Raw genomic sequence first — 115,343 nt, forward strand, 5'->3', positions numbered from 1 at the left:
CTACCGAGCTCGCTTGGCTGCTCGCCGCCCATCTAAGGCTCCTAATTCGCCGTCTAGCCAGACCTTGATAGCGTCCACGCGCTTTTTGAGTCAGGCTCTCAGGAGGCTCACGCAAATCGAGTTGCCGCCGCGCGGCCTTCCAAGCCACGTCATTTTCCGTCTTTGAAATGTTCAGCATGCGTACCAATATCTCAAAGTGCTTGCGAAAGCGGGCAATCGCGGTTGTGCTGACCGTGGTATTGGCGGACTTCTCCAGCAGCACCGGGTCGATAAACAGCGGTATGTCAACGTCTAGGAAAGGATCGATTAGCCCGGCAGCCGATAGAGCTTGTGAGGGAATGCCGAAATAGACTGAAAAAAGTATCGGGTTCTGGACGCGAGCCATAATTGACTGTAACTCGCGTGCAGATTGAACAAAGACGTCGATGCCAAATTGGTGTGGATAAGCCGCCAACCGGCGTATGGTCGGGCTGCTACCGCGAGCCGTGGCTCTATCGCGCCTGCATCCGAGCGAGCGGACGCCCAGCGGACTGTTCGGATGATACCAACGCGTATCCCTAAGGTGCGCGACATTCCCGGTTCCTCGTCCGAATGGAACAGCCGCGTCGCGATCAGATATCGGAACGAAAGCACCTGACAGGTTTTAGAAACACATGAGACCGCCGCTCGCCGGTACTAACACGGCGCATGTCGCGGGATAGCCAAAGGTCGCTGTGAGCGACCCGCTGTCCTGAATACAAGCGCTCGCGCAGATAGCCAAAAGCGGCGGTCTCCGGTTCTTTTAGTAGGGCAGCCGTGCTCGCGGGCGGAGAAGCTGCGAAAGGGGCAGGCAGGAGGTTTTGTTGTGCCCCGCCGCATTGACATAGACCACAAACACAGCCGAGCCATAGCTAAAGAAATTGCCGAGAAATTGCGCGCAGCGCTAAAGCCTGAGCGCGCAGCGCTAAAGCCTGAGCCGGACCCACCGGAGAGGCTTAAAAAGCAAATCGACCGGCTCCGGAACTTAGAGGAGCGCTCACCGTCAATCGTTCCCGGGGTAGAGCATAGGAAAAAACCTCGTCGTTGAGCCGCAGATGGCTCGCCGAACATGGACGAGCAATGCCATCGGTGAAACGCCGTGCATCAAGAATTTTGAGTGAGTACGGTGAGGCGCAGTCCGAATTGATCGGCAAAGCTGTCGTGCTCACCGATGGAAAGGCAGGCACGGTGAAAATGTTTGGCTGGATGAATTGCACGGGCTTCGGATTTCGATCAAAGGCCATGACGGAAGATGGCCGGTCTCAACCATCAAGCTTGTGGAGGGCTAGAGACCTCAGATGGGCTCCGAGCCTTGCATCCGGCTATTCGTTGAATGCTTGCAGCGCCGCTTCTAATTCTGCGAGGATGTCGTGTAGGAGACCGAGTGCGAGTGGATCGGTGACGTCGTGCTCATCATACGGTACCGCATGATCTGATCTTGAAGCTCTTGCTGCTCTTCGTCGGCGTCCATAATCCGCTCCGCAATTGAGCAAGAGCCGAAGGGGGCCGACCCGATTAGGCGAAGAAAGTCGTGGGCGTTTGTCACGCAGGCTAGACGCCCTCAAGCGTGATCAGCATATCGAGATCACTCGTGCTCTCTTTGCGTAGCTTTATGAGCGGCTGATACTCAGGCGAGTTGTACCAAGCATCGAGCGATTGCTTGTCCGGGAATTCGATGATGACAACTCGATCCGGCTCCCAATGGCCGCCTTCGGGAAATTGATGTGCGCCGCCCTTTGTCAGATACCGTCCGCCATATTTTTCGATCATTGGCCCGACCTTGACCCGGTACTCCTCAAACACGGCGGGCTCGGTGATGACGTGCTCAGCGATCAAGTAAGCCTTCGGCATGGCCGCTCTCCGGCATGGTCTTCGGTCAGAAGCCTATCACGGATCGCGGAGAGCCGTGATTTCCGCTGCACGACCATTCAGAACATCCCGATCAAGATAGAAAGGCCGATCTCGACCATGAAGGTCACGGCCATGATTGCGATCGTGAGAAACACATCGCCCACCGGGAGAGGGGTCATTGGCGCGCCTCGCGCGTTGCGAAGCCCCCGAAGCCCAATAGCCAACCTCCCGTCGGTGAGAAATGTTTCGGTTCCAAGCGCGCGCGGGATGCCTAACGCATTTCAAGTTCCTTGATCGCCAAAGCCGCAATTTCTGCCGGATCACGGATGTCGGTTTGCGCAATCTCGATGATCTTCCTAGCGACGGCTTCCGCAAGGGGATCATTGTCGCCGCGATCCTCGATGCAGATGAGATAGAGCGCCTGCTCGTAAGCTGCCGTAACGCGGCTGACGATTTCCGGCTTTAAATCGGCGGTTTGTAATCGCAGGTAGGTAGACATTTCTTGCCTCCCAATCCCACGCGGGAGAGCATGATAGCATGGGAACCGGGTTGGCGATCGTAGAACTTCTGCTCGGAGCAGCGGGATCAAGGTGGGCATGTCGCACGTTACTAGGACGGCGGCAGGACACCCGTGCACGGCAACGAGGCGGTGCACGTTAAGAACAACGGTGGCAGCCATGGCAGTTACCCCTCAACTGCGCCCGTGGTCCAATCCGCCCGGTTTAGGTCATCCGGAGCATCGCCGGGCGATCTGCAACGAGATCGGTGAGCAACTTCGAAGCACCCTCACGGACAATCTCACCCCGCTACCACCGCGACTAGAAGGAATGGTGGAGCGGCTGACCGAATTGGACAATGAGGCAACGTCGGCCGCGCCGGATAGCGAGGACGATGCACCGTCCCGGCCACTCTGGAAGCTTGTGTCGGCGCTTTGGCGGGTCCTCCGAAACGGGCGTTGAGGGCCGGGACGCGCGACAGCCCGCTCTCCGCATATCTGGCGGCGACCTTTTCCGATTTTGGTGCATCCGGTACTCTCGCGAATTCAACGGGATAGGGCCGATGACCGAGCTAGAACGGGCATGGCGGGAGTGGCGGGCGCTTTCTCGGCGGGATCGGGCCGTATTCCTCGCGCTGTTGCGACAGGACTACGCCAGACAGCGCGCGGCAGCGCTGCGGCGACGCGGCTGCGCGCATGGCCTCACGGTATCGCGGCTCGCAGACTTGGCTCTGAGCGAGGCGGACCTCAACGGCACCGGCCATAAACCGCCGCCCATGCGTTCTAACGGCGAGGGCTACTCCGGGCCGACCCATTTGCGTAAATCGCGGTAAACGGCCTGCAGGTGATTTACCGGGACGGATGGCAAGTAGCCCCGTTACGGACAGGAGGTCGGCCTTTTCCGACCTCGCTGATCAGCTCGCCCTTAGACTGTTAATCAGATGCGAGTGCCCGCAATCGGGACTGCGAAAGAGACGAGCCGCGAGCGTGGCCTGCGGCACGCGCCGATGGTTCTCGTCGAGTACGCCAATCGCACCTGCAATCCGTCTTACGAAAAAACGAGCCTTAAGCCTTCAGGTCCGTGATCCTCATAATTGCGACCACATTCCCATCATTGAACGCCTGCTCTTTTGTATCCTTGTTGCAGGTCCACACGAAGTTCTTCTTGGCTGTAAAGGTCTTTCCGTCCTGATCAAGCCGAAGCTCCCCTTCGGTGATATGGCAGATCATGGCATTCATCATCGGCGGCCCCATGGTCTTCGATCCCGGCTGCATGATGATGTCGCGCATCGAGACGATCTTAAAGCCAGGGATGAGGGACGGTGTCTCGCCATTATAAGCGCGCACTACGACACCCGGCCACGGTGTCTCGTCTTTGTAGCCCGTGGTCTGAGCGGCGGCTGGCTTTATCATGGCCGCCGAAGCCGCTGCCAACCCGATACCCAACGCTGACCTTCTATCGATCTTGTTCATCGCTTTCTCCTGAGATTACAGCAACGAGCCGCCACAGAAGCGGCGCGCGCATTTCGTGGAATGTGAATTGTCGTGCGAACAGCAAAAAAAGCGTCGGTTTCTTAAGAGAGCGTGCCTGCCGATGACATCAATACCGCTCGTTCGCCCGGACGGCGATTTCGGCTGTCCCGTCTTATTCAAGGGCAACTAAATTATACGCCACCCGACGCGCCTTAGAAACAGCGTCGAAAATGCACAATGTCTCAAATTGGTTAGAGCCCAGGGACCGTAGACTGGATCGGGCTCGGCAGCTTCACTCCGACGACGGATATAGCAAGTCAGCGTAACTGACCGGGTCCCGCGCGGCTCATGCTCTTGCTAGATGATCCTGCACTCGACACCGTACGCGGCGGACAAGGAGCAACCGCCCACCCGCCGCGCCGAACGCGCCGCCTGCCCATGCGCAAAACCGGCGGCGCATCTCAGAACCTACGAGCCAATATGACGAACGATGCCAGCCTCGCCCGCATCTGCGCGCGGCTCCGGCGGCGGCGCGGCGGCCCACTCGATCTGCAAGATCGCGCGCGCGTCGCAATCGTCCCGGTAATCGGCCGGTAGACCCTGCTGCTTCGCGATCTCGATCAGCGCGCACTCCTCGCGCTCGACGAAAAGCAGGTCCGCGAGAATTTGCGTGATCCGCTCTCGCCGCTCCTCGTCACCGAGCGCCGCCTCATCGTCGGCACATTCGTCGATCTCGACGGATAGACGATCGATCAGTTGATCCTTGAACAACCACGCAATGAGCGCCTTAGGATCGATAAGCCGCCCGAACGCAACAGCGCCAGGAGCGACGTTGTGCACTTCGAACTGCCAGTTTGCGAGCGGCCACTCGATCGGCTCGCCATGCTCGATGCTGCTAGCCGCATCCGGCCGCCCTTGCTCGGCCAATGCTTCGACTTGAGCGACCATGGCAGCCTTGCGAACCGCGCTCGGACGGGGCGCGCAGCGTGCGCGGGCCTCATCGGCCCGCAGTTCGCGAGCGCGAGCGCGACGGCGCTCGATGGCATCGATCAGGTCGCCTTTGAACGACGGACGCTCGATCTCGATCATCCTGCCAACGGTCCCTGCTGGACGCGCCGTGATCATCTGCTCGATGTTGCGCAGCAGGGTGCCGAGCCGCTGGCTTTCGGTACCCCGCGCCTCCTTCGTGGCTAGCAAGCGGGCAAGGTCGCTGCGCTTCTGATCAAGCTTTGCCTGTTCGGTCGTGACCCGCATGTCATCGCTGCCGAGACCGAAGCCACCCCGTCCGCGCGGCTCCATCAATTCCGCAATGCGGGCCTCGTGCTTGAAGATTTCCGCGCGCAACATCTGCTCGTCCTCGAAAGCCGACCTGTACAGCGTGGTCACATCTGCGCGGCGGCGTTGCAGGTCCGCAACTTTCTCGCGGGCTTCCGCCGGAAGCACTTCCAGCGGATCACCGGCATTGATCACCATCATGCCGGTAGTGGGCCGGAGACAATGCTGCTGCTGGCGTCACCTGCCGGAAAGCTCGCCGCCTCGTTCCTAATCGGCGGCCGATCGCCGCCGAAGCCGAAATCCTGAAACCGATTGCGCGTCATGGCGTGCCTCGCTGAGAATTGTGAGCGGATCACACCACGTCTCGTTTGCAGCGAAATCAGTTAGCTCGCTGCAATGAGGCCAAAGCGGCATTTCTCCGACTAGGGCGCACGAGCCGATCAGCACGCGCAGAATGTGCGCTGTGGTGAGGGCCCGCCATATGTTGCGGTGACATCGGCGCTTCGAACACGATCAGCCGAATGTCGGCATAGATCTCCTCCAACTTATTTGGGCGAGGAGATCGGGCCTATCATTACTAGCTCTAGTAAAGATAAATCTGCATCTCCGTCGTCTAACGCCGCGCGCGATCGTAAGGTCAAGGTGGCGGAAGGCCTGAGCGAGCCGCAGTGCTAGCCGCGCCAAGCCAAGATATCGTTGATCGTCCGCACCGCCGGGACGTGGCCGCCACGCATTTTCAGGATTTGCCAGATTAGGCGGCGGCGATCGTCGCGGTGACGACATACGAGATCGGCCCGCGTCCTCGTCCACGTCGTCGAGGCATAGCGCGCAAGCTCGTCGTGGATGCGCATGGATTGTTGATGGCGGCAAAGACCGGGATAGCACCTTGCCGCCAACTCGCGGACCAACCGGTCGCGCTCAGCAAGCGCGGCCAAGGTTTCCGGCGTCCGCTGACCCGGCCGGGTCCGCAGCGCGTCCCGCAAGGCGGCCAACTCGTTTGCCGAGAGCGCGGCGAGATCGATCCGGACGGGCGCGGTCATGGCGTTCGCGAACCTCGATGCGACTAAGGTTCGTAAAGCTCGGGAACAGCGAAACAGCGACGACGCAAGGCCAATGTGCTCATGAACCGCCCCCTACCACCGCGCGATCTTTCGAGGAGTGTGAGTGCGAAACCATCTGCGACATAGAACGGGCCATTGCTTGCTCCTCTTATTTGTGGCGCGACAGTGTTGAACGAATTCATCCGCTAAAGCGTGAGTTTGGTCGTGTGAGAGGCCGAGACGCTGCGCGCAAGGCATCAATTCGGCGGTTCTTTCCTCGATACTTGTGCTCGCCAACCACTGATCGATTGTCGTCGCTCTTTCTTCCTTCCCTTCTTCAAAACCAATGCCGCGAAGCGGCCGCCGAGCGAAGCGAGGCGGAATAATAGGTGTTGAATTAGGTGTTCTATTAAGGTGTTTGTCAGCCACCGGTGGCGGAACGCGATCGGCCACCGGTGGCAGATCGCAATGCTCGATTTGGCTAATCGCATCCGGCTGATCATGCTTCCGTTCCGCCACAGGTGGCGGATCACCGCGATGGTTCCGTTCCGCCACGGATGGGTGCGGCTCTTGGCATCGGCACTCCGCTGCGATTTGAGGCGAGCTAGTCGGTCGTTCATCGCCACTATGTGATCGCTGAGCACGCGGTAGACATTCGCGCCACCCGTTCGTCTCCAATCGATCCAGCCATGTTTCCGAAGCGGTCCACGTCCCCTAGCGATCCCGCGCTCGGGAATGGCAGTCTCATCGCTGATCGCTCGATCGGAAAGGATCGCCTCGCCGGAGTGCTGATTGATGTGGCTAAGAATGCAGTTACCTATCACTTTGGCACGTGCATTGAGACGAGGATCAGCAGCCAGGGCCCTGATCCAACGAACTTGAAACTCGCGAAAGACCTGCGGGCAGTTTCGCTGTGACGGGCTTGCGCACCGTCGAGGCGCGCGATAGCCTTGCCGATGTCGGCCATTTTCGATCTCCATCGATGGTTGGCGAATTGCAGAAAGTACCCGCGCGCGGTGGCGGACCGTGGCGCGGGTTTTCTTTTGGGTGGTGCGTGCGAGGCTGGCGGAGACAGCGACGATCGGACAGGAACGAGCGTCGGCGGCACTGATCTTGCCAACGTCTCCGGCCACACCTTTGCACTGTCGATTGCAACGACTGCGTTGCTCACGGCGCGCGCCCCGCTATTGGACGGGCAGGCTGCCTGCCATCGCGCTCACAGTGGTCGTGCACCGGAGCGGCAGATCATTCAACGAGGCGAGATCGGCCTTGCTGAGGCCCCTGCATGTTATGTTGACATCAAAGTCATTCGTCGCGGCCGCTGATTTTGCCATAGGACTTTCCCTAGCGTTCGGCACGGCCCGGCGAATAGGGGAATGATCGCCGGGCCGCGCGTGGTGGCAACGGGAAGCCGATCAGGCATGACCGCGCGGGGTCGTGAACAGCATGCGATGATGTGGGCACGACGGCGAACCTCTCATGATGAGCATGCAGCTATCGCATAAAGGTGGCTCAGATTTTTGCGCGTGTCATGCATAAACTGCGCTCTGTGTCGGCCGATTGCGTAAATCGAAGCTTACAATGCTTCGTCCTGCGGCACCGCTGTTGCCTCTCGCTGCAAATTTCCTCACTATCGGCTTTTATTTGAGCGGACATATTGACTGAGCTGGCAAAGCAGATTGAGAATTCATCCATCAACGGGCGTTCGAAAATTGCGACAGCGCCCGTGCCACGGCGTCACTGCTCGCAGCTTCGTCTCAGCGGGCGGCACCACCCGACCGTAGACATTGGCGATGGACCCCGGATCACTTCCGGGGAGGTTGATGGCTGTCATGATAAGTACAGAGTTGGCGAACCGCGTTTGCGTGACATGCAATCAGGAAAAGCCAGAGACTGAGTACTCTTTGCTGGCCCGCGACAACGAGCGACACGGCATGCAGATCTGCGCCGAATGCCACGCTCTGGGTGAGGCCGAGACGAGGAACAAGGCACCTGATAACTGGCCCCGACCTCGACGCATGCTGAACGAAAAGCAGGTTCTTGAGATCGTTCCGGTCGGGCGCTCGACGTTGTGGCGAATGGAAAAGGCAGGTCGGTTTCCGAGATCGACCTATATCTCGCCGAACCGTCGGATTTGGTTCGAGGACGAGATCATCGCTTGGCAGACGGCGATAGCCGAGTGCGATCCGCATTTCGATCCCGCGCGTGGTCGTGGCAAAGGTCGGCGCAAGGTCCGCCAGCAAGCGGCGGTGCAGCGATGACCGGCGAGTATTTTCAAACAAGTACGAGAAAAGGTCGCGGCCGGGCGAAGCGCTCGCACGACATGATCAAGGCGATGTACAAAATCGTCGAAGACGCCCGGCCGATCACCGGACGTGGTGTCGGCTACAAGTTGTTCTCGCTGGGCTTGATCCCGTCCATGAGCAAGATGCAAGGCGTCTACCGCCTGCTGAAAGAGGCCCGCGAAGAAGGGACGATCCCATGGGAATGGATCGTTGATGAGACCCGCGAGCTTGAACGCGTGCCGACATGGGATGATGTCGCGGAATATATGCGGGTCACTGCGCGCGACTACCGGCGTGACTTCTGGCAGCAGCAGCCCGAACGCGTCGAGGTGTGGTCGGAGAAGGGTACGGTGCGCGGGGTGTTGCAGCCTGTCCTCGATGCCTATGGGGTCGGCTTCCGGGTCATGTGGCTTCGGCAGCGCCACCGTCATCAACGACATCTCGGAACGCGATAATGAGGACCATCCGGTGACAATCCTCTACATCGGCGATTACGACCCGAGCGGAATGTGGATGTCAGAGCGCGACCTTCCCGAGCGGATCGAGCGCTACGGCGGACACTACATCTCGATTGAGCGGATCGCGCTACTCCGCGACGATTGCGATGCACTCGGCAGCCGTCCTGCCTTCAATGTGGAAGAGAAGAGACTGGACCCGCGCGCCAAATGGTTTCGCAAGACCTACGGACAACTGTGCTGGGAACTGGACGCGATGGACCCAAATGATCTGCGCTCACGCGTGGAGGAAGAGATTAAGACGCATATCGAGCCCGTCGCATGGGAGCGCTGCCGCATCGTGTTTGAAGCCGAGTGTAAGTCTATGCGCGACTTTCTGGACAAGTGGCCGCACGCTGAGAACAAATAGCTGGCCAGCCACGACCATGATCACGCCCCGGCACCATCCGGGGCGTTTCATTTGAGTGTCGGCGAGTTTCAACCCCCGTTGCCCTCATGATCTAGGGCCTATTGGGGCCCGGTTGACAAAAACCCCGAAAATCTCGAGAAAAAGACCCTTGCAGCCAGGACCACACGGTTTTGCCGTACGCGCGGCTCGCCTGCGCCGCAGGGTTCGACGGCGTTGTGCACCTTGCCATCGAGATGCTGGCGCGACGAACCTGACAGCGCCGTCCGTCTGCGCGAAGCTTAAGGGCTCACGGAGAGCAATCCGCCCTGCCCCTGGCCTCTCGCGCCCGACGCTGCCGCGTCCACCGCAAGCCCGGCTCCGCGATCATCACGACACATGATCGCCCCTCTCGGATGAGCCGGGATGGCCGACACATACGTCATTTCCGAATTTCGGTAAAGGAGAATATTTTTCCGCTTAGGGCTTGACACCGACACATGTGGAAACGGTCGGGTGTTTTGCCTGACGGACCCGCGCCGGCCTGGCTAGTCTGTTTACATCCATCCACATTTCACCACCTGGGGCGCCTAGTCCCACCTTGCCCAGCCGGTGCGCGGGGCCATGGGCGCCTCTCCCCCGCCGGGGCCCGCTTGCATTTTTCACGAGCAGCCTGCGACAATTCGTGCACCGCTCGGACATAATGGCGCGGCAATCCTGGGGCTTGTCGGCCGCCCGCCCATGCTCCCCCGGAGTTCCCATGCTTTCTGCCGACCGGCCGGCAACACGCCTTGCGACCCGACTCGCCTTCCTCGTCGCGGGCTTCGGCATTGCGTGCTGGGCACCGCTGGTGCCGTTCGCGAAGACGCGCCTCGGCGTCGACGACGGCATGCTCGGATTGCTGCTGCTCAGCCTCGGCATCGGCTCGGTCCTCGCCATGCTTCTGACCGGCGTGCTGAGTGCGCGCTACGGCAGCAGACCGACCATCATCGCGGGCGGGCTCGGTCTCGCCCTGGTGCTGCCGCTGCTTGTGATTGCGAGCTCGCCCGGAGCGCTGGCGCTGGCGCTCTTTGCGTTCGGGGCCGCGCTCGGCTCGATCGACGTCGCCATGAACATCCATGCGGTGGAGGTGGAGCGCGCCGCAGCACGTCCGCTGATGTCCGGCTTCCACGCGCTGTTCAGCATCGGCGGTTTCGCCGGCTCTGCGCTGATGACGGCACTGCTCTCGCTGCAATTCGGCGCGCTCACCTGCGCGCTGGTCTGCTCTATCCTGATGCTGATCGCGATGTTGGTGAGCTGGCCGCGCCTGCTCCGCTCAGCGCAGGTGCAGGAGGGCCCTCTGTTCGTGCTGCCGCACGGATCGGTGCTCCTGCTCGCGCTGCTTGGCGCCATCACCTTCCTCGTCGAAGGCGCGATGCTCGATTGGGGAGCTCTGCTCGTCATCGGCGCGGGTCTCGTCTCGGAGGCGCAAGGCGGCGCCGGCTATATGGTGTTCTCCATCGCGATGACCGTGGGGCGGCTCGGCGGCGACGCCGTCGTCGCACGCATCGGAGACCGCGCCACGCTGTTGTGGGGAAGCCTCATCGCCATCGCGGGCTTCGTGGTCCTGCTCACGGCTCCGGTAGCGGCGGTTGCCATAGCCGGCTTCCTGCTCATCGGCCTCGGCGCATCGAATCTGGTGCCGGTGCTGTTCCGCGGGGCGGCCAAGCAGAAAGCCATGCCCACGGGCCTCGCCGTCGCGGCGATCACGACCGCCGGCTATGCCGGCGTCCTCATCGGTCCCGCCGGCGTCGGCTTCGTTGCTCGCGCCAGTGGGCTGCCAACGGCGTTCTGGCTGCTCGCCGCGCTGATGGGTCTCGTCACGCTGTCGGCAGGCATCGTCACGAAGGAGCAGCACCGGACATCGCGCGCCAGGGCGTGAGCGGCCGATGCTGCACGAGCGGTCCCGGATTACGCTCGCGCTCCATCCGGGCTTCGACGAATACCCTACACCGGATCGAACGCCCGGATCGGCGGCAGATTGCCCGTGAACTTTTCCACCTCGACCGCTGTCAACTGCCCCGTGCAACCCTGCGCCAGGGACGAGGTGCCGATGTCGCGGGTGAGCACGTTCGGATTGCCGTGCACGCAGAGCGGCGCGTCGTCCTCGGGATCCATCGGGTCATACCACGCGCCGGTCGGCAGTTGCACCACGCCCGGCGCGATGCCGTCGGTGACGTGGACTGCGGCAAGGCAGGCGCCGCGGTCGTTGAACAGGCGGATGATATCGCCATCCCTGATGCCGCGCGCATCAGCGTCACGCGGATTCATGCGCGCGACCTCGCGGCCGCGATGTTTGGCGGCCAGCGAATGTCCGCCGAAATCGAGCTGGCTATGCAGGCGCGTCACCGGCTGATTGGCGACGAGGAAGCACGGCGCACCCGGCTTCGGTGTGTCGGTCTTCTCCAGCCAGACCGGATGACCGGGACAATCCGCATCACCATGGCCTGCGATCTTCGCCGAGAAGATCTCGATGCGGCCGCTCGGCGTCGGCAAGGCGTGACCTGTGGGATCCTCACGGAAGCGGCGCAGCCTGCCGCCGTCGTCGGGCTGCTGCGGCACGATCAGGCTGCCGCGTTGCCAAAATTCATCGAAGCTCGGCGCCTCCAGGCCACGCTTGGCCAGCGAGGCGCGGGTCGGCTCATACAGATGCTCGAGCCACTGCCGCGAGCTGCGGCCTTCAGTGAAAGGTTCGCGCGCACCGAGACGCTCGGCGAGATCGGCGAAGATCTCATAGTCGTCGCGCGAAAGGCCAAACGGCTCGGCGATCCGGTGCATGGCGACCATGAGGGGATCGTTGGTGGAATAGCCGATGTCCTCGCGCTCCAGCGTCATGGTCGCGGGCAGCACGATGTCGGCATGCCGGGCCGTCGCGGTCCAGCCGAGCTCGTGCACGACCAGCGTGTCGACTTGCGCAAACGCCTTGCGCAGACGGTTGATGTCCTGGTGGTGATGGAAGGGATTGCCGCCGGCCCAGTAGACGAGGCGAATGTCCGGATAGGTGCGCGTCTCGCCATTGTAGCGGTAGGTAGCGCCCGGGTGGAGCAGCATGTCCGCGATGCGCGCGACCGGAATGAAGTCGGCAACGCCGTTGCGGCCCTGCCCCAGCGTCGGTCCTGGCACGTCGTTGACGCGGCGGCCGTAATAGCCGATCGCACCTAACGAATAGGCATAGCCACCGCCGGACAGACCGATCTGGCCGAGCGCTGCCGCCAGCACCAGCCCCATCCACACTGGCTGCTCGCCATGTTCGGCGCGCTGCAGCGAATGCGATACGGTGATGAGTGCGCGCTTTCCGGCGAGCCGGCGCGCCAGCGCGCGGATATTGTCGGCGGCGACGCCGCAGATCGGGGCGGCCCATTCGGCGTGCTTCGCTTGCCCATCGCTCTCGCCGGTGAGATAGCGCAGGAAGACGGGCCACCCCTCCGTATAGCGATCGAGGAAAGCCTGATCGTGCAAGCCTTCGCTCACCAGCGTGTGGACGATGCCGAGCATCAGCGCGGTGTCGGTGCCCGGCACGCAGCTCAGCCATTCGGCGCCGGCTTCGACCGGAAGATCGTCGCGCAGCGGGCTGACCAGGACGAACTCGCAGCCGCGCCGGCGCGCCGCTGCCATGGCGCCGCGCTCGACATGCTTGCTGATCGAGCCGCCGGCGACCATGGAATTCTTCAGCGCCATGCCGCCGAAGGCCAGCACGATCTCGGTGTCAGAGGCGATCTGCTCCCAGGTGACGTTGCGCTTGGTGATATCCTCGTATCCGGCCAGGATCTGCGGCAGCAGCACCGAGGACGCGCCGGAAGAATAGGTGTTGACCGAGCGCACATAGCCGCCCATCGCGATGTTGAGGAAGCGATGCACCTGGCTCTGGGCGTGATGAAAGCGGCCCGCGCTCGACCAGCCATAGGAGCCGCCGAACACGGCGCCGGGACCGTGCGTGTTGCGGACGCGCTCCAGCTCGTCGCCGAGCAGATCGAGCGCCTTCTCCCAGCTCACGGAGACAAATTCGTCGCGGCCGCGGCGATCGTCCGGGCCGGGACCGCGCTCGAGCCAGCCGCGGCGGATCGCCGGCTGGGCGATGCGGGCCTGATGCCGCAGTGCGCCCGGGAAATTGTCGATGATGCCGTTCGGATCGGGATCCCCCGCATAGGCCCTCACCTCGAGTCCGGCCTTGCCTTGACGCGCGGAAAACACGCCCCAATGCGAAGTATGCGGCTTGAAGCCGTCGGACAGGTCGAGGCCGGGGTCGGGGAAGCCAATCGTGTCGTCCATTAGATCGTCCTTGTTCCGGTATGTGGTGACAGTATAGCGATCCGCATCCCGATGTCATCGAGATCCGGGCTGATGCAAACGCCGGGCTCCCGTGTGTGAAGGGCAAGGCATCGAGCGGAGCACGAGCGCGGTACGGGGCGCGTATTGGTCGTGAACATGTGCGATATGCGTCCCTCCCCTCAAGCCACAACGGTCTCATCATGATCAAGCGCGTCTCGCCTTACGAAGGTCTGCTCCACGAAGTGGTCGAGCACAATGCGTGCTTTACATCGGTGGAATCGTTCCCGAGGACACGAGCCTCGATATGTCGGGCCAGGCAAACGACGTCCTCCGGCAACTGGCGCAGCTGCTGAAGACCGTCGGATCCGATCTGACCAACATCTTGCAGGTGACCATTTACATGACCGACCTGAAGGAGAAGGCCGAGTTCAATGCGGCCTGGAAGGCGCACTTTGCAGAAGCTCATCTGCCGGCGCGGGCCGCAATTGGCGTCGCCGATCTCGGCCCGGGCGTCAAGCTCGAGATGACCGCCATCGCTGCGCGACAATAGTGGTGCAGGCCCAATCCGCTGTGCGGATTCGCGTCGCGGCCCGCGTAGCGGTCGCAATGCGCATCCGCTTCCCTCAGGGATTCTGCGCTCGAAGCACACTGATGTAGATCCCTTGCGTTAGAATGGCTGCGGGCGTTGGGGACCTGTGTTGTTTGACTGGGATGATCTCAAGTACCTGACGGCGATGGCCTGTCGCGGCCAGCACGCTCGCGCCCGCAGAATTTCATAACGGCTGCAATACGCTCGCTGCATCACATCTCCCAAGGCTCGGAGCTTTCTTTGGTTAGGTGGTGCCGGGCGCCGCAAACGCCGCCGGTGGCTAGGACCTGCGGCTCCAGCGTTTCGCCCGAACGGCGTGAAAGCGCGCGTTCGTCTGGGGCTTGATGAACAGGGCTGCGACGCTCGGATGATGCTTGCGGATTTCACTCTCGAGCGAGATCACGCATTGCTCGATATCGTCGGCGCGCTTCTCGTCGGCGAACTCGACGCTGAGGGCGGCGACGATCTCGTCAGGGGATAGTTGTACCGTCAGGAGCCCGTTGGCTTGTAGCACACCCGGCGAGCGCCGCGCGATCTCGAGGATCGATCGCGCAAGCTCAGGGTGCGCCGGCTCACCGATCAATAGACTCTTGCTCTCGCGGGCGAGCCCGACGGACGTGATTCCCAGGAGAATCCCGATCAGGATCGAGCCGACGCCGTCCCACACCGGTTGCGCCAGCCATACCGCCGCCGCCGTTGCCGCGGCCGCAATGACGATGCCGACCAGCGCCGCACTGTCCTCGAGCAGCACCATGAAGGCGGGCGGGTCCTTGCTGCGGACAAAGGCCTGATAGTAGCCAAACCGCGCCGCGTCCGAGCGGAAACGGCGCAGTGCGACCAGCCACGAGGCGCCCTCGAACAGGAACGACAGCCCGAGCACGATGAAACTGACGATGGGATCCTCGATCGGGTCAGGCGCGGCGACATGCAGGACACCCTGATAGAGCGAGACGCCCGAACCGAGCGCAAAGATCAGCAGGGCGACGATGAAGCTCCAGAAATACAATTCGCGCCCATAGCCGAGCGGATGGGATTCGTCCGCTGGACGGCTGGCACGACGGTAGCCATAGAGCAGCAGCATCTCATTGGAGGTATCGACCACCGAGTGCACGGCCTCGCTGGTCATCGCCGAGCTTCCCGTCCATATGGCGGCGCCGATCTTGGTGACCGCGACGAGCAAATTGCCGGCAAGCGCGGCATAGACGGCGGTCTTCGATGATGATGCAGCGGCCATGTTCACCAAGGCCCGTCCTCCTCTGCAGTCGGCGGCCCCGCCGGTTACGCAAAGGTCAGCGCTTTCGCCGGCACAGCGGAAGGAACCAGACGCCGTCTACGGCAAGCCGTCGGTGCACTCACGCGCTACGATTTTGCCGTGCCCGGCTCGGCCATCTTCCGATGCTGCTTGGCCAGCATCTCGTTCGGCGTGATGTTGGCGACCGTCGTCTGGATCTTGTTCTTCAACCCGGTGACGATATCGGCCTCACCCCGCAGCATTGCATCGAAGCCGGCCTTGGCCACCTCGTAGGCGCCATCCTTCTGCTCGGTGCCGACCTTGGTGTCCATCATTTCGGCGCGGCGGAAGAATTCAGTGTCGGTGGCGCCAGGCATCAGGCAAGTGACGGTGATGCCGCTATCGCGCAGCTCTTCGCGCAGCGCGAAGGAGAACGAGTCAAGAAAAGCCTTGGAGGCGTTGTACACCGCCTGGAAGCTGCCGGGCGTGAAGCCGGCGACCGAGCCCGTGATGAGAATGCGCCCGGAGTTGCGGCGCAGCATCGCGTTGCCGACGCGATGGATCAGGTCAAGCGTGCCGGTGATGTTGGTGTCGACGACGCGCCTGATGCGTTGGAAATCCTGATCGAGGAAGGCCCGGCCGAGGCCGATGCCGGCATTCGCCAGCAGCGCGTCGATCGGGCGGTCGGCAATCGCGGCGCAGAGCTTATCGACACCTTCAGTGGTGGCGAGATCGGTCTCGACCGGCTCCACACTACCGCCGAGCCTACGCAGATCGACGGCCACCCGCTCGATCGCAGGCTCGTCCGCGGCGATGACGAGATTGAAACCTGCCTGGGCGCAGCACCTGGCGAGTTCCAGGCCAATACCGGTTGAGGCGCCGGTGACGACGGCGAGTTGATTGGCGGACATAGGGCATATCCTCGCGGATTGGGATGATGACGCCCAATCGCCCAACCGACCACCCTGTTCCAATTTCCGCCCCAGGCTCGTGCAGTGCGAGGAATTTGCGCCTCGCATAGCAACCATCGTTCATGCCTGGACTTAGATGCCACGTGATTGATAGCGGAGGACGGAGATGAAGGCGCTGGTATGGCATGGCAAGGAGGACATCCGGTGCGACAGCGTCACCGACCCGGAGATCCAGGACCCGCGGGACGCCATCATCAAGGTCACGAGTTGCGCCATCTGTGGTTCGGACCTGCACCTCTTCCACAATTTCATTCCAGGCATGCTGCCCGGTGACATCATGGGCCACGAGACCATGGGTGAAGTGGTCGAGGTCGGCTCCGGCGTCGACGGCAAGCTGAAGAAAGGTGACCGCATTGTCGTGCCGTTCACGATCATTTGCGGCGAATGCGACCAGTGCAAGCGCGGCAATTTCTCCGTCTGCGAGACCACCAACCGCAAGCGTCATCTGGCTGAGAAGGTGTTCGGTCATTCCTGCGCCGGCCTGTTCGGCTACACGCATCTGACCGGCGGCTATCCCGGCGGGCAGGCCGAGTATCTGCGTGTGCCCTACGCCGATGCCACGCACATCAAGGTTCCCCCCGGCATCCCCGACGAGCAGCTGTTGTTCCTCAGCGACATCTTCCCGACCGGCTGGCAGGCCGCGGTGCAGTGCGATATCGAGCCGACCGACACTGTCGCGATCTGGGGCTGCGGCCCGGTCGGACAGATGGCGATCCGCAGCGCCATCCTGCTCGGCGCCAACCAGGTGATTGCGATCGATTGCCTGCCCGAGCGGCTCAGCATGGCGGAAGCCGGCGGCGCCACCACGATCAATTTCGAGACCGAAAGCGTGGTTGAACGGCTAAACGAACTCACCGACGGCAAGGGACCGGAGAAGTGCATCGATTGCGCCGGCATGGAAGCGCATGTGATGGCCTCGCAACCGGACACGCTGCTCGACCGCGCCAAGCAGATGGTGATGCTGGAGAGCGACCGGCCCCACGTGCTGCGCGAGATGATCTATGTCTGCCGTCCCGGCGGCATCATCTCGGTCGCGGGCGTCTATAGCGGCTTCTCTGACAAGATGCCGATCGGCGCGTTCATGAACAAGGGGCTGACGATGCGGACCGGCCAGACCCACGTCAATCGCTGGACCGACGACCTGCTTCGCCGCATCGAGGAAGGCGAGATCGATCCGTCCTTCGTCATCACCCATACCGTGCCGCTCAGCCAAGGCCCCGAAATGTACCAGGTGTTTCGCGACAAGCGTGACTCCTGCGTCAAGGTCGTGCTGAAGCCCTGAGGAAGTCCGCCATGTTTCACTTCTCCAACATCGTCCGCACCAAGGGTGATCCGAAAATCCTCGAGGGCGGGCCGAGCCTGAAGCGCGCCGAAGACCAGCTCGCTCGCGCGCTCGGCTGGTTCAGTATCGCTCTCGGCGCCGTGGAATTCCTTGCGCCAAGGCGCATCACCGCGACGATGGGCATGGAAGGCCATGAGACGCTGGTCCGCGCCTTCGGCGTGCGGGAGATCCTTGCCGGGATCATGTCACTGTCCGTGGACAAGAACGCCGGCCTCTGGGCCCGCGTCGGCGGCGACGGCCTCGATGCCGCCGCGCTGCTCTCCGGACTGACACCCGACAATCCCAAGAAAGGCAATATCGCGCTGGCGCTCCTGATGGTCGGGGGCATCGCCATGCTCGACTATCGCGCCGCGCAGGACACCAGGCCGCGGCGGCCGCCGCGCGAAGCAAGGCGCAAGCTCTATCCGAACCGCAGCGGCTTCCCCAAGGGGCTGGAAAACGCCAGAAGCGGCGCGAAGCAGATCGCAGCGCACCCCATGCCCGAGCGATCCTGAGTTCGCGCGAGAGACAAACCGTAACGAGGTGAATCGAGGCAATGAACGAATCCCGTGACGAACGCGCGTGGTGGCAATCCGCAGTCGTTTATGAAATCGCGCCGATCTCGTTCCAGGATTCCAATGGCGACGGCAAAGGCGACCTCGCCGGCTTGATGTCGCGGCTCGACTACCTGAAATGGCTCGGCGTCGATGCGGTGTGGCTGACGCCGATCTACCGCACCCCCTTTCGCGATCTCGGCTATGATATCTCCGATTATTGTTCAATCGACCCGAGTTTCGGCACGCTCGACGCGTTCGATCGCCTCCTCAGTGCCCTGCACGCGGAAGACATCCGGGTCATTCTCGACTTTGTCCCCAATCATACCGCCGACGACCATGCCTGGTTCGTCGAGAGCAGCAGTTCGCGCCACAGCGCGAAATCCGATTGGTACGTCTGGGCCGATCCGGCCGAGAATGGCGGGCCGCCGAACAATTGGCTCAGTCGTTTCGGCGGCAGCGCCTGGGAATGGTGTGAGGCGCGGCGGCAATATTATTACCACTCCTTCCTGGTCGAGCAGCCGGACCTGAACTGGCGCAATCCGGACGTGAGAGCAGCGATCGCCGACGTCATGCGCTTCTGGCTCGACCGCGGCGTCGACGGCTTTCGCGTCGATGCCAGCGCCGTGCTGATCAAAGACGATCTCTTGCGCGACAATCCACCGAACCCGAAGGCCAAGGACAAGCCGCCGCCGCAACGCCATACGCCCGTATTTACCGACGACCGGCCGGAGACGATGTCGTGCATCGAATTCATCCGGGAGGTGATCGATGGCTATCCGGACCGGGTGTTGTGCGGCGAAGTTCAGGGCAAGACCGACCGGATCGGGCACTTCTACGGCAACGATCGACCTCGCCTGCACCTGCCGCTGAATTTTGCGCTGCTGGACTCGCAATGGGACGCGCTGTCGCTCCAGGCGACCATCGACGCCTATCTCAACGCCATCCCCAAGGGCGCTTGGCCGGTGTGGGTGATCGGCGGGCATGACAAGCAGCGGATCGCGAGCAAGATCGGTGCGGCGCAGATGCGCGTGCTCGCGGTGTTGTTGATGACGCTGCGTGGAACGCCGTTCTTCTTCATGGGCGACGAGATCGGCCGCAAGCGCGTTCCCATTCCCGCCGATCGCGTTCACGATCCCTTCGAGAAGCTCGTGCCGGGCTATGGACTTTGCCGCGACCCCGAGCGCGCGCCGATGCGCTGGGATGACGGCGAGAGCGGCGGATTCACCACCGGCAGCCCGTGGCTGCCCCTCGGGCCCGGCGATGCGCCAAACGTGGCGCAGCAGAGACGGGACGAGCGTTCGCTCCTGGCGCTGTTTCGCGCGCTGATCGCGTTACGGCGCGAGCATGCCTGTCTGCGCGACGGCAGCCACGCGCCGCTGCGCTCGCAAAACGACGTGCTCGCCTTCAAGCGCCTGGCGGGCCCAAGCGAAGTGCTGGTCGCGCTCAACATGGCCGCCGAGCCGCGAAGATGGCACTGGCAGGGCCGCGGCCGCCTGCTGATGTCGACGCACCTGGACCGGCCGCGCGAAGCATTGCGGGATGCATCGATCCTGCTTCGGGGCAATGAAGGCGTGATCATTGAGCTCGCGCGGCGATGATCGGAGGAACCATCGGCGCGCCGAGGAGTCTGATCAACGCCTCCGGCATCTCCCCCCGTGCTGCCGGACGCATTTTGGACGAAACCGCTAGCTCCGACGCTCATTCCCCCTTTGGGGGCCGGGGCGGCGGCGTGAGCTTGGAGGCTGCAATGGGCAAGGTGAAGGGTCTTAAGCAGCGGATCGCCGGCAAGGCGAAACAGGCCGTCGGCGAGATCGTCGGGGATCAGGAGCTCCATGAGGACGGCAAGGCCGAGGCGGAGCGCGGCCGCGACGAACAGGACAAACCGAGCGAGCTCAATCCGCTGAAGAAGCTCCAGCAGCTGACGTGAACGCGCCGTCCGAGCCGGCGCTTTACGTCACCAGGAGGCGACGCCGCTCGCGCTGGACCGCGGCCATCGCGCTCGGCCTGATCAGCAGCACCTTCTCGACCATCGTCAGCCAGCTCTTCGCCGCCCGGATCGGCCGCGATGCAGCGGTCGACTGGATGATTGTCGCCACCATTCCGGCGCGCGACTGGGCGATCAGCGCCGAGCCCTCATGGAGCGCGGTCGTCACCGGCATCGCGTTCCATCAATGGGCGGACTTTTCCTGGGCGGTTGTCTTCTTCGGCGTGCTGGGACGCTGGACGGCGGACTTGCGGCCGCTGACGATCCTGCTGCTCGCGCTGCCCTGGGCGGTGTTTTCCTCAGGCATGGAATGGCTCGTGCTGGTACCGCTTTTTCCGTTCTGGCAGCCCCTGTTCACGCTGCAGCAGCCCTACTGGATCGGGCTTCTGGTGCACGGCTCGTCGGCCGTGATGTATCCCCTGTTCGCGCGGCTGCGCTGGGCCCACGGCGATACGCCCGCCCGCGATGTGCGATTCACCAATGCCTGGATCACCGGCGCCCTGGTCGTGATCGCACTGCTCGGGACGACCGCCTTTTTCGGCCGCCATGGCTACGAGCTGCCGTGGATGGGACGCGACAGGGATGTCGACCAAGCCTATATCCGGCACATGACCACCCACCACGCGCAAGGCATCGAGCTTGCGCGGATCGCAACCGAGCGTGCGCAAGACCCGCATTTGCAGAAGCTCGCCATGCTGATGATCGCAAGCCAGACCGGCGAGAAAACAATCTTCGAGAACTGGTGGCTGAGCTGGTTCGACACGGAGATGCCGGACTGCACCGCGCAGGAGCGCTCCGCCATGCCGGGCTTTCTGACGCCAGCCGAGATGCGTCAAGTCAGGATCGCCGCGCCCGAGGCGTTCGCTCGCCTCTTTGTTGAGATGATGACGTTGCATCATCGGGGTGCGGTGAAGATGGCGGACCAGATGTGGCACAGCCGTGGCGATCCGCGCCTGCGTATCATGGCTCATGCCCTCCGCCATGAGCAGCAAGGTGACATCGCGCTGATGCAGGGCGTGAGCGGCGTCGCCGCGGTGGCGACGGCGTTACGCAACATGTTCGGCGATAACGCCAATTGAGCGCGCGGAACCTTGGCTCGCATCGATGCGGCAGGCCAGGAAGCCTCTTTGCGGCAAGACCGTCTTCAAGATCCACCTGACGCACTCGTGCGAGTGCGTCGCTCGATGCACAAAAGGCCGATCCGCTCGCCGCGGCTTCACGCGACCTTCAGCGCGGCCCCGCTGTCGGCGTCGAGAAATCCCGTAAGCCTACCCCTGATCAGTCGCTCGGCATCCGCCATGATGCGGTCGAGCAGCTCCTTCACGGTTGGAATGTCGTGGATGAGCCCGACGACCATGCCGCAACTCCAGGCGCCCGCGTCCATATCGCCCTCGATCATCACCTTGGGATAAACGCCAGCCACCTGATCATGGATGTCGTCGATCTTGAGGCTCTTGCCTTTCTCCCGCTCGACCCCGAGCAGCTGCTCGACACCCTTGTTGTTCAGGACCCGCTCGGTGTTGCGGAGCGCCCGCATGACCAGCCTTGTATCGAGCTCCGACGCCCGAACCAAGGCATTCTTGACGTTCTCGTGCACCGGCGCCTCCTTGGTGGCGATGAAGCGCGTGCCCATGTTCATGCCGGCGGCGCCCATTGCCAGCGCCGCAACGAGGCTGCGCGCGTCCGCCATGCCGCCGGAGGCAACAAACGGGATCTTCAGTTCCTCGGCGGCACGCGGCAACAGGATCATGTTGGGCATGTCGTCTTCGCCCGGATGGCCGCCGCATTCAAAACCATCGACGCTGACGGCATCGCAGCCGATCTGCTCGGCCTTCAGCGAATGCCGGACCGAGGTGCATTTGTGGATCACCTTGATGCCGCCCGCCTTCAAGGCCGGCATGTACTGTTCGGGGCTGCGCCCGGCGGTTTCGACGATCTTGACGCCGCCCTCCCTGATCGCAGCGATGTATTCCGGATAGGGCGGTGCGCTGAAGGTGGGCAGGAAAGTCAAGTTCACCCCGAATGGCTTATCGGTCATGTCGCGGCAGCGCGCGATCTCCTTGGCCAGCAGTTCCGGCGTTCGCTGCGTCAGGCCGGTGATGATTCCGAGCCCGCCGGCATTCGACACCGCGGCTGCGAGTTCGGCAAAGCCGACATAGTGCATCCCACCCTGGATGATCGGATGTTCGATGCCGAACAGTTCAGTGATCGCTGTCTTCACGAATGACCTCCCCGCGTTTCCGCTCAGTGAATGATTTCGAACAGTCCCGCCGCGCCCATGCCGCCGCCGATGCACATGGTCACCACGCCGTACTTCGCCTTGCGCCGCCGGCCCTCGAGAAGGAGGTGGCCGGTAAGCCGCGCTCCGGTCATGCCGTAGGGATGACCGATCGCGATCGATCCGCCGTTGACGTTGAGCTTGTCCGGGTCGATGCCGAGCTTGTCGCGGCAATAAATCACCTGCACCGCGTAAGCCTCGTTCAGCTCCCAAAGATCGATGTCGTCGATCTTGAGGTCATGGCGCTTGAGCAAGCGCGGGATCGCGACGACCGGGCCGACGCCCATCTCGTCGGGTTCGACGCCAGCGGCGACGAAGCCGCGGAAGATGCCGAGCGGCTTGAGGCCCTTCCTGGCCGCGATCCTGTCGCTCATGATGATGCAGGCCGAAGCACCGTCCGAAAGCTGGCTGGCATTGCCCGCGCTGATCGTCTTGCCTTCGAACACCGGCTTGATCTTGGACAGGCCCTCGGCCGTGGTCTCGGGGCGTGGACCTTCGTCCTTTGTTAGCGTCACCTCCTGGTAGGTGACCTCCTTGGTGTCCTTGTTGACAAGCGCCATCCTGGTCGTGAATGGCACGATCTCATCGTTGAAGCGGCCGGCCTGCAAAGCAGCGCCGACGCGCCGTTGACATTCGAGACTATATTCATCCTGCTTGTCGCGACCGATCTTGTAGCGCTCGGCGACGATCTCGGCGGTCTCGAGCATCGACATGTACATTTCGGGCTTCATCGCCATCAGCTCATCGTCGACGGCGTGGAACTTGTTCATGTGCTCGTTCTGCACGAGACTGATCGACTCGATGCCGCCGCCGATCGCGACTTCGACGCCATCGAGCATGACCGACCGCGCTGCAACTGCGATGGCCTGCAGCCCCGACGCACATTGGCGGTCGATGGTGGTGCCGGCGACGGTGACCGGCAGGCCAGCGCGGATCGCGCCCTTGCGGGCGACGTTCATCACCATGGTGCCTTGCTGCATCGCGCAGCCCATCACCACGTCCTCGACTTCGCCGGGCGCGATGCCGGCCCGCTTCACCGCTTCGGCCATCACATGCCCGGCCATGGTGGGGCCGTCCGTGTTGTTGAGCGCGCCGCGATAGGCTTTGCCGACGGCGGTCCGAGCCGTGGAAACGATGACTGCTTCAGTCGTCATGCTGGCCTCTCTGTTTACGCGGCTGCGTCCAGCTGCGCGTAGCGCAGCACGTGGAACGCGGGATCGCCGAACTGGATGTTGATGGAGGAGATTCGCTTGAAATAATGTCCGACGTTGAGCTCGTCGGTCATTCCCATGCCGCCATGAAGCTGTACCGCCTGCTCGGCGACGAACTTGCCGGCATAGCCGATCTTCGACTTGGCGCCCGAGGCGAGCCGCGGGAGTCCCACATCGCCCGCAGCGAGGCTGAGGTTGAGATGTTGCAGCAGGGAGAGCGCCTCCTGATGCGCGATGAACATGTCGACCATCCGATGCTGCAGCACCTGGAAGGAGCCGATGGTGGTGCCGAACTGCTTGCGGGTCTTCGAATATTCCAGTGTGGCGGAATTCAGCTCGCCCATCGCACCGACGCCTTCCGCGCAGAGCGCGCCGATCGCGCGATCGCGGCAGGCCTCCAGCGCGGCAACGCCCTCGCCTTCCGGTCCGAGCAATTGCCCGCGAGCCTCGCGCAGGCTGATCTCGGCGGCGCGGCGGCCGTCGATGGTCTTGAAGCTCTGAAGATCGACGCCGGCGGCGCGGCGATCGACCACGAACAGGCTGACGCCGCCACGGTCACGGTCATCGCCGGAGGTCCGGGCCGAGACGATCAGATCGTCGGCCCACGGCGCGGCGATCACCATGGTCTTCGCGCCGCTCAGGATGTAGTCATTGCCCTCGCGCCGCGCCGTCGTCGTGACATTGCCAAGATCGAAGCGCGATTCCTTCTCCGTCCAGGCCAGAGCCCAGGTCTTTGTGCCGTCGATGATGCCGGGGATGAAGGCTTGTTTCTGCTCCGGCGTGCCAATCTGCTCGATCAGGCCGCCGGCCAGCACCACCGTTTCGACGAAAGGCTCGATGACGAGGTGCCGGCCGAACTCATGCATGATGATCATGGTCGACAAGGGACCGCCGCCGAGACCGCCGACCTCCTCGGAGAACGGCGCCGCGAGCAACCCGAGCTCCGCGAAGGCCTCCCAATGCTTCCGGCTGAAGCCTTGCTCGCTCGCCACGATCTTGCGGCGCGTGTCGAAATCGTATTGGTCGCGCAGCAAACGCTGGACGCTGGATCGCAGCATGTCCTGCTCTTCCGTAAACTGGATGTCCATCCGATCCTCCCGATGCGCCGCGCCTAAAGACCGAGCACTGCTTTGGCGATGATGTTTCGCTGGATCTCGTTCGATCCGCCGTAGATGCTGAGCTTACGCGCGTTCAGATATTTCTCCGACGCGGTATGAGCGTACTCCGGGCCCGGCATGAAGTGGTTGGTGCTGATCGGATGCTCGCGGATCGCAAGGCCGTAATTGCCAATCGCGCGATGAGTGAGTTCGGTGATGCTCTGGAATATCTCGGTGCCGCGGATCTTGAACAGCGACGCCGCCGGCCCCGGGTCGATGCCGCGCGCCATCTGGGCGACCACGCGCAATTCGGTCGCCTCCAGAGCCAGGACATCGAGCTCGATGCGGGCGATGTCCCGCAGAAACTCGAGATGTGCCGGATCGTGCGCTGGTATCTCGGCCTTCACGATCTGCTTCAGCTTCCCGATGTAACGGGTCGACCGGCCGATGCCCGCCATGCTGGTCCGCTCGTTGCCGAGCAGGAACTTGGCGTAAGTCCAACCTTTGTTCTCCTCGCCGACGAGGTTCTCCACCGGCACGCGGACGTTCTCGAGGAAGACGTCGTTGACCTCGTGGCTGCCTTCGATCGTGATGATCGGCCGCACGGTGACGCCGGGCGACTTCATGTCGATCAGCAGGAAGGAGATGCCGGATTGCGGCTTCGCGTTCGGGTCGGTCCGCACCAGGCAGAAAATCCAGTCGGCGTGCTGCGCCAGCGTGGTCCAGGTCTTGTGGCCGTTGACGATGTAGTGGTCGCCGTCGCGCACCGCCTTGGTTCTGACGGTCGCAAGGTCCGAGCCGGAGCCCGGCTCCGAATAGCCCTGGCACCACCAATCGTCGCCGGAGAGAATCCGCGGCAGGAAGCGCCTCTTCTGCGCCTCGTTGCCGAACGTGTAGATCACCGGCCCGACCATGGTCACGCTGAACGCGAGCGGCGGCAGCGTTCCGGCCCGGGAGGTCTCCTGCTCGAAGATGAAGCGTTGCGTGATCGACCAGCCCGGACCGCCATACTCCTTGGGCCATAACGGCGCGATCCAGCCCTTATTGTAGAGAATGCGATGCCAGAGCAGCGACTGCTCCTTGGTCAAATCGGTCTCGGGATTCGGAACGCGCATTTCCGCCGGATAATTCTCTGCGATGAAGGCGCGCACCTCATCGCGAAAGGCAGCGTCCTCACTGGAAAGATTGAGCTCCATCGCAGCGGTCTCCGCTACCACTTCTCACCGAAGGGGCGGATCTCCAGCTCGAAGGTCCAGGCGCTGCGCGGCTGCTGATACAGCAGCCAATAGGATTCCGCGACCGACGACGGCGGCATCAAGAGATCGGGATTGTCGAGGGCGTCCGGACCGAGCGCCTCGACCCGCCGCTGGCGCACCCATTCGGTGTCGACCCCGGAGTCGATGATGAGATGCGCAACGTGAATGTTCTTCGGCCCCAGTTCGCGCGCCGCGGCTTGGGCAACGGCCCGCAGACCGAACTTGGCACTGGCGAAGGCGGCATAGCCGATGCCGCCGCGCAGGCTCGCCGTGGCGCCGGTGAAGAAGATGTTGCCCTTGCCGCGAGGCAGCATCAGCCGCGCGGCTTCGCGGCCGGCGAGAAAGCCGGAATAGCAGGCCATCTCCCAGACCTTGCGGAAGACGCGCTCGGTCGTTTCCAGGATAGGGAAGTTGACGTTGGCCCCGATGTTGAAAATGCAGACCTCGAGCGGCGCATGTTTGTCGGCGTCTCCCAGGAAGGAAATGATCTCCTCCTCCTTGCGCGCGTCGAGCGAACGCGCGTGGATTTCGCCGCCGGCCGCCTCTATCTCCTTGACGAGCGGATCGAGCTTGGCGCCGTTGCGGCGCCCCGCAAACACTGTGAAGCCCTCCGAGGCAAACTTCTTTGCGATCTCGCTGCCGATATAGTCGCCGGCACCAATCACGGCCACGGTTGCGTTTCTCTTCTGCAAGGGTCGTCTCCCGGATTAGGTTAGATCTGTTGAAGCTGCTCTGCCGGTGCCGGAGCATCCCGCATAATGCGCTGTCCGCGCACCGTGATCACCCGGTCGCCGGCAATATCGACCGCGCCTGAAAGAGCTCGCCACTGCCAACCTCCCGAACGATCGGCCCGGTTCTTTGTCGAGGCCTACTCGAATTGGAGTTAACGTTCTTTTTTAGAACTCGTCAATTGCTAAATTGCCATCTGGCGATTTCGGCCGGAACGGCAGAGCAGCTGTCGCTTTTTTTGGACTTACAGAACGTCGTTTACAACATTGCTGCGAACGGCTAGCTATAGGTATCAAATAAGAACTTACAGGGAGAAGCGATCATGGAAGGTCCCGGCGTGGCGATCCTGGTGGGCGCGGGCGATGCGATCGGGGCCGCCGTCGCCCGGCGCTTTGCCAAAGGCGGCTACACAGTTTGCATCTGTCGGCGTGACGCAACCAAATCCCAGGCGCTGGTGGACGAGCTGACGGCTGACGGCCATCGCATCCATGCCTTCAGCGTCGATGCGCGGCAGGAAGCCGAGGTCCAGAAGCTCTTTTCCGATATCGAAAAGAAGATCGGACCGATCGAGGTCTGCCTTTTCAATGCCGGATCGAACGTCAACAAGCCTCTCGTGGAGACCTCCGAAAAACTGTTTTTCAAGGCCTGGGAGCTGGCCTGCTACGCCGGATTTCTCGTCGGGCGCGAGGCCGCGCGCGTCATGCTGCCGCGCGGGCACGGCACCCTTTTCTTTACCGGTGCGACGGCCAGCATTCGCGGCGGCCAGGGGTTTGCGGCGTTTTCGTCGGCGAAGTTCGGGCTTCGCGCGGTGGCCCAGGCCATGGCGCGCGAGCTTGGGCCGAAGAACATCCACGTCGTCCATCTCATCATCGACGCCGGTGTCGACAGCGAAGCCATCCACCAGCGCATGAAAGCGGCGAAGGGGATTGAGGCAAGCGAGATCCCGCCGGACAGCCTGACGAAGACCTCCTCTATCGCAGAAGCCTATTGGTTCACGCACCAGCAGAGCCGCGACGGCTGGACCCATGAACTCGATCTTCGCCCGTCGGTGGAGAAGTGGTGATGAGTACGACACCCGACCTCACCCTGTGGGGTGCCGGAACAAGCCGCACCATTCGTGCACATTGGGCGATGCACGAACTCGGCTTGTCCTACAAGGTCAAGCCGATCGGACCACGGACAGGCGAAACCAAGACCGCTGAATACACCCGGCTCAATCCCCGCCAGAAGATTCCGCTGTTGCAGGATGGCGACTTCTGCATCGGTGAAAGCGCCGCGATCGTCGCGTACCTGTCGCGCATGTATTCCACGCCGGAGCGCTCGCTGATTCCGGAAGCCACCCGCGACTATGCCGCGTGGCTCGAATGGTGCTTCTTTGTCGTGGCCGAGCTCGATTCGACGAGCCTCTATGTCATGCGCCGCCACCGGGCGGATGCGCTCGGACACATCTATGGCGTCGCCCCCGAGGTCGTCGCCCAAGCCGGCCAATATTTCCAGCAACAATTGCGGCATGTGGAGGTCGCGCTGATGGATGGGCGCCAGTTCCTGATGGGCGATCAGTTCACCAGCGCCGACCTCCTGCTCACGACGTGCCTCGATTGGGCCATCGCTTATGGGGTCGACATTTGCGACAATGCGCACCCATACCTTGAGCGCATTCACGGGCGGGACGCGTATTGCAGAGCCCAGGCGGCGAATGTTCCCGTGGCGCCAATTACGCCGGTATCGGCAACCGTCTGAGAGCAATCGCCGGTGCGCGCTTCCGTCTATACGGCCGCGCGCACGCTGCGCTCGGCGATCATCTTGTCGATGGCGCGGTCGTCGTAACCCAGATCGCGCAGTACCTCGCGCGAATGCTCGCCGACCCGGGGGGCCGGCCCGCCGATCGCGGCCTGGTTGACCTCGAAGCGAGCTGCCGGCCTCGGCTGCCGCACCCGGCCGACCTTCGGCTGATCGAATTCGGCGATGATGCCGCGGGCCAGGACCTGTTCGTTGTGGATGATCTCGGCCCGACGCAGGATCGGCGCGCAAGGCACATCCGCTGCGTCGAGGCGTTCCAGCCATTCGGCTGTCGTATGCTGGCTGATGTATTCCGCCATCTTGTTGATCCGCGCGGTGGCATTGACCGAGCGCGCCGCTGGGGTCGCAAAGCGGGAATCCTTGGCGAGCTCGGGGTCACCGGAGGCACGGCAAAAGCCCTGCCATTCGGAATCGGAGATGGTACCGGCGGTGATGTAGCCGTCGCTGGTCTTGAACACCAAGTCCGGCCGATCATTCGGATCGGCCGCGGCTGCCTCGGCGCCGACCACCGTGTACTGCATCATTCCTTCCGGCCAGAGGTAGGAGATCATCGTATCCAGCATCGCCACTTGGATGTGGTCGCCCTGCCCCGTCTTCTCACGGGCATAGAGCGCAGCAGCCACGGCCTGCGCGGTGAACACCGCGGTGGTCTTGTCGCAGACGATGGTGCGGATCATCTGCGGGCGGTTCGTGACCGGCTGCGACTGGATATCGGCGAAGCCGGACAAGCCCTGAATGATCGGATCATAGACCCGTTTCTTCACGTAGGGGCCGCTATCACCGACGCCGCTGATCGAGACGTAGATCAGGCGCGGATGGCGCTGGCGCAATTCCTCGACCCCGAGACCGAGGCGTTCCATGGTACCTGGCCGGAAATTCTGCACCAGGACATCGGACTGCGCGATCAGCTTGGCGAGCACCTCGCGCCCGGACGCGCTCTTGACGTCCATCGACAGCGAACGCTTGCCGCGGTTTGACGAGATGAACAGTGCGGAGAACTCGCCCTCCTTGTCGATGGTGGCACGGCTGCGGCGGGTGATGTCGCCACCGATTGGCTCGATCTTCAGCACGTCGGCGCCCTGGTCCGCCAGAAACATGGTCGCGAACGGACCCGACACCACGCCGGTCAAATCGAGTACTCGAACGCCGTGAAGTGGTCCGGGCATGGGCATTCTCCCTGAATTTGCGTTTGCTTTGGGTCCGAGTGGCTTTCGCCACTCAACCTGGACAGTCGGCGCCGTCAAGCCGTCTTGGAAACAGGTTGTCTGGTCTGCTCGAGGATCGACTCCTCGACGTCGCGGATCTGGTCCTTGCCGAAGAACATCTCCTTGCCAACGAAGAATGTCGGTGCACCAAATGCACCGCGGCTGACGGCGTCATTGGTCAGATCGATCAGCCTCTTCTTGACGTCATCCTGCTGCGCGCGCGCAATCAACCGGTCGATGTCGATCCCCGAGGACACGAACGCGCTCCGGAAAATTTCCGGATCATCCATCTTCTTGGGCTCTTCCCACATATGATGATAGGCAGCACGGAAGTAGGGCTCGAACATACCCTCGAGCTGGGCGGCGACAGCGCTACGCATCAGCATCAGCGTGTTGACCGGGAAGAATGGATTCTGGCGAAACTTCGTGATGTTGTGGCGGCGGATGAACCGCTGGGTCTCCAACGCCTGGTATTCCGGCTTGTTTTTGATCCCGCGAAGCGAGTCGAACGGCGACATGTTGCCGGTCGCCTTGTAGATGCCGCCGAGCAGAACCGGGACATACGCGAACTTCACGCCGGTGCGCTGCTCGATGCCGGGAATGGCAACTTCCGCCAGGTAGGCGTTCGGGCTGCCGAAATCGAACTGGAATTCAATCGTCAGGGTCATCTGGGCCTTCTCCCGGAGAGCGAATGGCGGTCACCGGCGATCCGATCGCCAGCCCGAGGTTCCGCTAATCATATAGTTCTAAAATAGAACTGTCAAACACACCTGCAATCTGCTGATTTGGCCTACCAGGAGGGGTATTGTTTGGAATTCAGTACCTATCTAGAATGCGAAACCGCGCGGCCGGCCTCCGTGACGATTCGAGACGGCCCATGCCAGGACGATTGGAGTGGGTGAATGAAGTGGAAAGAGCTCGAGGAAGAGCCATGTTCGATGGCCCGAACCATCGGCGTGATCGGCGATCGCTGGACTCTTCTGATCCTGCGCGAATGCTTCCTGCGCACGCGCCGCTTCGAGGGATTTCAATCGGCGCTCGGGATCACGCGGCACTTGCTCGCCGAACGGCTGAAGAAGCTGGTTCGGCAGGGCATCCTGCGCCGCATTCCCTACCAGGACTCCCCCAAGCGCCACGAATATATCCTGACCCAGAAGGGCCTCGACCTCTATCCGATCATGATGGCGATCGTGCATTGGGGCGATACCCACATGGTCGACGAGCGCGGCCGGCCCTTGCTGCACCAGCACCGCAGGTGCGGAAAGGACTTCGATCCGGTCATGGTGTGCTCTGAATGCGGCGAGCCGCTCTCGGCCAAGGAGGTTCATACTCACCCTGGGCCGGGTGCGCGCAGCACTCCGGCGACGGCGGTGCCGGAGGTCCGAAAGACAAAGGCGCGCTCGCGCGCCGCTTGAGGCCTGCGCATCGCGGCCTCGTGCCAGAGAGATGGCAATACGAGGAGGAAAGCGGCGTCGGCGCCCATTGAACCTGCTGCCACACACTCTGTCCTGATCTGGCGGCCCGAAGGCGGGCGTCTCGTTGAATGTCGCAGCGAAGCGGTCTTCCAAATGCGATTGCCCTGCCCTACACCCGCGCCACATCCCGGCATGGTTCGTTCATATAGAGACGTTCAACCTGCTCGGCGCGAGCTTTGAGCACCGCGCGCTGGTTGACATAGGCCTTGTCGGTGATTTCTCCTGCTGCCATTGACGGCGGATCCTTCAGCAGGGAGAAGGCGCAGACTCGTTCGCTGCTTCCGACCGCCTCGTTGTATTCCCGAAAGCGGTCCTTCAGAAACTGAACCACGACAGGATCGCAGGTCAAATCAACGGCTGCAATCTTGGATATCCGGCCTGCCTCGGTCGGGTTCAGCCAGCACAGCAGCGCGCACGTCTCGCGATTTTCGCCGGCAACAACGATGTCCAGCAAGACGCCACGTGTGGCAGCCAGGATTGCCGCACGCATGTTTCCGATTGAGACCCAGGTGCCATTCGCAAGCTTGAAGTTCTCGGAAATTCTACCGGTAAAGCGAAGGCCCCGCTCCGGCCTCTGCGGATCCAGAAACGAGACGGTATCGCCAATGCGATAAAATCCTTCCTCGTCGAAGGCCTTTTCCGTCAGATCGGGCCGTTCGAGATAGCCGGGCGTAACGTTGGGGCCCTTGACCCGGGCCTCGTAGGTATCGGAGACCGGAATGAGCTTGAGCTGCAGCCCCGGCGCGGGAAGACCGATCTCTCCGGGCTGATCCGTTGCCCAATGCGTCGTGCTGATCGTCGGCGCGGTTTCGGTCGTGCCGTAACCCGACATGACCGGAATTCGCCGGCCGGTGGCGGCAAATGTCAATCGATAGAGTTTCTCGAGAGTGTCCTGAGAAATTGCGGCGCCAGCATAGCTCAATCGGTCCATCCGCTTGAACACGCTGGCACCAAGGTCGAGGTCGTTCTCGATTGCATCACATAAGAGGTTATACCCGGCAGGCACGTTGAACATGGCGGTTGGCGAGATCTCCCTGAGATTCTCGACCGTTTTGTGAAAGAGATGCGGCAGCGGCCGGCCATCATCGATATAGAGCGTCCCGCCATTCCTGAGGATGCCGTGAAGGATGACATTACTACCCATCGTATGGTGCCAGGGCAGCCACTCCACCTGGACCGGCGCATCGGGCGGAGACACCAGCAGACTTCCCATTTGCAGAGAGCTTGCCATCATGCGGTGGGTGTTGAGCACGCCCTTGGGGAAGCCGGTCGAACCGGACGTGAAGAGAATTTTCGCGACGACGTCACAAGGCACCTCCCGCGATGCGCGCTCGAATCCTTCGCGCCCGGTTCGCGCGGCCAGAACCTGAAAAGGCACTGTGTCCGGCGCACCATCGACGCTGATCCAGGTCGCGGCTGCCAATTCGGGAATGGCGCGGCCGGCGGAAAAGTCGCGTCCGCTTTGAACGAACACAAAGCTCGGACGCAGCACTTCCGCGATGTCCTTGAGACGTGCGAGGCCCCCCGGCATCACGGTGTAGTTCGGCGAAATCGGCGCCAGGATGACCCCGATCGACATCGCCGCAAACGAGATCACCGCGTTCTCGATGGAGTTTCCGGAAAGGACCGCCAGCTTGTCGGCTGGCCTTGCGCCCATATCGATCAGGCCTTGGCCGACCGCCTGAACCTGCGACCATGCCTCACCATAGGTGATCTCGTCCCATCCTCCCTTCGCATTGCGTTGCGCAAGGAAAACCCGATCCGGAACGGCATTGGCCCAGCGCGGCAGAAAATCGGTGATGCGCCAGTCGCACGGCGTCCATTCAAGAGGCGAGCTCAAGATGAGCGTGCCGTCGGGGCGACGCTCGATCGAAACCTCGCGCGGGGCAAACGTCAGTGCCGTCGTCGACATCGAAAATGATCTCCCGAATTGCTGAAGGACGACCACATGCCGTGCATTCCCGTAATGCCCAGCGGCGGCCTACCGGCGCATTGCAAGCTTGGGACGCAGCTCATGCGGCATCTGGCTGGGGCGAGTTCATTCGGACCTGGCGTCGAGCACCTCGCCGAAGGCTTCCCAGGTCGATCCGGTCCATCGTTGCAAGCGCATCTGCGTCCAGATCATGTTCTCGGATTCGCTGGTGTTCACCTTGATCCCGGGCAGCGGTCGGGACGACGAAATCCCTGAGGTTCTTGGCCTGCGCCAGAATGTTCTTGCGGGATAGATCATCGCCGCATTGCTTCAGGATCTGCTCGAGCAGGATGCCTTGCTGATAGCCGGTCAGATAGCTGCCGTTGGTGATATCGACGCCGGCCAGGTACTTGTCGAGAAACGCCCGATAGGTCTGCATGGCGGGATCGTCTTTCCATGTCGGATCCACGACGTCCTTGTTGATCGTCCCGACGATCACGCCGACTGATTTGTCGAGGCCAGCCGGCGCGAGCGTGCCCCCGACCGAACCGGATGGAAAGTTGATGATCAGCGTCGCCTTCCAGCCGATCACAGAAGCCTGCCGGATCGCCTGCGCGGCGAACTTCGGCGTTCCCGCGATCACCAGGGCGTCGGCACCGGAGCTTTTCAGGTTTGTGATCTGTGAGTCGACGGTCGGCTCGGTGACCTCATAGGACGCGCTGACGACCTTTCGATCGTAGTCCTTGCCGAGAAAGGCCTTGAAGGCATTGACGTAATCTTTGCCGAGATCGTCGTTCTGATAGAGAATCGCATATTTGGCGTTCGGCAGCGTCCTGGTCAGATATTTCGCGTAGATTTTTCCTTCGGTGTCGTAGCTGACAAGACCTGTCGTGGTCAGCGGGTAACTGGCGACGTCGGTGAACTTGGACGAGCCGCTGATGATCGCGATGCTCGGCACGCCTTTCGCTCTCAGGTATTTTGCCGTGGCCGAAAGGCCGGGCGTGCCGAGCTGACCGAACATGAACGCCACCTCATCGCTCTCGACGAGCTTGCGGACGTGCTCTACCGCTTTCGGAGGGCTGTAGGCGTCGTCATAGGCGATGTAGTTGATCTTGCGGCCGTTGATGCCACCGCGGTCATTCACCGATTGAATGTAGGCGATAAGGCCCTTGCCGACGAGACCGATCGATGACGCCGGTCCGCTGAACGGAAACACCCCGCCAATTTTGATCTCGGTCGCAGTAACGCCGACCTCGTCGGCCGCAAACGCCGGACCATTCAAAAGCAAAGCCAGGGCCGCAACGGCCTTCCATTTCGTCAACATTGTCCGTCCTCCCAAACCCGCACCTTCCTGGTACGTGGTCCTGTTTATTCGCGCGGCTGCACGCCCCGCCTCACCCGCAGGCCTGAGTTGGTCCGGCGCGGCAATCCGTAGAAGGGGCGGCCGTTATGATCGGCCATCTTCTCGGTCCATCCTACAGTTCTATTTCAGAACTGGTCAAGCGATTAGATGACGGCACGCGGAAAGTCCCGTGCGCGCCCGGGAGGTGCCGAATTCGACTTTCAAATGCCATCATTGCGCAGTGGCGACAGCTCTGATCGCCGGGCACAAGGCCTCGGCGCACAGCCGGCGAAGCAATATAAGTTCTAATATTGAACTTACTTCCTCAACCTTTGTGCTCGGCGACGATGTCAGCGATCGAAGTCCGATAGGTAACTGCCGCATTCGAGGCAGTTGCCCGCCGGCCGGAATACAAGCCGGCCGCTCGCAACGAAATCACGCCAATTCTGATCACAGCGCCTCTCCTGGCGTCCTGGCGATACACCTGGCGTCCTGGCGATACACAAGGCTTAGGAACCACGACAGCACGCTGGCATTTTCCCGCATGTCTGACGGGAGCACTCAAACAGGCAATAGCGGCGTCGGCGTGCTTTTGGCATTTGCCGCAGCGAGCGCGCAACGGGAGCGAAGCACCGAAGCCGCACAGCGCCGCACGATCCACAAGAGGAGATGGCAAGGTGATCGAACCGCAAAGTCGAGGATGATCAATGCTTGAAGACCTTCGCGCGATTACCCAGCCAGGGGCCATGATAGCCGTCCTGATCGTCCTGCTGCTGATGGCCGTGGCCGATGCGGCAATCTTCATCGCGACCAGAGGATGGCCTTTCTGAGATGCTGTGAACCAGCCATTTCGCGGAGATAGGAACCTTCATACGATTGACCGGTTCGCCCTCGAACAGGGGAGCACGGCGAACATCGATGCCTGTCCGGATGCGAACGGCTCTGGTGCCATTTGCGACGTTGCCGCTGGCCGCTTGCGCCGGCCGGCAGTCCGTGCTGGACCCGCAGGGACTTCAGTCCAGCCAGATCCTTCATACCATCTTCATCTTCCTGACCGTTGCGGCCGCCGTCTGGATCGCCGTCGTGGTCGTGCTTGGAGTCAGTTTGCTGCGCCGAAAGCGCCCGGCCGACCAACCACTCGCGCTGCACCAGCCGTTTGAGCGGACGAGCGGTCGCGTCATCTTTGTCCTGGGGCTCGCAACCCTCGTCGTCGTGCTCGGACTCTCCATTGTCAGTTATGCCGGTCAGCGCACGATCTTTGCCAAGGACGAGAACGCCCTCACGCTCAAGATCATTGGCCACCAATGGTGGTGGGAAGTCCGCTATGAAGCTGACAGTCCGCATCGGAGCTTCGTGACCGCGAACGAGATCCGCGTCCCGACCGGCCAACCGGTGAAGGTCGAGCTGGAATCCGCCGATGTGATCCACAGCTTCTGGGTGCCGAGCCTGACCGGGAAGATGGACCTCATCACCGGGCAAAAGAACGAGCTGCAATTCACGGCGAAGAATGCCGGCGTCTATCGCGGGCAATGCGCCGAATTCTGCGGCCTCCAGCATGCGAATATGGCCTTCGCCGTGCTCGCGCTGCCGCCGGATGAATTCGGCCGCTGGCGCGACCACGAGAACCAGAGCGCGAACAGCCCTACGGATCAGCTTGGCAAGCAGGGCGAGGCTCTTTTCCGGGCCCGCGGATGTGCCTTGTGTCACAACATCAGCGGTACGCTGGCCGGCGGGCAGCTCGGCCCGGATCTCACGCATATCGGCAGCAGAACGACTATCGCGGCGGGAACGCTGCCGAATACGCCGGCGACGCTCGCGGCCTGGATCGCCGATCCCCAGCACATCAAGCCCGGCAATCTCATGCCAAAGATGCCGCTGCAGTCGGGCGAGCTCATCGCGATCCTACACTATCTGGAGCAGCTCAAGTGAGCATCGCCGCTGAACCACGTGAGATACGGGACGACGTCCTGAATGGCCTTCAGCTGTCCACGCAGCTGGAGCGGGTGTGGCGCACGCCGTCCGGATGGACGGGTGCGCTCACGTCGGTGGACCACAAGGTCGTCGGCCGCCGGTATATCGTCACCGCTTTCGCTTTCCTGCTTCTCGGCGGCATTCTCGCGATCCTGATGCGCGTTCAGCTTGCCGGACCGGAGAAGACGTTCCTGTCGGCCGACAAGTACAACCAGATCTTCACCATGCACGGCTCGACGATGATGTTCCTGTTCGCCGTGCCGGTCATGGAGGCGTTCGCCGTCTATCTCGTGCCGCTGATGGTCGGCACGCGGAACATCGCCTTTCCGCGCCTCAATGCCTTCAGCTATTGGATGTTTCTGTTCGGCGGGTGCTTCCTCTGGATTTCCTTTGCGCTCAATGTCGGCCCGGACGTCGGCTGGTTTGCCTATGTCCCGCTCTCCTCGCTGCAATACACGCCGACGAAGCGCCCGGACGTGTGGGCGCAGATGATCACCTTCACCGAAGTCGCTGCGCTTGCAGTCGCCGTCGAGATCATTGTCACCGTTTTCAAGCTCCGTGCGCCCGGGATGACCCTTGACCGCATTCCGTTATTCGTGTGGGCCATGCTGGTAACGGCCTTCCTGGTGATGTTCGCGATGCCCTCGGTCATGGTCGCATCGACGTCGCTGATCCTCGACCGGCTCGTCAACACCCGCTTCTATGATTCATCCTCGGGTGGGCATCCGCTGCTCTGGCAGCATCTGTTCTGGTTCTTCGGCCATCCGGAGGTCTACATCATCTTCATTCCAGGCACCGGCATGGTTTCAGCAATCCTGGCGACCTTCGCGCGCAGGCCGGTGGTCGGCTATCCCGTCGTCATTCTCTCTCTGATCGCGACTGGCTTCCTGTCGTTTGGTCTGTGGGTCCACCACATGTTCGTCACGGGCCTGCCCCAGCTCGGCGCCGGCCTATTCACGGCGTCCAGTATGCTGATCGCGGTGCCGAGCGGGCTGCAGATCTTCTGCTGGCTGGCAACGCTCTGGGACGGACGGCCGGTCTACCGCACGCCGCTCCTGTTCGTGATCGGCTTCATCGTGATCTTCGTGCTCGGCGGCCTGTCCGGCGTGATGGTCGCCTCGGTCCCGATCGACACCCAAGTGCACGACACTTACTTCGTCGTTGCGCACTTTCACTACGTCTTGATCGGCGGTGCGGTGTTCCCGCTCATCGGTGCCGTCTATTACTGGTTTCCGAAGATCACAGGCAGGATGCTCAGCGAGAGCCTCGGTCGCTGGAATTTCTGGCTGGCCTTTATCGGCTTCAACGTCGCGTTCTTCCCGATGCACATTCTCGGGCTGATCGGAATGCCGCGTCGGGTCTACACCTACACGGCCGACATGGACTGGGCGCACTTGAACCTGTTGTCCAGCGGCGGCGCGCTCGTTTTCGCGCTCAGCTTTGCGCTGCTTCTGGTCAATGTGATCTACAGCCTGCGCAAGGGTGAACTCGCGGGCGACAATCCTTGGAGCGCTTCAACATTGGAATGGGCGACATCCTCGCCACCGCCGCCGCAGAATTTCGACCGCATTCCCGTCGTCAAACACCGCGATCCGCTGTGGGCCGATAGCATGAGCCTGCCTGTCGTCGCGGGTCTGAGCGCGGAGCGGCGCGAAGTCCTGCTCACCTCACTGGCAGAGGCCGAGCCGCAAATCCGCGAAGCATCGCCCGAACCCAGCATCTGGCCACTGCTCACAGCCATCGCAACCACAGTGTTCTTCATCGGTTCGATCTTCACGCCGTGGGCGGTGCTCTGGGGCACGCCGCCGATGGCCGTCGCCTTGATCGGCTGGTTCTGGCCGACCGGCAGCAGGGAGGACGAGGAGTGAGACAGACCATCGTTCGCAGTGTCGCCGAACTGCCGACTTACGGGTACGGCCCACGCAGTGGACCATGGTGGGGCGCCATGGGCTTCATGGCGCTCGAAGGCATGGGGTTTGCCATCGCGATCGGCGCCTATCTTTATCTCTACGCCGTCAATCCGAACTGGCCGATCGGCGCCGCGCCGCCCGATCTTTGGCCTGGCACGGCCGAGGTCGCGGTCTATCTGCTCAGCATCATCCCGAACGAGATCACCAATCGGGCCGCGCACCGGCAGGATCTTGCCAAAGTGCGGGCCGGTCTCATCGTGATGGCCTTGATCGGCACCGCCCTTCTTGTTCTGCGCGGCTTCGAGTTCGCCCATCTCAATACGCGCTGGGACAATTCCGCCTACGGATCGATCGTGTGGCTCATTCTCGGATTGCACACGACCCATCTCGCCACCGATGTTGGCGACACGATCGTTCTTGCGGTCCTGATGTTCACGAGGCACGCAAAGCCGCGCCGCTTCAGCGATGTAACCGACAACGTCTTCTACTGGAACTTTGTCGTGCTTGCCTGGCTGCCTCTGTACGTGCTGCTGGATTGGGTGCCGCGCCTATGACCGAAGCTGACGGACATTCCAGATGGCTGTATTGGGCCGGCGTTGCGCTCGGGCCCATTGCATGGGGTATTAATTTGCAAGGTGTCTACGTGTTCGCGCACTTCTCGTGCGAGAAGACGAGGATGAGCGGAGCAATCCTGAGCGCTGTTCTGGCCATCCTCGCTCTTGCAGGCACCGTCATATCGGCACGCGCGGTTCGGCGCGGTGCCAGCGCTGAATGGTCCGATGCGCAAGGTGGCGGTCCCAGGACGTTCATGGCGTGGCTCGGCGTCGGCTCCGGCGTGCTGTTCGCGCTGGTCATCGCGAACCAGCTCGCCGCGTCGCTCATGATCAGCCCATGTCTGCGCTGAGCTTTGCGGCGTTGTTGCTTGCGCTGCTCGCGAAGCCGGCCGCCGCGCACGGACTATCCGATGTCGATTCGGGATCACTCTGGAGCTACGACCCCTGGCTCATGGCCCCGCTCTATGCCGCGGGCATTGGCTTCTATGTTGGAACGCAGCGCCTCTGGCGGCACGCGGGAGGCGGCCGCGGCGTCAGCTTCCGGCAGGTCGCCGCGTTCTGGACCGGCTGGCTCGTCGTCGCGCTTGCGGTGACTTCGCCGCTGCACTGGCTGGGCGAGCGGCTGTTCACCGCGCACATGGTCGAGCACGGCTTGCTCATGCTCGTGGCGGCGCCACTGATGGCGTTTGCCCGGATCAACGGCCCGCTGCTGTGGAGCCTACCGGCCTCGTTCCGGCCATTGGTGGGCCGAATTCTCAATCTGCCGATACTGGTTTGGCCGTGGACTTTTGTGAGCCACCCCATCAGCGCGACCATCTTTCAAGGCGCGGCGCTCTGGATCTGGCATGCACCACCCTTCTACGCGCGGGCGCTTGAGAACGCCGGGATCCATCGCCTCCAACACGTCAGCTTCTTTGTGACCGCGCTGTTGTTCTGGTGGGTGCTGCTGCATGGCCGCGGACGGGGCCGCAGCACCCGAACTCGCGACGGCATCGCCGTCGCCTGCCTGTTCATCACCATCCTGCATTCGGGTGTGCTCGGGGCCCTGCTGACCGTATCGCCGCGGCTCTGGATCCCGGCGCAGGGCGCCCTCGCCGGGGAATTCGGCCTCTCGCCCCTTGAAGACCAGCAGCTTGCAGGCATCCTGATGTGGGTGCCCATGGGCATACTCTACACAGCCGCCGCATTGTTCTTTGCTCACCGGTGGCTGACCACGAACGCTGGCCAGTCGCACCTGCCGCTCACGCGCGGTCCTGCATAGGAACCGCAACTTCTCTTCGGACGTTCGCCTGCTGAGTGCGACACTCCAGGGAGGCCACATGGGCAAACGATCTGTCATGGCAGCAACGGCTGTCTTGTCCACGGCGTTCTTGGTGCCTGCAATCTTGAACGCGCAGGACCAACCCCGGCCGGCTATGTCGTGTCCGGTCGACCATGAGCAGCTCGCCGATATCCTCAAAAAGAGTGTGAAGCCCGGCGGTGGGCCGGGCAATGGAGGCTTCGACAACAACGAATGGGCTGCTGTCGTCAATCGACAGGGTCTTGTCTGCGCGGTCGCCTACAGTGGCACCAAGGTCGATGATCAGTGGCTGGGCAGCCGGGCAATCGCAGCCGAAAAGGCGAATACGGCGAATGCGTTCAGCCTGAAGGACAAGGCGATGGCCACGGCCAACCTCTACGCGGGCGCGCAACCTGGCGGAATTCTGTTCGGCGCAGGTCTCAGCAACCTCCCATCGCCAGCGGTTCTGTACTCGGGCTCGCCCGACGAATTCGGCACGGCGCACGATCCAATGGTCGGAAAACCCGTCGGCGGTGTGATCGTCTTTGGCGGTGGGCTGGCGCTCTATGACGGCAACGGGATCGCCGGTGCGCTTGGTATCAGTGGCGACAGTTCCTGCGCCGATCACAATGTTGCCTGGCGCGTGCGCCACCTGCTTGGACTTGACCGCGTGCCGGCCGGAGTCAGTCCCAATATGAAGGACGCGATCATCTATGACATCGGCCCGGACGGCAAAAGCCCGTCAGGATTCGGCCACCCCAAGTGCAACGGCAAGGAGGATCAGATCGCGGTCGATCTCGGCGCAGGCGTATCGGGCAACGTCGTGAGATAGCTGCGAATCCCTCCTTTTGGAACCAAGGGGAAGCGCAACGTTTGTACGTTCGCACCGGCCTGCAACGCGGCATGGCCTCGTCACCGCCATGGAGTGCCTTACACATGTTAGTGCGTGGTTTCGCGCGGTTGCTGAGCGTCCTTTGCGCATTCGGCGCGCTGCTCTCGTCGGGGTCGGCACAAACCGATCTTGCCAGCCGCATGAAGGATCCGGGCCAATGGCCCATGGCCGCGCGCGATTACGCCAACACGCGCTACAGCGAGCTCGACCAGATCAACGCGACCAACGCTTCGCGCCTCCAGCTTGCGTGGACCTTCTCGGTTGGCGCCGATCGCGGCCAGGAAGCGGCGCCGCTCGTCGTGGACGGCACTATGTACGTGGTCGGCCCTTATGCAGGCCCCTACCCCAACCGTGTGTTCGCACTCGATGCCATCACAGGTGAGTTGAAATGGTCTTACGCGCCGAAGCCGGAGCCGGCGGCCGCGGGCGTTGCCTGTTGCGATGTCGTCAATCGCGGGCTCGCTTTCGACAACGGCAAGGTCTTCCTCAATACACTCGATAACCACACCGTCGCGATCGATGCGAAGACCGGCAAGGAACTCTGGCACACGAAGCTCGGCGAGATCAACAAGGGCGAGACCATCACGATGGCACCCATCGTGGTGAAGGGAAAGATTCTCGTCGGCAACAGCGGCGGCGAAATGGGCGTTCGAGGCTGGGTCACGGCGCTAGATGAGAACACCGGCGCGATCGCCTGGCGCGCCTATTCGACGGGCCCCGACAAGGAGGTGCTGATCGGGGACGATTTCAAGCCGTTCTATGACAATCTCAAGGGCACGGATCTCGGCGTGAAGAGCTGGCCGGCCGATCGCTGGCAGGTCGGCGGCGGTACGGTCTGGGGCTGGATCTCCTACGATCCTGATCTGAACCTGATCTACTACGGTACTGCCAATCCAAGTCCCTGGAATGCCAACCAGCGCAGCGGCGACAATCTCTGGAGTACCACGATCTTTGCGCGCGATCCGGACACCGGTCGCGCCAAATGGGCCTACCAGATCAACCCGCACGATCTGTTCGACCACGATGAAGTCAACGAGAACGTGCTTGTCGACCTGGAGCTTAGCGGCCAGACCCGCAAAGTTCTGATCCATCCCGGCCGCAACGGCTACATGTACGTCATGGATCGCGCGACAGGCGAAGTGATCTCGGCCGACGCTTATGAGTTCGTCAACAGCTACAAGGGCGTCGATCTGAAGACCGGCAAGATCATCGCAAACGAGGAGAAGACGCCGCTGGTCGGCAAGACCGTCGAGAACATCTGCCCGAGCGCGCCCGGCGCCAAGGATTGGCAACCGTCGGCCTGGTCACCGCGGACCAGGCTGCTGTACGTCCCGCATCAGCACCTTTGCATGGACTTTAAGGCCTCGCAGGTCGGCTATATCGCCGGCACGCCCTATGTCGGCGCGGACGTTGATATGTATGCCGGCCCTGGCGGCTATCGCGGCGAGTTCATGGCGTGGGACCCGGTCGCGCGCAAGAAGATCTGGGAGATCCACGAGAAGCTTCCGGTCTGGAGTGGCGCGCTGGTGACGGCCGGCGACGTGGCGTTCTACGGCACCATGGATCGCCTTTTCAAGGCGGTAAACGCCAGGGATGGGCGTGTGCTCTGGCAATTCCGTGCCGGCTCCGGGTTCATCGGCCAGCCGGTTTCCTATCGCGGCTCCGACGGACAGCAATACATCGCGATCCTCTCGGGCGTCGGCGGTTGGCCGGGGGTGGTGGCCAATGCTGAAGTCGATCCGCGCGTGCGCAATGCTGCACTGGGCTTTGCGGGCGCGACGCAGGATTTGCCGTTTTACACCGCCGGCGGGAGCGAGTTGCTGGTGTTCAAGCTTGGAGACGCAAAGGGTGAGGACACCAGCCATGCGCCCTCGAAGTAATTGTCCGGGCATCGCCCTCGGCATCCTGATCGGGCTCGCGAGCACCGGAGCGGCGGCATCGGACGGCGAACTCCGCGTCTGTGCCGATCCGAACAATCTGCCGTTCTCGAACAGCGCGAAAGCGGGATTCGAGAACAGGCTCGCAGCCATGGTCGGCGAGCATTTCGGCCAACAGGTCGCCTACACTTGGTGGGCGCAGCGGCGCGGCTTCGTCCGCAACACGCTCAATGCCGGCAAATGCGACGTCGTGATGGGCGTACCGGTCGGCTATGATCTCGTGGAGACGACAAACCCGTATTATCGCTCGAGCTACGTGTTCGTGGCTCGGCAGGATAACCACCTCGATCTTTCGTCGCTGCTCGACCCGCGCTTACATCACCTCGTGATCGGCGTGCATCTGATCGGCGACGACGGCAACAATCCACCGCCTGCGCAGGCGCTCGGCGAACAAGGCATCGTCGACAATGTCCGCGGCTATTCCATCTACGGCGATTATCGCCGAGCTGATCCGCCCGCGCGCCTGATCGAGGCAGTCGAGAACGGCGAGATCGATGTTGCTGCCGCCTGGGGGCCGCTGGGCGGCTATTTCGCGCAGCGCTCTCCCGTCCCGCTGACGGTCACGCCAATTCAGGATTACGAGCGCTTTGGCCCCCAGCAGTTCCAGTTTTCCATTGCCATGGGCGTACGCAAGGACGACCACGCGCTGCGCGACCGGCTGAATGCATTCATCGACGAGCATCGATCCGAGATCATGTCGCTGCTGCGCAGTTTCGGCGTGCCGCTGGTCGAAAAGCCGGTCACGGCGTCCGGAGGGCATGAGTGATGCCTGCTCCAGCATTACGCATGAGCTTCCTATCGTTGCTCCTCGCGATCGTGTCGAACGGCGCCGGAATTGCCCAGCAGACTCTGCCGCAGTCACAGGAGGCGCAGATGCCGATGCCGGCACCGCGCCCCAATTTCGGCGGCAGCGTCGGCAACGGTAGGCCCGGCGTCTTCATGCAGGTCCCGGTCAGCCACCTCTTCCCCGGCGCGCAGCCGGACCGACCCCAGATCAAGAATCCCGTGCAAGGCGATCCCAATGCGGAGCAGCGCGGGATGACTTATTACGTCAGCTTCAATTGCGTGGGCTGCCACGCGCCGAACGGCGGCGGCGGCATGGGGCCGGCGTTGAGCAACAACATCTTCACCTATGGCTCGCAGCCCGAGAGCCTCTATCTGTCAATCTACCAGGGGCGGCCCAATGGAATGCCGGCCTGGGGCGGCGTGCTGCCCGACAGCGTGATCTGGGACCTCGTCACTTATATCGGCAAGATCAGCAACGAGCCGAACCGGCAATGGGGCCGGACCTTCTCGGCAAATCCGCTATCCCCTGAAGTGGAGCAAGTGCCGAGCGAGCAGGTCTCGACGACCGATCCGTGGTCCGCCACCAAGACCTTCAATTTCGGCCGAAAACCCTGATCGGGAAAGCGGAGCAGCCGATGGGGACTCCAACGACACGATCGCTCATCGCCTCCCTGCTGGCCCTGACGGCGGTGGCCTGCGACAAAGGCACGGCTGCCGGCCCGGACAATTTCATCGGCGATGCGCGCCGTGGCACCGACCTCGTCAAGCAATATCAGTGCGGCGGCTGTCACGACATTCCCGGCATCGCCGGTGCCGACGGCAACGTCGGCCCACCTCTGCACCGGATCGGCACGCGGACCTACATCGCCGGCTACATCCAGAATTCGCCGGACAACATGGCCGACTGGATCGAAGATCCGCAGCGGACGTTGCCGGGCAACGCCATGCCGAGAATGGGCATCCCGCAGAAGGACGCGCGTGATATCGCGGCGTTTCTCTATACGCTGAAGTAGGAAATATGACTCCCATCCACTTGTTCCGTAACGCGCCACTGCTCGCGATCACCATTGTCATCGTCGCTATCATGGGATTGGCCCTCGCCGGCGGCGGCGCCTGGCTCGCTGTGCTTGGGGGCTCCTTTTACTATCTCGTCGCCGGGGCCATGCTTCTGCTCACCGCGTGGCTGCTTACGCGCCGGCGTGCCGAGGCGCTCTGGGTGTATGCCGCGCTGCTGCTTGGCACGATTGCGTGGGCAATCTGGGAGGCCGGCCTCGATTTCTGGTCCCTGGCGCCGCGCGGCGACGTGCTTGCGCCGCTGGGCGTCTGGCTGCTGTTGCCCTTCATTACGCGTCGTTTGGCACCTCGCTTGCGTGCCGCGCGATCGGCGCTCGGCCTCGTACTGATGGCGGCGGCGGCCGTGCTCGCTCTCTCCCTCACGCGCGATCGCCACGATCTTGCCGGCACGGTGCCGGAGAGCGAAACGACGGGCGCCATTGCCTCCTCCGAAGCAGCCCCGCCCGCCGCCGGCGAAAACTGGACGGCCTACGGCGGCACTGGCTGGGGGACGCGCTATTCCTCGCTCAGCCAGATCACCAAAGCCAACGTGAAGGACCTCAAGTTCGCCTGGGAATTCCGCACCGGCGACCACAAGGGTCCTGATGATCCCGAAGAGATCACCAACCAGGCGACGCCGCTCAAGATGGCGATCTCCTCTATACCTGCTCGCCACACCAAATCGTGTTCGCGCTCGACGCTGCGACCGGCAAGTTGCGCTGGAAGTTTGACCCTCAGATCCAACACAACAAGGCCTTCCAGCACATGACCTGCCGCGGCGTGTCCTATCACGCAACAAAGCCTGGCGCGGTCACGGCCGACGGCGCGCCGGCCCCAAGCGATTGTCCGCAGCGCATTTTCGTGCCGACGAATGACGGCCGGATGTTTTCGCTGGATGCCCAGAGCGGCACGCCCTGCGCCAGCTTTGGCAACCAAGGTCAGATCGACCTCAAGGAGGGAAGCGAGGTCCAGACGCTCGGCTTCTACGAGGGTACCTCGCCGCCCGTGGTGACCGACAAGGTTCTGATCGTCGGTGGCGCCGTCATCGACAATTATTCCGACCGCGTGCCTTCAGGCGTGATCCGCGGCTTCGACATCTATTCCGGGCGACTGATATGGGCGTTCGACGCCGGCAATCCCGATCCGAACGAGATGCCCTCCGCCTCGCATCATTTCACGGCTGGTTCACCCAATTCGTGGAGCATCTCGGCGGTCGACGAAAATCTCGGGCTCGTCTACGTCCCGCTCGGCTCAAGCTCTCCGGATATCTGGGGCGGCGGCCGTTCGTCGGACAAGGAGCGTTACGATTCGGCGCTGATCGCGCTCGATATCGCCAGCGGAAAACTACGCTGGTCGTTCCAGAACGTGCACCATGATCTCTGGGATATGGACATGCCTTCGCAGCCGAGCCTGGTCGATCTGCGTTCGAATGGCGGCACCACGCCGGCGATCTACATTCCGGCAAAGACGGGCGACATTTTCGTGCTCGACCGCCGCGACGGGCATCAGCTGGTGCCCGCGCCGGAGAAGCCCGTGCCGCAGGGCGCCGCACCCGGCGACCGGCTGTCCCCCACCCAACCCTTCTCGGAATTGAGCTTCCGCCCACCCGGCATGCTGACGGACGCGCAGATGTGGGGCAGCACGATGTTCGACCAGCTCGCCTGCCGTATCAAGTTCAAGCGTCTCCGTTCCGAAGGGCCGTTCACGCCGCCTTCGGAGCAAGGCACGCTGGTGTTCCCGGGTGATTTCGGCATGTTCGAGTGGGGCGGAATTGCCGTCGATCCACAGCGGCAGATCGCGATCGCAAACCCTCAATCGATACCGTTCATTTCCCGCCTGGTGCCGCGTGGAAAAGACAATCCGGCCGCGCCGAACGCTGCGCATCCACCCGGCACCGAACTCGGCGTTCAGCCGATGTACGGCGCTCCCTATGGCGTCGATCTCGGCATCTTCCTGTCGCCGCTCGGCATACCCTGCCTCGCCCCGCCCTGGGGGAATATCGCGGCCATTGCCCTCAAGACGCACAAGGTGGTGTGGCAACACCGCATCGGCACGATCCGCGATCAGGCCCCTGTCCCGCTTCCGTTCAAGCTGGGCGTTCCCATGCTGGGCGGGCCGATCGTGAGCGCGGGAGGCGTCATCTTCATCACGGGAACAATGGATGACTATATTAGGGCATTCGACGTCGGTGATGGCAAGCAGCTCTGGCAGGACCGTCTTCCCGCTGGCGGCCAATCAACGCCGATGACTTACGAGACCGGCGGCAAGCAATACGTGGTGACGGTCGATGGCGGCCACGGCTCGTTCGGCACCAGGCTCGGGGACTACGTGCGAGCCTACGCGCTGCCATGATGTCCGTCGGTCAAGACAGCCTTGGTACGGTACGTCCCGTCGACGTCCGGCGACGCCTGGTCCTGATCTGCGGCCGACGCGGCCGGACGGCTACCGAGGCCACCAAAGCCACACACGCAACCATTCCCACAAGTGCAAGCCCCTGGCTGATGACCCTAGCCGGTGGAAGCTGCTTCCGCCCCAGCCATCCCCCGTCTACCGACGTGCCGAGCGGCGAGGCTTCGATGATACTTCCCTCGCTGATCGGTGCGCGTCCGGCGCGCGACAGGAGGAATCGGAATGCGCCACCCAACAGATTTTCTGTCAATTTCGGCGCGATGGCATAGGCGATCTGGCCACCGCGCGCGGGCCAGCCGACGGCCACTTCATCGCGCGGCGCGCGAACGAGGCTCAAAAAGGCCTGAGCGACATCTTCTGACTGGTACAGCAGCGGCCCCGGATCGAGCCTCTTCCCGGACATGTTGGCGCCGTGGACGAAGCCCGGCGTATCCACCATCGCCGGGAACACGCCGCAGACATGGATGTTCGGATGCGCGCCGAGTTCCTGGCGCAGGCTCGCCGTGAAACCGCGCAGGCCGAACTTGCTTGCGGAATAGGCCGCCGCAAACGGCGTCGGCACCCAACCCCCCAGCGAGATGTTGTTGATCAGGATGCCTCGGTTCTCGCGGAGAAAGATCGGAAGCACCGCGAAGGCGCCGTGCATCATTCCCAGGAGATTGACTTCGATGGTTCGGCGGTGAAGCGCGAAATCGGCGTCCTGATAGGCGCCGAATACACCGGTGCCGGCGTTATTGATCCAGACGTCGATTCCGCCGAATACATCGTCAACCTGTCCTGCCAATCGCTGCACCGCTTCCGCATCGCTGACATCGGTCTGGACCGCCAAGGCACGGCCTCCCAGCGCCTCGCACTCTGCCGCGAGGCTTGCCAGGATCTCGCCGCGACGCGCGGCAAGCGCCACGCTCGCCCCTTGCTGCGCAAACGCCAGCGCCGCCGCTCGGCCAATTCCGCTGGATGCTCCCGTAATGACGACCCGTGTGCCCGCCATTCGCCGCGGCGAAGATCCCGAGGCATCCATTGGGACAAGCCAGCGCAACGACCGCCGGAGGCGCACGGCCGCCTCCGCCTTGAACCAGTCGCCATGCGCGAAGATGACCCGCTCGGGCGCCAGGTGCACGAGCCGTTCGGCCGCGGCCTGTACCGAACGGCCACCGAGGCGCAACAAGAGCCGAAGATAAATCGGCGCCTTGCCATCAGGCTTGGCGATGCCGAGCAGGTTTGCGGCGGCCTGATTTGACGCGGAAAGATCATGGGAATCAAGGTTCTGCACGAGATCCGTCAGGATCAATGTGCGGCTCCGCTTGTCGAATATCTCCACCTCGGAGAACATCGGGGCATACACCGAGATGGTCTCAAGCTCGGCGGCCCACTCTCCGGGGTGGTGTCGCCGAGCTCGCGGTCAACGCGAAGTCCGGCCTCTCGCACCTGTTTCCGCGCAGACAGTCCTCGCGCCGTAAAGGTCAACGTTTGCGACAGATGCCTTTGCCAGGCAGGCAGAACATCCAGTGCGCAACGTTCGGCGCGACCAGATATTTGATTGATCCCAACCGCTCCAGCTCATTGCGCAGAGCAGGCGAATATCGCACCGGCGAGTGCAGCACGAGGTCACCATTCGACAGCCGAATGACGGTCATGCGAACAGGCAGACGCAGACCGGCCGCGCTGATTGGCGCATCGTCCGCGATCCAGATGTCCCCCGTCACCCTCGTGAGGGCGGCGGTCGATGAAGCGGCGTCAAATCTGTGCATGAGCATCTTCCGGTCGGGACCTTGCTCAAATCCCCTGACATGACGCTCGTTCCTAGCCAGGGCGCCCGGCGCAAAAGCTTCGATGACTCAAAGATGTACCCGAATCCGTTCACGGGAGCCGCGCAGGTGCCGGCGTCCGCGAGTTCGCGACGGCCCCATTCCCGCCCGTTACCGCCGCATGGCTGAGGCTTCGGACAAGCCCTGGAACCGGCCTTCCGGAGGACCGCCGAGAGAGGTCTGTCCCTTGTCGCCATCGTGTCGGTGTCGAACAGGGGGACCGCCTCCCGCGGAAAGACCTCACGCTACGCAATAGTGCCCGCGAAGATTGCAGACGCCTCGAAGTGCGGACGACTGCCGCTTTCCCTGACTTCATTTCACAGGAACATTGAAGACTGGCGAACGTCGACTCGCACCAATCGATCATACCCTGGTCGAGGGAGCGTATCACAGGTTAATGCCTGCCCTTTGCCATTTGGGTCAGAGTTGCGGTAGGCGGCGGGCGATCGGATGACCGATGCAGACGGGATTTGCCTTTTCCAAGCTTGCCGATCACCTGGCGAGTATCGGTGACGTGACCGCCGACGACCTCGATCTGCTGGCAGAAATGCCGAGCACGATCGCGCACTTCAGTTCACATCAGGCTATCCTGCGCCACGGCGATGACAGCCATCAATGCTGTCTGCTGCTCCAGGGCTACCTGTCCTGGCAGGACGCCCAGGCCGCAGACGGGCAGATCACATCGATCTCGGTCCCCGGCGACATCGCTGACCTCCAGACCCTCTATCAGCCCCGCATCAATGGCAACCTCATTGCGCTCGGACCAGCCGTGGTCGCGCTGGTGCCGCATCGCTTCTTTCGCGAACTATCGGCGCGCTCGCCCGCGATGTCGCGTACCCTCCTGCTGATGCTGCTTGGCGACCACGCCAGACAGCGCAACTGGGCCGTAAACCTCGGCAGCCGGGACGCCTTGACGCGTGTAGCGCACCTGCTCTGCGAGATCACGACACGCCTGCAGAATGTCGGGCTCGCAAAGGACTTCAGATTGGCTTCGCCGTTCACCCAATCCGACCTCGCGGCGGCCTGCAGCATCTCCCCAGTCCATGTCAATCGCACCATCCGGGAGTTGCGCCGCTGCAACCTGCTGCACTGGCACGGCAAGACCTTGATGATCTCCGACTGGCCCGGACTGGTCCGGCTGGCAGGCTTCGATCCCGCGTATCTAGGCATCCGGCCACCTGATCAAGGCCGCCGACCAGTGCAACTGGAATTGACCAAAGGTGCCGTCGCGTCGGCCAGATGATATTGTGTAACCTTCTGCTCACACCTCACGCGCTCCTGTAAGGCTCTGCGCACTTCCAGAATGACAGCACCCCAATCGCCGGCTGTCTTTTGACGAAACAGGCGCAGGCTCGGATACCAAAACGTACGGCACCCGGATGAAGGCCAGCGCCAGTCGCAATCGGCGTGCAGCAGCACCCAGGCTTCGCATCCGAGTGCTCCCGCGAGGTGTGCGACCATGGTGTCAACGCAAATGACGAGATCGAGCTGACAGAGAAGACGACCGAGAGCCGCGATATCGGGCGTGCTGATGTCGCGAGCGCCGATCTGCGCGAGCTCTTCGGTCGCCGCCTCTCTCTGGAGCGAATGAAGCGCTACGCCAGGAACGGCGAGACGTCGCAACAATGCGGGGAGAATAGCGCGCCGCTTATCCCATTGGCCGACCTCCCAGACGAGGCCGACGGCCAGACCTTCGCAGTCGAGTGACACAGGCATGCTTCTCGGCGGCAGCGTCAAATATGGCGCGCTCATCTCGATCTCCTCTCTCCCCACCTTGAGCGCGTGCGGCACCTCCATGATTTCGACGTCCACCTCAAAGTCAGCTTCAGGCGTGCCCGAATGGAGCGCAAGCGTGCAATCGACACCTGCCATGCGCTCGACCAGCGGCAACAGTTCGGGCTGACACCAGACCGTGACACTGCGCGCTATGCCGCGAAGAGGTTGCATGAAACGCAGGAACTGGATCGTGTCGCCGAGCCCGTGATAGCACCGCACGAGCACGTGCTTGTTCGCAAGCGACTCCCCCCGCCAGATTCGCTGAAGGTGACGCGGACCGGTATGCTTGGGCGGGTACCCAGACGTCGCGAGATCTTCGTCATTGATGGCCCAGGCACGCGCAAAATCGCCTGCTCGCATGGCCTCCACCCAGCCGTTCGTCACGTCCCGAGATCCGGCTAGCGACGGACGAATTTGTGGAAGCGGCTCAGCTTTCCGTCCTTGGTCCGGTCCTGGTGCAGGAAGGCAATGCCGGCCTCATCGAACTTCTCGAAGAACTCATCCCAGCCGATGCGGTCCAGCCCCTCATCCGGCGGATCGAAATCGATGCGCAGGATGCCGGCGTGTCCATCTTCTTCGGTCGCCTTGACCGTCGCCGGCTGCCCACCGCGCTCTTCGATCCATTTGCGGATCGCGGCGTGATCGGTGGTCTGCTGGGCTTCGTTGTTCTGCGTCTTGGACGTCATGTGGCACCTCGCTTGTGCAGGCCCGGCAATGACACGGCCATCGTCGAGGCCATTTGCGATGAAACGCGGGCCGGCAGGATTTGTTCTTCACGCGCGCCGGGCCGACGCGAGACAACAGCATCATCTTCTTCATCTTCATTCAGGATGATCTTCGTTCCGTTGATCCGGCTGCGGATCTTATCCCAAGTTAAGCGCGCTGCATTTTTGTTGCCCTGAATCGATCCGCACGCGGGCTCGGCGGCTCCAGCACAGGAACGAACATACCTTCCGACACGTTCGCCGATCTACTTACGCTGACGCCATCGTCTTCCCGGAGGTTTTAGTCATGCATTCCCGTCTTCAGGACAGGCGCCGCGTGCGCGTCGGCATCGTCGGCGTCGGCAATTGCGCAAGCTCCTTCGTCCAGGGGCTCACCTACTACCGAAACGCCAAATCGAACGAGCCTGTGCCCGGCCTGATGAACGTCGATCTCGGCGGGTATCACGTCAGCGACCTCCAGATCGCGTCAGCTTTCGACGTCAACGCCGGCAAGGTCGGGCACGATGTCGCCGACGCCATCTTTGCCAAGCCGAACAACACGCATCGATTCTCCGATGTCGAACAGACCGGCGTGATCGTTCATCGCGGCCCGGTGATGGATGGCATCGGGCACTATCTTGAAGATGATGTTCCGGTCGCCGACGTCCCGGAGGCCGATGTTTCGGAGGTCCTGGCGATGTCACGGACCGACGTGCTGGTGTCCTACTTGCCCGTCGGCTCGCAACGCGCAAGTGAATGGTACGCAGCGCGCGCCATCGAAGCCGGCTGCGGCTATGTTAATTGCATCCCCGTTTTCATCGCCTCCAATCCGGACTGGCGGCAGCGGTTCGAGAATGCAGGCCTTCCGATCATCGGCGATGACATCAAGAGCCAGGTCGGCGCAACCATCCTGCACCGCGTGCTCGCCAATTTGTTTCGCGATCGCGGCGTGCGGCTGGACCGCACCTACCAGCTCAACGTCGGCGGCAATACCGATTTCAAGAATATGCTCGAACGAGAGCGGCTGACCTCGAAGAAGATCTCCAAGACTCAGGCGGTCACCAGCCAGTTCGACGTTCCGATCGATCCCGACAACATCCATGTCGGGCCGAGCGATCACGTGCCCTGGCTGACCGATCGCAAGCTCGCTTTCATCCGGCTCGAAGGCACGACATTCGGCGGCGTGCCGCTGAGTGCCGAAGTCAAGCTCGAAGTGTGGGACTCCCCGAACTCCGCGGGCGTCGTGATTGACGCGGTCCGCTGCGCAAAACTTGCCATGGATCGCGGTCAGGGCGGCGCCCTGACCGGCCCCTCCAGCTATTTCATGAAATCGCCGCCGCAGCAGTTCACCGACGAGGAGGCCGGACGGCGAACGCGCGCCTTCATCGAGGACAAGGTGTATTCCTGATGGCGAGGATCATTCATCTCGTGCGTCACGGTCACCATGCTTTGCTCGGCCGCACGCTATGCGGCCGGATGAATGGCGTCACGCTCGACGACATCGGCTGCGAGGAAATGGCGCGCTGTGCAATCACGATCAGCCCGTGGCCAGCCTTGATCCAGTCGAGCCCGCAGCGGCGCTGCATGCAATCAGCCTCCATTCTGGCGGCGCACTTCGGACTGCCGATCGAGATCGTCCCCGCTCTCGACGAGCTCGACTATGGCGAATGGAGCGGCCGGTCCTTCGAGGAACTCCGTCAGGACCCGCAATGGTCGCGCTGGAACAGGCGGCGCGGGGCTAGCCGCCCACCCGGGGGCGAGAGCATGCGGTCGCTCCAGAATCGCGTCGTCGGCCATCTGGAGCAGCTGCGCAACGATCATTCTGCGGGCACCGTCATTGCCGTCAGTCATGCCGAGCCGATCCGTGCTGCGCTCTTGCATTACGCGCGCATGCGGCTTGACGACTTTCTCTCGATCGAAATCGACCCATCCAGCATCTCCACTCTCAGCGTGGACAGCCGCGGGTTCAGGATTACCGGGATCAATCAGCGGGTGCCGGCGTGAAGATCGTCATTTTCGGGCTGACCATCTCCTCCTCCTGGGGCAACGGCCACGCGACCCTGTGGCGCGGCCTCTGCAAGCATCTGGCACACCTCGGCCATACCGTCGTCTTCTACGAGCGCGATGTGCCCTATTACGCCGGCGCCCGCGACTTCAATGAGTTGCCGGGCGGCCAGCTGCGGTTGTTTTCGACTTGGGACGAGACCCGCTCCCTCGCCCGCGGCGACGTCGGGGATGCCGATGTCGCGATCGTCACGTCTTATTGTCCCGACGCGATCGCGGCGACCGACCTGATCATGTCGGAAAGACGCGCCGTTCCCGTCTTCTATGATCTGGATACCCCGATCACGCTGGCGCGGCTCATGGAGGGTGGATCCGTTCCTTATATCAGCCCACGGGGCCTACGGGATTTCGCGCTCGTCCTCAGCTTCACCGGCGGGCCCCGCGTTGCCCACGAATTCCGCGACCGGCTCGGCGCCCGCGACATTCGCCCCCTATACGGCCACGTCGATGTCGATATTCATCGCCCGGTGCCGCCCCGACCGCACTACCGCGCAGATCTCTCTTATCTCGGCACCTATTCCGAAGACCGCCAGCGCGGACTTGAAGCGCTGTTCGTCGAACCGGCACGCGCGCGGCAGGACCTGCGCTTCCTGATCGGCGGGGCGCAATATCCTGACGACTTCCCATGGTCGCCCAACATCTACTTCGTGCGGCATCTGCCGCCATCGGAGCATGCGCCTTTCTTTGCGTCCTCCCGCTTGACCCTCAACGTCACACGCAGAGCCATGGCGGAGATGGGCTGGTGCCCCTCCGGCCGTCTGTTCGAGGCGGCTGCCTGTGGCGTCCCGCTCCTGAGCGACGACTGGCCGGGTATCGAAGAGTTCTTCGCGCCTGGCAGGGAGATCCTGATCGCCCGCGACGCGCAGGACACATTGGCGGCGTTGGCGATGCCGAGCGCCGAGCTCCAATCCATCGCTAGATGCGCCTATGAACGGACATTGGATCAGCACACATCCGACAAACGCGCGCGCGAGCTGGTGTCGCTGCTCGAGCAGGCGGCGTCCAGCGGCACGCATCGCCAGCAATCCGAGGAGGCCTGACCATGTGGGGCATCGTTCCGGCCGCGGGCCGCGGCAGCCGCATCCAACCGCTGGCGTTCTCCAAGGAGCTGCTGCCCGTCGGCAGCCGGCGCGACGACGGCACGGAGCGCCCCTGCGCGGTCTCCGAGTATCTCCTGGAGCGCCTCATCCTCGGCGGAGCGGACAAGATCTGCTTCGTCATTTCGCCGGGCAAATCCGACATTCTGGAATATTTCGGCGATCACTACGGCAGCGCTCAGCTCGCCTATGTGGTCCAGCCCGACGCATCCGGCTTATGCGACGCCGTCTTCCGGGCCGGCACCGTGGTCGGACATGACGAGCACGTCGTCGTCGGCCTGCCCGATACCGTGTGGTTTCCAAAGGCCGCCTTGCAGGCTCTGCCCGATGCCGACCTCTCCTTCCTCCTCTTCCCAGTCGAGCGCCCGGAATTCTTCGACGCCGTCGTGGTCGAGGGAGACAGCGTGCGGGAGATCCAAGTCAAGCAGCCGACCCCAACTTCGCGGTGGATCTGGGGCGCTTTCAGGATGTCGGCCACCGGCTTCCGCGAATTGCATGCGCTCTGGAACGCGCGAGACCGGCGAGACGAATATTTTGGGACTTTGGTCAATGCCTACCTCCAGGCAGGCGGCGTCGGCATCGGGATCAAGGCGGGGGAGTCCTATGTCGATGTCGGAACCGTCGACGGCTATCGCAAGGCTATGGCTCTTCTCGCGGACAGCGCCGGCGCTGACGGCCGGTCGAGGTTGCGGGTCGGCACCTCGTCGGATGGAGCTCGACCGATCCCCGCGATGGACAACGGAGCGACTGCATGACGAGAGCGCTACTTACGCGCGAGGAAATTCGCAAGCGCGTCGATGCGCTCGGGCCGTGGTTTCACAATCTCGACCTGAACGGCGTGCCGACCGCCCCCGCCCACTTCCTTGGCGACTATCCCAGCGTGAAATGGCGGCGATTTTCCGGAATCATTCCGGACCGCCTCGAAGGCAAGACCGTGCTCGATATCGGCTGCAACGCCGGCTTTTACGCCATGGAGATGAAGCAGCGGGGCGCCGAGCGCGTGCTTGGACTAGACACCGACGAGGAGTACCTGGCGCAGGCGCGCTTTGCCGCCGAAGTGAAAGGCCTCAGGATCGAATTCCGCAAGATGTCGGCCTATGATGTCGGGCAGCTCCGCGAGAAGTTCGATCTGGTGATCTTCATGGGCGTGCTCTACCACCTGCGCCATCCGCTTCTGGCGCTGGATCTCATCCACGAGCACGTCGCCAAGGACCTCCTCCTGTTCCAGTCGATGCAGCGCGGCGACAGTCACGTCGACGCGATCGAGAAGAACTACGATTTCTGGACCACCGACCAGTTCGATTCCGCCGGCTATCCCAAACTGCACTTCATCGAGCACAAATACGCCGACGACCCCACCAATTGGTGGGTCCCGAACCGGGCCTGCGTCGAGGCCATGCTGCGCAGCGCCGGCTTTGCCATCACTGCGCATCCCGAAGAGGAGGTCTATCTCTGCGAGCGAACGGAGCGCCCCCAGGCCGATGGACCCGTCTATCCTTGCCGGAGCACAAGCCGATGATCGAGGCTGCCAAGATCTGGAACGAGCCGAACAACAAGTCGCATTGGAATCTCCTGATCGATCCGGATTGGGCGATGTTCGCGAACTTGGCCATTGCTGCCGGCAAATCGATCCGCAGTGCACGGCCGGCATTGCCAATCGTGCTCGGCGGCATCTCGCCGATTGATCCGTCCTTCATGCGCAACATGCAGAGCCGCGGCGTGCTCGACAATTTCGATGCAGTCGCCGTGCATGGCTTTCCGCTCGACTGGAATCTGTGGCAGATCGGCGACTGGCCGGCCAAGATCGAGGAGATCAAGGCGGTCACCACCCTGCCTGTCTGGGTGACGGAGGTCGGCGTCTCCTCGTTCGGCGCCGAAGAGGTGCAAGCCTGGGGCCTGTCGCGCACAGCCGAACTCCTGATCGGCCGTGCCCCGCGCATCCATTGGTACAGCCTCTACGACCTTCCCTCCGCCTGGGAAGCAACGACACGGCACAAGGAAGCCGAAGGCTCCTCGTATTACAGGCATTTCCACATGGGCCTGCTGCGCGAGGACGGCACGCCAAAGGCGGCGGCCGACCAGTTTGGCATCTATGCGCCTGCAATGGGTCTGTGCCAGTGGTTCCACTTCGAGGATCATCGCCTCGACGACGCCGTGCACTGGATGCGCCGTCTCGGCGTGACCCATCTCAGGACAGGTCTTTCATGGGCCGACAGCTTCCGTCCTAATGCGCTCGCATGGTTCGACCGCCAGATGGGGGCGCTGGCGGAATTTCAGGTCACGGTGACGTTCTGCTTCACACCCGAGCATCGGGGCATCGAGCCGCATCACACCAGCCCGCCACTCGACGTCAATGAATTTGCCGATTTCTGCGCATCGATGGTCGATCGCTACTGCACGAAGACGGGTGTTGCATCCTCCGCAACGTCCGCCAATCCCCCTATCAGGGAACCGACATGCGTGCCCTGATCCTGGTGATGGACTCCGTCGGCATCGGCGGCGCGCCGGATGCCGCTCGCTATGGTGACGATGGCGCCGACACTGTCGGCCACATCGCTGAAGCCTGCATGGCCGGTCGCGCCGACAGCGCCGCCCGCGAGGGTCCGCTCCGGCTTCCCAATCTCGTCGCGCTCGGCCTCGGCCAAGCCTGCCGCCTCGCCACCGGGCGCGTGCCGCCGGGGCTGGACGGTCGGGTCGAGCACCGGCAATTTGGGTGCGCGACCGAGATCTCGAAAGGCAAGGACACCCCGTCAGGTCATTGGGAGATCTCCGGAGTGCCCGTACCGTTCGAATGGGGCTATTTCCCTCGAACGATGCCCTGCTTCCCCGGGGATCTGACTAAGGCCTTCTGCGAGCAAGCCGGATTGCCCGGCATCCTCGGGGATTGTCACGCCTCCGGCACGGAGATCATCGCCGAGTTCGGCGAGCGCCACATGCGAACGGGAATGCCGATCTGCTACACCTCAGCCGACAGCGTGTTCCAGATCGCAGCGCATGAGGAGACCTTCGGGCTCGAACGTCTGTATGAGATTTGCGCGATCGCAAGGCGACTGATCGATCCCCTCAACATCGGCCGCGTCATTGCCCGGCCATTCGTCGGCACAAATGCGAGCGACTTCAAGCGCACCGTACACCGGCGCGACTATTCGGTGCCGCCGCCCGGGCGAACCATCTTAGATCTCGCTGAAAGCGCCGGCCGTGACATCGTGACGATCGGCAAGATCGACGACATCTTCGCTCATCGGGCAACCGGGCGAAACATGCGCGGCGACGGCAATGACGGGTTGTTCGACGCCTCGCTCAAGGGGCTGGCCAGCCTTGCGGATGGAGGATTGCTGTTCGCCAACTTCATCGACTTCGACACCCTCTACGGCCATCGCCGCGACGTCGCGGGCTATGCCGCGGCACTCGAAGTCTTCGATGACCGTCTTCCCGAGCTACTGTCACGTCTGCGGAGCGACGATCTTCTGATCATCACCGCAGACCATGGCTGCGATCCGACCTGGAGGGGCACCGACCACACCCGCGAACAGGTGCCGATCCTGGCCCGGACGACGCAATCATCTGCTCCGATCGGCTGGCGTGCCGGCTTTGCCGATATCGGCGCCACCGCAGCAAGGCATCTGGACCTGCCGGAACCGCTGCACGGCGCGCACTTCTAGCGGGCAGCAGGGCTGGGGATTCACCTAGGTTATTGATCCAGGTTAGAGAAATATTCGTTTGTACAATTTCGAGGAACGAACATTCCTTGCATCGCTTCTGACTCCAAACGTGACTGGCGTGCAGGTCGTCCGACCAGACAGTAAGGCGCGCTTCAGCTCCCATCATCGGTCGATTTCCCCAAGGGATCGATCTTACGGCGGCACGGAGTGGTGCATGACGCGGGTATTAATCACTGGAGGCGCGGGATTCATCGGCTCGCATGCAACCGACATGCTGCTCGCTGCCGGTTATGAGGTCCGGCTGCTCGACAATCTTTCGCCGCAGGTCCACGGCGGCAACCGCCAGCGCCCGTCCTATCTCGCCGATGAGGCCGAGCTCGTCGTTGGCGACGTCACTGACAGCGTTGCGGTCGAACATGCCCTGCGCGGGGCCGACATGGTCGTGCATCTCGCTTCCGCCGTCGGCGTCGGCCAGAGCATGTACGACATCGAGCCTTTTGTGCGGACCAACGAGCTCGGCACAGCGGTGCTGCTCCAGGCGCTGTCGAGGCGCCCAGTCGAACGGCTGGTGGTCGCCTCCTCCATGAGCATCTACGGCGAGGGCCTCTATCGCAGGCCCGATCAAAGCGTCGTCGCCTGCGACGAACGGCCGATCGAGCAGCTGCGCAGAGGGGAATGGGAGTTGCGCGACAGTGCGGGTCACCCACTCGTCCCCGTGGCGACCCCGGAGAGCAAGCTGCCATCACTGAGCTCGGTCTACGCATTGAACAAGTTTGCGCAGGAGCGCATGTGCCTGATCACAGGCAAGGCTTACGGCATCCCGACCCTGGCGCTGCGCTTCTTCAACGTGTTCGGTCCCCGTCAGGCCCTGTCAAATCCCTATACCGGCGTACTCGCGATCTTCGCCGCGCGGCTCCTCAACGGTCGGCCGCCGCTTGTTTTCGAGGACGGCGAGCAACGGCGCGATTTTGTTCACGTGCACGACGTCGCCCGCGCCTGCCGCATCGCGCTGCAAGTGGAGCAGACGCAGGACGTCTTCAACGTGGGCTCGGGCCAAAGCCGGACCATCCTGTCGGTCGCCGAGGACCTCGCCGGGGTCATGGGCAGGAGCGACATCGCGCCCGAGATCACGCGGAAATACCGCGCCGGCGACATCAGGCACTGCTTCGCAGATATCGGCAAATCGCGCGACCTTCTCGGCTTCGAGCCGCATGTGGCTTTCAGGGACGGCCTGGAGGAGCTCGCGGAATATCTCGCAGACCAGATCGCCGACGACCAGGCCGAGCGGGCGACCCAGGAGCTGCTGCAACGAGGATTGGTTGCGTGATGAATGAGCGAGACAATAGGCCGGTTCTGATCACAGGCGGCTGCGGCTTCATCGGTTGCAATCTTGCCGACCGGCTGGCGGAGCGCGGCGAGCGCGTATTGGTGCTGGACAACCTGGCCCGCGCCGGCGTGCGCGAGAACGCGCAATGGCTGAAATCCAGGCATCGCGACCTCATCACCATCGCGGTGGCCGACATTCGTGAGCCGATCCCGGTGATCGATGCCGTGCGTGAGGCCCGCGCGGTGCTGCATTTGGCGGCTCAGGTCGCCGTCACGGGCAGCGTGAGCGATCCCGCCGCCGATTTCGAGATCAACGCGCGCGGCACCCTGAACGTGCTTGAAGCGGTTCGGCTGCACAACAGCACCGCTCCGGTCGTGTTCGCCTCCACCAACAAGGTCTATGGCCGCCTGATCGAGGACAGCGAGATCGCACTCACCGGCCGCCGTTATACGCCCACCAGCGACTTGCTGGCCGAAGGCATCTCCGAGAACGCTGCGCTCGATTTCTACAGCCCCTATGGCTGTTCCAAGGGGACGGCGGATCAGTACGTCCACGACTATGCGCGGGTTTACGGGCTCCAGACCGTGGTGATGCGCATGAGCTGCATCTATGGGCCGCGCCAGTTCGGCACCGAGGACCAGGGCTGGATCGCACATTTCCTGCTGAGCGCGATCCGCGGCAAACCACTGACGATCTACGGCGATGGTTATCAGGTCCGCGACGCGCTGCATGTGTCGGATGCAGCCTCTGCCTGGCTCGCAGTACTCGACCGAATCTCGCTAGCGCGTGGACGCGTGTTCAATCTCGGCGGCGGACCAGCCAATGCGGTCAGCCTCCGGGAATTGATCGACCACATTGCCGAACTGACCGGCCACCAGGTCACATACCGCTTTGCCGATTGGCGTCCGGGCGATCAGCCTTGGTACGTCACCGACACCCGTGCGCTGTCTACCGCCCTCGGATGGGCACCGCAGGTCTCGGTCGCCGAGGGCCTTCGCTCGCTTCATGCCTGGCTGGACAGCCGCTTCGGAACAACTCGGGGCAACCGCGAGGCTCTCGCATGACGCGCGTCGCCCTGATCAATCCGAACTGGGATTTTGGCGGCAGCATCTATTTCGGCTGCCGGTCCCCCCACCTACCGCTCGAGCTCGGGATCGCCGAGCATTATTTGAAAGCGGCCGGGCACCGGACGCTGCTGCTCGATGCGCACATGTTCGATCTGTCATTCGGGGACGTCGAGGCTGAGCTGCGCGCCTTCGAGCCTGACCTGATCGTCATCACGACGGCACCGACCTACCTGTTCTGGCGCTGCGCACCGCCGGAGCTGCGCGTTCCGCAGGAGCTTGCACTGGCGGTACGGGATCTTGCACCGGTCTTGGTTGCCGTTGGGCCGCACGGCTCGACCACGCCGCGGGCGGCCCTGAAGAAGCTCGCGGTCGACATAATCGTCATGGGTGAATGCGAAGCATCTTTGCTGCGGTTGGCCAACGGGGAGCGGGACTTCCCCGGCCTGTGCTTGGCGGACGGCGCCACGGTCCGGGTCAATGGCGGCCCGCAGGCGGTCGACTTCAAGGATCAGCCAGCGCTCGACTGGCCGGACGAGATGATCCGGCGGCATCGTCACCACCATCATCGCTTCGAGGCCGAACCGGTGGGCCCCGGCGCGGAGGTCGAGGCGTCGCGCGGATGCCCCTACAATTGCACGTTCTGCGCCAAGGAGAATTTCCGCAACGCCTACCGCAAACGGCCGCCCTCGATCATTCTCGACGAGATTGATCGGCTGCGCGGCCAAGGCGTCGAATATGTCTACTTCATCGACGAAATCTTCCTTCCTAACCCAGAACTTCTGGAAGGGCTGAGTACGCGCGGCCTCAAATTCGGTGTCCAGACCCGCATCGATCTCTGGAAGCCGGACATGCTCGCCTTGCTGGGTCGCGCAGGCTGCGTCTCGATCGAGGCTGGCATCGAAAGTCTCACCGTCGAGGGCCGCGCGGCACTCGCCAAGAACTGCAAGATGACCACCGACCAGCTCGCCGACCGCCTGGTCGAAGCCCGACGCTACGTCCCCTTCGTGCAGGCCAATCTGATCGAGGTCCCCGAGGACGACGATCCCGTAGTGCAGCGCTGGCGCCGCAAGATGCAGGATGCCGGTATCTGGGCGAACGACCCGGTCCCGCTCTATCCCTATCCCGGCTCGCCGGACTACCGAAAGCTGTGGGGCGAGGCCGACGATTTCGCCTGGGAGCGCGCGCATCGGCACTATCTCGAAATGTTCGACCAGTTCAGCGACGTGCAGAACGATCGGCCGGTCCCGCTTGACGCCCTCGAACATCCGGTGGCGCCATGAGCCGCGGTTCCGACATCAGGATCCTGATGACGACCGACATTGTGGGCGGCGTGTGGACCTATTCCTGCTCACTCGCCTCGAGCCTTGCCGCCGCGGGCGCCCACGTGACGCTGGCGACGATGGGTCCATCCGCGCGCGCCGACCAGCGCGAGATGCTGCACGGCTCGGGGGTCCGCCTCATCGAAACCGACCTCGCTTTGGAATGGCAGGACCCGGAAGGGCGTGACCTCCGCAATGCCAGGCGTGTCCTTTTAGGGCTCGAAGCACGGTTCAGGCCGGACATCGTCCACCTCAACAGTTTCCGGGAGGCAACCCTGTCGTGGCGTGCGCCAACCGTTCTCGTGGCGCACTCCTGCGTCAACTCATGGGCGCTGGCCTGTCGGGATACGGCTTGGCTCGGCGAGCCCCGTTGGGCGCGTTATACGGAAAGGGTGGCCGCGGCGCTCAACAGCACGCAGGCTTGGGTCTGCCCGAGCCGGTCATTCCACGATGACATCATGGAGATCTATCGGCCACGGTCTGCCGGCGCCGTGATCTGGAACGGGATTGCTGCTGGGGACCTCTCAACTCGAAAGCAGGAGTTGATCTTCGCGGCCGGCCGGCTGTGGGATCATGCCAAGAACATCGGAGTATTGGCTGCGGCTGCACCGGATCTGGATTGGCCGGTTCAGGTCGCAGGACCCGCTGAAGCAGATCCGTCCGTGGGGGTCACTTGGCTTGGGCAATTGCCGCACAGCGACTTGCGCGGACATCTCCAGCACGCGGCGATCTTTGCAAGCCCAGCACTTTATGAGCCGTTCGGCCTCTCCGTTTTGGAGGCAGCCGCCGCCGGCTGCGCGCTCGTGCTGTCGCACATCCCGACGTTCCGGGAATTGTGGAGCGGAGCCGCGCTGTTTTTCGATCCCTGCGATAGCCAGGCGTTGCACCGAGCTCTCGCAGAACTTTGTGCGGACGATCTCGGAAGAGCACGGCTGCAACGCGCCGCCTACGAGCGTTCCCTGACCTATTCGCTGTCGCGCACGACCGGCGCTTATCTGAAGCTCTACGAAGGGCTACTCGCTGCCAACCGCACGACGCCTCAAGCCGGCCAGATCGAGGTGCGCGCATGAAATGCGTCCTGTTCTACCACGCATTCACCTCCTGCTGGAACAATGGCAACGCTCATTTCCTGCGCGGCTACGCCCGCGAGCTGCATGCGCTTGGTCACGAGGTCGTCGTTTTCGAGCCGATCGACGGCTGGAGTCGGTTGAATGCCATCCGCGAGAGCGGCAGCGAGGTCCTGCAAGACATCGGACAGCTCTTCCCAGGCATTTCCATTCGTCGCTATGATGCCTCGCTCGATTTCGACGAAGCGCTCGATGGCGCCGATCTCGTCGTCGTGCACGAATGGAACTCGCCCGATGTGATCGAGCAGATCGGGCACAGGCGCGCGCACGGCGCTCCCTTCACATTATTGTTCCACGATACCCACCATCGTGCGATTACAGCGCCGGACGAACTTGCACAATTTGACCTCGATGCATTCGACGGCGTGCTCGCCTTCGGCGAGGTGCTTCGCCAGATCTACGTGAAGCTCGGCTGGGCCGACCGGGCCTATACTTGGCACGAAGCCGCCGATGTCGCCTTGTACCACCCGCTGCCGAATGTCGAACCTACCGACGATCTGGTCTGGATCGGCAATTGGGGCGACGGCGAACGCAGCACTGAGCTCAACGAATTCCTGGTCGAGCCTGTTGCCGAGCTGAATTTGCGCGCGAGTGTCTATGGCGTGCGTTACTCGGATGCCGCCCTCCAGGCCATCCGGGCCACAGGTATCCGCCACGGCGGCTGGCTGCCTGCGCATTGGGCTCCGGTGGCATTCGCCGGCGCGCGCGCGACCATTCATGTCCCGCGCGGGCCCTATGTACGGTCGCTTCCGGGCATCCCTACCATCCGTGTGTTCGAGGCCCTCGCCTGCGGCATTCCTCTGCTTTCGGCGCCGTGGTCCGATGCGGAAAGCCTGTTTCCGGACGGCGCTTATCTCCAGGCGGCCGATGGCGCGGAGATGAAGCGCGCGCTCGGCGCCGTTCTCGACGATCGGGAGCTGTCTTCCGCGATGGTGGAGACCGGCCTTCGGACCATTCAGGAGCGCCATACCTGCCGTCACCGCGCACAACAGCTTGTGGGCATCGTGGAGGCCATTCGTGCCTCCGATAGCTCGTCACAGCCGCTGCGTTACATCGGAGCCTCCGCATGAAGATCTGCTTCTTCGGATCCAGCCTTGTCTCGTCTTACTGGAACGGCGCCGCCACCTATTATCGCGGCATGCTCAAGCAGATTGCGGCGCTCGGACACGACGTCATCTTCTTCGAGCCTGACGCCTTCGAGCGGCAGGCCCACCGCGACATCGACGACCCCGACTGGGCCAGGGTCGTTGTGTACCCCGCGACCGCCGACGGCTGGCGCGGCTCGCTCGATGCGGCGGCGCGATCGGCCGACATGCTGATCAAGGCCAGCGGCGTCGGCGTCTTCGATCAGGAGCTGGAGACCGCCGTTGCTGCCTTACCCTCCCGAACCATGCGCATCTACTGGGATGTCGATGCTCCCGCCACGCTCGAAGCGATGGCAAACGATCCGGAGCATCATCTGCGCCGTGCGATTCCATCCTACGACATGGTCTTGACCTACGGCGGCGGCGATGGCGTCGTATCGGCCTACCGCGCTATTGGTGCGCGAGACTGCGTTCCGATCTACAACGCCCTCGACCCCGAAACGCATTTTCCATCGCCGCCCAAGCCGGACTTCATCTGCGATCTCAGCCTGCTGGCAAATCGCCTGCCTGATCGCGAGCGGCGCGTCGAGCACTTCTTCCTCGACATCGCGCGCCAGTTGCCGGACAAGACGTTCGTTCTCGGCGGCTCCGGCTGGGAGACCAAGGATACGTCCGGCAACCTCCGAAAGGTCGGGCATGTCGGCACCGGCGAGCACAACGCATTCTTCGGCTCCGGCCTTGCCACGCTCAACGTCAATCGCGACAGCATGGCGCGCTACGGATTCTCGCCGCCGACGCGGGTGTTCGAGGCGATCGGCGCAGGCGCCTGCTTGATCACCGATCATTGGATCGGCATCGACCATTTCCTCGAGCCGGATCGCGAAGTGCTGGTGGCCGCGAATGGAGCCGAGATTGCCGGCCATCTCGGCGCCCTCAGCCCTGATCGGGCCGCCGCGATCGCCAGCCGAGCCCGCGCGCACATTCTCAGCCAACACACCTACCGGCATCGCGCCCGCCAATTCAACGATCTCTTCGTCGGAAGCAGCTCGCACATCGAGGCAGCAGAATGAACCTTAGCATCGTCGTCGTCGGTCTTTCGGTCACGTCATCATGGGGCAATGGTCACGCCACGACCTATCGCGCCCTGATCGAGGCCCTCGCGCGACGAGGCCACCATGTCACCTTCCTGGAGCGCGACGTCGCCTGGTATCGCGAGCATCGCGATCTCACCAAGCCGTCGTCATGGACTGTCGAGCTCTATCAATCACTGAAGGATGTCCCTCGCCGCTTCGGAAAGCTGATCCGGGACGCCGACCTCGTCATCATCGGCTCCTATGTGCCCGACGGTATCGCCATCTCCGAATGGATCACGAGCCAGGCGCGAGGGATCACCGCCTTCTACGACATCGACACGCCGGTGACGCTGGCGAGACTCGACCGGGGCCTCGACTATCTCTCCGCTGCGATGATCCCGCGTTTCGACCTCTATCTATCGTTCGCCGGTGGCCCGGTGCCCGACATGATCGAGGCGCGTTACGGCAGCCCGATGGCACGGGTTCTCTATTGCAGCGCCGACGCGGACGCCTACGTGCCGCAACAGGCCCAGACGAAATGGGCGCTGGGCTACCTCGGGACTTATAGCGAGGACCGGCAGCCCGTCCTTGAACAATTGCTGTTGTCCCCGGCGCGGATGCTGCCGTCCGAGCAATTCGCCGTCGCGGGCGCGCAATATCCTGAACATATCGCCTGGCCCGACAATGTCATGCGGATCGAGCACCTCGCGCCAAAGCAGCACCCGATGTTTTACGCGGAGCAGCGGTTCGCCCTGAATGCGACCCGCGCCGACATGCGCGCGCTGGGCTTCTCGCCGAGCGTTCGGCTGTTCGAAGCTGCCGCCTGCGGCACGCCCGTGATTTCCGACCGATGGCCGGGGATCGAGACCATCTTCGAGCCGTCGCGGGAAATCTTGCTGGCCTCAACGGCGCGCGACGTCATCGAGATCCTGCGCGACATGCCCGAGGAACGTCGACGCACTATCGCCGAGAGCGCGCGCCGCCGCGTTCTGACCGATCACACCTCCGACCATCGAGCCCGCCAGTTGGAGGTCTACTGCGCCGAAGCAACCGCGCGCCGCCGCCGTAAATCGGCGCGGCTACCGGCTGGCCGACCGGTTCAAGTCGCCGAACTCTGAGGGAGCTTGCCATGACACTCCAGACCCGAATTCCCACGCTCCGTCGCTCGCCGACAGTGCTCATCGCCGGCGGCGCCGGCTTCATCGGCTCTCATCTCTGCGATTCGCTTCTGCAACGCGGCAACAGGGTGATCTGCCTCGACAACCTGTTCACGGGCACAATCGACAATATCAGGCCGCTGCTGAACCATCCGAACTTTCGCTTCATCGAGCATGATGTGCGCGAGGAGATCGAGATCGACGACGAGATCGACCGGGTCTACAGTCTCGCCTGCCCCGCCTCACCCCGGCATTACCAGAAGGATCCGGTCGGCACGATGAAGACATGCGTGCTCGGCACCATCAATTTGCTCGAGCTCGCCCGCCGCAAGGGCGCCCGCGTCCTGCAGGCCTCGACGAGCGAAGTATACGGCGATCCGGAGGTGCATCCACAGCCGGAATGCTATCTTGGCAACGTCAACCCGATCGGGCCGCGGGCCTGCTACGACGAGGGCAAACGCGCCGCCGAGACGCTGATGTTCGACTACCACCGCACGCACGGAACCGAGATTAAGGTCGCGCGCATCTTCAACACCTATGGCCCGCGCATGCTGGAGAACGATGGCCGTGTCGTCTCCAATTTCATCGTGCAGGCGCTGCGCGGCGAGCCGATCACGATCTATGGCGGCGGCACGCAGACAAGGAGTTTCTGCTTCGTCGACGATCTGGTGCGGGGCCTTCAGCTGCTGATGGAAAGCCCGGCCTCGGTAACCGGCCCCTGCAACCTCGGCAATCCGCACGAGGTCACGATCGAGGCCATAGCCCGGGAGGTCCTGACGTACACGGAGTCGGCCTCCCCACTCCGCTTCGTGGCGCTGCCGAAGGACGATCCGAAGCGTCGCAAGCCGGTCATCGACACCGCCGCGCAACTTCTGGGATGGCGTCCGCGCGTAGCGCTGAAGGACGGTCTTCAGGCGACGATCGCCTATTTCGCGTTGCGCGTCGCGGATGAGTCACCGACGCTGGTGCCGGCTCTTGCACGGCGAAAGAGAGGTCCGACGCGCGGCATGCTCAAGATTGCGGATTAAGATCAACGCGCTTCTCGTTGGATCGGATCCCAGTTGAGAAGCGGACATCCGCTCAGCCGATCAAAGTCAATTATCCACGCGGCTCAGCCGAGCTGGGAGGCGAAGCCATGGAATGGTGGGCGCACCAGGGCTCGAACCTGGGACCCGCTGATTAAGAGATAGCAACCGGTTGAAGACCATCAATGACTTGCCGATCGCGTCCCGGGGATCGTCTGGCAGAATATGGGCATCGCCGCGCATTCATGGCCGTCTTTCCACCAGTGTTGGTCCGATCGGTCAGAAAACTTTCCTGAAGCAGTTCGATACTGTCACTGAGTGATTCAGAGCGCGTTTGCAGGCGTCTTGCGCTTCTCTAATCGTGGTCGAAGAGCTCGTTCGGAGAGCGTTCCCTGGCGAGGACACTCTTCTGCCCTCGCGCAGCCTGCTCGCGACAAAGTTTGATGCGATCGGTTGTGATGTCCGCGGCGGCCTTGCCGAGCGCCAGCTGAAGCCAGAGGCATAGGATCTCCGCTACAGCGTGCGGCTGTGGGTCCTGCGCATGCTCACCATCCATCATAGGAACCATATCTGTGGCGGCCGGTTGGCTTGCCGTTGAGCTGTCACTCTGCAGAGCAGCTCGACAAACCGGCATGAGTCCTAGGCCGAGCATCCGTCGGGGACCAATCCCATGATGGACCACGCGACCAGAGTTGGTAATCGGTTGTTAGCAGCGTTGCCGCCAGCAGATTTTGCTTTGCTTGCGCCTCATTTGCGGAAAGTCGAGATCGAGCGCGATTCCGTGCTGGCCCGATCGGGCGACCGGGTCGAACATCTCCTCTTCCCCCTGAGCGGCGCGATCGCCGCTATCATGGCGCTGCCGAACGGCCAGACAGTTGCCACAGCGATCATCGGCCACGAGGGGGCTGTGGGCCTGACGTCAGCGCTCGGCGCATCCAATTCGCCCGCGACGGCAGTCGTTCGCATACCAGGGTTCGCGCTGCAGATCTCGGCGGTGCAATTTCTGGCAGCGCAACATCGCAGCCCTCCAATCACATCCATGGTGCAGGTCTTCACGAGATCGTTGTTGACGCAGCTTCAGCACGTGGCCGCCTGCAATGCACTGCATTCCGTCGAAGCCCGCCTGGCGCGCTGGCTGCTTCACATTCACGACCGGGCGAATGGAGGCGATCTCCTCCCGCTGACCCAGGAAACATTATCGGAATTGCTGGGCGTCCGCCGCACCACCGTCACACATGTCGTAAGCACAATGCGCGCCTCAAGAGCTCTGAAATCCAATCGGCGCGGCCAGCTCGAGATTGATCGGCCGCGGCTCGAAGCCGTGGCATGCGAGTGCTACAAGGTCATGAGCCGCAAAATCGATCGGATAGTTTCGCAGGGCGCGGTCGGACTCGTTCATGGGGCGCCAGCGCGGCGGGCCTCCCATTCGCCCGGTAGCCGAGTAGCCGGGACAGGCTCGTAGAGCCGGTTCACTTTCGCGAACCAGTCGCGTGTAGCTTCGCAATTCGGCAAAAGTGCGCGGGTCTGTCGTTACAAACGCCCACTCCTGCGCGGAAGCGAGCTCAGAAAATTGGCAGCTTAGGGGCCGCGCCCTCGACCGAAGCCGACCATAGATTGCTCAGGTGCGCTTTCGGCCACACTTTCCAGCATGCCGGAGCAAAGGCCCGGGCATTGCTGGCCGTACGGCGACCCATAGCGCTCATGCATGGGCTAAGAAGACTCCTACCGGCTGGATTCGATTGCGCTCGAGATCCGAGCATCAGCCCTGGGGCAATCGGCCTTGCGCTTTTCCTTGTTCTCTTCGTCGGCGCAATCGACCCCGCCATCCGCGCTTGGAGTTCCAGAGCTACCGCCGGTCGCGAACGGCCCTTTGCCATCGGCTCCGCCACCACCGGACCCGCCGCTACCGCCGCCACCGCCGGTTGTCCCTCCGGCACGAGATGATCGAGCAGGGCCACCGCCAGCTGCTCCACCGCCCCCAGATGACCCTCCGCTCGAGTTCCCCGGCCCCGCCGCGGACGACCGATCGTTGTCGAAGAACGACTGGCCCCTGTCGTTCTGCCTCTCCGCGTGCAGGCCGCCTGACCTTGCAATGGCTTTTGAGGTCAGGGAAGTGGACAGAAGCAGGGTCATGACGGGGGGCGTCACGGCTGCAAATCTTCCGCAGGTTTTCAAAAACGCCCGCCGGTCGTCATCTTCATTACCATCCCGGGTCACGACGCGCTCTCCTCGATTTAAAATTTTAAATACCTTATTATATATTAAATACGCTTTCAACCAGGGAATGTTCCTTGCCCGGCGGGAGTTACTGAACGTGCGTCGCTCCGACAGAACGGCTCCAAATTCCGTGTTTTCCTCTCGGCGCGCCCGCGCATTGCGGCTTGCTGCGCGAATTGAGTTGCGCCTCAGCATTTAATATAGTTAATTTGTGTTTAACTGGCCGAGCGCGAGTTCGGCTGCAATGGATCATTGCGATGCCACTGCAATTCCACCGGTCCGTCCGGGACATGGAGATCTGGAGCGCGAGCAGCCACGGCTTCTCGTTCGTGATCAGTTTTGAAAGCCCTGGAGGTTCGGGCTTTCACGGACGCTCCGGCTACTTGGCGAGTTGGCGTCCGCTCCACAAGAACCAAGCCGCAATCAAGATTGGCGGCTCGCCCTTTGGAACATTAGCCGAGGCCGAAGGGGCTTGCCGCAATATGATTGAGCATCTGGCGCCACCATAGCGCGCCCCCGCGCACGAGCACGGCAGACGTCCTCGTCACTTCACGCTGGCCGGATCCTGACGCAACAGATCCGGGGGATCCGGCTCACGTGGCGCTGTATGCAGCTCGTTTCGCGAAATCGCCAATGCCGCGAGAACTGTACGATTGCTGACATCCAGCTTCTGGAAGATGTGATGAAGGTGGACTTTGATCGTACCGTCGGCAATATTCAAGCGACGCCCAATCTCCTTATTCGATAGCCCCTCCGACACGAGCCGCATGATCTGGCGCTCACGGCCCGTCAGTTGTGTCAGCGGCCTCTTCTCACCAGCACGGGGCTCCTGGTTGCCGTTCCCGGTGCTCGACAAGCCTGCTGCTACGCCTTGGGCAGCCTTCCGCAGGGTTGCGACCAGCATCTCCGGATTCGCGTCCTTCGGGAGGATGATGCAGGCGCCGTCCAAGGCCAGCCTCTGTAGCTCACTGTCGCCCGCGATACCCGCGAAGAAGATTATCGGGACACCTGGGCCTACCGTGTTTGCAAGAGCGAGGATCTGCTGTCGGCTGACATCGGGCAGTGCAGCATCGACAAGCGTGATGTCCGGCACAAGAAATCGGATTGCCTCAAGACAGCTTGCACCATCGCTGCACGACGCAACGATCGTAAAATCACGCTGCGTCGCAAGAACGCTCCTGATTCCCTGTAAGACGATCGGGTGTCGATCCGCGATGACAACTCTGATGCGGCGCATGCTTCCCTTGCCTGTTGCTAACAACCCCCGTGCAGCCGTTTAATCCGGCATCTCCTTTGAGATGCGCGAGGCATGACCCATCAGCTCGGCCATAAAGTCGCACGGCTTAGGTTTGAGACAGCACGAAGCAGCAACGCTCGATGGCCGCGCTAGCGTAACTCGCTCAGAGAATGCGTGCAGCACCGTAAGAATGCGGTGCTCCACGGAAAGTTAAAAACCGCGAATTCCTCGACGAAAGCGCCATTCTTTCCACAACGATTGGTAGATTCGATCTACAAGTTCTCTCGAAGAGTGTCATCGGCGCACCCGATCGGTTGCGTTGTCATTATGGTCAACATCCATCGAACTTCGCTAGGGCCGGTTATTACGAACGATATATAGGGTCATTCACGATTCAAATCTAACATTCGACGAAGTTTCACTGAAGCGAGGCCATTCGAAAAGCCTCGCTTTCCGGAGGGAGGGCAAAAAAGTATTACTATTCATCAAAGCGAGGATTGGCAATCAAAGACAAAATATGGCTGCGTTTGATCGCAGCCCCTGTAGCACCGATGAAAACCCGGTCCCCAAATTGGAGCTGATTTCGTCAATTCAGCAACTTCAATGAGCGGTCGCGCGGTCATCGTTGGCATGAGTAGGTGGTCACATGTATTCTTCCGCTATTTTGCGTCAAACACATCAGGCCCTAATCGTTCAATTCACCGAATTGCAGAACCTACGTAGTCGCGTGTTGAAGGCCGAGCAGCGATTGCTTGCGCCCAGGCGACGAGCCCACGGGCGGAGGGCGCCAGGGAAGCGACCGCTCGGTCGGAGGCACGGTCCCAATCGGTAGCACCAGGTACCGCGTTGCACACAGGCGCCGCCGCGCGCCCGGATCGCGCTTGCCCGACCCCGGCTTGACCTGATAATCCCCCTCCTGTTTCGGTTCGGAAGTAGTTGGGGACAGCTTCCATGGAGAAGGACGACTGGGCAAACATGACCACAGCCGAGCTGTGGCGGCTTTACGATGAGGTCACGACCGTCCTCAGTCGCAGGATGACTGCGGAAAAAGCCAAGCTCGAACAGCGGCTTCGTAAGATTGAGGGGACCGCCGGTCCGACTCAGACCCAGGAACGTTCGCGCCGCCCCTACCCGCCGGTGCTGCCGAAATACCGGAACCCGAAGAATCCGTCCGAAACTTGGTCTGGTCGCGGTAAGCAGCCCCGATGGCTGAAAGCGCAGCTTCGAGCCGGCAAGAAGCTAAACGATCTCCTGATCGATCGCTCGTCCGCGCAAAGGCGCCGCCGGACCGGCTGAGGCGCGCCGCCGCGCTATCGTCGCGCGCCGACGACCCCGCGCGGTTTCACGGCGGTTTGTGTGGCGACGCTCGCGTTGAAGCCGATCTAGCCCGCGCTGAGGGTCGGAGAACAAGTAGCGATGGTGTTTTGCGGATCCTCCGTACAACGTCTCGATCAAATAGACAGTCGGTCGCGGCAACATCAAACACCGCGAATTCCTTCAAGCGCCCGGCGAGATGACAATCGCCGAATTGCATCCTTCCTGGACCAAACGATGCGGCCAGCGCCCAGGCGGCGATATTTTCATTATCGATGATCCGCAAAAGCCGGACGCCATCAACCTGTGGTTCTCCAACACGCTCAGGTCGCGGTTAGACGACAGGGCGTCATCACCGTCGTCATGCAACGCGTTCACCTCAACGATCTCAGCGGCTACCTGCTCGAGACCGGCAAGGCTGGGACGTTGTTGGATCTGGCGGCGATCGCCGAGGAAGACGAGGAAATTGAGATCGGCCGCGGCAAGGTTCACCGTCGGCGGGCCGGAGAGACCCTTCATCCCACCACCTTAAACTTCTCGGCCATGCGCGGCGGTTTGAAGAAGCCCGGAACGTAGGGCCCCTACGCAGCTTAGGACGCGCAGCTCGGCGGTACCGGCGCGGGTCTCCTGGTTTCGGCCGCCTGCGACTGAAGAACTCGCTTCAGGAGGCGGCGCCCCGCAGCCGCCAATCAGATCAAAGTCAAAAAAGCTGCCGCTCAGACTCATGGCCAACCGAGAATAGTCCTCCTCTTGAACCTTGGCAGGCCGGTGCGAAAAGCGTCCACCCGGTTTGAGCGCTGAGGCTGGACTCGCCTTCGCCCAGAATCGCGCAAGCACAGCAAGGCCGATCGCTCTTCCTTCGCGCTCAGGCCTTCCTGGTCTGCAAACAGCTTCCGTCCGACGCTAGCCGCGTCAAGTTCGCCCGCAAGGTCAGCGACGAATTCACCGTACGCATCGTCAAGATGAAGACCTGCACCGCAATGGTAACAAGACGCCTTGGTGGGCGGACCTCCAGATCTCACCGCGACCGGTCGCGAACGAGCTATGGGCTGGAAGCCGGAACGACGCCAGCGGGCAGGTCGACAGACGCGATCAAGCTCGCTGTTCGGAGCTTGGAACAAGAGCAACGTTGAGATGAATTTCCCCTTCAATATGACCCAAGTCCTCCCGGCAAACGCCATACCGGGAGACTTCGAGGTGCTTGCCGCCCCCGCTCCTCCTGCCCGAAGCCTCGACCGAGCTCACACTCAAACCGGCGCTCGATGGGACTGGCCGATCGAACGGCGGTTCGTAGTGGTCACTCGGCCGTGTGCCTGATCGGGCTCCTGGTCGGTCCCGACGAAAGGCTCCGCGCCTTTCGCGACAGGTTACTAGTCGTGGAAAGGAAATGGTGATTGCGTTGTGCTGGCTCGGCCAAATCTATACCTTTTGCGGTCGATCGTCGACCACAGCTGATTGCTGCTCGGCATTTGTACGCGAACCCAACGATAGGGGACCCGCGACCACAGCTTGATCTCTGAAGCAAGATTGTCGAGCACGAGATCGCCGCTCCGGGTGCGCACGAGCAGCACCAAATGATGCTCTCCAGAACTGACGATGACCTCGCTCAGGAGCAAGGCCCGCGCCGGCCAGCCACGCTGAAGGAGTTCGTGACGTTTGCTTACAGCGTAATCATTGCAGTCCCCGCGATCGGGATTGATGCTCCACGCCTCGCCGTCTAAGCCGAGATTGTTGGGCGCAGGCACAATGGACAAGTTGACCAGACCATTGACCTCTAAGAGATCCGCCCACCGTTCCTCCGTCAGCCGGACTGGACCGCCGCGGAAGCCCCGCCGCGAGCGGCACTCGCCCTCGTAGCGCAGGCAGAACATCGTGTACGTCAGAGGCGGAAGTGTGGGCCGTCCAAGTTCGATGCGCCCTAGTGCCGCTTGAGGAGGCGTAGGTATCGCCAGGCGTCCTGCCCCCGCCCATGGAGTACCTCCGGCCATCATGGCGATCGCTATAACCAAGACGGAGCCGGAGACTCGATACATCTGCCGATCCCTACTGAGGTTCGGATCCAGTCGCAGCCAGGCTATGGGCAGAACTGCGCGATTAATTCGCCAATTTAAATATATTTAATTTATATATAATTAGCAACGAAAATAATAACGCGATTATCGCGCCTCGGACTAAAACGCTCGGCCTGCCAGTGGACAAGCAGATTCAAATGCGCGTCGGTTGCTTCTCTCCGGGAGCGCTGCTGCTCTTACGCGGTTATGCCATCTGTCACCGACGCTTGTGTTCGCGTCGCGAGCGTCGCACTGTTATCGGGCGGACGGCGCCGAAGGAGCGCTGGCCCCAACTTCGTCCCCCCTCATAGGTCAGACGACAATCGTAGCGGTGACTTCGCCCGCCAAGCGAATGGCTGCAATGAGCAGATATGTTTTTTACAACAGGGAAGCGCCGCGCACTCGGTCCGCGGTTGTGCGCCGAATTTTGTGCGCAGGGCGGGGACGCGAGTCGAAATCGCAGCACCATCGCTTCTCGCAGGACACCGCCTGGCAGAAGCCTGCGATGGAGCCTTGGAATCGGGGTTCGATCCGGACGCTCGGATTGGACGTTCAGGACCGGCGATGTCGAGTGTTGGTCGCGTTGTTTGTCAAGGCAGCCGATTTGACCCCCACTGACCGATCATGACGGCTGCGCCTTTTCGATCGCCTCCGGCAATCTACCGGCGGTCCCTTGATCAGTGGGTAATGCGCTCGCAGCGGGAAATCTGTGCGCGGAGGGCGGGGGCAAGCCGTTCCAGAATCAAGTGCCGCTCCAATCGGATCTCGCGTTCGAGGGCGTCCGAGTAGATCGGGAGCGCGTGGATTGTCTCAAGAGGGATTCTACAGGACGCGTGCCCAAATGGGCCCTGCCCCGACCACGATGGGCTTGCCATCGCATTCGATCTCGCCGACGAACTCGATGTCTCCGACAGAACTCAGCGTCATATTAAATATCAAATTCAATAAATGGCGTGAACCTTTTCTTGCAGAGACTTAGTAAACCGCACTTCGGCCTCACCAGAATCAACCGCTCAGGCTCTGGCGATGATCGACGCACTCTATTTTTGAAAGGATGATGGCGCGTCACCAGCTATCAGAGCCGGATTGCCGCCCTCCAACACGAATCCGACTTTGCAGCGAATTCCCCCAGGCAGCGCCAAACGCGGGTTTGGCAAGGCCAGACGCACCCCGAACGTTCCGCTGGCGGCGTCGAGGACGCGGTCGACAACGGTGACAGAGGCAATATGGACGCCCCCGATGGGCAGCTCCGGTCGCACCTTGGCTCTGCTGCCGGCACGGATCTGACCAAAATATGCGGTGGGCACGAACACTTCGACCCTCAGCGGATCAATCTGTGCGAGGGTGAGGACTGGGCTCTGGTCATTTCGATATTCACCCGGAACGAGAAGCCGCTCGACCACCACGCCGTCGATCGGACTGCGCAGCGCGCGTTGATTCACAACCTCTTCGGCGTGCGCGACTTCCAAGCGAGCAAGCTCCCTGTTGAGTTGCGCCTCCTTGAGTTGCTGCTCGGCAACCTGCACCTCCGCTTCGGCTTCCTGGAGTGAAGCGAGTGGACTGACGGACCTTGTATGAAGCTCCTTTAAACGCTCATGTTTTTGACGCAGGAACTGCGCGCGGGCTTCGGCCGACTTCACGGGAGCATCATTGGTTGCGCGGGCCCGCGCGAGCGCCAGCGTTGCGGCCTCGACTCCATCTTCGATCTTGCCAATGATCTGGCCCTCCCGAACGATATCGCCGCGATCAACATCGAGGCGCGCGATCATGCCGACTGTGGGGCTCGCCAGCTTGACGGTTTGTTGCGGCTCGATCACGCAATTGAATTCTCGCTCCCCCGTCGAGATTTCTGGGGTCTCTGCCTTTGCACCGGAACCGGCAAGCAAGATCCCCACCGGTAGGTACAAGCACAAAACGACGTAATTCATCCGCTGAGCTCTGCGGGCAATTCCCTCAATCAGACGCATCATGCGAGTTCCCATCTAATTCCGCTTCTGCCCTATTTGTACATAATATTAATTGGATTTAATTAACTTAAAATGGCATATTCAAAAAATAATATAGCCGATGGATTGGCACAAGATGACTGCCACCCTCCGACAACACCACCAAAGTCATTGGTCGGCGCTCTTGTGGACAACACATGTCTGAACCCGACTTGAGCGCAAGCGGCGGCCCCGCCCCGCAATTGCGGCAGGTGCCCGCAGATGCGACGACATCGCCGCACTGGCAAGGATTGCTGAACGCGGGAAACGAAGCGACATTTGTTTCGGCCTGGTTGGCGCTGCAATGCAGCCGTATTGCCGGCGTGTCAGCGGGTCTGTTGCTGCTGCGGCGGGTGGATTCAACTGCTCCGTTACTATCGGTAACGTGGCCGCCTCGGGATGTGGATGCCAGCGATCTCATGCGCCTGGCCGAAACCGCCTACGCGGAACGCCGCTTGGTCATTGCTCCGGGTCGCGTCGGTCCTGATTCCAGGCCCGCGCAACCTGTGGCCCTGATAGTCGCCCTGCCGCTCGGCACTACGAACGAGCCGATTGCGGCTGTAGCCATCGCATTGACGACGACGGCCGCCAAGCCCCTGGTCACCCCGGCGATCGTCGCGGAGCAATTGCGCTGGGGTGCGGGCTGGCTCGAGGCATTGCCTTGGGCCAGGCACACTAAGGATCTCTCGTCTGACGTAACGCGAGCGGTATCGTGCCTCGACCTCCTGGTCACAGTGAACGCGCAGCCGCGGCTGAGCGGTATGGCAATCGCGGTGGTCAATGAGCTGACAACCCGCCTGCGGTGCGAGCGCGTATCGCTAGGTATTGTCGGTCGGAATGGCACAATCTGCCTGCGCGCGATTTCGTTCTCGGCTAGCTTCAAACGCGAGAGCCGCCTCGTCAATGCGATCGAGAGCGCAATGGAAGAGGCGATCGAGCAGCGTGGATGCGTCGTTTATCCGCCATTACCGACGATGGGACGCGTCGTGGCCATCGCCCATCGGGCACTGGCGGAGGAAGCAAAGGCGTCCGGCTCGTCGACGATGTCAGCTATACTGGCCGGCCCCCATGGAGAACCGGCCGGCGCTCTCACTTTCGAACGTCACCGCGCCGACCCCTTTACGGACGACACGCTGAAGTTGGTAGAGGGGATCGCGACGCTGTTGGGACCTCAGATCGCTTTGCAACTGCGGGCGAACCGGCTCTTGGGCGGACGTGTGGTTGACGGTATCGGCGACGGATGCGCGGCACTGTTCGGCCCACGGCGGCCGACCCTCAAGCTCTGCGTCGGCAGCGTCATAGTGCTTGCGCTAACCTTGGTCTTTGCGAAAGGCGAGCACCGCGTCACCGCGAAATCGGTGCTTGAGGCCGAAGTGCAGCGCGCAGCTGTGGCTCCGTTCGACGGATTTGTTCGAGCGGCCCCGGCACGAGCTGGCGACACGGTGCGGCAGGGCGACCTTCTCGCCCAGCTTGACGACCGGGATCTCGTTCTCGATCGGTTGAAGTGGCGCGCCGAACTCGACAAGCTGCTTCAACGCGATCGCGAGGCGCTCGCCAAGCACAATCGCAACGGCCTCGTGGTACTGGAACCGCAGATCCGGCAGGCGGAGGCGCAGTTGGCACTCGCGGAAGAGAAGCTCGCGCGCACCCGGATCCTCGCTCCATTCGACGGTGTCGTCGTCTCGGGCGACCTCAGCCAGATGCTCGGTTCTCCAGTCGAGAAGGGAAAAACGCTGTTCGAGGTGGCGCCGCTCAATTCCTATCGTTTGATCGTTCAGGTCGACGAACGTGACGTTCGCTTCGTGGCGGTCGGGCAGAGCGGCACCGTTGCACTCGCAGGCAGGCCCGGCGAACCGGTGCCGATGACCCTGAACAAGATCACGCCGGTTACGCTCGCCGAGGAAGGGCGTAACGCTTTTCGGATTGAGGCTCGCCTCTCGGAAGCGGGCCTTGCATTGCGCCCCGGGATGGAAGGCGTTGCAAAGATCAATTCCGGACGACGCCCGATTGCGTGGATCTGGCTGCATCCTATCATCGATTGGCTGCGACTTGCCGCGTGGAAGTACCTGCCGTGAGAGGGGCAATATGACCGCAGCCCCGTTTCTAAGCTCGTCCTGGTATCGCGTCGCGCAACGCAGGCCGAAGCTTCGCGACCACACCTCGGTGCACCGACATCGGTATCGGGGCTGCATTTGGTACGTCGTGCAGGATCACGCGACCGGCCGCATGCACCGCTTGTCGCCCGCCGGCTACATGATCGTGGCTGCGATGGACGGCGTGCGAACGGTTGACCAAATCTGGCACGAGGTCGGATCCGCTCTTGCGGAGGAGGCGCCGAGCCAGAGCGACGCCACCCAATTGTTGGCCGAACTCAGCGCTTTTGACCTGTTACAAACCGAAGTGACTCCGGATGCAAGTGCGCTGGTCGCACGTGCCGCGAAAGCTAAACGCTCCAGGTGGCTCGGCAACGTGATCTACCCGCTGGCCCTGCGGATTCCGCTCTGGCATCCGGTCAGGTTTTTCGAGCATGCCCGGCCGCTTGCAGAATGGTTATTCGGGTTGCCGGGTGCCTTGCTGTGGCTACTGGTGGTGTTGCCGGCGCCTCTGTTCGCGGCACAACACTGGCAGGAATTAACAGCCGACGCCTCCGACCGAATCCTAGCCACCGACAACCTTCTGTCGCTCGCGCTGGTGTATCTCCTGCTCAAGACCTTGCATGAATTTGGGCACGGATTTGCGGTCACGGCGTTCGGGGGAACAGTACCCGAATTCGGAGTCATGATCCTGGTGTTCGCCCCGTTGCCCTATGTCGACGCCTCTGCCGCATCGGCATTCCGCAGCAAGTGGAGGCGCGCTCTTGTCGGCGCGGCCGGAATGATTGTCGAAGTGTTCTTCGCTGCGCTCGCGCTTTACGTATGGCTTACCGTTGAGGCTGGACTTGTCCGCGCGCTCGCATTCGACGCACTGGCCGTGGCTGGTGTCTCGACCGTGGTATACAACGGCAATCCACTCCTGCGATATGACGGCTACTACATTCTCGCGGATCTGCTGGAAATCCCGAACCTGGCGCAGCGTGCTACCCGGTACTGGAGCTACATTGTCAATCGCTACGCGTTTCGAGCGGATGGATCTAAGGATTTCGTAGCCACGGCTGGCGAGCGAGTCTGGCTCCTTTTATACGCACCGACTGCTTTCCTTTACCGGCAGGTCGTGATGCTCGCGATCGCTATGTTCCTCGCCTCGCAGTATCTCGCCCTCGGCGTCTCGATCGCGGTCTGGAGCCTGCTAACAGGTGTTGCGCTGCCGATCGGCAAGGCCCTGTGGTTCGTGCTAGCGAGCCCGAGCCTTCATCGCAATCGCGGCCGCGTCGTGGCGGCGACCTTCGGCATGATTCTGGCCACCGGGTTGATGCTTTTCCTAGTTCCGGTCCCTTCTTACACCACGACAGAAGGCGTCGTCTGGTTGCCGGAGAATGCAATCGTGCGCGCGAGAACCGACGGCTTCGCGCGCGCGCTTCTGGTCCATCCGGGCATGAGCGTCACAGCCGGAGAAGCGTTGGTCGAAAGCGAAGACTCAACACTCAAGAGCGAACTCGCAATTCTCCGCGCACGCGTCGCCGAACTCGAGGCGAGGCTTGCGATCGAGCGCTTTACTGACCGCGCGAGCGCGGAGATCACTACGACGGAACTGGGGCAGGTACGCGCCGAGCTCGCGAGCGTGACCGATCGCGCCGCGCGCCTCATCGTGCGCAGCCGCAGCGAGGGCACCTTTGCCGTTATGAAACCAGAGGATCTGCCGGGACGCTTCCTGCGCGAGGGGCAACAGATCGGCTACGTACTTGCTCCCGGTTCACGCATCGTGCGTGCAACAATCCGTCAGGACGACATCGACCTCGTTCGCCATCGGCTGCAGAGCGCCGAAGTTAAACTCGCAGAGCGCGCTGATGAGACGGTGACCGTTGAGTCCATTCGCGAAATACCGGCAGGCCGTGACGTCCTTCCCAGCAGGGCTTTGGGGGGCGCCGGCGGCGGCGCTTTCGCCGTCGATCCAGGCGATCCCGAAGGCGTAAAGACGCTGCAACGCGTCTTCCAAATTGATCTTGTACTGCCCGAAAATGCACGGGCGGCCACCGCATTCGGCGGTCGCGCCTACGTCCGCTTCAACTTCAACTGGGAGCCGCCGGGCCAGCAGATCTGGCGCCGTCTACGACAATTACTGCTGTCCCAGCTGCAGGTCTAAGGGCATCCGTATGCTCAAGCGCAACCGAAACTTCGTCGGCCTGGCCTCGGTGGCGGTGGACGCACCCTATGCAGAGAAAGCCGCTCGCCGAGAGATTGGACTCGATGCTGCCCTGCTCGACGCTTGGGGCCGGCTCTTGCCCCTCCTGCAGCCGGCCATCGCGCGTGACCGCCTCGTCCGTTTTGCCCGGTTGGTCGGCGATCTGGAACCGCAGTTCGCTGTTCTGACGAACCAGCGTTTGCGCGAAACTGCGGAGGAGCTGCGCGCATCATTGCTGTCAACTCCCCTCTACTCGCATCAAATGGCGCGTTCGTTTGCGCTTGCGCGCGAGGCGGCGCGTCGTCACGTCGGGATGCGTCTCTTTCCGGTACAATTGCTCGGCGGCGCTGCCATGATGGGAGGCGCGGTCGCCGAAATGGAAACCGGTGAAGGCAAGACCTTGACGGCGCTGCTGCCGGCGATCACCGCCGCACTCATGGGCCGTCCGGTTCATATCATCACGGTCAACGACTATCTCGCGCGCCGCGACGCCGAACAGCTCGCACCCATCTACAATGCGCTCGATCTCACGGTCGGGCTCGTCGAGCACGGGCAGTCGCAGCAGGAGCGGCAAAGAGCCTACGCAAGTGACGTCACCTATTGTACCAACAAGGAGCTTGTGTTCGACTATCTCCGCGATCGGCTCGCGCTCGGCCCCCGCCGTGCCCGTTCTCGGCTTTCTCTCGACACAATATTCAACAGCAGACTTGCTAGCCACCATCAATCACCACTTTTGCGTGGTCTGCATTTCGCGATCGTAGACGAGGCTGACAGCGTCCTGATCGATGAGGCCCGTGTGCCATTGATCCTCTCCGGAACGCAAGAAGGGCCCGAGAACGCCGGGGGCCTGCACGAGACCGCACTAGATTTCGCTCGATGCCTGGTGTCCGGGGACGACTTTCATGTGCGCGCAAACGAGAAGTCGGTGCGGCTTACCACCCGCGGCGAGAGCCGGGTCGCGCAGCTCGCTGCAGGACTACCAGGACTATGGGCAATCCGGCGCGCGCGCGAAGAACTCGCGCAGCATGCGCTTGCCGCACTTCATCTCTACCGACGCGACGTCCAGTATATCGTCGCGGATGGCAAGGTGCAGATCGTCGACGAGTATACCGGGCGCATCATGCCGGACCGGTCGTGGGAAGGCGGCATTCACCAGCTCATCGAAGCCAAGGAACATTGCACCATCACGGAGCGACGCACCACCCTTGCGCAAATAACCTATCAACGCTTCTTTCGGCGCTACATGCATCTTTGCGGCATGTCCGGGACGGCGACCGAGCCGGCAGGGGAACTATACGGCGTCTATGGCCTCCGCGTTGTAAGGATTCCAACAAACCGGCCATTGCGACGAGCGAACGCCGGCACACGCTTGTTTCCGACGGCCAACCTCAAATGGGACGCCGTGGTCGATTCAGTTCACGATATCGTTCGCAAAGGTCGCGCCGTGCTCGTCGGGACCCGCTCGGTTGACGCCTCTGAGCAAATTTCGCTGTTGCTTAGCAGATCGGGACTCGAATCCGTGGTTCTTAACGCGCGACAGGACCACGCCGAGGCCGAGATCATTGCGGGCGCGGGTCAACCGGGCCGCATTACCGTCGCTACCAACATGGCGGGCCGGGGCACCGACATACAACTACATCCTGCGGTCCGGACCCGAGGCGGCTTGCATGTCATCCTAACCGAATATCACGAGTCCCGCCGCATCGACCGCCAACTCTTTGGGCGCGCTGGCCGCCAGGGTGACCCCGGTAGCTACGAAACGATTGTCGCGCTCGATGATGAGCTTTTCAGACGCTTTATGAGTCCGAAGCTTCTTCGGTTATTAGGCAAACGATCGAAACGAACGCAGCCAATTCAAGGAGCATTAGGACGCGTATTACGCAGCTATGGCCAACACGCGGCCGAGCGTCTTCACGGGCGAGCCAGACGGACCGCCCTCGCCGAAGATCTTCGTTTCAACAGAATTCTCAGCTTCGCCGGGACTGAATGATGGTCCCCGCATCCACCCGAAGCACACGTAAATATTATTTTATTTATGTAAAAAGTTTATAAATCTCTAGCGAAGGCGGTGCATTATGGTACTATTTAAATGGACATTAAATAGACATTAAATGATCTAGCACGATTTCGGGTTGTGGTATTCGGAGACAACGATGTCGGGTTCCTGGGGCTTTTTCGGCCATCTGGCGCGACGGAGCATTCACGGCAGCGCGAGGAGCGATCGCAAGACGATCGTCGATGGCAAACGCGATGCTAGTCATTCGCCGCTGATCATCGAGACGCTCGAGCCGCGCATGCTGCTCGCCGCGGATCCTCTTGGCATCACCGCAGGCTACGCCTTCAACGAGGTCTCGGGCACCACAACGGCAGATGCATCCGGTCACGGCATCGTCGGCACGCTCACGAACGGTGCGACCTTCACAGCCGGAAGATACGGCAATGCGGTCGCACTCGACGGCGTGAACGACTTCGTCGATCTCGGGAATCCGACTGCGCTGCAACTGACTGGCAGCATGACTCTCAGTGCGTGGGTTTACGTCCGCTCGTTCCCCGCTGACGATGCGCCCGTTGTATCCAAGCGAACCTGGGGCGAATCCGGATACCAGCTTGACATCACCGCGGACACTGGACCTCGCACGATCGGATTCAAGCTCACCAACAGCTCGGGCGGACAGATGTTCCGCTACGGCGCGACGGCGTTGCAGCCCAACACTTGGTATCACGTCGCCGGCGTCTATGACGCCGCTGGCCAAACTTTGAACGTCTATCTCAATGGCGTCCTCGACAACGGACAGTTGATCGGCACGGTCACGAGTTCCCAGCAGAATTCAACGGCCAACGTGAATATCGGAAGTCGGCCGGGCCGTGCAGGATTCGAGTTTCCTGGCCTTATCGATGACGTGCGCATCGCCAATCATGCGCTCACCCCCGATCAGATCCAAACCGATATGGCAACTCCCCTCGCCGGAACGGCAGACACGATTGCCCCGACCGTGTCCTTCACGCCTCCCGCCTCGATCGTATCCGGCACCGTGAGTCTCGCAGCGAGCGCGTCGGACAACATCGGCGTTGCCGGAGTCAAGTTTTTGCTCGATGGCAACACCCTGGTCGGTACGGAGGATACCACCTCGCCGTACGGCGTCTCATGGACCACGACCACGGCATCGAACGGCTCGCATGCGCTGACCGCGCAGGCACGCGATGCTGCCAACAACATAACCACTTCGACGCCGGTCAACGTTACGGTCGATAATCAAGCGCCGACCGGTACGGCGACAATCAACGGCGGCGCCGCGGCAACCAACAGCACCTCAGTCACGCTTACGCTCACTGCGACCGATGCAGTGACTTCCGTCAAGCAGATGCGCTTCTCGAACAGCGGGAGTTCGTATTCGACGGCGGAAGCTTTCGCCCCGACTAAGGCTTGGACGTTGTCGAACGCAACGGGAGGCACCAAGACGGTCTATGTCCAGTTCATGGACGCCGCTGGCAACTGGTCCGCGGCGGCAACAGATACCATCGTGCTCGACACAACCGCACCAACGATCTCCGGGCAGACGGCAACGAATATTACCGGCAGCACCGCACGAGTCACATGGACGACCAATGAAGCTGCGACTTCGCGGGTCGAGTATGGGCTGACGACCGGTTACGGATCGTCGACGACGCTAGATACGGCCCTGGTGACGGCACACAGCGTTGCGCTAACCGGCCTTGCTCCCAACACTACTTACAATTACCGCGTCCGTTCGATCGACGCTGCCGGAAACGAAAGGATCGGCTCAAACGCCACATTCACGACGTCTGCCAGCCAGGACGCTACGCCGCCATCTACTCCTACAGGCCTGGTGGCGACCGCGGCTTCGACAACGCAGATCAATCTTTCGTGGAACGCCTCGACCGACAACGTTGCGGTCACCGGCTATCAGGTCTTCCGCAATGGTGCGCAAGTTGGTACCCCGACAACGACCACGTTCAGCGATACCGGCCTGTCGCCAGGCACATCCTACACTTATACCGTGCGGGCGAGGGACGCGGCATCGAACCTCTCCGGACAATCCGCGCCGGCCAGTGCCACGACGCTGACGCCCGACACGACATTGCCCACCGCCACGATCACCGCGCCGACGGGATCTGCGACCGTCTCTGGTACGATTACAATCAGTGCCAATGCATCCGATAATGTCGGAGTGGCTGGCGTGACCTTCCTGGTGGACAATGTCGCGGTCGGCGGAGGGGAAGACACGACGTCGCCCTACAGCATCAGCTGGGACTCGTCGACGCTTGCCAATGGCGTCCACACGATCACGGCGCGCGCACGGGATAACTCCGGAAACACCGGCGTTTCGCTACCCGTCAGCATCACGGTATCGAACACTCAAACACCGGGTTTGGTTGCTGCCTATTCGTTCGATGAAGGATCCGGAACGACTGCGGGCGACTCCTCAGGGCAGTCGAACCTAGCGACACTCAACAACGGCGTTGCTTGGATAGCCGGCAAGAACGGCCGCGCCGCGAGCTTTGACGGAGTCAACGACTTCATTTCCATTCCAAACTCTGCTTCGACGAACATCTCCGGTAATGCCCTTACACTGTCGATGTGGATCAATCCCCAGGCACTCGCGAGCGGCGACTCCGTTGTGATCGGGAAGTTCTGGAATACGACTATGTCGTCGCCTTACTACCAATATGGACTCGAACTGCGCGGCGGCAATCAGACCGATTTCTATATTGGGACGTCCAGCGGCGCGCTCGTCGCCGCCGGAGGAACCACTTTGCCATTCAACCAGTGGTCCCACCTCGCCATCACCTTCGATGGTGCGCAGGTCAAGACCTACGTCAACGGAACCCTCGTCAACACGCAGGCGCTGTCGGCAACGATCACGGCGCGCGGAAATCCCATGCGCATCGGAGCGGATGCCTCGACCGCGCAATTCTACAAGGGAGCGCTCGACGATCTGCGGATCTACAACCGCGCGCTGACATTGGCCCAAGTGCAATCGGACATGACGACGCCCGTCGGTAACCCGACGACCGGATCACCGCAGGTCTTGATAGATTCCCCAATCAATGGGGCGCAAGTTAGCGGCATCGTCAATGTGACTGCAGATGCAACCGACGACACCGGCATCGCCAATGTGCAGTTCTATATCGACAATGTGGCCACCGGCTCCCCCGATGCGACCGATCCATACGCTCTTGTATGGGACACGCGGACGGCAAGCAACGGCGCGCACACTATTGCTGCGATGGCGACCGACATAGACGGACATGCGACGTTGTCAGCACCGATAACCGTCAACGTCGCTAACAGCAGCTTTTTCCAGAACGAAATCCTGGCGACGGGATTCAATCTACCTACCGCGATCAAATTCCTGCCCGACGGCCGCATGCTGGTGGTGGAACTTGCGGGCACAGTGAAGATATTGCCGCCGCCCTATACCACGCCAGATCCAACGCCCTTCCTGCAACTCACCAACATCGGCTCGGCGGGCGTACAGCAAGGCATCTATGACATTGCACTCGATCCCAACTTCAACACCAATCATTACTATTACATTTTCTACACGCTGGGCACACCGAACGTGGATCGCTTCTCGCGCTTCACAGCGAACGCAGCGCTGACGGGCACCGTTCCCGGCAGTGAGTTCGTCATCTATCAGGATACGGAAATTGCCAATGCCGAACACCACGGTGGAGCTATCAACTTCAGCAACGACGGCAAGATCCTGCTCACGACCGGGGAGCATTTTCAGGCCGGCGAATCGCAGGACCTCACGAAGCCGCGCGGCAAGATCCTGCGATATAACATGGACGGCACCGTTCCCACCGATAATCCGTTCTATGATGGCAGCGGACCGAACTACGATGCGGTATGGGCGCTTGGTCTGCGGAATCCCTTCCGCGCCTACTACGACGCGCCCACGGGGCGGCTGATCATTGGCGATGTCGGCGGAAACGCCTATTCAACCGCAATCGAGGAACTCGACATCGGAGCGAAGGGTGCCAATTACGGCTGGCCGAACGTAGAAACTCCGAACGGGAATCCCGCCTACACTGCACCAGCTTACTACTACCCGCACAATGGACGCGACGCCGCAGTCGTCGCTGGATTTGTCTATCACGGCACACAATTCCCAAGCAGCTATCAGGGCAGCTTCTTTTTCGCGGATTACACTCAGAACTGGATCAAGCGCCTCACCTTCGATGCCAACGGAAACGTCACCGGCGTCTTCAACTTCGAGCCAGCCGACGGCTCGGTAGATGGCCCCTACGGCGACATTGTCTACTTGACCGAAGGCCCCGATGGTGCGCTTTACTATGTCGACCTCGGCTATTCCGATATCAGCGGCACATTCGGCGTAAGCAAAATCCGCCGCATCGAATTCATTCAATCGGATCTGCCTCCGGTAGCGACGGCTTCGGCATCACCAACGAAAGGGCCCAGCCCGCTCACCGTCAACTTCTCCAGCAACGGTTCATCTGATCCGGAAGGAAAGCCTCTCAGCTATTCGTGGAACTTCGGTGACGGCGCGACTTCGACCGCGGCCAACCCGTCGCACACATATACGGTCTCCGGTCCGTATCAGGCGCGGCTGACGGTCTCCGACGGAGTCAATTCCACGCTGTCGACTCCGATCGCAATCAGCGTCGGCAATAGTCCCGTTGTCAGCCTTCTTGCGCCAACCGATGGCGCGACCTTCAGGGCCGGCGACGTGATCACATTCAGCGGCACCGCGACGGATGCCGAAGATGGTACACTCCCCGCAAGTGCCTATACCTGGAATATCGACTTCCTCCACGAAGGTCATGTTCATCCGGGTATTCCTATCATCGGCGTGACCAGCGGCACGTTCACGATCCCGACCTCCGGGCACGATTTCAGCGGATTCACGCGGTATCGAATAACGCTGACCGTGACCGATTCCAGCGGGCTGCAGTCGAGCCAATCCGTCACGATCTTCCCCGATAAGGTCAATCTCAATTTCAACACGTCGCCTGCCGGATTAACACTGTATCTGGACGGCATCGCGCGCACGACGCCGTTTACCTATGACACGTTGATCGGCTTCAATCATGAGATCGAAGCGCGCAACGCGACCCTCGGAAGCACGACCTACAACTTCGTATCGTGGTCGGATAGCGGCACTCAAGATCACATCATCACAGCCCCCGTCGGCGGTGCGACCTATACTGCGATTTATAATGCCGTTACGACCCCGGCACCGTTAGCATTCGTCCAGGTGACTTCCGCCACCCCGCAAACCAACCAGACCCAGGTATCGGTCGCCTACACGAACGCGCAGACGACAGGGAATACGAACATCCTCGTGATCGGATGGAATAACACGACATCGAATATCACGTCCGTCACGGACTCGGCCGGCAATGTCTATCAGCTCGCCGTCCCGACAGCGCGAGGCAGCGGTATCAGCCAGGCCATCTACTACGCCCCGAATATCAAGCAAGCCGCCGCCGGCGCCAACACTGTAACAGTGACCTTCAACACCGCGACTCAATACGTGGACATTCGCGCTCTGGAGTACGGCGGTCTCGCTCTCACCAATCCCTTTGATGTCGGCACCTCGGCGTCAGGCACCACCAGTTCAGCCAGCACCGGGACCGTTACAACCTCCACCGCCCATGAGCTCATTTTTGGCGCCGGAACGACGACGGGTGGGTTCACTGCGGCAGGCAGCGGCTTTACCACGCGTGTCATTACAACGCCTGACCTTGATATTGCCCAGGACCGGTTCGTAACCGCGACGGGTAGCTACAGTGCGACAGCATCTCTCCAGGGCTCTGCGGCATGGGTGATGCAGGTCGCGACCTTCAAGGCAGTGGGGTAGTCCGGATGTCGCGGCGGCAAGGCTTATGCGGCAATGCCGTTGCGTGCAGCCTCGTGTGCAGCAGTGCCCTGAATAGCCAACGCGCCCACGCCACAGTCGCTTGGCGGCTGGTTGGTCGAACTGACGCACCGAAGTGCCGGACCGAGCTGGACGGCGGCTTGCGCAAAGCTCTTGGAGAGACCTCATGGGTTCTCAATGGCACTCCGGTTAGCGTCGGAGCCCTTCACGGCTAGATTGAAGCGACACAAGGCACTGCATTATGACTGCTTCGGATGAACCGATACTTGGTAGTTGCGCATCGCCGCTGGTGAAGGACCTGACTCGTGGTGGATTCTTCGCGGGACTATTTGCTCTAGGCTGCGCCAGTGGCCTCGCATCCCGCGTCATTCAATCGGTCCATGGACTTGGATGGCTAGATGCGCTTCTCGGCACGTTCGAGATCAGTGTAATCGTTTGGATATCATGTGCCGCTGGAGTTTCCTTCGTTCTTCAAGACCGAACGGTTGGGATTCGCTCTTCAGAACTCGTCTTGGGAGCGGCCTTTGTGCTGCTCGCCATTCTACCGGTAGGTCCAGCCAGCTGGCTGGCTGTAACCGCGCTCAGTCTCTACGTCATCAAAACGTCCGATGCCTCCTCGTCGCGGCGCGGCGCTCTTATCCTTCTGGCCGTTACCGTGCCCATGCTTTGGAGCCGGCTGTTCTTTCATTTCTTTGCTGAGCTAATTTTGCGGATCGACGCCGCACTCGTTGGTTGGATATTGCGCACCCCTCGCAACGGCGACGTCGTCGAATTTGCCGACGCTTCCGGCGTTCTGGTCATTCTGCCAGGCTGTTCCTCGCTCGCGAACGTATCGCTTGCGTTTCTTTGCTGGGTAACTGTGAGCCAGTTAGTCAGCCACAAGAAATCTGCTTACGATCTATTCTGGTGTTTGATGGCTTGCTTCTCCGTCGTAGCGGTGAATGTCACTCGTATAAGCTTTATGGGGTTGAGCCAATGTCACTACGCCCTGTTCCACAGTTGGTGGGGAGGGGCGGTCGCGAACACGACCATTCTGGGCCTGACGGTCGGCTTCTGCATGCTGGGGGTAAGGCGTGATCTCCTCCGCCCGGTTTAAGTGGTTTATCGCCGCCGTCCTGTTGCTGGCCACTGGATGGAAGATTGCAATACCATTTGAAAATCCAGGCCAGCTAAGGGAGGATCTTGTTAGATTCCTCGAACGAAATCACTTCAGCGTCGTGGCGACCAATGAAATTACGACTGGCACTCTGATTATCCGAGCCAACAGAGCGTCCTGTCAATTGCAGGTCGCTAAGCTTACTCCCGACGGATCGAACCGAAATCTCGTTCGACATCTGGCAACAGGAACCGATCGCTCGTTCGTCGTGTTTCGAGGCGAAGTGTACACACAACAACCGATAGCTTGGACGGTGTTTTATTATCTGTGGTCGAGATTTCTTCGCGAACTTGGATTCGTTCGACACATCACCCCCGTCATCGACGTGGCGGAGAGCTTGGGCTGCAATGCAGAACGGCTCCCATGGACTGAACTTCAAGATCGTCCCGCGTGATTGACAGCGGACTCCTGGGCACTCAACCCTCCGGCTCGGACATCGGGGCTTTGATGCATCGGCGTCAAATCGTCGCGCGCGTATTATCTACAAGCATCCATCTAAGATTTATATTGACGCCATTTAAATTTGATTATTAAATACCGCGAAAATATTTATATTTAACTGCGAAAGTGAAGGAGAATAGATATGACGTTACCGGGGTGGGTCCTTGCGATTTTCCTCACGATGGCCGCAGCGGTGCCGGCCGGCGTCTATTTCACGGCTACTCTGTTCTTTCCTCCTGACCAAAGCTACACCTACGTCGGTCAGGGAACAGCACAGGGCGCCCCTGGACCGGTCGCGGGCGCGGGGCTATCGATCGCCGCCGTTGCCTATGCGGCCTATTGGATAATCAGGCGTCGACGTAAACCCGACTAAACCGACATGATCGGGAGCGCAATAGTCCTGCTCGGGGCGCATGGCGTGCCCGAGGGAGCGGCGGTCAGCTTCCGCCTCTAAATTTCAACACGGAACGCGCTTAGCCTATCCGGAGCCGCGGCAACTTGATCTAAAGTATAATCGTGGTTACGAATTTAGTTTTCCATCGAAACAAACGTTCAAACTGGCATTTCTCAGGTAGGAATGACTTAAAATGCCAGGTGAGCTGTTCGTCATTCTGGGGGCTGAAACCATAATACTTGCCAGCATAGCGGCGATGACCCTGTACGCCAAGCGAATGGACGTCCTGAGGGGACGATCGGTCGAGCAATCGGTCGTCTCGCTCAAGGGCAGCAGGCATCCGCCACGATCGATCCGTCGAAAATCGCGCGATCTACTGCGTTTGATTGGAGCTGGCGCGACCTCACCATGTTCGCGCCGCTCAGTCTCGTGCGGCGACCTGACATCACCGGAACGCCGCGGTTGGGTCTTCAAACCAGGCCGCAGATTTGGTCTCGGCTCGTGATGAGCTTTCGTGGGCCGGGCCCGCCTAATGCGGACGCATCCGGACAGGCCGTGCCTTCGGAGGCTGGCTCCAGCGCCGACTCCACGGATAGGAGGCATCGGCCCCGATTGCGTGCAACCGAGCGCTCCTATCTTCCGCAATGCCTCAGCGCTCCTTGAATGCCCGCCCCGCCTGATCCTGCAGCGGCTTGAGCAGGTAGGACAGCGCGGTCCGACCTGACGTCTTGATGAAGACCTCCACTGGCATGCCTGGCAGGAGCTTGGCCGAGCCGAGCTTCGCCAGCTCTTCCGGCTTCAGCAGGACGCGGCCCGTGTAGTAACTCGTGCCGGCGCGTTGATCCTGAGTGATATCTGCCGAGACCATGCTGACCTCTCCGTCGATTTCGGGCGTGGTCTTCTGGTTGAACGCTGCGAAACGCATTGTCGCGGTTTGCCCCACATAGACCTGGTCGATATCCTTCGGTGCGATCTTGACCTCGACCGCAAGCGAGTCCGCATCAGGTACGATCAGCATGATCTGCTCGCCGGGAGAGATCACCCCCCCGACCGTGTGGACGCTGAGCTCGTGGACACGTCCGGATTGTGGAGCCCTGATATCGATTCGGTTCAACTGGTCAACCGCCGCAGTTTTGCGCTCGCCCAGCTCGGAGAGTTTCGAGCGCGTGTCGATCAGGTCCTTGCCGACCTCCGTCCGCAGGTCCTGATCGATCTGAATGATCTGGAGTCCGATTTCGGAGATCTTGCCCTTTGATTGAGCAATCATGCCAGCCAGCTGGCTGCGTTCGCCTTCGAGGCGGGCGGCATCGCGCTCAAGGGAATTGAGCCGCGTGATCGGCACCAGATTCTTTTGCCAAAGGCTGCGCACGCCTTCCAACTCCTGGCGAATAAAATCGACCTCCTTCTGCTTGGCTTCAGTCTGACCCGTATAGCCCTTGATCTCATTTTCCAGCTGCGCGCTTTTCTCCTGCAGCTGTGCCTTTTGGCCGCTCCTCGCCTGGCGACGCAGGTCAAACAGCTTCCGCTCCGCGGTAATTGCTCGGCTCGCCTCGGAGTTGTTCTCCTTGGCCCGGTCGAGCAGCACCTTAGGAAACACGACCTGCTCGGCACCATCGCGCTCGGCCTCGAGGCGAGCCTGTCGCGCGAGCAGCTCATCGATGCTGTTCGTGACGATCGTCGCATTCGCCAGCGTCTGAGTCTCGTCGAGACGAATCAAAACGTCGCCTGCATTGACCCGATCCCCCTGGCGCACGCGCAGTTCCCCCACGATCCCGCCAGTGGCGTGCTGAACCTTCTTGACGCTCGAATCCACCACGACCACCCCTTGGGCGATTACGGCGCCCGACAATTGGCTCGTGGTCGCCCAACCACCGATCCCAAATGTCACCAGACCAAACATGATCATACCGACGATCATGTAACGCTGGATGGACTGCATCGCCGGTGCCACTTCGCCGTTCATCGGCTGCCTCCTTGAGCTTCCGCGACCACCTTGAGCGGTACAGGAGTTCGCAACACTTTCTTCAGGACTTCCTCTCTCTTGCCGAAGGACTGAACCCTGCCTTCCCCGAGGCACAAGACATGATCAACGCCCTCGAGCGCCTTCGGACGATGCGCGACAACGACGACAATCCCACCACGACGGCGCACGTTCAGGATCGCCTCGGTCAGGGCCTCCTCGCCCTCGGCATCGAGATTGGAGGAAGGCTCATCGAGCACGACCAGGAAGGGTTTGCCGTAGAAGGCACGCGCGAGTCCGATACGCTGCCGCTGTCCGGCGGACAGCGCCAATCCCCCCTCGCCAATCTTCGTGCTGTAGCCGTCCGGAAGCGAAAGGATGAGATTGTGCGCGCCCGCCGCATGCGCGGCCTCCAGAACAGCGGCGGCTGTCGCCTGCGGATCGAAACGCGCAATGTTCATCGCGATGCTGCCGTCGAACAATTCGACGTCCTGAGGCAGGTAACCGATATGCTTGCCGAGGGCGTCAGAAGACCAGTGATCGAGTGCGGCGTTGTCCAGCCGTATCCGGCCTCGAATGCTGGGCCATACCCCCACCAGCGCACGCGCCAGCGTCGATTTGCCAGATCCGCTCGGCCCAATGATTCCAACCGCCTGCCCGCTCCGTAGTTGGAACGAGACTTCATTGACGGTAGGCCTCTCTGAGTTTGGCGCGCCAACATAGAGATGCTCGACGGTGAGAGTTTCAACAGGAGGAGGCAATGCCAGCCGCTCCTCCTCGCCGGGCAGAAGCTTCAGCAAAGCATCGAGCCGTTGTCCCGATTGCCGTGCAGCGACGAATCCTTTCCAGTTCGCAATGGCCATCTCGACAGGCGCCAAGGCTCGCGCGGTGAGGATCGATCCGGCGATGATGATTCCGGCCGTCGATTCCTGGTTGATGACGAGGACTGCGCCGACGGCAAGAACCAGCGATTGCAGGATCGCTCGGAAGATCTTGGAGGCGCCCCCGAGCCCGTTTGCGACATCGCTGGCCCGCTCATGGGCCGCGAGATACTTCGCATTGACATCCCGCCAACGCAGCGCCGCCTGCTGCCGCATGCCCATGGCCTGCAGAACCTCGGCATTTCGTCGGCCCTCGAGCGCCAGTGCCGTTCGGGAGACTGCGAGGCGCGAGGACGCCTTGGCCGGCCCCCGCGTCCGGGTTTCCGTGAGCATCGTAATGCCGACAAGCACCAGCGCGCCGGCCAGCGCAGTGACTCCGATCCAAAAGTGAAACAGAAAACAAACGCCGAGATAAATCGGCATCCAGGGCAGATCGAACAGCGCCGTCGGCCCTCCGCTCGACAGGAAGCTGCGGACCTGATCAAGATCCCGCACCGGCTGCAAGCCATCGCCATCGGCCCTGGTCTTCAAGGGCAGGCGAACGAGCGCGTCGAATATGCGAACGCCGAGCTTTTCATCGAAATACCGGCCGACCCGGGCGCTGATCCTGTTCCTGACGAGGTCGAGCCCGCCCTGAAACAGGTAAAGCACCGCAGCCAGAACCATCAAGGCGATCAACGTCGGTATGCTGCGCCCGGGCAGCACCCGATCGTAGACTTGCAACATGAAAAACGAGCCGGTGAGCATGAGGAGATTGCTCATGCCGCTGAAGGCCGCGAGAGCCCAGAATATCCGACGGCAAGACCGCAGGAAAACCGTCATCTCCGACTGCGACTCATCATAGTCACCAGTCGGCCGCGGGAAACCGGAGAACAGTCGTAGCCGCAAGACTTCGACGAGGTGCTTTGCCCAGGCGATCGGCCCTTGCGTCCGCAGTTTGGCCTCTTCCGCCCACTGTCTTGCGACTACCCCAAACCTCGTCAAATGCGAAAGTTGGATCCGATAACGGCTTGCTGGCAGAGGGATTACCCCCCACCGTTCAAAGTTTGTCATGACTCCCGCCCTTGAAAACGCGCCTTATGTGACGATCCCCAAGAAGATCACCAAGGCAGTCCCGAGTTTGATTTCCCTGTCGTCGACCTACTGTTACGCGAAGTAGAAGTCAGGTCGATTTTACGCACCGAGCCCTGGCCAACTTAAGCGTGTCGCCTGCCGGTATCAGCGTGACATGATGGCCATCCCGCCATTTAATCTGCTCTCTCAGCTTCTTCGACACGTACTCCACGACGAAGTCGTTCGCGGAGGGCGATGTCGTGCGACCTGTATCCACTACCTCAAGGTTAATCAGCTTGGTCTCAGGTGCCGGTCGCCATGGGCTTTTTTGGGACCAGATGGGGGCCGGGCTGAGGTTTTTTTAACCAGCACATCAAGGCACGGTACTGCAATAATCGCGCGATTTTCATTCGATTAAATCGTCGCGAGTTTCTCTGATGTCATGCCGGACGGCGAGTCTCAACAGGCTTCTATTGCGGCACCGCCTCAGCCCACAGAAATCGTTTGCTGAAACGCCCAGCGAGCCCATCTGAGTGCGAGGCCGACTCCTATACCATATTTAATTTATTTATTTTCGCGTATTCGTGGCCTTATCGCGATTGGAGTCGAACGAGACTGTCTGATCGGAGCGAAGAAAGTGTAGCGACCCGAGGCGCTCGGTTGCTTGTCGCGGCAGGTCCGAGGATGACCATCGCGCGAAGCGTCACCGGCTAAAGCCGCGCGTATCGATCTCTCCGGGCGTGGATCCCGCGAACGCCGCGAAGCCGCTCACGCGTAGATCACAATAGAGGCAGCCAGAACAAAAGAAGGCGGGGACTATTCCCCGCCTTCCATGATCTGCACCGCAGATTGGTGGCTACACCGTGTCGCCGAACACGTGACTACGCGAAATGGAAGTCATGGCTGTTCAGCTTGTCGAGCTGCGTGTTCTTTAGCGTGAGCGTGTCGCTCCCCGTCGCGATGACGACGTCGTGGCCTGACTGGGCCGCGTGGGAGAGAACGCTCGCAAAACTGTCGAACACGCCCTTGCTGAACGCGATCGTGTCGTGAGCAGGCCCGCGGGCAGCGAAGTCCTTGATGACGTCGTGGCCGAAGTTCGACGCAAACTCGAAGGTATCCGCCCCCCTTTTTCCGACCATGATGTCATTGCCTGTGGTGCCGGTCAGCGTATTGCTGCGGCCCGTGCCGATGATCGCCTCGCCCGAGCTGGTCCCAGCCACGTGGCCGGTCGCGTCGACCTGCTGCGCCGTAAAGGCGTGGCTCTTGCCTGACAGATCGGAGGTGTGGAAGCTCCACTTGCCGTTGTCGCTCGCCGTGACCGAACCGACCGACGTCGTGCCGTCAAACAGCTTGATTTGGCTGTTGGGATCGGCAGTGCCCTTGATTGTCGCGGTGTGATCCCAGTGCGGACGCACGTTGGTGAGTTCCACGGTCGAGGTGCCGTTGCCGCCGTGCGAGCCAATTGGCGGATCAATCGGCTGCGACAAGACGCTGGTGTTGCCGGCTGCATCGGTGGCTGTCGCAGTGAAGGTGTGGGACCCGTGCTTGAGATTCGGGGTCGTCACGCTCCAGTCGCCGTCGCTTCCGACCGTCGTCGTGCCAAGCAGGGTCGTACCCTCATAGAGCTTGATCGAACTCCCCGCCTCTGCCGTTCCGGATACCGTTGCGCGGTTATGCGTGGTCGGATCGCTCAACAGAACCGGAGCATCCGGAGCAGCAGTATCTACGGTTACATCCAGCGTAGTCGATGCCTTGCTGGTGACGCCAGAGACCGTGTCCGTCGCAGTGAGGCTGTGCTTGCCGTCGAGCAGCGCAGCAGTCGAGTAGTGCCAGGCTCCGTTGGCATCCGCCGTGGCGATGCCGAGCTGGGTCGTACCGTCGAACACCTTGACCGTGCTGTTGGCGGCCGCAGTCCCCGCCAGGGTCAACGTCTTGTCGCTAGTGATGTGATCACCGGCGACACCGCTGTCCGTCGAGAAAGACGCGATTTTCGGTGCGGCAGGCGCAGTGGTGCCGGTGCCCGACGTGCCTGTGCCCGACGTGCCGGAGCCGGAGGTACCTGTACCCGAGGTACCTGAACCGGACGTGCCCGAGCCGGTTGAGCCCGATGTTCCAGAACCAATCACCGGATCCACGCCGGCTGACGCAGCACTCACGTTGCCCGCAAGGTCCGTGGCTTTCGCCGTCAGCACGTGCGAACCGGCCGACAGAGCGGAAGTCGTGACACTCCACGCGCCGCTCGAATTGGTCGTCGCAGTACCGACCTGCGTCGTGCCGTCATATACCTTGATCGTGCTGTTCGCTTCGGCGCTCCCTGACACGACAGTCTGATTGCTGCTGTTCACGGTATCCTTCGCGATCGTCGGTGCAGCTGGTGCCTTCGTGTCGACGGTGACAGCCACCGCAGCCGAGGCCACGCTGGTCTGGCCCGACGCGTTGGTCGCGGTCGCCGTGAGCGTGTGCTTGGCGTCACTCAGGACCTGAGTGATGTAGTCCCAGCTGCCCGTTGAGCTCGCAGTGGTCGTACCGATCTTGGTTGAACCATCATAGACCGTCACCGTACTGTTGGCCGCAGCGGCGCCTTTGAGCTCGATGGTGTTGTCGTTCGTCACACCGTCACCGGCGACGCCGCTGTCGGTCGAAAAAGAGGCGACAACGGGCGCCGCAGGGGCGCTCGGAGCAGGGGCGCTCGGAGCAGGCGAGCTTGGCGCTGTGTAGGTGGGCCCAGTGTAAGCAGGCGCATTGGCATCCTGCTCGACCTGGCCGGTCACCATGTTCACGTTGTGCACGAAGGAGGTCCGGGAGTAAGAGTCGTCCGGCCCGGCGGCCGGATAGGTAAAGCCGAAGGCTTTGGTCACATCAAAATAGTTGTCGTGCGTGGAAAATGCCCCGCTCAGATTGGCGACGTCGGTCCCCGGACCGGAGACGGACATCCAATAGCTAACGCTACCGATCAGAGTGTTACCGGCAAACTCGCCCGACTTCGTGTTGTCGGCAATGAAGCCCTGGGTCGTACCGCCATCCTGGACCGCCGTGTTGTAAAGAATGTGGGTCGAATCGATGGTCGGACCATAGACTTGAAGATAGTCGCCGTGGGTGCCTGAGCCGCCCATGCCAGCCTGCTGCAGCAGGTTATATTGAATCGTGATGTCGCCACCGTCTTGACCGTGGCGGCCGATCAAGTCGGAGTTGGAATTCTTCAGCCACGAATATTCGATCGTGAGGCCGGGCCCTTCCATTTCGACGAGGAATTCGGCATGCCCGCCGCCGCTCAGACCATCGATGGTGCAGTTGGCGATATGCAGATTGGAGGAGGTCTGTGTACCGCTGATGACGCTACTCTGCGGACCGCCTGGATTTAAACCATTGAAGTTCGAGTTGGTCAGGGTGGTGTTCGCTGCCGTGGTTACGACAGCCCAGCCCCCGAAGTCATAACCGTCGAGCGTGACGTTGCTGCCCGTCACCGTGATGCTCTTCTGAGCCGCGTCAACGGACACGCCTGCCGTCGAGATCGTTGCAGGATCCTTGAGCGTCAGCCCCGTCGGTACGCCGACGTGATAGTCCACCCCCGCGACTTTCCATGCCGGCCGGTTCGCACCATAGGTGTCCAGCAAGCTCGAAAGCTGCGCTGATCCAACTGGCGCGTTCGCAGAACCGTCGTTAACTGCCATTACCTGTTCTCCTGATTTGATGTCATCCGCATGTGCTCGACCCCGAAGGGCCTTCCCCGAGCAACACGCCATTCACTTTGTTTATTGGACAAACCACCACGTGATGATCGCCGAGGCGACTATTGGCTGGGTGCCGCGGGCTTTTTTGGGACCACAACTAGGCTACGCCGGGGTGATGTTTGGCTCGCAGCCGCCACACTCACTCGGATACAAAATCAAATTGTGGAAATGCCTAGACGACTGCAGTCTGAATCGTTTGCGGTTCAAAACAAGGAATATTATTGCCCGACGCGATTGATTTCTGTGGAATAGTTGCCGTTGCGCATTGCGGTCCGACACTTGCGGCAATGCCTGGAGTCCGCCAGTTAATATTTTCATTCGAATACTTTGGTTTATTCAACGCCGCAATAAATATTGTGGCAAAGCTGATCTGAACCTTCATCACACGCGGTGCGCGGCTCGCACTTTTTTCGTAACGACACGGCACAGTTTCAATGCGCTTTATGCGTTCTGCAGACCACAGCTTGATGCGTTTGCGACAATAGGCCCACCGAAGCAGCTCATCGATGTCGCTGCTGGGCCGTTAACGATCCAGGTGAGTGTCAGGCTGATAGGCAAGCGGATCGACATCGTTCAGCTTACAGATTTCAAGCACGGAGGCGATGATGGCCAGTGCTCGGCGTCGCCACTAGAGCCTGCGGACAGCGCATTTTTCCAACACGTGATCGGACGGATGAAGCGCTCGACCGCGCTGTTGTCGAACTCGATGCCGCCATCTTCGGTGAAGCGCGTCAGACCGTTCCGGCCGGTGTCGGCCAGCTTGCGCTTTTGGCCGATCAACGCGAACTCTGCCCGGAGCCAGCCCTCCAAGTTTTCTCAAGCGGCCGGCTCTTCTGTTGCCGAACGAACAGCACTCTTCGGCGCTGCGGCCACCGACCTTTTTCGACGGGCTTGAGCGCTTCGCCGACATCGGGAGCGGGACCGCTGTGGCAAGTTCGTAGAAGTTACCCCGCCTGCACCACTAACAGAACGCTAGTTGAAAGACAGAGGCGAGCCCCCGTGGATCGGCCTAGCTCCACGGCCGGTCGTCCGCCGCCTAAATCCCGAGCTGACCAGTCTTGAGGTGCCCCACGGCGGCTCGAGCACCGGCATCATCGCCTCGTCGGCGGATAGCTTGGGTCGCCGCGAATGCTTGAAAAGGAGGCGCTCATGCAACGGACGGGGTTGAAGCTGCCTGCCTCGGTCTGCCTACGCTGGGCCGAGCTCAATGGGCACAATTCGCGCCTCCGGTAGAGCGGCAGGCGGACGCGGAGACCAGGATCTAGGCGACGGTCGACCTCGGTCGGCCCCCTTTCGATCGGCCTAGCCGGCGCCGGTGCCTGCATTGGGGCTGTCTTGGCGATCACGTCCAAACGATACCCCCTAAAAGAGCGAGTGCCGCGTCTCCCTCGTTTCAGGGGTGGGCAGTTAACCACTTCTCCGCCGACATCTAGCAATTTGGGGACTGCCTTATGGGCGGGCGACGACTGGTTAACGGAGCCCGCTGGGATAGCCGGGTGGATAGCAGGTTCGGTGGTGCCGCTCCAAGCCATCTGAAGCCACCGTAGCCGCGGGCCCGTCGTTAGATTTAATTATAATAATATCTTCCAATTTATTTATCTAACGGATTAATATAATCTTGGAATAGATGGAGCTTATACGCATGAAACGGCAGCTCGCGAAGAACGAGACGAGCTCATCTGTGATCTCGATCGTGCCCACGGAGGGCGCGCGCTCCTGCTGGGATAAACTGTCGAGAAGCACATTGTCCGCACCAGTGATTGCGCTCGTCGCTGCAATCCTCGGATTGCAGCTTTTTGCGGCAAGGTTCAGCGAGACGGTAAGCGGCGCATGGGATCGGGACCTCCTTCTCAGGCTCAACTCGTTCGCTGCAACTGACTCGCTATACGTATGGGAACTTGCGAACAATTCCTTGTTCAGGGGATTTCCGATATTCTTCTCAATACTCGCGTTGTGGTTCGCTGGCGATGACCGGGAACGGCGGAGCCGGATGCTCACAGGATTTGTTGCGGTTTGCCTTGCGACCGTTCTTTCCGTCTGGACACAATTTCATTTTGCCACTCACATTCGTCCGCTTCTGGACCCAGCGCTTCCTTTGAATGTAGCTGATCCACGATGGAGCTTGGATTGGGACCGCAGAGACTCGTTCCCCAGCGACACATCGACACTATTCTTTGCACTAGCCACACTGATCCTCATAGAAAATCGATTGGTCGGACTACTTTGCTTTCTCTGGGTCGCTGTCATTATCGCAGTGCCGCGGGTCATCTTCGGATGGCACTATCCGAGTGACGTAGCCGGCTCCCTGGTGTTAGGACCGGCATGCGTCTTACTCTTCTACGCAACTCCATATCCGCGAGCGCTATTCGAGCGCATGCTGATCCGACTTCGGGATCACATGTATATTGTCCATGCACTTCTGTTCATCTTCCTGAGTGACGCGTCCATGTTGTTCGTTAGTTTACAGAAACTCGGAAAAGATCTTGTGCGGCTGTTGGGCTAGCCGCACTAGTGTGGAGATTCGACAGTTTGTTCGCAGTCATATCGAGTCTGCTGATCGGTACCCTCGGGCCAATACGACTGCGGCCTCAAGGAAACCAGCGGCGCTGGCCTTTCTCTCATCTTGCATAGCCCGGCTGGAAGCGATCTGCGAGACGTTAAGCATGAACGACCCCTCACAGCTGATGCCGCGCGCGATCCCTGTTCGGTCGGGATTCCCAGAGGTACGATGGCCGACGCTTCAGAAAACAGTGGTACACCGACGCTTCAGAAAACAGTGGTACACAAGAGCGCCTAGCCAAACACGTGCAATCGCAGGGAAGCGTCCGGCTTTCCAGTCTTGCCCAGCACTCCGTCTATCAGTCCCCTGACCGTGATCTTCGCGGCGGTTGGAGACCCCATGACGACGTATCTGGTCGCGTACAACAAGCCGAAAGCAAAATGGAGGCCCCATCGCCATCCTGCCTCCCGGCGAGCGTAGACAATGCTATTGCGAGCAGACAGATACACCGACAAGTAGGAGCGTTTCCTCGGATCTACGGCAGAGCCGATAGCCGTGCCCCCGATGTGCCGTACGATCGCTCTTTCTGCAAAGCCGATCCGATGCTTGCCACGGCGACGCCCCCAGTCCAGATCCTCCATGTAGAGGAAGTAGTCTTCAGTCATCAGACCGACCTCTTCAACGAAGTCGCGCGTGACCAGAACGCAAGCACCGCTGATCGCGTCAATCTCAGACATCTGCTCGTGCGACGGAGCACTCCCCGCCGGAGCGTTCCGACCAACTGCTACGACACGACCCGTCGTGGAAGACCAATGAAGACCGTAGTTGATAATCTTATCCGGCACGTGATCGAACACCAAGGTCGCACCAACCATACCAAATCCTGCGGCAGCCTTCGCCATTAGTTCAGACAAGCAATGACTGTCCACTTCGGTGTCGGGATTGAGGACGAGCACCGCATCCCAGCCCGGGCTTTCAAGGAATTGCTCGAGCCAAGCGTTAACACCACCGCCATAGCCCAGATTATCCACCGCAAGTCCAAGCCGAACGATATTTGTCCTGCTCGGAAATTGACATTTTTCGACGACGGCTAGTCTTCCTCTCGCTTGATCTAGAAGATCCGAGCCGCCGTGCAGCTGCCGGAGCGTTCGCTCCGGACCGGCAACTACCGCCATCAACCGCTGGAACGCTTCCTTCCCACCGTTCTCACAGACGAAGACCTCGAAATCCTTCCAATCAGAATGCACCAACGACTTCAGACAGCGATCAACATCATCGGGATTGCGATAGGAGACGATGAGCACCGCAAGTTTGGCGCGATCAGTTGCCATAGCCTAGGCGCCTTATCATTTGCTCGCGGCGCCTACTAGCGACCGCGGTCCACGTAAAACGCTGCGCATGTTCAAGCGCAGCACTCGACATCCGTTGTCGAAGTTCAGTATCCTCAGCCAGCCGACGAATAGCCGCAATCCAACCAACTGCATCATACGGACCCAGCACAAGGCCCTCACGTTCATTTCGGACAATGCGTCCCGCGCCCATGCTGGTCGTTATGACCGGTAGACCGCAAGCGCACGCCTCGTAGGTGACTTGAGGTCCGCCCTCCTCCAAGGATGGGAAAACGAAGATGTCCGCCGATCGATAAAGCGACCCGATATCCTCGACATAGTCAAGCACCGTCACGTCGTCCCGTGCGAGCAAGTCGCTGTATCTTTCCTTGATGACCGGCTCCATTCGTCCAGCCAGCACCAGCCTCCCCGTCACCCCGCTTTTCGCCCAATAATCGAGGATCAAATGGGCTCCTTTTCGTATGCCAATGATCCCGACGAAGACCGCAGTCAAACCATGGTTCGAGGGAAGAAGCCGATTCTTTCCCGAAAGGCGAACTGGGTCCCAGCCGTATGCTGCTTCTAAACATTTGGTTTTCGACACACCGTTCTCGAGCAACGAACTTTCGACCGGTTCATTCGGGCAGAATATGTAATCCACGGCCTCAAGATCTTTGGTCTCGCGATCAACTGCCGCGTCGGTAATCCCATGCATCGGCGCCAGACCAATCCTGCCGTACGCTCGGTCGAGAATTGTCTTGGCGGTCTTGGTATGGCAATTGAACTGCTCTCGAAACACCGTGACGTCACGTCGTTTCAATTCCTGGAGCAACTCCATGCTTGCGCTGGGCCAGAGATAGGCAGCCAACCTGCGCGATCGACAGCGATCCAGATATGAGAGGAACGCAGCCTCTATGCTTCGGCTCGCGCTGTTCTTCACCCAGCCATATGGGAAGTACCGCTTCCACACGGGCAAGGCCTCGATCACCTCCACCAGGGGCAGAGGACATCGGCTGCGCGGAGTGACGATCGTCACGCCAAAATTCTGATCGACCATCGCCTCTGCGAGGGAGCCGCAGGTGTACCCCACTCCTTTGCCTGTAAGCGGCAATGGCATCAAAACGCCCATCGAGAAACTCAATGCAACCTCTGTAGTCTGACCGTCTAGATCGGGTACCATCCCCGGCGCATAGTTTTCCAAAATGCAGACATCCCGCGCCTAGCTCGATTGGATGCTTTCACGTGTGCCTCTGTCAGGTACCAAGTGAAGGTTACGGATAGCGGTGCGGTTCCCGACCTAAAGCATCCCCTATCGTAGACATAAGGGCGATAGCCGAGATCAGACAGGAATTTAGTCACCGCCGGCGAGGCAAACGCACACATCAATGCAGGTCTCTGCTGTTGTAACGTTCCTTGCGCGCCCTTTAGGATATCCAGTTCCGCCCCCTGGGCATGAAGCTTGATGAGAGCCGGAGCCAGGCCGAGAGAATCGAGAGCTTTGCACGTGACCCGGTGCTCCCGGACCGTTAGCTTCTTTGCGTCAAAACGGTACATCCTGCCTGGATTCTTCAACCACTCGGTCGCCGCCTCGTAGGAAGTCGCAGCCATTCCGTCGCACTCCCATCGACCGTATCTTGGAAGAAAGAAATCAATTGCTCCGGGACTGCAGCCAAGCGCGCAATCGAAAACGGTCACAGCGTCATCTCGACGATGACGAAACGCGAGCCGCTTCGCCGACCTCGGCTCGGGCTCAAAGGCCACGATGTGGGAATTCGGTGCGAGCTTCTTGAACGCCGCCGTGCTTTGGCCTCGGTTCGCGCCCACGTCCACAATCAAGCCGCTTCCGATCTTGAGCAGTTTGACCCCAAGAAACTCCCGCTTGAAAAAAAACGGCGCGACAACGTCCTTGACAGCAAACCTCATCGCCGCAACGCCGGGGACGTTGGCATAAAAATAGCGAGCCACCGCCTTCAAGTTCATATTGCTAGATCACTATGCTTCGAGAATGGAAACAAGAACCGGAGCAATGCCTCTGTGCTCCGAATCAGAGTTGACGCGCGCCCGATGTTTTCTTCACGATGACCATAAAGCCGGACCTGCCCTGCAGGATCCTGCACGTGTACTGTTGGGGAAGAATTGCCGAGACAAGTTGCCAGACCGGTACGCTCTTTTCAGCTACATCCTCGACGACAAACCAGCCGTTGCACTTGAGCTTCTTTAACGCAAAGATCAGCGTGGCAATGTTCGCGCTGGGTGAATGGAGGCCATCATCGATAATTAGATCCAGCGCCTCTGGCAGGACAGCCGCAAGCTCGTCGAGCGATCTCAAGCTCGTCTGATCAACGAAATACGTTCTTATACGATCTTCCTCGAAAAGGACCCTGCGGTCGACGTCCGCGCCGAAGATCTCGGAATTCGGAAGGAAGTCGCGAAAGGCACGCAGCGACGCACCAGGCCGGCCAAACTTCCCCATTGACGAGACGACGTCAGGGTTATTGGAGCCGAGGCCGATCTCGAGAATCCTCAGATGATTCCGACGCAAGGCGCCGAGAATTTCGCAATAGACGAGATAGTAGTTGTGACTGGACGCTTTATCACTGCCATATGCATTGAACAGTCCGGCCAGTTCAATTGCTTGGCTGTTCGGAACGTCTGCGGAGCAAAACGATTCCAGGCGCCTCGCTTGTACGGGGCGGCTGCCCTGCTGTGCCAGCAATTCGCAAATCAAGGGAAATGCTGTCTGGGCCGAAAGCATCGTGAGATCGGCCTTGGCCTTCGGAGAGCCGCTAGAGTTCGGAGCAAATAACGCCAACTGGTTCACGAGTTCGTGGTTAGTGATGAAGCCTCCCAGTAATCTCTCGTGCGCCTGCCTCGCAGACGTCGTAAGGCCAACGACCAGCTTACTGCGCTTCAAGAGGCTCTTGACGAATTCGATGGTAGGAGAGCGCCTGACGTAAAAGGAGCCGCTAGCCTCAGACATGATGCAGTCTCCGTATTGATGGTTATGTACAAAACACTCACCTGGCGCGGCCCATCAGGCCACATGCTGAGTTCTCCAGCAGTGTTTGGCAGCGAGCAAGTTCATCGGTTCGTCTCACTTGGCAGTCGTCCACTTAACCGGCCGTTGACGAACTTCGCCCTCAGTCGGTTCTCCAAGCATGATGTACTGCTTCGCCAAATGGTGTCGCAAGAGGCCCAACGAAAGACGATTGAGCGTCTTTGACTTATAGCCCTGCATTCCGGAAATCAGACCCTTGGAGACGTTCAGGCCCGCGGCGTTCATGAGCCCGATCGCCGTATCCTCGACAAAGAACCTGAGATGTGTGCGGTCCAGAATGCCCGCATCCTGATAGTCAAACTGGCGCTTGAACAGAAGCGGAATCGCAACACTGAGATGCGCGACATTTGGTACGGACACCACGACATGACCACCAGGCTCGAGCAGTCCTCGAACCTTCTGCAGAACAGTTCTCGAGTCGACAAGATGCTCGAGGATGTCGAGCAACAGTATGAGATCATATTTCTTGAGGCGAGGTAGGCATTCATCAATGCCGCCCAAGATCGCCACATCCGCATTGCGGGCCAGTTCCTCTGCGACCGCGTTATTTATCTCGACGCCTGTCGTCACTGCGGCGGGGTAGATCGTCCTGATCCAGCGCAACGTCTGCCCGGAGGCAGCCCCAATCTCGAGGATGTTGGTTGCGGTCTTCGGCAGCAGCGGCCGTATCTCGTGACGTACATGATGAAAGTAGCAGTTCATGTTTGCTTCTGGCGCCAAGGCGCGTTGCTTCTTCAGATCGCTCAGCAGAGGAGCACGGGGGCCTTCAACCGCATGTTCGAGACTCCGCATCTTCCAAACCCTTCCAGTTGCCGTGTTCATCCAAAGCGGCCCAACCTTCGCCCGGAGAACTCCGGCTGGTGGCCCAGTGCGTAACGCGTCTGCCTGCCCGGCCAATCAATGCAGTTGCGTTGCCCGTTCAGCCTGATTCATCTCGCTCCTTGAGGGCGGTTTCGGCAATGCCGCATCCGCTATCATTCTCGCAAAGTCGGCTAGGTCCACGGAATCCGGATCAATGACAACATGATCGGCCCGGTATTTGCGCCGGGCCTGAGACGATTTGAAGTGATACGAGAGGCTTCGAAAAAGGAATGGACTTATGAACTCATGAAGCATGCTCTTCCACCTCGGAATATTCCGTCTATCCCAGGCGGCCCAGCTTCCGGTAGCGAAGCTCGTCCACGTCGCATCGTAGTCTGACTGTTGCACGCGCAAGTCGGAAACGCTGCGGACCTTTCTCGAGAATACCATCATCACCGTCTGCTCTTCAAAGGGGATCTGATTCCTGCGGTTGAGCGCCACTGGCGGCTTAATGAGATGCCACTTCATCGGGCGGGATGGCTTGATCAGGAAGACAGCGGTATCTTCGAAGCCATTTCGTTTACTGAAAAGACTGTAGAAGAATTCGGGCGAGTACTGGTAAAGGCCGTGCGCAGGAAAGCCGTTTGCATTCGTCGCTATGAGGACGTGTCCGCCCGGCCTGACCAAGCTCACTATGTTGTCGACCGCCTGCGCGACATCAAAGATGTGTTCGATCGACCCGAAGTCGAGGAACGTATCGAACTTTTCGTGCATATCGCTCGGTATCGGAAGATTGAAATCATGTATAACCGATGCACCTTCAAAAGCTGAGGCGTCGATCGAGACGATGTTTTGGGCACCAAGCTTGCGAAGGAGGGGCTCGCAGTAGAGCCCAACTGCAATCGACTGATCGTACGCGAGGTTTGAACTCTTCTGAACCGCATGAAATTCCTGCTTCCAGAAATGAATCTCATGTCTTCCGAGAGTGACCGTATTCCGAAAATCGAATCCATAGACTCGGTTTGCGAAGCTGAGCGCACGGAGGCCCGTCAGATCGATGCCCACAACTCTCTCCCTCTGGACGCCGGACCATGACGTGGCCCCTCTTGCGAGGTCACGTCGTTATCGCGGCCCACTGCCAATTCTCAATCTCCAAATCGGTGCATTCGGCCGACATCATCGTGCCGGACTCCAAGCTTTGATAAAGCCGGACCGAGCATAGTAGACGCGTCTACGTGCGCCTCGAACCATTCGGAGACCTTCACGCGCAAGCGCGGATGGAATCGAAGATGGCACGGCGACCGGACCCTGAGGCTCGAGCCATTCACGGATTTGTGGATGTCCGGGTACGAGCGTCTCGAGAAGCTTGTTCCAGAGCTTCGGCTCCATGGAATCGTGAAAGTGAAGTACACTTACTCCCGTTATCTTTGCCCCGTCATAGTTTCTCGGCAGATAGCTACACAGGGGGAAGTTGCTTGAATCCGGGAGTGGCTGCCAAGCCAGCCCAAGCCGAATCACCGTCAAACCCAGCACGACTTGATCCATGAAGTGCACTTGCGAGTGTGTTCTAGCCACTTGCTGATCAAGAAACGTCTTGAAGTCGGCGAGAAATTCTCTGCCGAACCGCGTGCTGCGCCGATATACATAGAGGCCCGCATTCCAGTAGAACCTAATCCGGTGTCCATCGCCCGTCTGGAGCCATGGAAGATCGTCAGCAACTCTTCCGATGAGTGCAGCGGAGCGTTCCCAGAACGGATCATTTGGATCGGTTACCCCCCTTGACCCGATCACCCCGGCATCCGGAGCGCTCGCAAGGAAATCTACCCCAGGGGGAAGTTCAAGGCCGTTGGGCTCGCGCAAGAACAGGATATCACTGTCGATCCACGCAATCGCCTCTGTCGTGACCCTGCTCTCAACGGCGGCAATCGCCTCCGCCTTGTTCATATAATGGTGCCAGACATACGGATTATCGGGAAAGACGCGCAGATGCTTAATCCCAAGCTCCTCCATTCGGCGATGCGTCTCTCGCGTGAGAGCCGGAGTAAACCGAGGCGTGACGGCAATAACTTCCAGGTTTGCAAACCGGCCGCCAAAGCGCCGAAGGCTCTCCACCATGCGCAGCGTAAGTGGCTCCAGCATCCCTGACTCGATGCAGACCACAATCGTCATCGAAGGCTGCTTGCCAGCAGCATTGTCCCGCTTCTGCACGGCACCGGTCAGGCAATCGGTCAAATGGCATCCTCACTTGCTTGTGCAAATCCAAGCTCCCTCGCTTTCGCTTCAGGACACTCGAACTTGGGGTTTAGCGTGGGCGCGCTCAGTATGGCCCTGTACCTCAGCCGAAGACGACGAAGCAGCAGCGGTAGGGGATTCCGGCTCAACTGAACGATCACCGTCGGCCAAGGAAGTTGCGCCCTCCACTTCCGAATCATGAAGCGGTAGGCAGTCAGGTAGGAGTGGTCGAGACGAAGAGTTGCCTTGCTATTGTGGATAATCGGCAGGTCGATCACGTAGGACTTCATGCCGGCCCTCTTTGCCTCCAGCACGATGTCCGTTCCGTACAGGTGAAAGGAGGGCAGGCTCGGATCGAACAGCGTGCCCGCTGCTCGGCGCACGATCAAAACGACCTCATCGAGACTCGCAGCAGGGCGGGGTCGATCAAATCGCCCGCCGCAGACGGTGCCCAGGCCGGAATCCCACAAATGCCCAACGAATTCTCCGTCGGGCGTCATGCCGCAGATACCGGCGACAGCCCACGACGGGTCAATCGAATTCAACCTCTCGCAAGCTGCCCGCAGTGCCGTAAACCAGCCCTCGGGAAAATAGACGTCCTGATGGGCGAATACGACGATATCCGACTTGGCCCCCGCGATTGCCTGGTGATATGCCGCTGACGCAGCCGTGGCCCCCCAGAGAACGGAAACCTTAATACGGCTGTCCGCAAGTTCTGGAGATCGTTTCAGATTTCGAGCAAGTGTCGCTTGCTCGTTGGCGACGCAATAGACCTCTATCGAGCAGGTCATTTCCCACCTTTGGCCGCGTGGCCAGCTGAATTAAATATACTAACCCAGATATTTATTATCAACATTTATTTGGCAACCGACATTAAATAATATATCTTTATTTCGATGCTAGGATAATGTTTTCGGATCGAGAAGGGCTCATGTCGTCTTACGGCCTCAATGGATCCGGCCTGGTGGAGAGTGGACCGCCACTCCAGGCCGGTGCGCTTGAACGGAGAACCGCGACAGGTTCGAATGGATGGGTGGCATGGCTGCTATTGCTCGGGTGCGCCATGCCCTCGTACATGACGATGTACGTGGGGGGTGCCAAGTTCATTCCAGCGCGGATTGTAATCACCTTGCTGCTGGTTCCTGCCCTGGCCGAGTTGTTTCAAAGAGGGCGACGGCTATGCGCATCGGATTTCTTCGTATGCGCTGCGTCAGCTTGGATGTTTGCGGCGGTACTGCAAACGGATCAAGGGTCGTCTTCCGCGGCCGCTCTCGTCCTCGAATTTTCCGGTGGCTACATCGTAGCCCGCGCTTACTTTTTTGGGCGCCGGGGATTGGAGACTTTTGTCCGAGTCCTGAAGCCTGTTACCGCAGCCATCGTTGCTGTTGCGGTACTGGAGCATCTCACCCGGCACAATGTCGTCGCGGCCCTTATGGGCTTGCAGAGCACGGGCTATGAATATCGTTACGGCTTGCTGCGAGCGACCTCAACGTTTCCTCACGCGATCCTATTCGGCTCGTTCTGCGCCGTTGCCGGCGCCATTTTTCTGTACTCGGAACGCAGCTTCCTTGCTCGAACTTTGTATTGCGGGCTTTGCCTTTTTGGATGTGTCCTATCAATGTCTTCGGCACCGCTGATGGCATTCGGGATTGTACTATCCGTCTATTGTTACGATCAGATGCTGCTGGGGCACCGCTGGAGGTGGCACGCCTTGGTGGCAAGCCTTTTCATGTTCCTTGGAGTCGTATTTCTGGTCGCCAACAAGCCAGTCTCTTGGATCGTCGCAAATCTGACGCTCGACCCAGCTACCGGATATTTCCGCGTCGCGACTTGGGAAAGCGCCGGCTACTATATCGATCTCTCTCCTTATGTGGGGTACGGATTTGGCTCGTACGCCTCCCCCGATGATTTCTTTGGCAACGCCTCAGTCGACAGCGTTTGGCTGACCTTGGCGCTCCGGTTTGGTATTCCATTGGTCATATTTATTCTGCTAGCGAATATTGCAGCATTCTTTCCGTCCAGGCGGACCGCCAGCATTCGGCACGACTACGATGCTTACATGAGCAATATGCGTACGGCGTTCACATTGGGCCTCGCAATGTTCATGTTCGTGGGATTGACAGTGCATTATTGGAACAACAGTTGGATCCTCTGGGGAATATGGATCGGCATCCGCGCATCGCTGAAGGAGGAGTCCGTCGCAGCAGCCGAGAGCCCCGTACTCGATCGAAGGATGGCTAGCGATCGTGACCTCACCGTCGGGCATGCAACTCGGGGATTCTATGCGTCCAGGTAACGAACCGCGCCGGCAAGGCTCCTGCTTCCAACATGACAGCCCGCTACATTAAATCTCTTCTCGCGTTCACGCTGCCTTGGTCGATAGTCGCTAGCCAGGCGCAGAACGTTCCGTCCGGAGATACCCGCCCGCCGGACCGCGCCGCGATCGACAAATCCGCCCTCGATGACGGCTCCTCACACGCGCCCACTTGTACAATTCAGTATCCATCTCTCCTGACCAAGTACAGGTTCCGTCCGCCGTGGAGCGTAGCGGGTGTGGACTATTGCGTTGGCTATTCGACGAATACTCCCATCAAGGATCCGGTAACGATCTCGATGGCCGGCGTATCGCTCGACATGGCTCAGAAGAGCATCATGGTGGCAGGCGACAACGTTACGCTCGACGGTTATGATTTCGGCGGCTGGTCGGTCGTGACTACGGCAGCGAACACCAGCCTGATCAACTCGAAATTCAATGGTTTGAATCCAGGCGGTCCGCAGAATAGTGTCATCAGCGGTACACCGTCCTCCTCCAATCTGCGCATCATCAATTGCATCATTGACGGTCTGAGCGGGGGCGGACGTGCAGAATTCCTGATCGAAATGGAAGGGCCCGGCCTCACGATCGAATACTCGTGGCTGAAGAATTCTAACTCCGACCTAATTGGCCGCCATGGCCGAGACGGCGGCAATATCATCATTCGCTACAATGTGCTAGAACAGGCCGGAATGCGCGGCCCAGGGACCCACGGCGACTATCTGCAGGTTTACGGTCCGACCGTGGAAGCCACCCGGATCCTTTACAACACCGCGGTCCAGAATGGCGGCAGTACTCAAGGGTTCATTGCCGATAATACAAATTCAGGCGAGTTTGGCTGCAATACCCTGATCGGCAGCGTTACCTACTGGATGTCCGTATCCGGTCCGGGGACCGACGCCGCCAATCTGTCCGGCATATTCTACACGCACGACAACTATTTTGATGTGACAAAAGCCTTCGGCTTTAACTATCCGGCAGCCGGGCCGAACGACCGCTACTCAAAGACCGTTTTCACAAACAACGTAAACATGGTAACCGGGCGGGTCGTCCAGGACTCCACCAGCCCGAAGCCGAAACCGTCACGTCCGTGACTTCCCGCATCGCTGGCTACGCTTTCAGGGTGAGCTTCCTTTTGAGGCGGCGGAGCCCGCCAATAATCGGTGCAGGAAGAAGCAGCCAGCAGATCAGCCCCGTAGCGGCGAACGTATCTTGTGCCCGCAAGGCTACTAGGTGGCTCCCCCATTGCCTCAACACTGGAAGTAGTTCTCGAAACCGAGCGCCCCGTTTGCGATACGAGGTAATGATCCCGATGGTCTCGCGGGCCAGGAAATGTCTGGCTCGCTGTTGCAACCGATGGCGCCTTCGTTCATTCCCGATTCTGTGCTCGGCGGTGACCGTTATAAGATCTACCAGCTTCTTGAGATCGTCTAGGTGGCTCTCGAGCGCAAGACGAGAAGTCTGCGTCGCGTCGTGAAGGGAATAGGCGCCACAGCTTTCATTGATAAAGCCTGCCTTGCCTTCCAACAATAGGGGGAGATGTCTTGCGAGATCACTCGCGAACGGCCATCCTGCCGGGAATCCTCCCCAGGCTCGAAGTCTCTCGGTACGAATTATTGTGGTGCACCCCTGCACCATGATGCGCCGTTGCAGATATTCATCGAGGACATCCACGCCGTCCCAGATTCCAGTTCTCAGACTTCGACTAGCCTGTGGTGGCAAGGTGCGCCCCGACGCGACGATCCGGGCCTCACCCAATGCCATCACGATCGGCACTTCGGGCTCTCTTCGGATCAGCGAAATGCATCGCTCCAACAGCCAGGGCGCTACTCTGTCGTCGTCTGGAACAAATACGATATAGTCCCCCCTCGCCTGTGCCAGGCAAGCATTCCAGTTTGGGATCGCGCCGATGTTCTTCGGCTGGCGGACGCAGCGTAGCCTTTCGTCCTTGAATTGTCTCAGAACCAGGGCAGTTTCATCGGTCGACGCATTGTCCGACACGAGCACTTCGAAACGTGGATACGATTGGCTCAGCGCCAGGCGAACGCAGTCCTGCAACCACGTAGCTCGATTGAACGTAGGAATGGCAATGGTCACCAGTGGGTCGGTCCGTCGTGAGGCGGGATCCGATGCCGCCATGAAGTCTTCAACTCCCGGCTGCGGCAGACTGACAGGACGGTCTGAATTCTCGATCTCGCTTGAAGCTCGCATGGCGAACTCGAAAACCTGTGTCATTCCACCGGTCGCGATTGGAGACGACGGATCAATGTTCCATCGCCCTTATTTTTCCGGCATCCGAGGGCGCATGGGGCCCATCAACTAGCTCCAATGGCGATCTCTCCTTTAAACGACCATCAGCCGCGAGTCCCTTCTCGTGCGTTGTGTCGGTAACCCTTTCAAGCCACACTTCACGCCACCACGAATAGATGCTCCTCGGGCAGAACATTTTACAATTGCTGTATCGAGATCTGCACCAAACGTCCTCCAAGATCACCGCCGGCGTCTTGAGAGACCTCATCTTTCCGGTCTTCTCATCGATGAATCTCGTTATCCGTGTCTTGACCCTATAGACACCGCCGCAATATGGAACCAGCTCTGCATCGAAAGCCATGCCTCTATTTATGTTTTCGGCGTCGACGGTCGCAAGAATGTCCTTGTAGGACTTCACTCTCACCAATTCACCAGGCTGGAGGTTTAAGGCGACAGTCGGCGTGTCATGCCGATGAGGTATTTTTCCCTTCCACCTCGGAAACGGAATACCGCCCCGCAGCTCCTGGAAAAAATCGTAAGCCAAGCGGGAAACGTGACCCAGTCGCGCCCTCTTGGCCAGTGCAAGATGCCAATAGGCCAGGTATACGAATCCGCTTGCGATCCGCCCTAAGCTGGCGTTCCTCGAGGTGTAATCCTCCACGTATTGCCTGACGTCCCACCATCGAGCCAACGTCGTAAAGCGGGGCAATTCCGTTGCCTGACAAGAGTAGCGGATTTCTGCATCCGCGGCGCTATTGCCGATACGCGTCCCCCGAAGGACGTTTTCCTCTGTACATTGGCTTTCAGCGGATTGTCCGACGCATTCGCTCCGCTGATCTGGTGAACTCACCACAGCGTTTGCGCGTTCGTTGATGGGCCTGAGCCAAGCCTCCTTCCAGAAAATGAGGCATGCAGCTTGGCAGCCACCATACGCCTCGCCGTCACATCGCAGTTCAAGATGGATACCATTCGGCAGCCATCTGCCACCCGTGTTTGTGACGGTGTCACAAGTCTTGTGGGAGCGCTTGTAGACCTTAAACCGCTTACCACAATACTTGAACATTTGCGGCATGAACGGCAGCCCCTCGAAGCGGCCACTGCTGTCGAGCGTGCTAAGGATCTCCTCCTTGGTCCGCACTTCTACCCAGTCGCCCGCTCGCAGCTTAGTCATCTTGCCCTCCAAATCCGGTGGCCGGTCGTCCAATCTCCGAACCTAGCCCGCTTGTTTTTCATGAGTTCTCATGGACAGTGCGCCCTGCAGTTCCTTGAACAGGTCGAAGTAGACTGTCTTCTGCCCCATAAGAAACAGCAGCATCCAGAGATAGATTGCCGCGATAATACAGCCTCCAAGAAGGAGCCTCAAGAAATGCAACTCTGAATCACCGAGACAGAGTTGGACTACAAGAGCTACTGCTGCCGCCGCCACACCTGCGATCAACGGCCGGCCTGCTGCGAAAAGTAGATCTCGCGGAGAAATCAACGTTCCGTGCAAACACCAGAAAATGTGCGGGATGAGCCACAATACCATCGCGGCGGAATAGGCGAATGCGACCCCCGTCGGACCGTAGGGCAATCCTATGAGGTAGGCCGCAATGACCAGCGGGGCGATCACTAAGGCTATCTTCAGACTTCGTACTTGTAGGCCTGCCGAATACAACAACCAAGCAAGGGGATTGATAATGCCGAATACTAAAATCGTCGGCGTCAACAGGCGGAAGATGATTACGGTATCTCTCCACTTCGGCCCAAGTACGATCTCGACGATGTCATCCACGAAGACCGCGCAGAAGACCGTGATGGGTAGCGTCATCGACAGGACGATCGTATAGCCCTTCAGGAAGTAGTTCCTCAGTCGAGGTAAATCGTTCTGAATCCGCGACAATCCCGAAAACGCAACGCCTCCAATTGCTGCGTTAAGCTCTGCCGTCGGCAGGTTGACCAGCCGATATCCCCGTTCATAGATCCCAAGAGCATCGGCTCCCCAGTATCGGCCAAGGAGCAACTTCTCGAAGTTGTAAGCAACGTACACCACAAGAGAATTCAGGGTAACTATCCCGCCAAAGCTCAACATCCCGCGGACTCCGACAGTCCGGCGCGGTGGGCCGGGAATCCACGCCGCGGCCACCCATACGCACACGGTATAGACCACGGTCGAAATCAATGTCATTCCTAGGATGGCCCAATATCCCAAGCCGCCAACGGCCATAGCGACTCCGGCAGCAAAGCTCACCACCTGTGAGAGCACTTCAATAACTGTCAACGTTGTGTACCGCAGTTGACGCTGAAGTAGTGCCGAATGTTGCACCGCTACGGCGCTCAGAAGAAATCCCAAGCCTGCCACGATAGTCAGCCAGAACAGACGAGGCTCATGGTAAAATTCCACGAGAGCAGGCGCAGTCGCCGCGCAGAGGAGCGCAAGCACTATTCCGATCCCTAGATTGACCCAGAATAACGTCGACATCTGCTCGTTGGTCACTGTGTCTTGCTGGACTGTGGCCGAGGACAAACCTGCCGTTGTGAAGAGTTGAAGAATCCCGGTGACGACGGTTGTCATCGCGACCAATCCGAAATCCTGCGGATCAAGCAAGCGCGCGAGGGCGGCCATGACACTAAGTCGAAGAGCGAAATTCGCCGCCTGGCCGCCAAGCCGGACCACGCTGCCGCGAAT

General features: G+C 61.1%; 94 protein-coding genes and 5 pseudogenes (1 of these 99 running past the window's edge). 56 read left to right on the forward strand and 43 right to left on the reverse strand.

Features of this window, described 5'->3' with window-relative positions; all coding sequences use genetic code 11:
- Positions 1-454: hypothetical protein (locus IVA78_RS20535; RefSeq protein WP_247467371.1), on the reverse strand; the 454-nt coding region annotated here is incomplete at its 3' end.
- Between the two features lie 644 nt (positions 455-1,098).
- Between IVA78_RS20535 and IVA78_RS20540 the strand changes: the two are divergent.
- Positions 1,099-1,307, forward strand: a pseudogene (locus tag IVA78_RS20540) (PRC-barrel domain containing protein).
- 262 nt (positions 1,308-1,569) lie between these two features.
- Here IVA78_RS20540 and IVA78_RS20545 read toward each other — a convergent pair.
- Entirely contained in the window at positions 1,570-1,869 is a 300-nt protein-coding gene (locus IVA78_RS20545; protein ID WP_247460334.1) for a DUF1330 domain-containing protein, read from the reverse strand.
- 271 nt (positions 1,870-2,140) lie between these two features.
- A complete protein-coding gene (locus tag IVA78_RS20550) occupies positions 2,141-2,368 on the reverse strand; it encodes a hypothetical protein (RefSeq protein ID WP_247460336.1) in 228 nt (75 codons plus the stop codon).
- A gap of 560 nt (positions 2,369-2,928) precedes the next feature.
- On the opposite strand from IVA78_RS20550, the gene IVA78_RS20555 reads away from it, so the two are divergent.
- Positions 2,929-3,198 (forward strand): hypothetical protein, encoded by a 270-nt coding sequence (locus tag IVA78_RS20555; protein ID WP_247460338.1) that lies wholly within the window; start codon positions 2,929-2,931, stop codon positions 3,196-3,198.
- Between the two features lie 232 nt (positions 3,199-3,430).
- Here the strand turns inward: IVA78_RS20555 and IVA78_RS20560 are convergent, their stop codons facing one another.
- The 5 genes from IVA78_RS20560 to IVA78_RS20580 all read right to left on the reverse strand — a co-directional run bounded on the left by IVA78_RS20560 (position 3,431) and on the right by IVA78_RS20580 (position 7,120).
- Complete coding sequence (locus IVA78_RS20560; protein WP_247460340.1) at positions 3,431-3,838, reverse strand: hypothetical protein; 408 nt, start codon at positions 3,836-3,838, stop codon at positions 3,431-3,433.
- 468 nt (positions 3,839-4,306) lie between these two features.
- Complete coding sequence (locus tag IVA78_RS20565; RefSeq protein WP_247467375.1) at positions 4,307-5,314, reverse strand: hypothetical protein; 1,008 nt, start codon at positions 5,312-5,314, stop codon at positions 4,307-4,309.
- A 470-nt stretch (positions 5,315-5,784) separates the two neighbouring features.
- Complete coding sequence (locus IVA78_RS20570) at positions 5,785-6,153, reverse strand: hypothetical protein (protein WP_247460344.1); 369 nt, start codon at positions 6,151-6,153, stop codon at positions 5,785-5,787.
- A 257-nt stretch (positions 6,154-6,410) separates the two neighbouring features.
- Positions 6,411-6,779: a hypothetical protein gene (locus IVA78_RS20575; protein ID WP_247460346.1), complete on the reverse strand. Its 369-nt coding sequence runs from the start codon at positions 6,777-6,779 to the stop codon at positions 6,411-6,413.
- Between the two features lie 194 nt (positions 6,780-6,973).
- The gene (locus IVA78_RS20580; protein WP_247460348.1) at positions 6,974-7,120 is read right to left on the reverse strand and encodes a hypothetical protein; all 147 of its coding nucleotides are present in this window, start codon (positions 7,118-7,120) and stop codon (positions 6,974-6,976) included.
- Here IVA78_RS20580 and IVA78_RS20585 point away from each other — a divergent pair.
- The 5 genes from IVA78_RS20585 (at position 7,110) to IVA78_RS20605 (ending at position 11,199) form a co-directional block, all read left to right on the forward strand.
- The gene (locus tag IVA78_RS20585; RefSeq protein ID WP_247460349.1) at positions 7,110-7,478 is read left to right on the forward strand and encodes a hypothetical protein; all 369 of its coding nucleotides are present in this window, start codon (positions 7,110-7,112) and stop codon (positions 7,476-7,478) included. The genes IVA78_RS20580 and IVA78_RS20585 overlap by 11 nt on opposite strands.
- A 498-nt stretch (positions 7,479-7,976) precedes the next feature.
- Positions 7,977-8,414, forward strand: a complete 438-nt coding sequence (locus IVA78_RS20590; protein WP_247460351.1) for an AlpA family phage regulatory protein — start codon at positions 7,977-7,979, stop codon at positions 8,412-8,414.
- Entirely contained in the window at positions 8,411-8,893 is a 483-nt protein-coding gene (locus IVA78_RS20595; protein WP_247460353.1) for a hypothetical protein, read from the forward strand. The genes IVA78_RS20590 and IVA78_RS20595 overlap by 4 nt, the downstream gene beginning before the upstream one ends.
- Positions 8,894-8,906: 13 nt before the next feature.
- Complete coding sequence (locus IVA78_RS20600; protein ID WP_247460355.1) at positions 8,907-9,302, forward strand: hypothetical protein; 396 nt, start codon at positions 8,907-8,909, stop codon at positions 9,300-9,302.
- Between the two features lie 736 nt (positions 9,303-10,038).
- Positions 10,039-11,199 carry an MFS transporter gene (locus tag IVA78_RS20605; RefSeq protein ID WP_247460357.1) on the forward strand — a complete coding sequence of 387 codons (1,161 nt, stop codon included), beginning with the start codon at positions 10,039-10,041 and terminating at the stop codon, positions 11,197-11,199.
- A gap of 65 nt (positions 11,200-11,264) precedes the next feature.
- Here IVA78_RS20605 and IVA78_RS20610 read toward each other — a convergent pair whose 3' ends face one another.
- Positions 11,265-13,586 (reverse strand): molybdopterin guanine dinucleotide-containing S/N-oxide reductase, encoded by a 2,322-nt coding sequence (locus IVA78_RS20610; RefSeq protein ID WP_247460359.1) that lies wholly within the window; start codon positions 13,584-13,586, stop codon positions 11,265-11,267.
- A 304-nt stretch (positions 13,587-13,890) separates the two neighbouring features.
- Here IVA78_RS20610 and IVA78_RS20615 point away from each other — a divergent pair, with 304 nt between their 5' ends.
- Positions 13,891-14,136: a Rid family hydrolase gene (locus tag IVA78_RS20615; protein WP_247460361.1), complete on the forward strand. Its 246-nt coding sequence runs from the start codon at positions 13,891-13,893 to the stop codon at positions 14,134-14,136.
- A 319-nt stretch (positions 14,137-14,455) separates the two neighbouring features.
- Here IVA78_RS20615 and IVA78_RS20620 read toward each other — a convergent pair whose 3' ends face one another.
- Positions 14,456-15,409, reverse strand: a complete 954-nt coding sequence (locus IVA78_RS20620; RefSeq protein WP_247460451.1) for a cation diffusion facilitator family transporter — start codon at positions 15,407-15,409, stop codon at positions 14,456-14,458.
- A 125-nt stretch (positions 15,410-15,534) separates the two neighbouring features.
- Positions 15,535-16,317 carry an SDR family NAD(P)-dependent oxidoreductase gene (locus IVA78_RS20625; protein ID WP_247460363.1) on the reverse strand — a complete coding sequence of 261 codons (783 nt, stop codon included), beginning with the start codon at positions 16,315-16,317 and terminating at the stop codon, positions 15,535-15,537.
- Positions 16,318-16,483: 166 nt separating this feature from the next.
- Here IVA78_RS20625 and IVA78_RS20630 point away from each other — a divergent pair, with 166 nt between their 5' ends.
- From IVA78_RS20630 to IVA78_RS20650, 5 genes are all read left to right on the forward strand, one after another.
- The gene (locus IVA78_RS20630; RefSeq protein ID WP_247460372.1) at positions 16,484-17,659 is read left to right on the forward strand and encodes a zinc-dependent alcohol dehydrogenase; all 1,176 of its coding nucleotides are present in this window, start codon (positions 16,484-16,486) and stop codon (positions 17,657-17,659) included.
- Between the two features lie 11 nt (positions 17,660-17,670).
- Positions 17,671-18,213, forward strand: a complete 543-nt coding sequence (locus IVA78_RS20635) for a hypothetical protein (RefSeq protein ID WP_247460374.1) — start codon at positions 17,671-17,673, stop codon at positions 18,211-18,213.
- Positions 18,214-18,254: 41 nt separating this feature from the next.
- A complete protein-coding gene (locus tag IVA78_RS20640; RefSeq protein ID WP_247460376.1) occupies positions 18,255-19,853 on the forward strand; it encodes an alpha-amylase family glycosyl hydrolase in 1,599 nt (532 codons plus the stop codon).
- A gap of 149 nt (positions 19,854-20,002) precedes the next feature.
- Positions 20,003-20,182 (forward strand): CsbD family protein, encoded by a 180-nt coding sequence (locus tag IVA78_RS20645; protein ID WP_247460379.1) that lies wholly within the window; start codon positions 20,003-20,005, stop codon positions 20,180-20,182.
- Positions 20,179-21,318, forward strand: a complete 1,140-nt coding sequence (locus tag IVA78_RS20650; RefSeq protein WP_247460381.1) for a DUF305 domain-containing protein — start codon at positions 20,179-20,181, stop codon at positions 21,316-21,318. Before IVA78_RS20645 ends, IVA78_RS20650 begins: the two co-directional genes overlap by 4 nt.
- A 137-nt stretch (positions 21,319-21,455) precedes the next feature.
- Here IVA78_RS20650 and IVA78_RS20655 read toward each other — a convergent pair whose 3' ends face one another.
- Genes IVA78_RS20655 through IVA78_RS20675 form a run of 5 tightly spaced genes read right to left on the reverse strand, consistent with a single transcriptional unit; the run spans position 21,456 to position 26,773 of the window.
- A complete protein-coding gene (locus tag IVA78_RS20655; protein WP_247460383.1) occupies positions 21,456-22,460 on the reverse strand; it encodes a nitronate monooxygenase family protein in 1,005 nt (334 codons plus the stop codon).
- 23 nt (positions 22,461-22,483) lie between these two features.
- Positions 22,484-23,671 carry an acetyl-CoA C-acyltransferase gene (locus tag IVA78_RS20660; RefSeq protein ID WP_247460385.1) on the reverse strand — a complete coding sequence of 396 codons (1,188 nt, stop codon included), beginning with the start codon at positions 23,669-23,671 and terminating at the stop codon, positions 22,484-22,486.
- Between the two features lie 14 nt (positions 23,672-23,685).
- Complete coding sequence (locus IVA78_RS20665; protein ID WP_247460387.1) at positions 23,686-24,816, reverse strand: acyl-CoA dehydrogenase family protein; 1,131 nt, start codon at positions 24,814-24,816, stop codon at positions 23,686-23,688.
- Between the two features lie 23 nt (positions 24,817-24,839).
- Positions 24,840-26,021, reverse strand: coding sequence for an acyl-CoA dehydrogenase family protein (locus IVA78_RS20670; protein WP_247467379.1), 1,182 nt, complete (start codon positions 26,019-26,021; stop codon positions 24,840-24,842).
- Positions 26,022-26,035: 14 nt separating this feature from the next.
- Positions 26,036-26,773 (reverse strand): SDR family oxidoreductase, encoded by a 738-nt coding sequence (locus tag IVA78_RS20675; protein ID WP_247422315.1) that lies wholly within the window; start codon positions 26,771-26,773, stop codon positions 26,036-26,038.
- Positions 26,774-27,132: 359 nt separating this feature from the next.
- Here IVA78_RS20675 and IVA78_RS20680 point away from each other — a divergent pair, with 359 nt between their 5' ends.
- Positions 27,133-27,873 carry an SDR family NAD(P)-dependent oxidoreductase gene (locus IVA78_RS20680; protein ID WP_247280444.1) on the forward strand — a complete coding sequence of 247 codons (741 nt, stop codon included), beginning with the start codon at positions 27,133-27,135 and terminating at the stop codon, positions 27,871-27,873.
- A complete protein-coding gene (locus tag IVA78_RS20685; protein ID WP_256464860.1) occupies positions 27,873-28,550 on the forward strand; it encodes a glutathione S-transferase family protein in 678 nt (225 codons plus the stop codon). Before IVA78_RS20680 ends, IVA78_RS20685 begins: the two co-directional genes overlap by 1 nt.
- A 26-nt stretch (positions 28,551-28,576) precedes the next feature.
- Here the strand turns inward: IVA78_RS20685 and IVA78_RS20690 are convergent, their stop codons facing one another.
- Together IVA78_RS20690 and IVA78_RS20695 are read right to left on the reverse strand one after the other, a co-directional pair.
- Positions 28,577-29,776: a CoA transferase gene (locus tag IVA78_RS20690; RefSeq protein WP_247460390.1), complete on the reverse strand. Its 1,200-nt coding sequence runs from the start codon at positions 29,774-29,776 to the stop codon at positions 28,577-28,579.
- 74 nt (positions 29,777-29,850) lie between these two features.
- On the reverse strand, positions 29,851-30,483 hold the full coding sequence (locus IVA78_RS20695) for a 2-hydroxychromene-2-carboxylate isomerase (protein WP_247460392.1): 633 nt from the start codon (positions 30,481-30,483) through the stop codon (positions 29,851-29,853).
- 234 nt (positions 30,484-30,717) lie between these two features.
- Here IVA78_RS20695 and IVA78_RS20700 point away from each other — a divergent pair, with 234 nt between their 5' ends.
- On the forward strand, positions 30,718-31,230 hold the full coding sequence (locus tag IVA78_RS20700) for a helix-turn-helix domain-containing protein (protein ID WP_247460394.1): 513 nt from the start codon (positions 30,718-30,720) through the stop codon (positions 31,228-31,230).
- A 169-nt stretch (positions 31,231-31,399) separates the two neighbouring features.
- Here IVA78_RS20700 and IVA78_RS20705 read toward each other — a convergent pair whose 3' ends face one another.
- Both IVA78_RS20705 and IVA78_RS20710 read right to left on the reverse strand, forming a co-directional pair.
- Positions 31,400-33,202, reverse strand: coding sequence for an AMP-binding protein (locus IVA78_RS20705; protein ID WP_247460396.1), 1,803 nt, complete (start codon positions 33,200-33,202; stop codon positions 31,400-31,402).
- A gap of 126 nt (positions 33,203-33,328) precedes the next feature.
- Positions 33,329-34,526 (reverse strand): annotated as a pseudogene (locus tag IVA78_RS20710) (ABC transporter substrate-binding protein).
- Positions 34,527-35,251: 725 nt separating this feature from the next.
- Here IVA78_RS20710 and IVA78_RS34425 point away from each other — a divergent pair.
- From IVA78_RS34425 to IVA78_RS20765, 12 genes and pseudogenes are all read left to right on the forward strand, one after another.
- Positions 35,252-35,374, forward strand: a complete 123-nt coding sequence (locus IVA78_RS34425) for a hypothetical protein (protein WP_256464853.1) — start codon at positions 35,252-35,254, stop codon at positions 35,372-35,374.
- 100 nt (positions 35,375-35,474) lie between these two features.
- Positions 35,475-36,473, forward strand: coding sequence for a cytochrome c oxidase subunit II (gene coxB / locus IVA78_RS20715; RefSeq protein ID WP_247467382.1), 999 nt, complete (start codon positions 35,475-35,477; stop codon positions 36,471-36,473).
- Entirely contained in the window at positions 36,470-38,383 is a 1,914-nt protein-coding gene (gene ctaD, locus IVA78_RS20720) for a cytochrome c oxidase subunit I (RefSeq protein ID WP_247467387.1), read from the forward strand. Before coxB ends, ctaD begins: the two co-directional genes overlap by 4 nt.
- Positions 38,380-38,979, forward strand: a complete 600-nt coding sequence (locus IVA78_RS20725) for a cytochrome c oxidase subunit 3 (RefSeq protein WP_247467391.1) — start codon at positions 38,380-38,382, stop codon at positions 38,977-38,979. Before ctaD ends, IVA78_RS20725 begins: the two co-directional genes overlap by 4 nt.
- On the forward strand, positions 38,976-39,329 hold the full coding sequence (locus IVA78_RS20730) for a hypothetical protein (RefSeq protein ID WP_247280434.1): 354 nt from the start codon (positions 38,976-38,978) through the stop codon (positions 39,327-39,329). The genes IVA78_RS20725 and IVA78_RS20730 overlap by 4 nt, the downstream gene beginning before the upstream one ends.
- Positions 39,317-40,240, forward strand: coding sequence for a cytochrome c oxidase assembly protein (locus IVA78_RS20735; protein WP_247467395.1), 924 nt, complete (start codon positions 39,317-39,319; stop codon positions 40,238-40,240). The genes IVA78_RS20730 and IVA78_RS20735 overlap by 13 nt, the downstream gene beginning before the upstream one ends.
- A gap of 58 nt (positions 40,241-40,298) precedes the next feature.
- Positions 40,299-41,090 (forward strand): heme-binding protein, encoded by a 792-nt coding sequence (locus IVA78_RS20740; RefSeq protein ID WP_247467397.1) that lies wholly within the window; start codon positions 40,299-40,301, stop codon positions 41,088-41,090.
- 104 nt (positions 41,091-41,194) lie between these two features.
- Positions 41,195-43,030 (forward strand): methanol/ethanol family PQQ-dependent dehydrogenase, encoded by a 1,836-nt coding sequence (locus IVA78_RS20745; protein ID WP_256468129.1) that lies wholly within the window; start codon positions 41,195-41,197, stop codon positions 43,028-43,030.
- Positions 43,014-43,853: a substrate-binding domain-containing protein gene (locus tag IVA78_RS20750; RefSeq protein ID WP_247467400.1), complete on the forward strand. Its 840-nt coding sequence runs from the start codon at positions 43,014-43,016 to the stop codon at positions 43,851-43,853. The genes IVA78_RS20745 and IVA78_RS20750 overlap by 17 nt, the downstream gene beginning before the upstream one ends.
- Entirely contained in the window at positions 43,853-44,488 is a 636-nt protein-coding gene (locus IVA78_RS20755; RefSeq protein ID WP_247467403.1) for a cytochrome c, read from the forward strand. Before IVA78_RS20750 ends, IVA78_RS20755 begins: the two co-directional genes overlap by 1 nt.
- Before the next feature lie 20 nt (positions 44,489-44,508).
- Entirely contained in the window at positions 44,509-44,886 is a 378-nt protein-coding gene (locus tag IVA78_RS20760; RefSeq protein WP_247280428.1) for a c-type cytochrome, read from the forward strand.
- A gap of 5 nt (positions 44,887-44,891) precedes the next feature.
- Positions 44,892-47,278: pseudogene (locus IVA78_RS20765) on the forward strand (membrane-bound PQQ-dependent dehydrogenase, glucose/quinate/shikimate family).
- A 10-nt stretch (positions 47,279-47,288) separates the two neighbouring features.
- On the opposite strand, the pseudogene IVA78_RS20770 reads toward IVA78_RS20765, so the two are convergent.
- Positions 47,289-49,086 (reverse strand): annotated as a pseudogene (locus IVA78_RS20770) (SDR family oxidoreductase).
- 514 nt (positions 49,087-49,600) lie between these two features.
- Between IVA78_RS20770 and IVA78_RS20775 the strand changes: the two are divergent.
- On the forward strand, positions 49,601-50,386 hold the full coding sequence (locus tag IVA78_RS20775) for a Crp/Fnr family transcriptional regulator (protein WP_247422344.1): 786 nt from the start codon (positions 49,601-49,603) through the stop codon (positions 50,384-50,386).
- On the opposite strand, the gene IVA78_RS20780 is transcribed toward IVA78_RS20775, so the two are convergent.
- Both IVA78_RS20780 and IVA78_RS20785 read right to left on the reverse strand, forming a co-directional pair.
- Positions 50,326-51,303, reverse strand: a complete 978-nt coding sequence (locus IVA78_RS20780; RefSeq protein ID WP_247467406.1) for a hypothetical protein — start codon at positions 51,301-51,303, stop codon at positions 50,326-50,328. The genes IVA78_RS20775 and IVA78_RS20780 overlap by 61 nt on opposite strands.
- Positions 51,304-51,317: 14 nt before the next feature.
- Positions 51,318-51,605, reverse strand: coding sequence for a hypothetical protein (locus IVA78_RS20785; RefSeq protein ID WP_247280424.1), 288 nt, complete (start codon positions 51,603-51,605; stop codon positions 51,318-51,320).
- A gap of 325 nt (positions 51,606-51,930) precedes the next feature.
- On the opposite strand from IVA78_RS20785, the gene IVA78_RS20790 reads away from it, so the two are divergent.
- The 16 genes from IVA78_RS20790 to IVA78_RS20865 all read left to right on the forward strand — a co-directional run bounded on the left by IVA78_RS20790 (position 51,931) and on the right by IVA78_RS20865 (position 69,088).
- Positions 51,931-53,031, forward strand: a complete 1,101-nt coding sequence (locus IVA78_RS20790; protein WP_247467409.1) for an inositol-3-phosphate synthase — start codon at positions 51,931-51,933, stop codon at positions 53,029-53,031.
- Positions 53,031-53,627 (forward strand): histidine phosphatase family protein, encoded by a 597-nt coding sequence (locus IVA78_RS20795; protein ID WP_247467411.1) that lies wholly within the window; start codon positions 53,031-53,033, stop codon positions 53,625-53,627. The genes IVA78_RS20790 and IVA78_RS20795 overlap by 1 nt, the downstream gene beginning before the upstream one ends.
- Complete coding sequence (locus IVA78_RS20800; RefSeq protein ID WP_247280421.1) at positions 53,624-54,727, forward strand: glycosyltransferase; 1,104 nt, start codon at positions 53,624-53,626, stop codon at positions 54,725-54,727. Before IVA78_RS20795 ends, IVA78_RS20800 begins: the two co-directional genes overlap by 4 nt.
- 2 nt (positions 54,728-54,729) lie before the next feature.
- Positions 54,730-55,539, forward strand: a complete 810-nt coding sequence (locus IVA78_RS20805) for a sugar phosphate nucleotidyltransferase (RefSeq protein ID WP_247460434.1) — start codon at positions 54,730-54,732, stop codon at positions 55,537-55,539.
- On the forward strand, positions 55,536-56,303 hold the full coding sequence (locus tag IVA78_RS20810) for a TIGR04290 family methyltransferase (RefSeq protein ID WP_247460437.1): 768 nt from the start codon (positions 55,536-55,538) through the stop codon (positions 56,301-56,303). Before IVA78_RS20805 ends, IVA78_RS20810 begins: the two co-directional genes overlap by 4 nt.
- The gene (locus IVA78_RS20815) at positions 56,300-57,253 is read left to right on the forward strand and encodes a beta-xylosidase (RefSeq protein WP_247460439.1); all 954 of its coding nucleotides are present in this window, start codon (positions 56,300-56,302) and stop codon (positions 57,251-57,253) included. The genes IVA78_RS20810 and IVA78_RS20815 overlap by 4 nt, the downstream gene beginning before the upstream one ends.
- On the forward strand, positions 57,241-58,446 hold the full coding sequence (locus tag IVA78_RS20820; RefSeq protein ID WP_247467414.1) for a phosphopentomutase: 1,206 nt from the start codon (positions 57,241-57,243) through the stop codon (positions 58,444-58,446). Before IVA78_RS20815 ends, IVA78_RS20820 begins: the two co-directional genes overlap by 13 nt.
- Before the next feature lie 214 nt (positions 58,447-58,660).
- Positions 58,661-59,773: an NAD-dependent epimerase/dehydratase family protein gene (locus tag IVA78_RS20825; protein WP_247467417.1), complete on the forward strand. Its 1,113-nt coding sequence runs from the start codon at positions 58,661-58,663 to the stop codon at positions 59,771-59,773.
- Entirely contained in the window at positions 59,773-60,837 is a 1,065-nt protein-coding gene (locus IVA78_RS20830; RefSeq protein ID WP_247467424.1) for an NAD-dependent epimerase/dehydratase family protein, read from the forward strand. The genes IVA78_RS20825 and IVA78_RS20830 overlap by 1 nt, the downstream gene beginning before the upstream one ends.
- The gene (locus IVA78_RS20835) at positions 60,834-62,120 is read left to right on the forward strand and encodes a TIGR04295 family B12-binding domain-containing radical SAM protein (protein ID WP_247467428.1); all 1,287 of its coding nucleotides are present in this window, start codon (positions 60,834-60,836) and stop codon (positions 62,118-62,120) included. The genes IVA78_RS20830 and IVA78_RS20835 overlap by 4 nt, the downstream gene beginning before the upstream one ends.
- Before the next feature lie 26 nt (positions 62,121-62,146).
- Complete coding sequence (locus IVA78_RS20840; RefSeq protein WP_247467458.1) at positions 62,147-63,229, forward strand: glycosyltransferase family 4 protein; 1,083 nt, start codon at positions 62,147-62,149, stop codon at positions 63,227-63,229.
- Positions 63,226-64,356: a glycosyltransferase gene (locus IVA78_RS20845; protein WP_247467431.1), complete on the forward strand. Its 1,131-nt coding sequence runs from the start codon at positions 63,226-63,228 to the stop codon at positions 64,354-64,356. Before IVA78_RS20840 ends, IVA78_RS20845 begins: the two co-directional genes overlap by 4 nt.
- Positions 64,353-65,441 carry a glycosyltransferase gene (locus tag IVA78_RS20850; protein WP_247467433.1) on the forward strand — a complete coding sequence of 363 codons (1,089 nt, stop codon included), beginning with the start codon at positions 64,353-64,355 and terminating at the stop codon, positions 65,439-65,441. The genes IVA78_RS20845 and IVA78_RS20850 overlap by 4 nt, the downstream gene beginning before the upstream one ends.
- The gene (locus IVA78_RS20855) at positions 65,438-66,562 is read left to right on the forward strand and encodes a glycosyltransferase (RefSeq protein WP_247467436.1); all 1,125 of its coding nucleotides are present in this window, start codon (positions 65,438-65,440) and stop codon (positions 66,560-66,562) included. The genes IVA78_RS20850 and IVA78_RS20855 overlap by 4 nt, the downstream gene beginning before the upstream one ends.
- A gap of 11 nt (positions 66,563-66,573) precedes the next feature.
- On the forward strand, positions 66,574-67,629 hold the full coding sequence (locus tag IVA78_RS20860; protein ID WP_247337312.1) for a UDP-glucuronic acid decarboxylase family protein: 1,056 nt from the start codon (positions 66,574-66,576) through the stop codon (positions 67,627-67,629).
- A 667-nt stretch (positions 67,630-68,296) separates the two neighbouring features.
- Positions 68,297-69,088 carry a Crp/Fnr family transcriptional regulator gene (locus IVA78_RS20865; RefSeq protein ID WP_247337313.1) on the forward strand — a complete coding sequence of 264 codons (792 nt, stop codon included), beginning with the start codon at positions 68,297-68,299 and terminating at the stop codon, positions 69,086-69,088.
- 488 nt (positions 69,089-69,576) lie between these two features.
- On the opposite strand, the pseudogene IVA78_RS20870 reads toward IVA78_RS20865, so the two are convergent.
- Positions 69,577-69,843 (reverse strand): annotated as a pseudogene (locus tag IVA78_RS20870) (hypothetical protein); the annotation flags it as partial.
- Between the two features lie 257 nt (positions 69,844-70,100).
- Here IVA78_RS20870 and IVA78_RS20875 point away from each other — a divergent pair.
- On the forward strand, positions 70,101-70,352 hold the full coding sequence (locus tag IVA78_RS20875) for a hypothetical protein (RefSeq protein WP_247280407.1): 252 nt from the start codon (positions 70,101-70,103) through the stop codon (positions 70,350-70,352).
- Between the two features lie 35 nt (positions 70,353-70,387).
- Here IVA78_RS20875 and IVA78_RS20880 read toward each other — a convergent pair whose 3' ends face one another.
- A complete protein-coding gene (locus tag IVA78_RS20880; RefSeq protein WP_247280406.1) occupies positions 70,388-71,080 on the reverse strand; it encodes a response regulator transcription factor in 693 nt (230 codons plus the stop codon).
- Between the two features lie 951 nt (positions 71,081-72,031).
- On the opposite strand from IVA78_RS20880, the gene IVA78_RS20885 reads away from it, so the two are divergent.
- Complete coding sequence (locus tag IVA78_RS20885) at positions 72,032-72,376, forward strand: H-NS histone family protein (protein ID WP_247280405.1); 345 nt, start codon at positions 72,032-72,034, stop codon at positions 72,374-72,376.
- Between the two features lie 201 nt (positions 72,377-72,577).
- On the opposite strand, the gene IVA78_RS20890 is transcribed toward IVA78_RS20885, so the two are convergent.
- The 3 genes from IVA78_RS20890 to IVA78_RS20900 all read right to left on the reverse strand — a co-directional run bounded on the left by IVA78_RS20890 (position 72,578) and on the right by IVA78_RS20900 (position 76,415).
- On the reverse strand, positions 72,578-72,913 hold the full coding sequence (locus IVA78_RS20890) for a hypothetical protein (RefSeq protein ID WP_247337316.1): 336 nt from the start codon (positions 72,911-72,913) through the stop codon (positions 72,578-72,580).
- Between the two features lie 851 nt (positions 72,914-73,764).
- Entirely contained in the window at positions 73,765-74,427 is a 663-nt protein-coding gene (locus IVA78_RS20895) for a transglutaminase-like cysteine peptidase (RefSeq protein WP_346275310.1), read from the reverse strand.
- Between the two features lie 1,058 nt (positions 74,428-75,485).
- Positions 75,486-76,415 carry an efflux RND transporter periplasmic adaptor subunit gene (locus tag IVA78_RS20900; protein WP_247335792.1) on the reverse strand — a complete coding sequence of 310 codons (930 nt, stop codon included), beginning with the start codon at positions 76,413-76,415 and terminating at the stop codon, positions 75,486-75,488.
- Positions 76,416-76,588: 173 nt separating this feature from the next.
- Here IVA78_RS20900 and IVA78_RS20905 point away from each other — a divergent pair, with 173 nt between their 5' ends.
- From IVA78_RS20905 to IVA78_RS20935, 6 genes are all read left to right on the forward strand, one after another.
- Complete coding sequence (locus IVA78_RS20905) at positions 76,589-78,505, forward strand: HlyD family efflux transporter periplasmic adaptor subunit (RefSeq protein ID WP_247335790.1); 1,917 nt, start codon at positions 76,589-76,591, stop codon at positions 78,503-78,505.
- A 10-nt stretch (positions 78,506-78,515) separates the two neighbouring features.
- On the forward strand, positions 78,516-80,669 hold the full coding sequence (locus IVA78_RS20910) for a peptidase M50 (RefSeq protein WP_247467439.1): 2,154 nt from the start codon (positions 78,516-78,518) through the stop codon (positions 80,667-80,669).
- 10 nt (positions 80,670-80,679) lie between these two features.
- Positions 80,680-82,698: a DEAD/DEAH box helicase gene (locus IVA78_RS20915; protein WP_247467442.1), complete on the forward strand. Its 2,019-nt coding sequence runs from the start codon at positions 80,680-80,682 to the stop codon at positions 82,696-82,698.
- Positions 82,699-82,861: 163 nt separating this feature from the next.
- Positions 82,862-88,558 (forward strand): LamG-like jellyroll fold domain-containing protein, encoded by a 5,697-nt coding sequence (locus IVA78_RS20920; RefSeq protein ID WP_276017353.1) that lies wholly within the window; start codon positions 82,862-82,864, stop codon positions 88,556-88,558.
- 259 nt (positions 88,559-88,817) lie between these two features.
- Positions 88,818-89,672 (forward strand): hypothetical protein, encoded by an 855-nt coding sequence (locus IVA78_RS20930; protein WP_247467444.1) that lies wholly within the window; start codon positions 88,818-88,820, stop codon positions 89,670-89,672.
- A 643-nt stretch (positions 89,673-90,315) separates the two neighbouring features.
- On the forward strand, positions 90,316-90,546 hold the full coding sequence (locus IVA78_RS20935; protein ID WP_247335783.1) for a hypothetical protein: 231 nt from the start codon (positions 90,316-90,318) through the stop codon (positions 90,544-90,546).
- Between the two features lie 670 nt (positions 90,547-91,216).
- Here IVA78_RS20935 and IVA78_RS20940 read toward each other — a convergent pair.
- From IVA78_RS20940 to IVA78_RS20955, 4 genes are all read right to left on the reverse strand, one after another.
- Entirely contained in the window at positions 91,217-92,530 is a 1,314-nt protein-coding gene (locus IVA78_RS20940; protein WP_247335781.1) for an HlyD family type I secretion periplasmic adaptor subunit, read from the reverse strand.
- Positions 92,527-94,230 (reverse strand): type I secretion system permease/ATPase, encoded by a 1,704-nt coding sequence (locus tag IVA78_RS20945; protein ID WP_247335794.1) that lies wholly within the window; start codon positions 94,228-94,230, stop codon positions 92,527-92,529. Before IVA78_RS20945 ends, IVA78_RS20940 begins: the two co-directional genes overlap by 4 nt.
- 1,112 nt (positions 94,231-95,342) lie before the next feature.
- The gene (locus IVA78_RS20950; RefSeq protein ID WP_247467446.1) at positions 95,343-98,132 is read right to left on the reverse strand and encodes an Ig-like domain-containing protein; all 2,790 of its coding nucleotides are present in this window, start codon (positions 98,130-98,132) and stop codon (positions 95,343-95,345) included.
- Between the two features lie 633 nt (positions 98,133-98,765).
- Positions 98,766-99,002 carry a transposase gene (locus IVA78_RS20955; RefSeq protein WP_247335778.1) on the reverse strand — a complete coding sequence of 79 codons (237 nt, stop codon included), beginning with the start codon at positions 99,000-99,002 and terminating at the stop codon, positions 98,766-98,768.
- An 832-nt stretch (positions 99,003-99,834) separates the two neighbouring features.
- Between IVA78_RS20955 and IVA78_RS20960 the strand changes: the two genes are divergently transcribed.
- Entirely contained in the window at positions 99,835-100,695 is an 861-nt protein-coding gene (locus IVA78_RS20960; RefSeq protein ID WP_247335776.1) for a phosphatase PAP2 family protein, read from the forward strand.
- A 290-nt stretch (positions 100,696-100,985) separates the two neighbouring features.
- On the opposite strand, the gene IVA78_RS20965 is transcribed toward IVA78_RS20960, so the two are convergent.
- From IVA78_RS20965 to IVA78_RS21000, 8 genes are all read right to left on the reverse strand, one after another.
- On the reverse strand, positions 100,986-102,023 hold the full coding sequence (locus IVA78_RS20965; protein ID WP_247335775.1) for a glycosyltransferase family 2 protein: 1,038 nt from the start codon (positions 102,021-102,023) through the stop codon (positions 100,986-100,988).
- Positions 102,013-103,221 (reverse strand): glycosyltransferase family 4 protein, encoded by a 1,209-nt coding sequence (locus IVA78_RS20970; RefSeq protein WP_247335774.1) that lies wholly within the window; start codon positions 103,219-103,221, stop codon positions 102,013-102,015. Before IVA78_RS20970 ends, IVA78_RS20965 begins: the two co-directional genes overlap by 11 nt.
- Complete coding sequence (locus tag IVA78_RS20975; protein WP_247335773.1) at positions 103,185-104,000, reverse strand: FkbM family methyltransferase; 816 nt, start codon at positions 103,998-104,000, stop codon at positions 103,185-103,187. The genes IVA78_RS20970 and IVA78_RS20975 overlap by 37 nt, the downstream gene beginning before the upstream one ends.
- A 64-nt stretch (positions 104,001-104,064) precedes the next feature.
- Positions 104,065-105,000, reverse strand: coding sequence for a class I SAM-dependent methyltransferase (locus IVA78_RS20980; RefSeq protein ID WP_247335772.1), 936 nt, complete (start codon positions 104,998-105,000; stop codon positions 104,065-104,067).
- 114 nt (positions 105,001-105,114) lie between these two features.
- Positions 105,115-105,870, reverse strand: a complete 756-nt coding sequence (locus IVA78_RS20985; RefSeq protein WP_247335770.1) for a class I SAM-dependent methyltransferase — start codon at positions 105,868-105,870, stop codon at positions 105,115-105,117.
- A 105-nt stretch (positions 105,871-105,975) separates the two neighbouring features.
- Positions 105,976-106,944 carry a class I SAM-dependent methyltransferase gene (locus IVA78_RS20990; RefSeq protein ID WP_247467448.1) on the reverse strand — a complete coding sequence of 323 codons (969 nt, stop codon included), beginning with the start codon at positions 106,942-106,944 and terminating at the stop codon, positions 105,976-105,978.
- A 111-nt stretch (positions 106,945-107,055) separates the two neighbouring features.
- Positions 107,056-108,111: a hypothetical protein gene (locus IVA78_RS20995; RefSeq protein ID WP_247335763.1), complete on the reverse strand. Its 1,056-nt coding sequence runs from the start codon at positions 108,109-108,111 to the stop codon at positions 107,056-107,058.
- Positions 108,108-108,902, reverse strand: a complete 795-nt coding sequence (locus tag IVA78_RS21000) for a hypothetical protein (RefSeq protein WP_247335760.1) — start codon at positions 108,900-108,902, stop codon at positions 108,108-108,110. Before IVA78_RS21000 ends, IVA78_RS20995 begins: the two co-directional genes overlap by 4 nt.
- Before the next feature lie 284 nt (positions 108,903-109,186).
- Between IVA78_RS21000 and IVA78_RS21005 the strand changes: the two genes are divergently transcribed.
- Entirely contained in the window at positions 109,187-110,407 is a 1,221-nt protein-coding gene (locus tag IVA78_RS21005; RefSeq protein ID WP_247335758.1) for a hypothetical protein, read from the forward strand.
- A 32-nt stretch (positions 110,408-110,439) separates the two neighbouring features.
- On the forward strand, positions 110,440-111,519 hold the full coding sequence (locus IVA78_RS21010; protein ID WP_247467449.1) for a hypothetical protein: 1,080 nt from the start codon (positions 110,440-110,442) through the stop codon (positions 111,517-111,519).
- A 16-nt stretch (positions 111,520-111,535) separates the two neighbouring features.
- Here the strand turns inward: IVA78_RS21010 and IVA78_RS21015 are convergent, their stop codons facing one another.
- The 3 genes in view from IVA78_RS21015 to IVA78_RS21025 are tightly spaced (at most 42 nt apart) and all read right to left on the reverse strand, a layout consistent with a single transcriptional unit that may run on beyond the window.
- On the reverse strand, positions 111,536-112,660 hold the full coding sequence (locus IVA78_RS21015; RefSeq protein WP_247335754.1) for a glycosyltransferase family A protein: 1,125 nt from the start codon (positions 112,658-112,660) through the stop codon (positions 111,536-111,538).
- 28 nt (positions 112,661-112,688) lie between these two features.
- A complete protein-coding gene (locus tag IVA78_RS21020; RefSeq protein WP_247335751.1) occupies positions 112,689-113,846 on the reverse strand; it encodes a hypothetical protein in 1,158 nt (385 codons plus the stop codon).
- Positions 113,847-113,888: 42 nt separating this feature from the next.
- A protein-coding gene (locus tag IVA78_RS21025) for a lipopolysaccharide biosynthesis protein (protein ID WP_247467452.1) crosses the window boundary here: on the reverse strand, positions 113,889-115,343 show its 3' portion. The gene runs 24 nt beyond the window's last position; only the last 1,455 of its 1,479 coding nucleotides appear in the window; its start codon lies off the right edge, out of view — the gene reads right to left on this strand; it ends in the stop codon at positions 113,889-113,891.

The organism is Bradyrhizobium sp. 137 (assembly GCF_023074095.1).
Lineage (GTDB): Bacteria > Pseudomonadota > Alphaproteobacteria > Rhizobiales > Xanthobacteraceae > Bradyrhizobium.

Bases quoted from the DNA above. Each gene is read 5' to 3' on its own strand.
- IVA78_RS20755 (WP_247467403.1), top strand. From the start codon at position 43,853: ATGCCTGCTCCAGCATTACGCATGAGCTTCCTATCGTTGCTCCTCGCG.
- IVA78_RS21020 (WP_247335751.1), bottom strand. From the start codon at position 113,846: ATGACTAAGCTGCGAGCGGGCGACTGGGTAGAAGTGCGGACCAAGGAG.
- IVA78_RS20595 (WP_247460353.1), top strand. From the start codon at position 8,411: ATGACCGGCGAGTATTTTCAAACAAGTACGAGAAAAGGTCGCGGCCGG.
- IVA78_RS20640 (WP_247460376.1), top strand. From the start codon at position 18,255: ATGAACGAATCCCGTGACGAACGCGCGTGGTGGCAATCCGCAGTCGTT.
- IVA78_RS20555 (WP_247460338.1), top strand. From the start codon at position 2,929: ATGACCGAGCTAGAACGGGCATGGCGGGAGTGGCGGGCGCTTTCTCGG.
- IVA78_RS20840 (WP_247467458.1), top strand. From the start codon at position 62,147: ATGACGACCGACATTGTGGGCGGCGTGTGGACCTATTCCTGCTCACTC.
- IVA78_RS20560 (WP_247460340.1), bottom strand. From the start codon at position 3,838: ATGAACAAGATCGATAGAAGGTCAGCGTTGGGTATCGGGTTGGCAGCG.
- IVA78_RS20915 (WP_247467442.1), top strand. From the start codon at position 80,680: ATGCTCAAGCGCAACCGAAACTTCGTCGGCCTGGCCTCGGTGGCGGTG.
- IVA78_RS20865 (WP_247337313.1), top strand. From the start codon at position 68,297: ATGATGGACCACGCGACCAGAGTTGGTAATCGGTTGTTAGCAGCGTTG.
- IVA78_RS20910 (WP_247467439.1), top strand. From the start codon at position 78,516: ATGACCGCAGCCCCGTTTCTAAGCTCGTCCTGGTATCGCGTCGCGCAA.
- IVA78_RS20860 (WP_247337312.1), top strand. From the start codon at position 66,574: ATGACACTCCAGACCCGAATTCCCACGCTCCGTCGCTCGCCGACAGTG.
- IVA78_RS20740 (WP_247467397.1), top strand. From the start codon at position 40,299: ATGGGCAAACGATCTGTCATGGCAGCAACGGCTGTCTTGTCCACGGCG.
- IVA78_RS20785 (WP_247280424.1), bottom strand. From the start codon at position 51,605: ATGACGTCCAAGACGCAGAACAACGAAGCCCAGCAGACCACCGATCAC.
- IVA78_RS20565 (WP_247467375.1), bottom strand. From the start codon at position 5,314: ATGATGGTGATCAATGCCGGTGATCCGCTGGAAGTGCTTCCGGCGGAA.
- IVA78_RS21010 (WP_247467449.1), top strand. From the start codon at position 110,440: ATGACAGCCCGCTACATTAAATCTCTTCTCGCGTTCACGCTGCCTTGG.
- IVA78_RS20570 (WP_247460344.1), bottom strand. From the start codon at position 6,153: ATGACCGCGCCCGTCCGGATCGATCTCGCCGCGCTCTCGGCAAACGAG.
- IVA78_RS20625 (WP_247460363.1), bottom strand. From the start codon at position 16,317: ATGTCCGCCAATCAACTCGCCGTCGTCACCGGCGCCTCAACCGGTATT.
- IVA78_RS20845 (WP_247467431.1), top strand. From the start codon at position 63,226: ATGAAATGCGTCCTGTTCTACCACGCATTCACCTCCTGCTGGAACAAT.
- IVA78_RS20705 (WP_247460396.1), bottom strand. From the start codon at position 33,202: ATGTCGACGACGGCACTGACGTTTGCCCCGCGCGAGGTTTCGATCGAG.
- IVA78_RS20750 (WP_247467400.1), top strand. From the start codon at position 43,014: ATGCGCCCTCGAAGTAATTGTCCGGGCATCGCCCTCGGCATCCTGATC.
- IVA78_RS20660 (WP_247460385.1), bottom strand. From the start codon at position 23,671: ATGACGACTGAAGCAGTCATCGTTTCCACGGCTCGGACCGCCGTCGGC.
- IVA78_RS21015 (WP_247335754.1), bottom strand. From the start codon at position 112,660: ATGACACAGGTTTTCGAGTTCGCCATGCGAGCTTCAAGCGAGATCGAG.
- IVA78_RS20690 (WP_247460390.1), bottom strand. From the start codon at position 29,776: ATGCCCGGACCACTTCACGGCGTTCGAGTACTCGATTTGACCGGCGTG.
- IVA78_RS20665 (WP_247460387.1), bottom strand. From the start codon at position 24,816: ATGGACATCCAGTTTACGGAAGAGCAGGACATGCTGCGATCCAGCGTC.
- IVA78_RS20895 (WP_346275310.1), bottom strand. From the start codon at position 74,427: ATGTATCGAGTCTCCGGCTCCGTCTTGGTTATAGCGATCGCCATGATG.
- IVA78_RS20810 (WP_247460437.1), top strand. From the start codon at position 55,536: ATGACGAGAGCGCTACTTACGCGCGAGGAAATTCGCAAGCGCGTCGAT.
- IVA78_RS20945 (WP_247335794.1), bottom strand. From the start codon at position 94,230: ATGACGGTTTTCCTGCGGTCTTGCCGTCGGATATTCTGGGCTCTCGCG.
- IVA78_RS20580 (WP_247460348.1), bottom strand. From the start codon at position 7,120: ATGGCCGACATCGGCAAGGCTATCGCGCGCCTCGACGGTGCGCAAGCC.
- IVA78_RS20645 (WP_247460379.1), top strand. From the start codon at position 20,003: ATGGGCAAGGTGAAGGGTCTTAAGCAGCGGATCGCCGGCAAGGCGAAA.
- IVA78_RS20880 (WP_247280406.1), bottom strand. From the start codon at position 71,080: ATGCGCCGCATCAGAGTTGTCATCGCGGATCGACACCCGATCGTCTTA.
- IVA78_RS20905 (WP_247335790.1), top strand. From the start codon at position 76,589: ATGTCTGAACCCGACTTGAGCGCAAGCGGCGGCCCCGCCCCGCAATTG.
- IVA78_RS20695 (WP_247460392.1), bottom strand. From the start codon at position 30,483: ATGACCCTGACGATTGAATTCCAGTTCGATTTCGGCAGCCCGAACGCC.
- IVA78_RS20805 (WP_247460434.1), top strand. From the start codon at position 54,730: ATGTGGGGCATCGTTCCGGCCGCGGGCCGCGGCAGCCGCATCCAACCG.
- IVA78_RS20605 (WP_247460357.1), top strand. From the start codon at position 10,039: ATGCTTTCTGCCGACCGGCCGGCAACACGCCTTGCGACCCGACTCGCC.
- IVA78_RS20635 (WP_247460374.1), top strand. From the start codon at position 17,671: ATGTTTCACTTCTCCAACATCGTCCGCACCAAGGGTGATCCGAAAATC.
- IVA78_RS20590 (WP_247460351.1), top strand. From the start codon at position 7,977: ATGGCTGTCATGATAAGTACAGAGTTGGCGAACCGCGTTTGCGTGACA.
- IVA78_RS20930 (WP_247467444.1), top strand. From the start codon at position 88,818: ATGACTGCTTCGGATGAACCGATACTTGGTAGTTGCGCATCGCCGCTG.
- IVA78_RS20620 (WP_247460451.1), bottom strand. From the start codon at position 15,409: ATGGCCGCTGCATCATCATCGAAGACCGCCGTCTATGCCGCGCTTGCC.
- IVA78_RS20545 (WP_247460334.1), bottom strand. From the start codon at position 1,869: ATGCCGAAGGCTTACTTGATCGCTGAGCACGTCATCACCGAGCCCGCC.
- IVA78_RS20795 (WP_247467411.1), top strand. From the start codon at position 53,031: ATGGCGAGGATCATTCATCTCGTGCGTCACGGTCACCATGCTTTGCTC.
- IVA78_RS20680 (WP_247280444.1), top strand. From the start codon at position 27,133: ATGGAAGGTCCCGGCGTGGCGATCCTGGTGGGCGCGGGCGATGCGATC.
- IVA78_RS20935 (WP_247335783.1), top strand. From the start codon at position 90,316: ATGACGTTACCGGGGTGGGTCCTTGCGATTTTCCTCACGATGGCCGCA.
- IVA78_RS20790 (WP_247467409.1), top strand. From the start codon at position 51,931: ATGCATTCCCGTCTTCAGGACAGGCGCCGCGTGCGCGTCGGCATCGTC.
- IVA78_RS20830 (WP_247467424.1), top strand. From the start codon at position 59,773: ATGAATGAGCGAGACAATAGGCCGGTTCTGATCACAGGCGGCTGCGGC.
- IVA78_RS20825 (WP_247467417.1), top strand. From the start codon at position 58,661: ATGACGCGGGTATTAATCACTGGAGGCGCGGGATTCATCGGCTCGCAT.
- IVA78_RS20960 (WP_247335776.1), top strand. From the start codon at position 99,835: ATGAAACGGCAGCTCGCGAAGAACGAGACGAGCTCATCTGTGATCTCG.
- IVA78_RS20885 (WP_247280405.1), top strand. From the start codon at position 72,032: ATGGAGAAGGACGACTGGGCAAACATGACCACAGCCGAGCTGTGGCGG.
- IVA78_RS20900 (WP_247335792.1), bottom strand. From the start codon at position 76,415: ATGATGCGTCTGATTGAGGGAATTGCCCGCAGAGCTCAGCGGATGAAT.
- IVA78_RS20610 (WP_247460359.1), bottom strand. From the start codon at position 13,586: ATGGACGACACGATTGGCTTCCCCGACCCCGGCCTCGACCTGTCCGAC.
- IVA78_RS20730 (WP_247280434.1), top strand. From the start codon at position 38,976: ATGACCGAAGCTGACGGACATTCCAGATGGCTGTATTGGGCCGGCGTT.
- IVA78_RS20985 (WP_247335770.1), bottom strand. From the start codon at position 105,870: ATGCGGAGTCTCGAACATGCGGTTGAAGGCCCCCGTGCTCCTCTGCTG.
- IVA78_RS20630 (WP_247460372.1), top strand. From the start codon at position 16,484: ATGAAGGCGCTGGTATGGCATGGCAAGGAGGACATCCGGTGCGACAGC.
- IVA78_RS20760 (WP_247280428.1), top strand. From the start codon at position 44,509: ATGGGGACTCCAACGACACGATCGCTCATCGCCTCCCTGCTGGCCCTG.
- IVA78_RS20550 (WP_247460336.1), bottom strand. From the start codon at position 2,368: ATGTCTACCTACCTGCGATTACAAACCGCCGATTTAAAGCCGGAAATC.
- IVA78_RS20855 (WP_247467436.1), top strand. From the start codon at position 65,438: ATGAACCTTAGCATCGTCGTCGTCGGTCTTTCGGTCACGTCATCATGG.
- IVA78_RS21000 (WP_247335760.1), bottom strand. From the start codon at position 108,902: ATGACCTGCTCGATAGAGGTCTATTGCGTCGCCAACGAGCAAGCGACA.
- IVA78_RS20975 (WP_247335773.1), bottom strand. From the start codon at position 104,000: ATGAACTTGAAGGCGGTGGCTCGCTATTTTTATGCCAACGTCCCCGGC.
- IVA78_RS20940 (WP_247335781.1), bottom strand. From the start codon at position 92,530: ATGAACGGCGAAGTGGCACCGGCGATGCAGTCCATCCAGCGTTACATG.
- IVA78_RS20890 (WP_247337316.1), bottom strand. From the start codon at position 72,913: ATGAAGGGTCTCTCCGGCCCGCCGACGGTGAACCTTGCCGCGGCCGAT.
- IVA78_RS20920 (WP_276017353.1), top strand. From the start codon at position 82,862: ATGTCGGGTTCCTGGGGCTTTTTCGGCCATCTGGCGCGACGGAGCATT.
- IVA78_RS20615 (WP_247460361.1), top strand. From the start codon at position 13,891: ATGTCGGGCCAGGCAAACGACGTCCTCCGGCAACTGGCGCAGCTGCTG.
- IVA78_RS20700 (WP_247460394.1), top strand. From the start codon at position 30,718: ATGAAGTGGAAAGAGCTCGAGGAAGAGCCATGTTCGATGGCCCGAACC.
- IVA78_RS20670 (WP_247467379.1), bottom strand. From the start codon at position 26,021: ATGGAGCTCAATCTTTCCAGTGAGGACGCTGCCTTTCGCGATGAGGTG.
- IVA78_RS20835 (WP_247467428.1), top strand. From the start codon at position 60,834: ATGACGCGCGTCGCCCTGATCAATCCGAACTGGGATTTTGGCGGCAGC.
- IVA78_RS20735 (WP_247467395.1), top strand. From the start codon at position 39,317: ATGTCTGCGCTGAGCTTTGCGGCGTTGTTGCTTGCGCTGCTCGCGAAG.
- IVA78_RS20815 (WP_247460439.1), top strand. From the start codon at position 56,300: ATGATCGAGGCTGCCAAGATCTGGAACGAGCCGAACAACAAGTCGCAT.
- IVA78_RS20875 (WP_247280407.1), top strand. From the start codon at position 70,101: ATGCCACTGCAATTCCACCGGTCCGTCCGGGACATGGAGATCTGGAGC.
- IVA78_RS20685 (WP_256464860.1), top strand. From the start codon at position 27,873: ATGAGTACGACACCCGACCTCACCCTGTGGGGTGCCGGAACAAGCCGC.
- coxB (WP_247467382.1), top strand. From the start codon at position 35,475: ATGCGAACGGCTCTGGTGCCATTTGCGACGTTGCCGCTGGCCGCTTGC.
- IVA78_RS20745 (WP_256468129.1), top strand. From the start codon at position 41,195: ATGTTAGTGCGTGGTTTCGCGCGGTTGCTGAGCGTCCTTTGCGCATTC.
- IVA78_RS20965 (WP_247335775.1), bottom strand. From the start codon at position 102,023: ATGGCAACTGATCGCGCCAAACTTGCGGTGCTCATCGTCTCCTATCGC.
- IVA78_RS20950 (WP_247467446.1), bottom strand. From the start codon at position 98,132: ATGGCAGTTAACGACGGTTCTGCGAACGCGCCAGTTGGATCAGCGCAG.
- IVA78_RS20980 (WP_247335772.1), bottom strand. From the start codon at position 105,000: ATGTCTGAGGCTAGCGGCTCCTTTTACGTCAGGCGCTCTCCTACCATC.
- IVA78_RS21005 (WP_247335758.1), top strand. From the start codon at position 109,187: ATGACGATGTACGTGGGGGGTGCCAAGTTCATTCCAGCGCGGATTGTA.
- IVA78_RS34425 (WP_256464853.1), top strand. From the start codon at position 35,252: ATGCTTGAAGACCTTCGCGCGATTACCCAGCCAGGGGCCATGATAGCC.
- IVA78_RS20585 (WP_247460349.1), top strand. From the start codon at position 7,110: ATGTCGGCCATTTTCGATCTCCATCGATGGTTGGCGAATTGCAGAAAG.
- IVA78_RS20775 (WP_247422344.1), top strand. From the start codon at position 49,601: ATGCAGACGGGATTTGCCTTTTCCAAGCTTGCCGATCACCTGGCGAGT.
- IVA78_RS20850 (WP_247467433.1), top strand. From the start codon at position 64,353: ATGAAGATCTGCTTCTTCGGATCCAGCCTTGTCTCGTCTTACTGGAAC.
- IVA78_RS20820 (WP_247467414.1), top strand. From the start codon at position 57,241: ATGCGTGCCCTGATCCTGGTGATGGACTCCGTCGGCATCGGCGGCGCG.